Origin of the sequence: Acetobacter fabarum (assembly GCF_040702925.2) — a bacterium.
Lineage (GTDB): Bacteria > Pseudomonadota > Alphaproteobacteria > Acetobacterales > Acetobacteraceae > Acetobacter > Acetobacter fabarum_B.
Map to the genome: position 1 here is coordinate 1 of NZ_JBFCXX020000003.1, position 115,343 is coordinate 115,343.

The window sequence follows — 115,343 nt, forward strand, 5'->3', positions numbered from 1 at the left end:
CGGGGGTGGGGTGGCCCGGCTGGACGGCAGGTGGGGGAGCGGCCTGTTCGGTGGTCGTGGCACCTGCGGGCTGCTTCTTGCGGTAATAGGCAATCAGCTTGTCAGCCGTGACCGTGGCGTTGTTCCGTACGGCTTTGGCCTGATCATAGGCGACCACTTTTTTAAGGTTCTGGTCCCAGTCAAACCCGCCCAGAGCCGTTACCGCAATCTGCCCACCATGTGACAGGTCAATCGCCTGCGCCAGTGCCGCACCATGCCAGAGCATGCTGCCTGCGGGCAGGCTGGCCAGCAGGCAGCAGCGCGCAAAGGAACGTATGGCGGAGGAAGGGGAGGGCGAGGCTTGTGTTGTCATGCTTCAGGATGCCTTTTTGCCAGTCCTGGCATCGTTCTGGCGGTCATCATTAAGGATCAGGCGGCCGGGGCCACGGAACTGGGCCAGACCATCGTGCTGGCTGAGCAGGAAGCCATGTGCATCCAGAGAGCCGAACGGACCTTCTGCCCGGACCCATGAATCAGAGGTGATAATACCGGTCTTGATGTCAATATCGGCAAGGGGAGTATGCATCATCAGGCCATCATTGCGGTACAGGGTGACTTCTCCGGTCAGGTCAAGAATCTGTGCGTGCTGCATGTAAACGCCTTTTTCCGATCGGACCATAAGCCAGTCCCCTCCCTGTGTCAGAATGTCGGCCACCGGGTTGTTCAGATCCAGCCTGTTGCTGGGTGCCTGATGCACCGTATCCGCCGTGATCGTGAACGGGCGGTTGTATTCATCCACGCCACGGTAGGTGGCCCCGACAAGGTTGCCGCTTTCTATCTTGACCTTGCTTAACTCGCGCATGGTGGTCTGATTGGCGCTTATCAGGCGCTCCACTTCAGGCCAGACGGCAATGGCGGACAAAAGCAGCAGAGCCGTGGCGGGCAGCAGCCATTTGGCCCAGCGCAGCATGGTGCGCCTGCGCGCCAGCGTGGCGGCATCTGGCACCTTGCGCCTGATGGACGACGTCGCAAGACGCTCGCGCTGCTGCTGTATATTCACGCCCGAGCGGGCGTAGTCCTCACGCTCGGGGCGTTTGCCGGGGGTGTCCGTCATCCAACGCCTGCCCGGACCAGATCATGCAGATGCACAACCCCAATGGGCTGGCCTGCGGGGTTAAGAACAAAAAGGGCGGTAACGGGCCGCTCACGCGCATTCATGACCTGCAACGCCTCGGAGGCAAGCACATCCGGGTTTATGGTGAGCGGGCGTGGATTCATAATGTTTTGTGCCAGTGTGGTTGTAAGGTCATGGTCCAGCGCGCGACGCAGGTCACCATCCGTGATCAGCCCCGCCAGTTCCCCATTCTGCCCCACAATGCCAACGCAGCCTAGCGCCTTGTGTGTCATTTCCATAATGACATCCCGCATGGGCGTGTCAGGCGCGGTCAGTGGCATGGCGTTGCCTGTGTGCATGACCTCGCGCACCGTGCGCAGGCGTGCGCCCAGCCTGCCACCGGGGTGGAAGGCTCCAAATTCGGTTGCGGTAAAGCCCCTCTGCCGCAGCAGGGCCACGGCCAGTGCATCGCCAAAGGCAAGCTGCATGAGCGTGCTGGTGGTGGGGGCCAGTCCCATGGGGCAGGCTTCTGGCATGGCGGGCAGGGTCAGGGCCAGTGTGGCTGTTGTAGCCAGAGTGGAGGTGGCCTTGCTGGTTACGGCCAGTAAAGGCTGGCCGGTGCGCAGGGCATGGGCGGCAATATCGGCCAGTTCCGTGGTTTCCCCCGAATTGGAAAAAGCCAGAATGGCGTCTGCTGGCAACACCATGCCCAGATCCCCGTGCGAGGCTTCGGCAGGGTGCACATAAAACGAGGGCGTGCCAGTGGAGGCCAGTGTTGCCTGTATCTTGCGCGCAACATGGCCAGACTTGCCAATGCCCGTAACCGCCACTCGGCCGGTAATGCCCAGCAGAACAGCCACAGCCTGAGCAAATGCCCCCCCAAGGCCGGAGGGGTCTTCCAGCGCAAGGGCCAGTGCGTTCAGCCCGGCCTGCTCCATGCGCACGGTGGCCGCGGCGTCCATGCCGGGTGTGGGGTGTGGGGTGTGGGCGGGGGGTGTCATGGGTGTCAGGTCGGTCCGGTGGCAAAGGGGTGCCAGATACGCTGTTGCTCAGGCGCGGTGGGAGAAAATATCCGGGTCTTCGTAACCCATCATGTCCAGCCGGGCGCGCGTGGGCAGAAAATCATAGCATGCCTGCGCCAGATCGCGCCTGTTTTCACGCTCCAGCAGGGCGTCGAGCTTGTGCCACAGCGCGTGCAGGTACAGCACGTCCGAGGCGGCATAGGCCAGTTGCTCGGGTTTGAGTTCTGGCGCGCCCCAGTCCGAGCTTTGCTGCTGTTTGCTCAGGTCCACGCCCAGCAGGTCCCGGCACAGGGCGGCCAGCCCGTGGCGGTCCGTAAAGGTGCGGACCAGCCGGGCCGCAATTTTGGTACACACAACGGGGCTGACCGTAATACCCAGCGCATGTTGCAGAATGCGCACATCAAACCGTGCGAAATGCATGATTTTGGTAAGCGTCGGGTCTGCCAGAACGCGCTTCAGGTTGGGGCAGTCATACCCCGTTCCACCAAGGGAGGACGGCATAAGCTGGACCAGATGGGCCGTGCCATCCCCGCTGGAAAGCTGGACAAGGCAGAGCCGGTCCCGGTACGGGTTCAGGCCCATTGTCTCCGTATCCACGGCAATGGAGCCGGTAAAGCGCAGGCCATCGGGCAGATCGTTTTTATACAGGGTAATGGCGCCCGCACATGGGCCCTGAGCTGCGGACATGGGGCGCTCCCGTTCTGCTGTTGTGTCTAGGCTGCTTTGCTTCAGACGGATTACAGCCGCAGGGGGGGAATGTCCATTCCCTGCGGCACTCGGACATGCGACAGACAAAGATAACCCCCGCGCCGTTGCAGGGATAGGCGGAGACCCCGCTCATGCGCTAGGGGAGAGGCAGAGTGACTCCAACCTGGAACCGTATCGTCCATGCAGAACCCCCGCAAAGCCGCACGCCCCGCACGCCGTTCCCGTTCATCCGCCCATGGTGGCGGTGGGCGCGATGGTACGGCCCCGGCGGGCAAGTGCTGGCTGTTTGGCACACATGCCGTGGCGGCGGCTCTGGCCAACCCGCGCAGGGTGTACGAGCGCCTGCTGGTGACCGAGGCCGAACACCCGGTGCTCGAAGAAGCCGCCCGTGCAGGTGGGCGGGGCTTGCAGGTCAACCCCGAACTGGTGCAGCGCGCGCGGCTGGACGATCTGCTGGGGCCGGAGGCGGTGCATCAGGGTGTGGCCATGCTGGCGCAGATTCTGCCTTCGCTCTCGCTGGAGGATGCGCTGGAACGTCCCGGCCCCGTGCTGGTGCTTGATCAGGTCACAGACCCGCGCAATGTTGGCGCCATACTGCGCTCTGCCGCAGCCTTTGGGGCGGCCTGCATTGTGGTGCAGGACCGCAATGCCCCGGAGGAAACCGCCGTGCTGGCCAAGGCCGCATCCGGCGCACTGGAAACCGTGCCTTTTGTGCGCGAGGTCAACCTCTCCCGCGCAATAGAAATGCTGCAAAAGGCGGGCTGCTGGACGGTGGGGCTGGATGCCGGCGGCACAATTCTCAACGGTGCCGGGTTTGACGGGCGGCGCGTAGCCCTTGTGCTGGGGGCCGAAGGGCGCGGCCTGCGCCGCCTGACGCGTGAAAGCTGTGATGAAATTGCCGGGCTGTACATGCCCGGTGAGATGGAAAGCCTGAATGTGTCTGTTGCGGCAGCACTCGGACTTTACGAGCTGGTGCGGCGCGGCATGCCTGCCGCATAACAGCCAGCGGCGACAAAAAACCCGACGTAATACCCAATATCGGCCCCACCCAGCCAGCGGGCAATGGGGCCGGTGTACAGGCTGCTGGTGGAAAACAGGCCAATGGTCAGGGCAGTGGTTATGGCAAATATGCTGGCACCCCGCGTCCATCCGCTTGGGGTAGGCCTTGGGGCGTGGTCTGTGCAGTACCAGTCCGCCAGCACAATGCCGATCCACGGCGCAATCCAGTACATGGTGACCATCAGGTAGTCGGTGTAGAGCGTTGTGTACCGCCCTGCACCGGCTACAGCCAGCACGTAACCCAGTGTGGCTGTCAGTATGGCTGCGGCAATACGGGGCACATGCACCCCGGCGGAAATAAGGCTGTAGCTTGCCGTGTTGTCATTGAACGAATTGCCGGTAATGGAAGACAGCGCAATAGCCGCCAGCGCAAACGTGCCCAGTGGGCCAAGGGTATGCAGGAGCGATGCAATAACCGCTGTGGGCGAGGCATCCGCCACACTACTGGCTGAGATCAGGCCCAGAATCTGGAATGGAATGGCCGAAGCCAGCAACCCGGCCAGCGCAAGCCACACCACTTTTTTGGGGTTGGCGCTGGCAGGCAGGTAGCGCGTATAATCCGAAGAATAGGACGCCCATGACAGGTTGAAGCTGACCAGAACCCCCACAGCCAGCAGGAATGTGCTCACGCTGACGGGGTGATGACTACCAAGTGGCGCCTGCCCACGCATGGCAAACACAATGCCAATTAACGCAAAGGCCAGCAGCAGGAACGCGCCAAGATATTTCTGCAAGGTCTGCACCACATGATGGCCGTAAATGGAGGCCAGCATCTGCACCCCGGCCAGCACGCCAAGGGCCGCCCAGAACGGGGCGTGTATGCCGCCTGCCAGAAGCAGTGCAATCAGGGCGGTTGCGGCGGGGACGTTGTTCACCGCGTCCCACCCCACGCAGTAAATCCAGTTCAGGAACGCAGGCAGGCGCAGGCCCATCTGCCCCAGCGCACGGCGTGATGCCTCCATTTGCGTCAGCCCGGTTACAGGGCCAATGGCTGCGGCCAGTGCCACGGGCAGCGCGCCAATCAGGTTGCCCAGTAGTACGGCGGCAACGCCTGTTTTAAAATCCAGCCCCATGCTGACCAGCAGCGCCCCCGTAACCCAGCCGCCCAGACCCAGATTGGGAGCAAAATGGCTCCAGAACACGCGGTCCATTCGCATGGTTTTCAGGTGTTCGGGCACTGGTTCGCGCACGGCGGCGGCGGACATGTCCTCCATTAAGGCATGTGTGCGCAGGCGGGTATCCTGCGTCATGTCAGAGGTTTTTTCTGCATTGGGCTGGGGGCTGGGGCTGGGGTCAACTCAGGTCGGGTTCGGGCATGCTGCCGGGAGCTCCGGAAGGCTGGTTGTTATAGTAGGCTTCTGCCAGTGTGATGGGCAACAGGTCCATAAGGCGTGAGCCCGCCGCCAGCCAGAGTGGGAAGGTAATACGCCGCTCATTGCGGGCAAGCCCGCGCAGAATGCGGCGGCATGCGCTGTTAACATCGGTCAAGCCGGGCATGGGGAACGCGTTGTGCGCCACCATGGGCGTGTCCAGAAAACCGCAGACAACCGAGCTGAGCAGAATACCCGCCTTTTTGGCGTTGCCCCCGGTTGCCACCATAAACCGGTCCACCGCCGCCTTGGCCGCACTGTAAGATGGCGTACCGGGGAAGGAGACAAGCCCCGCTACGGAGGAAATGGCGCAGATGCGCCCGCGCAGGCCATCTGCGGCGCGGGGCTGGCCTTGCATCAGCTCCAGTGCGGGGAGCACGGTATTGAGCACGCCGGTCAGGTCGGTTGCAAAAATCCGGCGGATCTGGGCCTGTGGTTCGGTAGCCGCACTATCCGGGCCTGTGGGCCTGCGCGTGCCACCGGTAATGCCCGCACAGGCCAGAACCATGTCTACCCCACCTGTGCCATGAACCCATTGCGCCATGGCTGCGGTATCTGTGACATCGCATATATTCAGGTGTACGGCAGCGCCACGGCTTATGCAGTGCCGTGCCGTTTCTTCCAGCCGTGCCGTGTTGCGCCCTCCCAGCCAGAGCGTGCGGCCGGGGCGGGCCAGAGTCTGGGCCAGTGCGCGCCCCAGACCAGAGGATGCGCCGGTTATGAGAACAGTATTGTGTTGCATGGCAAGGTCCGCCTTCCTTGTGGCATAGAGCGCGGTGGCGCAGCATGGCCGCTTCTGGCATGAAGAGGCAAGAGTGTAAGTTTGAACAGGCAGGGTGTAAAAAGAGCAACATGGCGCACAATGGAACGGCTCATCCGGGTCAGGCAACGCGGCGGGGCGTATGCCTTGTTATTTCCGCTCCTTCGGGTGCTGGCAAGTCAACGATTGCCAATGCACTGCGTGCGTCGGACACAAGACTGAAGCATTCCGTGTCCGTGACCACGCGCCAGCCCCGACCGGGGGAAAAAGAGGGTGTGCATTACTATTTTCGGACCATGGAGCAGTTTGAGGCGATGGCGCAGGCGGGTGAACTGCTGGAATGGGCCATTGTGTTCGGCCGGGGCTACGGCACTCCCCGTGCTCCGGTGGAGCAGGCCCTTGCCGCAGGCCATGACATGGTGTTCGACATAGACTGGCAGGGACACCGGCAGATACGCGAGGCCCTGCCGGGGGATGTGATCGGTCTGTTTGTGCTCCCGCCTTCTCTGGAGGAACTGGAGCGCCGTCTCAAGGGCCGCGGTTCCGACCATCCGGATGAAATTGCCCGGCGTATGGCTGCCGCGCGGGATGAAATTTCACACTGGCAGGAGTTTGATAATGTTATCATCAACACAGAGCTGGACCGGGCCGTGGCCGAGGCGCGCTCCGTGCTGGTGGCGGGCCGCCTGCTTACGCGCAGGCAGACCGGACTTGCCGATTTTGTGGCAACCTTTGGTGCCTGAAATACCTGCTTGCCCTGCGCCATATGCCAGACCCGCACCCGTAACAGGCCATTAATGTGAGCATGACAACACAGACCGACAAACCAAAGGAAGATGGCCTGCTGGGGCTGACCCTGCGCCAGCCCCCGGCCAATATCGAGGCCGAGCAGGCGCTGCTGGGCGCGTTGCTGACCAATAACCGGGCGTATGACCGGGTATCCGACTTTCTGGCCGGTGAGCATTTTGCCAATCGTGTGAACGGGCTGTTATATGCCGCTATTGCTCGCAGGATAGAAAACGGGCAGCTGGCCGACCCGGTTACCATGCGCGCGGAGCTGGAAAACTCCGGCATGCTCGATAACGTGGGCGGCATGGCCTATCTGGCCAAACTGCTGACTTCCATGGTCGGGATTATCAACGCCGGGGATTACGGGCGCGCCATCCATGATGCGTGGATCCGCCGCCAGTTGATTGAGATTGGCGAAAATGTTGTTAACAGCGCCTTTGGGGCAACGGGGGACCTGTCCGGCCCTGACCAAATTGAGGCAGGGGAAGAAGCCCTGTTCAAACTGGCGACCGAAAAAGGCAAGGAGGGCGATTTTGTCGCCTTCAACAAGGCCCTCACAGGCGCGATCAATGTGGCGGCCCTTGCTTTCCAGAGCGAAGGGCACGTCACGGGCCTGACATCTGGCCTGCGGGATCTGGATAAAAAGACCGGTGGTCTGCATCCGTCCGATCTGCTTATTCTGGCAGGGCGTCCGGCTATGGGTAAAACGGCGCTGGCGACCAAGATAGCCTTTTCCGCCGCGCGGTCCCTGATGGACGACGCGGAGGAAAAAGGGGGCAAACCCAATGGGTCAGTGGCCATTTTCTCGCTCGAAATGTCGGCCGAGCAGCTTGCGACACGTATTTTGTCCGAACAGGCCGAGGTATCGGGCGAGCGTATCCGCCGGGGTGATATCGGGCAAAAGGAGTTTGACCGGTTTGTGCGGGTCAGCCACGAGCTTTCCCGCCTGCCACTGCTGATTGATGATACGCCAGCCATTTCGCTCTCGGCCATGCGTACACGCTGCCGCCGCCTCAAGCGCACGCAGGGGCTGAGCCTGATCGTGGTGGATTACCTCCAGCTCATGCGCCCCTCCGTTGGTACCCGCCCCGAAAGCCGCGTGCTCGAAATTTCCATGATCACGCAGGGCCTCAAGGCCATTGCCAAGGAACTGGAAGTGCCGGTTATTGCGTTGTCCCAGCTCTCCCGTCAGGTGGAAAGCCGCGAGGACAAGCGGCCAATGCTGTCCGACTTGCGTGAATCCGGCTCCATTGAGCAGGACGCCGATGCGGTGATGTTCGTCTATCGTGACGAATATTACCTGCAACAGCGTATGCCCAAGGAAACAGCCTATGATTCCATGGACAAATACGCAGTGGCCATGGACGAATGGCAGCGCAAGATGGGGCTGGTCCATAACAAGGCCGAACTGATTCTGGAAAAACAGCGTCATGGGCCAACAGGCACCATCAACCTGTTCTTCGAAGGCGAATACACACGCTTTGCCGATCTGGATAATATTCACGAGCAGTAATGCCCGCCCCGTCTGGCAGGTGTGATCTGCGCGTAAAAAAGCCCGGCTCCCATAATGGGGCCGGGCTTTTTGCTGTGCGGTGCAGGTAAAAAATCCGGCTCTGTGGGGAGTGTGCGTCACAGAGCCGGGTATGGGCTGGCGTTTAGGGTGCGCGTACGGTCTGGCGGAATGTGACGGGGATCTCGTTTTCCTGAAAAGCCTGCCAGATTGCAAACAGCGCGCTGCTGCGGGCAGTTTTTATTTCCACCCCCTCGCGTGCTTTGGCTGAGCCGGTTAGCACGGCCGAGCCGTCGGCAACCGATGTCATGCTTACGGTCGGGGGGCTGTCCGGGTCGGTATCGGCACAAGCGCTCAGGGTGGCAATAACCACGCTGCTGGCCTTGTTCAGGTCCGAGGCAAAGGGCAGGTCCAGTTCCACGGTAAACACACCGGGCTTTTGTGCCCGTGTGGCATTTTTAACCGCCGATGTAATGAACTGCGAGTTCGGGACAATCATGGTGGATTTGTCATCCAGCCTTATGTCCGTGGAGCGTACGCTAATGCGCTCCACCTTGCCGGTAACCCCTGCAATGGTCACCACATCCCCAACAGATACAGGGCGTTCGGCCATAAGGATAATGCCCGATACAAAGTTCTGCACAATGGATTGCAGGCCAAAACCAATCCCTACCGACAGGGCGCTGACAACCCATGTCATGCTTTTGACCGTAACCCCAAGGGCTGCAAACATGGCCAGCCCGATCAGGATCCACGCAGCATATCCCAGTATGCTCAGGATGGAGGCCTGCGCGCCTATGTCCAGATTGGTGGCAGGGAAAAACCTTTGCTGGAACCACGATTTAACCATTTTGATGGCCTGGTACCCCACCAGAGGCAAGGCAATGCACAGCAGAATGGCATCGAGCGAGACGGAGGACGTATTGCTGTCTTCCGTGCCGTGGAACAGGGCGTAAAGCTGCTGCCATATCTGGGGTGGGTCAAAATTGGCGCCCGATGTGGCTACGGCATAGGCTACAGCCAGTAGCAGCACGTTGATCAGGCCGGGGATAAGAATACTGGCCTGATTGATCAGGCGTGGTGGCAGCCCCAGTTCCACCAGATGGCGGCCCAGCGGGGCGCGGGAGGCAAACAGTGCGCCCCCAATGGCGGTTGTGAGCATGGACAGCAGCAAGAGCGTGGTCATGCTCAGCGCCATGACACTCACCCACGAGATCAGGGTGTAGGCGAGGGGAATATAACCCGAAAGTACCGCAATCCAGCAGATGATGGAAATGCCCATGGCCATGCTGCGCAGGAACTGTGCGAGTGGCGCGGTCTGCTCCGTTATGCCCGGTTCGGCATCTTCCTCCTGATCCTGTAAGGCTGTCAGGCGCAGCTTGCGCGGAATGGCAAACAGGAGAGGGCTGACCGCAAGGGTATAAAGCCCGTCCATAAGCTGCACACTCAGTAGGGAAAGTCCGCTCTGCGTATCCACATACCGTAGGATGCCCCGCACGATCATGGCAATGGCCAACCATGCGGGGAACAGGCGCAGGCTGCGGGCCAGATCGTCTGACATGTTGAAAACACGCCATTCCGCCTTGCTGCTTAAAAAGCAGAACCCAAGCTCAAGCACCAACCCGCACAACGGGGCCTGTGTGGCGACCATGCTGGCAAGCTGGACCAGATCATCCCCCACGCCGGGGTTGTCAAACGCCAGCGTGTTCCAGAAAACCTGAAAGGAAATACCACAGGCCAGCACGCTTATCGCCCCGCACAGAACCGTTGCGGCAATGGGGCGCACGCGGCCTGTGGGCAAAAAACGGCTACAGAGCAGGCGCACGGGCCTGCGTGCGTTCAGCCACCCCACCAGCAGCAGGATGGATGCGCACAGGCCTGCCAGTGTTATAAAAACCCGTTTGCCAGTCAGGGCTGTTGCCAGCATGGCAAGGGTTTCGGCCCCAAGTGCGTTCAGCCTGCGGCCATCCTGTGGCGCAGTTTGCACGAACTGCGACCAGAAGTTGACACCAAGCGGGGAGGGCATCTGCTGCCACAGCGTGGCCTGCTGGATGGCGCTGTCATGCTGGCGCAGTTCATTCACAAGCTGCTGCGCCTCGACCTGATAAAGCCTGAGCCGGGTCATACGGGCGGAAATATCTTTTTGCCGCCGGTTCAGGCTTGCGCGCTGCTCGGTAATGGATGCGGCTTCGGGCGGGTCATCCTTGCCGGGGGGCTTGCCCAGAATATCCACAAAGTTCTGGTAGATGTCCTGATACGGTTTGATCCGCGCCAGCAATCTGTCTGTCCGGGTGGAAACAGCGGTTGCACGCTGGAGCAGTGTGCTCAGGTCCAGCGCGCTGTGCCCTGCCTGCCGTTCCATGACACCACTTGTGTAGATCGAGCGGATTTCCACCCCGATTTCATCAAGCGTTTTGTCAGAAACAATATCCTGCGCGCCCATGATCAGGGGCGTGAGCGTACTGTCTGCCGCTACGGGCTGATCGGTATTCTGCGCGCCTGCTGGAAGGGACAGGCCAGAGAGGGAAAAGAGGAAGAGCGAAAGTAAAAAAACTACGCGGACAGGCATACGAAGCATCAGGCAACCTTGCGCCGTGGGGAGGAAACATTACGGCTTGGAACGATCAGGGCGGATAACAGGTTGCATGCCGCCATGGCGCAAAGCCGGAGCGCTTTATACCATGGCCGGATTAATGTGAGAAAAGTTTATCTTTTTTGGAAACAGTCCGACCGCAAGCGCCATACTGTAAAGCGCACTGGCATTACCAGCCTGCCATTGCGCGACCTGCGCCCGATGGCACGAAGGGCACCCACGCCATGCCGCCAGTCGCCACGGGTGCATGGTGCATATACCTACATGCGCCCGGATAGACTGCCCGGGTAACCCTGTGTTGTGCCCGGTGGGTTGCCTGTGCGGGTTAGCGGGTTAGTTGTCGCTGCTGCTCAGGTGGTCGTGATAGCCCAAGGGCTCCCACTGTGCGGGTTTGGTCAGTTGGCGCGGAGGGTGGTGGAACATTCCACAGGCGGAAAGTCCAAGCGCGCATGCCAGCAACAGAACCGCACGTTTCATTATGTGTCTTTCTCCACAGAAGGATATGAATGTCTCTATCTCATTCCCGCCTGCCATGGGCAAGGTAATTAGACGGCCGTTAAAATCGTTATCGTCTTAATTCCATCGTAATCGGGCCTTCGCGGCGACCGTGGGTAAACTGGTCCACGTAATCGTTGCCGCTCTGCATGAGCGATGCCGCAGCCCCCTGCCAGACCAGTTTACCCTTGTAGAGCATGGCGGCTTCATCCCCGATCCGCTGGGCGGAGGCCATGTCATGCGTAATGGCAATGGCGGTGGAGCCGAGTTTTTTAACGCAATCCACAATCAGCCCGTCAATGACCGCGCCCATAATCGGGTCCAGCCCGGTTGTGGGTTCATCAAAAAACAGAATGTTGGGCTGGGCAGCAATGGCGCGTGCCAGCCCGACACGCTTTTGCATGCCGCCAGACAGTTCGGAAGGGAACAGGTCCCCCACGGAAGGGGCCAGCCCCACCTGCTCCAGAATGGCCCCGGCCTTGTCGCGCGCGTTGGCACGGGTCAGCTTGTTGAGGGCGAGCAGGCCAAAAGTCACGTTTTCCCATACGGGCAGGCTGTCAAACAGCGCGCCGTTCTGGAACAGCATGCCAATTTCGCTACGGAGCTGGTCGCGTCGCCTGGCGGAGGCTGCCAGTACGTCCTCGCCATCAATTTCAATACTGCCCGAATCCGGGGTCATCAGGCCCAGAATGCAGCGGAGCAGAACGGACTTGCCAGAGCCTGAGCCGCCAATAATGACAAACGACGTTCCCTGCGGCACATCGAGCGAAATGCCATCGAGCACCTTTTTATCCCCGAAGGATTTGTGCAGGTCCCGAATACGGATTTTGGGGGGAGCACTGGTCATGCTCTGGTCCATGGCTGCGGCACTCATTGTGAGAAAAACAGGTCTGTAATCAGGTAGTCAAAGGCCAGCAGCAGAATGGACGCCACCACAACGGCCGATGTGGTGGCAGAGCCGACACCCTCGGCCCCGCCCTTGCTGTTATAGCCATAATAGCAGCCCATGAGCGTGATCAGGAACCCGAACAGCCCGGCCTTAATCAGCCCTACCGTTACGTCTATGGTCTTAACCGCGTTAAGCGTTGCCGTAATATAGGCTGTGGGAGAAAACCCGAGCTTGACCACGGAAACCGTAAAGCCACCAGCCACACCCAGTACGTCCGCCACCAGAACCAGCAGGGGCAGGGCGATCATGCCCGCCAGCAGGCGTGGGGCGACCAGATACTTCATGGGGTTGGTGGAGAGTGTGCTCAGCGCATCAATCTGGTCGGTCACGCGCATGGTGCCGATCTGGGCGGCCATGGCGGCCCCCACGCGGCCAGCCACCATAAGGCCAGCCAGCACGGGCCCAAGCTCGCGGGTTACGGCCAGCACCACAATACCGGCTATGGCGCTCTGAGCATGGTACTGTGCAAAGCCCGTATAGGATTGCAGCGCAATAACCCCGCCCGAGAACAGAGCGGTCAGAGCCACAACCGGCAGAGAGAAAAACCCGGTTTCCAGAAACGTGCGTACAAACACGCGCCCGTAGAACGGTGGCCGCAGAATGTGGGACAGCCCCGCCACTGCAAAGAGCGCCAGAGCGCCCGCGCTGCGGACAAGCGAGAGTGTGGCGCGGCCTGTGCGGGCCACAAGATCAAGCACCATATCCATGGGTTCGGGCTGTCTGTTCCTGTTGTGTGTGGTCTGGGTCTGCTGTGGTGTGAGCCGTAACCCGTTCGGGTCGGGTTCGTCAAAGCATGGTTTTGTTTTGTCGGCCCGGAGGCGTCTGGCCCGTAATGGTGTGGGGTGGGATTATACCTGTACCGGGGCTTGAGTTTGTTCTTGTTTTATTCCATTTATAACGCTCCAGCAGGGCAGGAACAGGGGAGTCTTCGTGGCCAAAAAAACGTCCCGCCAGTACGTGTGCAGAGCGTGCGGCGCTGTTCACGCCAAGTGGGCAGGCCAGTGTGATGCCTGCCAGGAATGGAATACGCTGGAAGAAATGGCCGTGGAGCCTCTGGCGGCCTCCTCGGCCTCATCCCGCGCAGGCAAGGGGCGGCGTGTGCAGTTGCACGGGCTGGGGGGCAAGGTTGAACTGCCTCCGCGCACGGGCACGGGGATTGCGGAGCTGGACCGGGTGCTGGGTGGGGGGCTGGTTCCGGCTTCTGTGGTTCTGGTCGGGGGGGACCCGGGTATTGGCAAATCCACCCTGCTGTTGCAGGCGGCCAGCCGTCTGGCGGGTAAGGGGGAGCGGGTTCTCTACATTTCGGGGGAAGAGGCGGTGGACCAGATCCGCCTGCGCGCCATCCGTCTGGGGGTTGTGGAATCCAGTCTGGACCTGGCAGCCTCCATTAACGTTGCGGATATTGTGGCAACGCTTGAGGCCGAGCCGGACGTTAAGGTGGTGGTGATCGATTCCATCCAGACCATGTGGCTGGAAACGGTGGATAGCGCGCCCGGAACAGTCTCGCAGGTGCGAGCGTGCGCGTTTGAGCTGATCAGGGCTGCCAAGCGCCGGGGTTTCAGCCTTATTCTGGTCGGGCATGTGACCAAGGAGGGGGCACTGGCTGGCCCGCGTGTGCTGGAGCACATGGTGGATGCGGTCATGTATTTTGAAGGCGACCGGGGCCACCAGTTCCGTATTCTGCGCGCTGCCAAAAACCGTTACGGCGCTACGGATGAGATTGGCGTCTTCGCCATGACAGACCGTGGGCTGGAAGAGGTCAGTAACCCGTCTGCCCTGTTTCTGGCCGAGCGGCGGGGTAATATTGCTGGTTCCGCCGTGTTTGCAGGGCTGGAAGGGTCGCGCCCTGTGCTGCTGGAGGTGCAGGCGCTACTCTCCCCCAAAGGGGGGGATGGCGCGCCCCGCCGTGCCGTGGTGGGGTGGGATAGCGGGCGTCTGGCCATGCTGCTGGCGGTGCTGGAAACACGCTGTGGGCTCAAACTGTCCGGCATGGATGTTTACCTCAACGTGGCAGGCGGGCTCAGGGTGGTTGAGCCTGCGGCGGATCTGGCTGTGGCGGCAGCTCTGGTTTCTGCTGCCAGTGGTGTGCCCACAAGCCCCGGTGCCGTGTATTTTGGAGAGGTCGGGCTGTCGGGGGAGGTCAGGCAGGTGCCGCAGGCGGATGCGCGGCTCAAGGAGGCCGCCAAGCTGGGCTTTACACAGGCCGTTCTGCCACGCCGCATAGCACGGGGGAGCGCACGTTCCCGTCCGCCTGAAGGCATGAGTCTGCTTGAACTGGGCCATATTTCCGATCTGGTTGGCCCGGATGCGGAGGCGGAATAATATCCGTATGGCATTGCAAGTCGTGTTGGAGCGCGCTATAAGCCGCCCACGCGCCATGCGGATGTAGTTCAATGGTAGAACGGCAGCTTCCCAAGCTGCATACGGGGGTTCGATTCCCCTCATCCGCTCCATGCGTGTTTTTCCCTTCTAATCATTGATAAAAATGTTTCCAGCTCACGCCAGACCTGCTGCCGGGCATGTTAGGCTTGGAAGAGCTGTGTGCCTGCATTTTACGCGCAATAAGCGGGGAGGGCGGCCCGCGCTTTATGTATCCATTAGAACATATTGGGCTGCCCTGGTTAACAGGGGCTGAATTTATTGCCGTATATATTATTTCGGTATCGGTATATTGAGGTTATTTTTCATTATAAATCGTAAAAGAAACGATATAAAATTTCACCATTACTTGTATCCATGTAGCTGCGATTTCAATAATACATAAATACTGGGTTGGTGTATTTTTTCTTATATCATCTTGAACATATTATAGGATAATGCAATCATTATATGCCATTGCTTTGTCCGGGTTATGGGTGCGCGGGTTCTATAGCTTATTTTCAAGGGGAGTGCTTCTGGGCGTGACTGGTCTGCTGCAAAGACCCAAAAATCATATTGGTCTGTTCTGTTATGCTTTTGGTCATGCTGCGGTCCATCATCCTGCTGGCAGGGGGCGCGTGTGTTCTGCCCGGGGAGTGGAAGCCGCGCTTTCGGGCGCACTCAGGTTTGGCTTCTGTTCCCTGCTGCTCTGCATGCTGGGTGAGATCGTACCCGCTCAGGCGGAGCAGACACTTGTCTCGGTCAGCGGTGTAACCATCCAGAGCGGGCTGGATATTGGGGGTTCCGCGTTCCATCTGCCGCACATCAATTTTGGCGGTGGCTCCTATGCTCCCCGGGCATCGGGTGGGTACACACGCCATGCCAACACAACTTACGGCGAACTGTATGGCAAACCCATGCTTAAAGGGGAATGGAAGACCGACTGGGGGTTTGACATCATAGGCAGTGCCTCAGCTATTGGTGCAACGACCCTTGGGGATGGGGACGCCGAGCAGGTCTCGCAAACATCAGGCACGCCCCGCTCGGTCTATCTGGAAGAGGCTTATGCCGGGGTAAGGGTGCCGGTGCGTCTGGCGGGTGGGCATCAGGTCTTTACCGTTCAGGGCGGGCGTCAGGCTTTTGCGGTGGATGACGGATTTTTGATCGGCAAGGGCACCTATAGCTCGGGCGAGCGGGGGGCGTGGTGGTATGCGCCACGTTTTGCTTTTTCCGGCCCCGGTGTGATCAAGCTGGAAGGCGACCCCATCCGCGCCGATGTGTTCATGCTTGAGAGCAATTCGGATAACGATATTGATCGGGGCTTTGACCGGCCCAAAACCAGCTTTGTCGGGTTTGACGTGACATGGTTCGCCAACAAGGCTGGCGGGCATGGGGCATCGGTTTATGCTGACCGCGCCGCCTATGTGACGCTCACCTATTTTCATGTGCGCGATGCCGATACATCCGCCCATTATGATTATTCAACCCGCGCGGACCGGAATGGCATGAACGTGGCCGCCCTGAGCTGGGGAGGCACGGTACTGCCGGTCAAGGCCCTCGGTATTTCCAGAAACTTTACGGTCTATGGGAATTTTGTTTCGGAGCAGAACAGCCATCCGGGCAATGGGTATCAGGGGGTTTCGGCTTACGGAATGTATTTTGAGCCGGGTTATACGTTTTCCATGCTGCCATGGACCCCGCATGTTTTTTACCGTTACACCCGCTTTGGTGGTGGCAAAAATGCCAAGGGGGGCGTCAAGCACAACTACGATACGTTCTTTTTGTATGACGGTAAGCGTTACACCTATGGCGGTTACTGGCCGGGCGAAATTGTGGGCATGTATCTGGCCCCCCTGTCCGATCTGGAGGACCACCAGATTGACCTGACAGTGACACCCCCCGTGCACCTGATCCGCTCCGGTGATCAGGTCAAGCTCGGTCTGCATTTTTATGATCTGTCGCTTATCCATGTCACGGGCATGGGGCTCAAAAACACGGGCCGCCACGTGTCGGACGAGCTTGATGCCTCGGTTGAATACACGCTGGACGAAAACACATCCGCTGCTCTGGCTGGCGGAGCGGCTTTTGCCGGACCGGCAGGGCGCGCCCTGTCTAAAGCCGGGGTGCCGGGGGGGCAGCCCATGCCCAGAATTGGCCACCATGCCGGAGTGGTCGAGGCATATTTCTACAAGCATTTTTAAGGGACGTTTCCCAGTTTATTTCTCTTGAGTTATGAACGCATCAAACCAACAAGAACAAAGGACCTCTCCATGGCTGAGCAGACTATCAGGCGCGCCGTTAAACCTGCCACCGGGCTACGGAGCCGCCACATCGCCATGATCGCGCTGGGCGGGACCATTGGTGCTGGCCTGTTTGTGGGGAGCGGGGCCGCAATTCAGGCTACTGGTCCGGCGGTTCTGCTGGCTTTTGTCATGGTCGGGTTTCTGGTCATTCTGGTCATGCGCATGCTGGGCGAGATGGTGGTGGCGGACCCCGGCCGTGGTTCATTTGTGGAATATATCCGCGCCGCACACGGGGACAGGCTCGGCTTTACCTCGGGCTGGCTTTACTGGTTTTTCTGGGTCGTGGTGCTGGGGAGCGAGGCCATAGCCGGAGCAATCTTGATTCAGGACTGGATTCACCTGCCGATATGGGTGTTGTCCATCGGGCTGATCGTGCTGCTTAAGCTGGTCAACTTTGCTGCACCACGCGTGTTTGGGGAATGCGAGTTCTGGCTTTCCGCAGTCAAGGTGTTCAGCATTCTGGCTTTTGTGGCTGTTGGCGGGCTGTATGTGATGCATGTTTTTGGCCCCGGCGTACCGGCATGGCATAACCTTGTGGGGCATGGTGGCCTTATGCCGCATGGTATTGTGGCGGTGCTGTCCATTATTCCCACCATTCTGTTCACCATGATGGGGTCGGAAATCGCAACGGTTGCTGCAGGCGAATCTCCCGAGCCGGACAAGAACGTGGCGCGGGTCACCCGCAGCCTTGGCACGCGTGTAACCCTGTTCTATCTGGCCTCTGTTGCCATGATCCTGCTTGTTGTGCCGTGGAGCAGCATTGTGGCCGGGCGCTCCCCTTTTGTAACCGCCATGGATACAATGGGCATTCCCGGTGCGGGCATGATGATGCGCATTGTGGTGCTGAGCGCCATTCTCTCCTGCCTTAACTCCGCCATGTATATTACCTCGCGCGTGCTGACCGAACTGGCCGCACAGGGCGATGCCCCGGCGTTCCTGACCCGTCGCTCCGTCAGTTCCGCGCCAAGGCTTGCCATTACGGTCAGCAGCATTGCAGGTACTCTGGTGGCGTTTTCTTCCATTCTGGCGCCACAGACCATTTTTGCCTTTCTGCTGAGCTGTAGTGGTGGGGTTATCCTGCTGATCTACAGCCTGATTGTGACAGCTTACATCACCACCCGTTTTGCAGCCCGCCGGAATGGGACGGAAAAAGGGAATTACACGCTGTTCCTGTTCCCGCTGTGCAATTATGCAACCCTTGCCGGTGTGGTGCTGGTGTTTGTTGCCATGCTGATCAACCCCGAGGAGCGTATGACCGCTCTGGCAACGCTGGGGACGTCGGTGGTCTGCTACGCTCTGGCATCCTACTTTGCCATGCAGAACAAACAGGCCGCCTGATTTTCAACCCTACCCTGTAAACCGGAAAGGCCCGTCATGACTGGCGGGCTTTTCCGGTTTTGGCCACTCCGGGCTTATGAGCCTACGGCCTAAACACGTAAAACACTATCACAGATAAAGAGTGATAAAAGTTTTTGATGAAGACTTTTTAAAAAAGGTTCAGCAAACAGTGCTTTTTTGGAAAAGCTCAACACTCAAAAACTTTTATCTGTTGAGAGAATATTTCAGGGGTGAACTGCTGAAAACAGCCTCTGGTCCATGATGCAGTTTTACCCGGAAATGCGCATGTTGACAAAAAAGTTGCGCCCTTGTGACGGAAAGCCATCCGCCATCTCATAATTCTGGTCCATAAGGTTGGACGCATTAACGCCCACCTGAACATTGGGCGTAATCCTGTAGTCAATACGCGCGGCAATATTGACGTTGTGCCCTGTACGAAAATAAGCCGTCCCTGCTGAGTTTGTTGTCCATCTGTTGGAATTTATGGCAACATTGGGCACCAGACGCAAACCCTTGACGGGTTCCCACTGCACATAGGCAAAAGCCTTGTGGCTGGGTACGTCCGTGACCTGATAGATGCTGCTGACAGGGTCATGCACATTTTGATGAATATAGGTGTAGTTGCCCCCCAAAAGCAGGTTCCGCCGGATGGGAACGGAAATGGATATTTCCGCCCCGGCATAATTGCCAGAACTGATGTTGCGGCTCTGGGTTACGGCTACGCCCTCATAAAGTGTTGGAAAATTGGCTATAAGATCCGTAAGGTGTGAATAAAACAGGGCGCCTGCGACATCAATTTTTCCAAAACTGTGAGAACCGCCAAGCTCGTAGTTCTGGGCGCGCTCGGGGCGTAGTCCGGGGTTGGACGTAGCCCCCCCAAAACGGGTGCTGAACCGCTCGAACAAAGTGGGAAAACGCACACGGTCGGAAACGCTGATATGCAGTTCGGACGCGGGGTCTGGCCGCCAACTCAGCCGGGCCTGCCCGTTGGGGGCGCCACGGTTGCGGGTAGGATAGTTTATAATGCCGTTGGAGTACCCCTGTGCGCGGTCAAGGGCGCGCCATTCGTAACTGAAACCAGTGCTCAGGTCGAGGTTGGGCAGGATACGGAAAATATTTTCCGCCGCAATACTATAGCTTTCCTCCACGGAGGAAACCTGGGACTGCCAGCCGCCCCCCGGATAAACCTGTTCCTGTTCCTTATGCTCGTCCCGGCGACCATAAAAGGCCACACCAAGCGTGTCCTTGCGGGAGAGTTCGGCATCCAGGCGGACATCCCCACCCCATGCGGTATCGTTGTAGTAACTGTTGAAAGCCTTGGGTTTTGTCTGGGTGTTCAGGTTGGCGTTATCAAAGCTTCTCAACAGGTTGTAGAACGTATTGCGATAAAGTTTTGACCGCAGCGTCAGGCGGTCGGACAGCCGCGTTCTGGAAGTGAGGGAGAGGCTGTCCAGATCCCACGCGGGCCATGTCCAGTCCTTTTGGATACTGACAGAGTCCTTGACATCAAAAGGCGCGCGTTTCTGACCCTCCTGTCGCGTGTAGTTGACAGTATATTCATCCGTGGAGTTGGGCGTATAACCTGCCTTGACGTTCACGCGCCAGTCCTGCGAGTCAGACAGCAGACGCTTGCCCTTGCCCTGCGTGGGGGTTGCGACAAAGTTGGACGACAGGTCCGTCTGCTCCACGTCATTCATGGAAAAGCTGGCCTGTGCGTACCACTTGTCGTGTTTTGTCCCGACCATGCCAAAAATATTATAGCCACCATATCCGCCGTCATGGCCCAGCATGGTGCCGCCTCTGAGTTCCCCTTCAATAACCTTGTGCGGCTTGCGCGTTACCAGGTTGACCATCCCGCCCATTGCATCCGGGCCGTCAAGCACGGAGGCATAACCTTTGGCAACCTGAAGTTCGGCAATATCGGGTGTCAGAAAGCGCCCGTAATCAAGGCGGTTGTCGGCTGGCAGATAAATACGGATACCATCCACCAGCAGCGGCACCTGAAAACGGTTGAAGCCACGCACCATGAGCGTGGCTTCGTTACGTGGTCCTCCGGCATTGGCGGCGTTGACGCCGGGAATAAGGTTGGCGGCCTGATCAAGCGTTGTCTTGTTGAAAACATAGATGGATTCGGCTGAAAGGGAGTTACTCCCCACAAGCCCATGCTGGTGGGCGGTGCCATAGACGGTAATTTCACCCGGGCCATAAATGTTGGCGGTGTTGGGGTCGGCTTTTGTGCTGCTGTAGACGGATTTGCCCGGTGTCAGCGCATCATAGGCGCTGTCCTCACGCGCGGGGGCGGGGGCTGCCGTGCCAGACGGGCTCATGCTCCTTGTCACGGAGGTGTTTTGGGAGGCGGCCACAGTACGCATCGGGATGTTCGCTGTAGTTTTTACAGATGTGCTTAATGCCTTTTGCGGACTGGGAGTTACCGTTCCAGCCGCTGTGGCCGGGGTCTGGGCGTAGGTGGTTGTGGCGTAAAGCAGCGTGGAAAAGGCAGCAAATGGAATATGGGGTTTCATAACGTATCCATTCATGTCTATATATCATGGAATATATTTCTCTTGCGTTATAGGGAATGGACTCAAGTGATTACAAGTGCAAAACGAAAAACCTTTGCAACCGCTCTGGTAGCGGGTCTGTTTGTTGTTCTTGCTCCCCCCGCGCGCTCGGCGGATACGCCCCACGCGCATGCGCAGAACACATGCGAAGCCGGAAAAACCGTTCTGCCCGCCGAGTTGCAGGGCTGGACCTCCCCCACCACAGGAACCGCCCTTGCGAATACAACCGACCTGAATGCGGTGGTCCTGACACCGGGAAAAGCCTTTCGCGCCGCATTGCACCACACCGGGGATGTCACATACGCACTGCGTCCGAACGAACCGGGCGGAAAAGTCAGTTGGGGGGGCATGGTGGCGTTTGACGCCCCGGCAGCGGGGACATACCGCGTCATGCTCGGAGTGCGCGCATGGCTGGATGTGGTGCATGACGGCAAGGCTCTGGACTCCGTTCACCACCAGCATGGCCCGGCCTGTAGCGGCATCGGTAAAATGGTGGACTTCTCCCTTCCCGCAGGACGTTCGGTCATCCAGTTGAGCGGAAGCGGAAAGCCCGAAGCCGAAATTATGGTGATCTCCATTCCATGATGCAGCGGTGGCGGCGGTGGGTCCGAGCGCTGGCCCTGTGTTGCGCTGGCGTAAGTCTGCTTGGTTCGGGCGGAACTTTTTCGGAGCAGGACGCTCGTGTGCAGCTTGGACGCCGCCTCTTTTACGACGCGGACCTGTCAGCCGATGGCAGCATGTCGTGCGCGACATGCCACGAGCAGCGCCATGCCTTCGCGGATGGAAACGCAACACATCCAGGCGTGACGGAGGAGGCCGGGATCAGGAACGTGCCCTCATTGGGCAATGTCGGGTCTTTTACAACCCTGACGTGGATCGACCAGCATATTTCCCGTCTGGAAACACAGTTTTTTGTCCCGGTCATGGGGCATACCCCGGTCGAGATGGGCATGCCTGACCGGGCCACACTGGTAGGGCGTATTGCGGACGATACCTGTTACCGCAAACTTTTTGCGCGGGGCTTTGCGCGCGAGGGCGGGCGGATTACCCCGCAAACCATTGCACAAGCCGTGGCCGCGTTTGAGCGGCAACTGGTCTCGCGCAACAGCCGGTGGGACCAGCAGCAGCGGGGCGAGATAAAGCTGAACAGTCAGGAACAGCGCGGGCAGAAACTGTTTTTCGGGCAGGGCGCCTGTTCTACCTGCCATGCGGGCCTGCTGTTCACAGACCAGAAATTTCATGCATTTGGGACGGATACAAAAACCCTGATCAGAACTCCCTCCTTGCGGAATGTTGCCGTTACCGCACCATATTGGCACAACGGGTCGGCACCAACCCTGCATGACGCGCTGGTGGCGCACACGGGTCTGTCTCCCCTTCCCCCTGAAGACGAAGCTGCGGTCGAGGCTTTTCTGGCCACGTTGACGGACAGGACTTTCCTTTCCAACCCCGCACTGGGCCTGCCACCTGAAAAATGCCCGCTGTAGCGGGGGGAAGGTAAAAGTTTTGGTGAAGCTTTTTCCATAAAGCTTCAGAGACTGGCGCTCTTGAGGAACGTCGCCTTTGTGGAAAAAGGCGACACCCGAAAACTTTTATCTGTTTACGGGATATTTTGGGGTCCTCTCCCAAGTGTTTAGTTCAGGGTCATCAGGCTGGCGTTCCCCCCTGCTGCGGTGGTGTTGATGCTGCGGGACTGCTCCTCCAGCACGGCTTCGATCGAGGGCAGGCCATTCTGGGTGATATAGGCCGACACAACAGGCCCGCTGCCAGCAGCCAGCAGGGCGCGCGTGGCGCGGAATGCCGCGTTGTCCGCATCGCTCAGCAAAATGCTGCATGTGAGCGACCTGGCGGAGGAAACAGGCCGTACAAACTGCCCGATAGATGCTGGCAGGGTTGCAATGGCAGCCAGAAGCGTGGCGTCCGCCAGAATGGCTGCGGTGTTTCCGCCCGCCAGAGTGAGGGAGATCTGGTCATAAAGCCCCGCTGTGGTCTGGGCCATGCACAGCACCGTGCCTCGTGCGCCCAGCCTGTACAGGTTCAGCTCTCCCACAGGGCCGGGCAGGGTGATCTGGGCATTGGTCAGCGGCTGGCTGGCAAGGACTTGGGCGCGCTGGGCGGCTTCGCCTTCGCCTTGTGTGCGGAGCCAGTCTGCCCATTCGGTCATGGCCTGTGGGGTCGTGCCGCGCGCAATCTGTGGCAGGGCGGGCACCTGCGCCAGCAGGCGGCGCAGAATAAGCGGCCCCCCCGCTTTTGGCCCCGTGCCAGACAGGCCACGCCCGCCAAAGGGCTGCACGCCGACAACCGCGCCAATGGTGTTGCGGTTGACGTACAGATTGCCCGCGTCCACCTGCTCCAGAACGCTCTGCACGGTGGAATCCAGTCGGGTATGCAGGCCAAAGGTCAGGCCGTAGCCGGTGGCGTTAATGTCTGCCAGCACAGAAGCAAGCTGGGCGCGTGGGTAGCGCAGCACATGCAGGACGGGGCCAAACACTTCCTGCCCGACCTCCCGAATGGACATGACCTCGATCAGTGTTGGCGGCACAAAGCTGCCATTGGCACAGTGGTCTGGCACGGGCAGGGCGTGGACCGAGGCGTTTCTGCTGCGGAAGGCTTCAATATGCGCGGTAATGCCGGCAGCGGCCTCGGGGGTAATGACCGGCCCCACGTCGGTTGCCAGAAGGCTGGGGTCACCTAGCCGCAGTTCCTGCATGGCGCCGCGCAACATGGCCAGAATGTGGTCCGCGCAGTCGTCCTGCACGCACAGGATACGCAGGGCGGAACAGCGCTGGCCTGCACTGTCAAACGCCGAGGCCAGCACATCTGCCACAACCTGCTCCGCCAGTGCGGACGAATCTACGATCATGGCGTTCTGTCCGCCGGTTTCGGCCACAAATGGCACGGGCTGGCCGGTGGCTGTGCGCCGGTCGAGCAGTTGGCGGTTGATCAGTCGGGCCACAGCGGTGGAGCCGGTGAACATGACCCCCATGATCCGGGCATCGCCTACAAGGGCTGCCCCCATATCGCCCTCGCCGGGCAGGAGTTGCAGGGCAGGGGCGGGTATGCCTGCTTCGTGCAGAAGGGCAACCGCCACGGCTGCAATCAGGGGTGTTTCTTCCGCCGGTTTGGCAATGACGGCGTTGCCGGCGGCAAGGGCTGCGGCAATCTGGCCAATAAAAATGGCAAGCGGGAAGTTCCACGGGCTAATGCAGGCCACAACGCCAAGGGGGATATGGGTCGTGTTATTAAAATCACGCTGGATGGCGGTGGCGTAGTAACGCAGGAAGTCTACCGCCTCGCGGATTTCGGCCACAGCGTTGGGGAGTGATTTGCCTGCTTCACGGCAGATCAGGGCCATAAGGGCTGGGTGGCGGTCTTCCAGCAGGCTGGCGGCTTTGAGCAGGCATTCCGCCCGTGCGGCGGGGGGCTGGGCTGCCCAGTCCGCAAAGCCTTTTTGTGCGGTGTCCACGGCCTGTTTTACGGTGTCCGGCGTGGCGTAGGTAACATGGCCCACCAGATCCCGCCGGTCGGCGGGGTTGGTGACCGGGTGTGGGGTGCCTCCGGGTGTTGCTCCGGGCACAATGGGGGCGGCCTGCCACTGCCGGGGAGCGGCTGCAATGCCTGCTGCCAGTGCCTCAAGTGCGCGGTCATCAGCCAGATCAATTCCTGCGGAGTTCTGGCGTTCTGGCGCGAACAGATTGAGCGGTTTGCGGATTTCGGAATGAGGGGCCCCAAACGGCGTGTAGCGCTGGGCCGATGTGACGGGGTTTTCAATCAGGGAGGAAACGGCAATGGCGCTATCCCCGATCTGGTTGACAAAGGAGGAGTTTGCCCCGTTTTCCAGCAGGCGGCGGACCAGATAGGCCAGTAGTGTCTCATGCGTGCCAACTGGTGCGTAAATGCGTGCGGGGCGGTTGAGTTTGTCTGCCCCGACAACCTGGTGGTAGAGGGGTTCGCCCATGCCGTGCAGGCATTGGAACTCGTAAGACCCGATCTCGTATTTTTGCCCTGCCAGAGTGTAAATGGTGGCAAGGGTGCGGGCATTGTGGGTGGCAAACTGGGGGAAAATCACATCCCGCGCGTTCAGCAGTTTGCGCGCGCAGGCAATGTAGCTGATGTCTGTATGGCATTTGCGGGTGTACACAGGGTAGTCTGCCATGCCCTCGACCTGTGCTTTTTTAATTTCGCTGTCCCAGTAAGCGCCTTTAACAAGGCGCACCATAATCCGCCGGTTTGTGCGCTTTGCCAGATCAATAATGTAATCCAGCACAAAGGGGGCGCGCTTGCCGTAGGCCTGCACCACAAAGCCAATGCCGTTCCAGCCTTCCAGCCCCGGTGTGGCGCATAGGGCTTCCAGCAGGTCGAGCGAAATATCAAGCCGCTCGCTTTCTTCGGCATCAATGTTGATGCCAATGTCATACTGGCGGGCGAGCAGGGTCAGTTCCTGCACAACAGGCAGGAGTTCCCCCATGACCCGCGCATGCTGGGCGCGGGCATAGCGGGGGTGCAGGGCGGAAAGTTTGATGGAAATACCGGGGCGTTCGTATACATTGCTCCCTTTGGCGCTACGGCCGATAACGTTAATGGCGTTAATGTAGTCCTGCCGGTAACGCTGGGCATCTGCTGCGGTGTAGGCGGCTTCTCCGAGCATGTCGTAGGAATAGGCGAAGCCGATTTCTTCAAGTTTTGCGCTGTTCCTGCGTGCCTGCTCAATGGTCTGGCCCAGCACGAACTGTTCGCCCATCATGCGCATGGCCGCATCCACGGCTTTACGAATAACGGGGCGCGTGCTCCGTTCCACAAAACCCATGAGCGCGCCAGAGAGTGTTCTGTCATTATGCTCGGCCACCACACGGCCTGTCAGGGCCAGCCCCCATGCGGCAGCATTGGCAAAGAGTGGTTTGCCGCGCCCTACGTGAGAGAGCCAGTCGCTCTCACCAATCTTGTCCTGAATAAGGGCATCGCGCGTTGCCATGTCGGGAATACGCAGCAGGGCTTCGGCCAGACACATCAGCGCCACGCCCTCGGCGGAGGAAAGGGCAAATTCCTGCACCAGTGTTTCCACCAGTCCGGGGTTGCGTTGGCTGCGCAGGGTTTCGGCCAGTCTGGTGGCCAGTGCGGCCACGGCGTTGTCCTCTGGCGCGCTCAGCGTTGCAGCGGGGGCCAGCGTCTCCATGCATGTCTGCTCGGGGCGGCGGATGGCCTGTGTAATTGCTTTGCGCAGCGGCGTGCGGGAGGAAAAATCGGGGGCAAATGTGTTGGTAGAGGACATGGCGTTGTTCATCCGAATCAACCGCCAAACCGGGCCTCTGCGGGGGCGCAGGTTGGTTTTGGCTTCACAATGATTTTTTCGCTCTGACACGATAATATATGATTTGCAACATCATATATTATTCAATCAGGCATGATACATCGGCCGCATAAACAAGTGTTTGTAAAATATGGATTTTTATAAGCTGAAAACGCTCAGCCCGGACTGTGTCCGGCCTGCCTGCGACGGAAGACATCCACCGAGATTCTGGCGGCTTCCAGAATATGGATGCGCGTCAGCCGGGCACACAAATCCGCATCCCGGTCACGGCAGGCGTCCAGAATAGCCTTGTGCTCGTCATGGGTAATGGTTGTGCGGCCCTCAATAATCAGGTGGCCGCGTATGTAACGGTCCAGTCTGGTATTCAGGTCCTCTATCATTTCCAGCAGGCGCGGGCGGGGGGCCGCGGCATAGATGGCATTATGGAACGCACGGTTAAGAACACCTGAGCGGATCATGCCCTGCGCGCCTTCCACTCCGGCTACAAAGGCTTCGTAGGCGTCTTCCACGCGGGCAAAGTCAACACGGCTCATGTTGCGCACGCCTTCGGCTGCGGCCTGTTCTTCCAGCACTGCGCGAATCTGGGAGTATTCCAGAATATCGGCTTCATCCAGACCAATAACCAGCGCGCCCTTGTTGGGGGTAAACGCGACCAGTCCTTCGGCCTCAAGGTGTTTGAGCGCTTCACGCACGGGGATAATGCTGACCCCGAACCCGGCGGCCAGTTCAGACTGTGGCAGGGCGCGGCCCGCTGGTAGCTGGTCTTCCAGTATGGCCTTGCGCAAAGCCGTGCAGATGCTCTCTGACGCGGTGCCATGCGGTGCAATTTCAACACTTTTGAAAAGGCTGGCAGGCAGCATGTCGGTATAAGCTCCCGCTTAACTTTGTTACGCACTCGTTAAGGTTGTTATAGGCATGGATGCCCGAACTGTTCAATCGGCCAGTCGCCCGACTGACCGATTGCAGCCTGTACCGGGCAGATGGACCGGGGGTGGAGTGTTATATCACCTGATCGTGATGCCCCCCTGATCGGGCGGGAAAACACTCTCGCCAGCTTGGTGCGGAGCGTCTGGTGGAAGGCGGATTTCCCTGTCAGGGCACGGTTTGGTCATGAAGGCGGGCTGAGTTGGGTAAAAGCGGCATAGGGCCAGCAAAATTACAGAAGACAAAGATAATATCGTAATGTTTCAAGACCCTTATTTTATGTCCGGTGGGTTATCGTACCATTTATGGCCTGTTTGCATAGGCGCGCAGGGTCCAGCGGCATGGTGGCGCGGCAGGGCGCCGTTTCTGTTATGACAGGCATGGTGCTGCTCCACATGGACAGGACTGTGGGCTGCCATGTTTTTTGTGCGCGCGGGGGCTGCTTGATCTTTGCGGGGGTTACGGGGCAGTTTGGCGCATATTCCGTTTGGGAGATTCTGAATGAAACTGTTTGCCGTGCGTGCCTTGTCGGCGCTAGCCCTTACCACGTCCGTGCTGGCATCCGTGCCAGTACTTGCTCATGCAGAGGATAAGACCCTCACCATGCCGGTCATTCGCGGGGGGGATAAGTCTCTCCTCTCAACCGTGGACCCATCGGGTTATGTGGCCTCCATTGACCCGAAGGAAAACGCAGGTCTGCTGAACTACTGCGTCCAGAACGAATACGTGCCGGATTATGACGACGCCTTCCGCACGCTGCTTGAATACAACAAGAAGACCAATGCCGTGTCCGATGGTGCGGATGGCAACATGTTCTATGCGATCGGCTCCGCGGGCCAGATTCGCCTGAACGACCATACCTACACCGTGGCAATGGCAACCCTGCCGCTGCGCCAGAAGACCTGCAAGGCCGTTCTCGAACGTGCCAAGGCTGCTCTGTAATAACAGGGTCAGGTCCTTGTTCCGTGCCAACCGGAATGAAGGTGTGGAATAAAAACGGCATAACAAAAAAGGCTGGTCACTGCTGTGGCCAGCCTTTTTTTATGCCTGCCCGGTCACTTTATGTGCCTGTAGGGGTGTGCATGTCTTTCCTCTGACGGCGTGATATGGTCAAAGACCATCTGGTTCGGGTGCAAAATAAGAACGTAAATGAAAGGACCAGTCCGAGTGGAAGAAAATATTCCCTGCACGACGGAGACAGGTGTCTCTGATCGCTACCTTGATCAAGTGCAGCGTGCGCAACGCGATCCGGAGGCCTTCTGGCTGTCGCAGGCGCGCAGACTGGTCTGGCATAAAGCGCCTTCTCACGCCTCCCGTTCCGACTTTAACGGCGATGTGCGCGTAGACTGGTACGGTGATGGCCAGCTTAACGTGGCCGAAAACTGCCTTGACCGCCACGTGCTGACCCAGCCCGACAAGGCCGCCCTGATCTGGGAAGGGCAGGATGACGGGCAGAAACTGGTCCTGACCTACCGTGAACTGCATGCGCAGGTCTGCCGCCTTGCCAATACGTTGCGCAGGCTGGGCGTTGGCAAGGGGGACCGTGTTGCCATTCACCTGCCCATGGTGGCCGAGGGCGTGGTGTCCATGCTGGCCTGCGCGCGGATTGGTGCGATCCATGTTGTGCTGTTTGGCGGTTTTTCGGCCGAAGGGCTGGCCGAGCGGCTTATGGACAGCGGCGCTGCTGTGGTGATTACCGCAGACGTGGCCCGGCGTGGGGCCAAGTCCATTCCCAGCAAGGTGACCATGGACGAGGCCCTGCTGGCCTGCGGTGCGGCCTGTACCGTGCGCCATGTGCTGGTGGTGCCTGTTACGGGTACGGAAGTGCCCATGCAGCCCGGCCGGGACCTGTCCTACACTGCGGAAGTGGCGATGGAGATTCCGGATTGCCCGCCCGAGGTCATGGATGCGTGTGACCCGCTGTTTCTTATGTACACTTCGGGCAGCACGGGGCGGCCCAAGGGGGTTGTGCATGGCACGGGGGGGTATCTGGTCTGGGCGTCCTATACGCATGAGGTGGTTTTTGCCGCCCAGCCGAACGACGTCTTCTGGTGCACGGCAGATACAAGCTGGATTACCGGGCATACCTATGTTGTTTACGGCCCGCTGTGTAACGGCGCGACAATCCTGATTTATGAGGGCCTGCCCTCATGGCCGCAGCCGGGCCAGTGGTGGGATGTGATCGACCGCAACAATGTGAGTGTCTTTTACACATCTCCTACCGTGGTGCGGGCTGTCATGCGCGAGGATGCGGATGTGGTGCGCAGCCGCTCCCTGTCCAGCCTGCGCGTGTTGGGCACGGTGGGCGAACCGATCAGCCCCGAGGCATGGCAATGGTTCCATGATGAGGTCGGCAAGGCATGCTGCCCCGTGGTGGACACATGGTGGCAGACCGAAACCGGGGGGGTCATGCTGACCTCCAGTGCCGGGCAGGTGCCGGGTCGGCCGGGGGCCGCAGGCCTGCCGTTGCCGGGTGTAAACGCCGTACTGGTGGATGCACAGACCCAGACGGAGGTTGAGGGGGCGGGGGATGGCCTTTTGTGCATGGCCCGCTCATGGCCCGGTCAGGCCATGACCCTGTGGGGGGACCATGAGCGTTTCCGCCAGACCTATTTTACCACCTGTCCGGGGCGCTACTTTTCGGGCGATGGCGCGCGGCGTGAGGCAGATGGATATTTCTGGATCACGGGCCGCGTGGATGATGTGGTGAATGTCTCTGGCCACCGGATTGGCACGGCGGAAATTGAAGATGCCGTGGCAACCGATGCCGAGGTGGTGGAAAGTGCCGCCGTTGGCGTGCCCCATGACCTGAAGGGGCAGGGGCTGGTGGTGTTTGTTGTGCCCCGTACTGAAGGGACGCTGGACCCCGCCGCCGTGCGCCGCGCCATTGCCGATGGGGTTGGCCGTTATGCGGTGCCGGAGCAGATTTACGTTGTGCGGGACCTGCCCAAAACCCGCTCTGGCAAAATTGTCCGTCGCCTGCTGCGCAAGATCGCTTCGCACGACCTGAGCAATCTGGGCGACCTTTCCACCCTGTCCGATCCGGATATTGTGGAAGAGATTATTGCCCAGGTTGCCGGGCAGGCAGGCTAGATCGTTCGGTCCGTGGCGTGTGAGGGGGTGTCCTTACGCGCCACGGGTTTGCTCTGGCTTATCCTCGATTAGTGCAAAACGTGGCACGCCCTGAACTGTCTGGAGCCACATGTCCAGCGGACGTACCCAGTAGGTTCCCTGTGACTCGCACCGGTAAGTGACCAGCCATTCCTCCGTCTCGCTGTGGCGGCCTACGCATAGAAGCGTGTACAATCCTCCCTTATAATGGCGGTAGAGGCCGGGCTTTGGGTGCCGGGGCTGTTCTGGCGTGGTATTTTGGCTTGTCTGCTCGGGCATGCTTGGGCTCTACTCCACAAAGGGGCTACTCTGGTCTGGTAAAACAAGGAATGTGCGCTTGAGGCATCGTGTAGGGTTGTATTGTGTGTTGGCAGGGTTGTCTGCCCTGCCGTGCGGTGTTTTTGGCGCAGCACAGGTGCTGGGCGCAAAGCCTGCCCGGCAGGGCGCATTCACCCATGGCAAAACCGATCCCGTGGCCCTGACTGACCAGCGCGGCAGTGCGCTGGACAGTGCCGCGCGTGAGCTGAACGCGGATGACCTTGCCGCCGCCGCCCGGCATAATGACAAACCGCTCGTGCTTGTGGGGTCAGCCCCCCTGTCTGCCAACGGTGCGAATATGGCGCTGTTTGTGCAGGTGCAGGCAGCCAGCCTGTGCGGGTCCGCCGGATGCTCGACAGATGTGTATGTCAAGCGCAACGGGGCATGGACCAAGGTGCTGGATTCCGTAAGCGGGCCTATTGAACTGCTGCCCACAACGCATGGGGGCCTGCGCGATATTCTGGTCGATGGCTCGGACCGCTGGGTGTGGAAGAACAACACTTACGTGGATACGCTGGTGGCGCAGGACGTGCCGGGACTGAAGGCTTCGGTGGAGGAGCATCAGGCGCATATGGACCAGCAGTCCGCAGACCGCCTGTAACCCTATGGCGCAAGATGAAGGCAGCATCCGGCTGACCGTAATCAAGACAGGGGTCACAATCGGGCTTACGGCCCTTCTGGTTTTTCTGCTGCGCTGGGTGTTGAGTGTTCTGCCCCGGTTTGATGCCATGACCGGCGGACACACCGGGGGGGATATTCTGCGTTTTCTGGCTTCCAACGGTCAGGCGCAGGCCCAGCAGACCGTTGCGGTTGTCATGATCGTGCTGTGTTTTGTGCTTGCCGTACTGCTGGTGCATGGCGCTGAACGCCTGCTCCACCACAGGCGGACCAGACGCTAGACATGTGACGACATGGGCTGGGCGTTATAGCCAGCCCGGCTTGTGCACGCTTAGGTTATGGTGGTGGGGAGGGGGGATACGCCTTTGTCGGCTGCCTCCTGTGACCAGAAGAATGTCAGTTCGTGCTTGTTATGCGCCAGATGGGCGAGTGCTCCGCCGGGTATGGCTTCAAAGGCAGCCACGGTTTCATGGTCTGTTTCACCCTGAAACTTGACTGTCAGCACAATGTTTTTGGTCTGCCCCGAATCAATCCATGCTCGGGTCAGGCGGAGCAGGCGCTGAGGATAGGCAATAATGTCAGAAAAAACCCAGTCCGTGGCGGGGAGCTGCTTTGGGTCCAGCCCAAATGCGCTGGCCTGCTGGAAGCTTACGCCCGGCATGGCCTCAACCGATGGAGCAAGGGGCGCGCGGTCAAATGCGGTTACCTGTGCGCCAAGGCTTGCCAGTGCCCATGTCCACCCACCCGGTGTGGCGCCCAGATCATAACACCGCTCCCCCGCAGTGGGCCAGCGGCCCAGCCGGGTGCAGGCCTCCCAGAGTTTAAGGTAGGCGCGGGAAGGTGGGTCTGTCCGGTTTTCCACAAACTCGGGTGCGCCATTGACAAACGGACTGGTTTTTGTGGCCGAAAACAGCAAGGAGGAGGTGTCCAGCAAGGTCCATGCCCCAAGTGGGCTGGTCGGTGCGGGGGTGGGGAAAACCAGAGGTGCGGCTTTGACCGGGGGCAGTTTTTGCACAATCAGCCCGGAGCGGCGGAAGTTGTCCACCGCATACAGGCTCCAGTTGCGCTGGATGGCGCGCAGCGTGTCTGACGCATTGCGGATGGAGGTAATGCTGGCGCGTTGCGGGTCAGTCCATATATCCAGCGCCCAGGGGGAGTAGAGTGCCTTGTGGGTGGAAAGGGCAAGCATGCCATGCCATGCCGCAACCTCCACTCCACGGAGCAGCAGGTCCTCTTGCAAAACGTGTTTAAGCCCGTCCGCTGCCAGCCATGCGCCCTGTATGGAGGTACTCATGACCGGCGGACCCAGCCTGCGGCAAGCACCAGCCAGGAAAGAATGAGAATGCTGCCGCCAATAGGGGCAATATGGCTGCCATGGTGGCCGGTAAAAGCCGTATTGTACACACCGGCACAGAACAGGAGCGTGCCCACCAGTACCCCGCTGCCCCCTGCGATGAAGATGCGGTTGGTGCGTTCAGCCAGCCCAAGCCCCAGAACCAGCAGGGCAATGCCCTGCCACATCTGCATATCCATGGCGCTACGCGCCATGACCCGCCCCCCTTCGGCAAAATGCGCATCGGGCAGGTGTGCGGTCAAAGCGCCCATAATAGTCCCTGTGGCAACAAGGAGTGCACCACAGATCCGCCATAGACGTGTCATGAAAGGTCCGGTCAACATCATTAAAGCTGTATAGGCGCGTCTGTGACAAACGGGAATAGGACGGCATGGTCTGTTCCCGATTTTAGTCTTTGCAATACCGGGTAAGGTGGTGCGATTTGTACGAATACAGGAATAAAGGTCAGCATCAGGAGCCCGGGGTATGAGCATACGGATTGATAAAATTGTAACCCGTGGCGGAGATGGCGGGCAGACATCGCTCGGTGACGGGTCACGCGTTGCCAAGGACGAAGTCCGTATAGAAGTTCTGGGTGCGCTGGATGAGATCAATGCCATGGTCGGTCTGGTGCAGGCGCACATTCCGGCAGATGGCAGCGCTGCCCGGCAGCTGACAGAGGTGCAGAATCTGCTGTTTGATATGGGAGCCGATATCTGCCTGCCTGAAGACGGCCCCATGGCCGCACGCGCCCGTCGTGTGGAGGAGGCTGCCCTGCTGGTGCTTGAGCGCAGGATAGAGGAACTAAGGGTCCGCCAGTCTCCTCTTGACGGGTTTGTACTGCCCGGTGGTTCCGTGCCAGCGGCAATGGCGCACATGACCCGCACACAGATCCGCAGGGCCGAACGCCGCATGGTGGCTCTGGCGCGGGTAGAAAAGGTGAATCCGGTTTTGCTGAAAATACTGAACAGATTATCCGATTACTTTTTTGTGCTGGCCCGTCACTTCAACCATGACGGACAGACGGATATTGTGTGGCAACCCGTGCCAGAAGGCGAAAAATAGCGCCCCGCTGTACAACCTCTTGGAAAAAGAGGGGGGATATGTTATGGAGGACCACAGCAGACATTGCCTGCGTGGCAGTGTGCAAAATACCCTGCTGCCGGTGCTGCGGCCATATCTCTGTTTTTATTATACCGTCCGGCTATGACCATAGATGCTTTGCATCTGTCCTGTACGGGCGCCATAAAAACACAATTGGTTTTCTGGCAGCTTTTAATACAGTCCATAATATATCTGAAACGTGACATCTGAATTCATGAATACATCATCTTTTCTCTCTGCCCCCGTAGTCGACAGGGATCATGAGGAAGGGCTTGAAGAAGCGTCCATGCGCAATGCGCTTGAGCGTATTGGACATTCCGCCCGCCCCCGTTCCCCCGCTGTTCCGCAACCCCGTCCTGCTGTCGAGAATGCCAACAACAAGCGCCGCCGCTTCGTGCGCGATGGTGAGGTGCAGGTGGAAAAACATTCCCTTGCGCGCACAACGCCGCGTACGGTTGCCGCACCACGGATTGCAGGCACTTCCCGCGCTGTGCATTTTAATGAAGAAGACAACAGCGAACTTTCCCGCCTGCGCCGCCAGTTGGCGGAAGAAAAGCTGCGGGCGGAAGAAAATGACCGCCAGTTGGCGGACATGCAGGCTGTCCAGCGTGGGCTGACGACACGCATCGGCCATGCTGATGCCCTGATTGCCGAACAGAAAAACAAACTGGCCGAACGGGAAGCCGAACTGGCTCTTGCCGGGCGCGAAATTCGCGCCGGTCGCCGCCAGATAGAAGAGCAGGAGGCCGAAATAGCCGCCCTGCGTCGGCAACTGGACGCCAAACCGCGTGGCCGCCCCCGCAAGGAACCTGAGCAGGTTGACGCTGAGGAGAATGGGGAAGAGCCCCAGCCCGTCAAGTGGTGGAAGGATTAATCCCTGACCTTGCGTCAGAGGGTTTTCTGGTATGAAAAATAATACGGCCACCCCTACTCTGGCCCTTCTGGTTCTGGACGTGGCTCTGGGGGTGGCGTGTGTTGTGCTTCCCCCTGTTGTCATGGGGTTTGTCGGCCTGCTGCGTGATGTGTTTGGCGTGCTGGTGCTACCATTCAGCTTCCTGTTCGGGCTGGCGGGCTGGTCGTCTGATCTGTCCTCCCTTTCCAGTGTGCATGACGGTCTGGTGCCGCAGGCCACAAGCCACCCGCTTTATGCGGTTATGGCTGCCGTGGCGCTGGGTGTGGGGGGCGTGTGCTCCGTTCTGGCGTGCAATACACCACAGGGGGCCAGAGTTGAACGGGCTGCGGCCCCTATACTCACGGGCCTTGCAATACTCATGGTGGGGTTTGACCCCGGCCTGATTGTTCTGCCTGCTTTTATTTTACAAATACTGTGCTTTTGGTATCCAACACTGTCTTTTTCTTCACGGGGGTAATAAAGCCCTTATTGCGTGCGGGGGCAGTGTTTATGCCTGTGTGGGCCACAGGCCCGTGCCGGAATGGACCGGAGGCATGGGTTGTCATGCCCCCGGTCCTGTAACGGATTATGCCTGGGCGGGGGGTAAAACCTTGCCGGGGTTCATAAGGTCCTGCGGGTCCAGTGCGGCTTTGATCCGGCGCATGGTGTGCAGTTCCGCACCTCCACGCCAGGATGGCATCATGTAGGTTTTAAGCTGGCCGACCCCATGTTCGGCCGAAAAAGACCCGCCCAGTTTGCGCACGATTTCAGCCACCGTATCCATCATGGCGTGGTCCTGCGCCAGAAATGCTGCGGGGTCCGCACCTTCGGGCTGCACCAGATTAAAGTGGATGTTGCCGTCGCCAATATGGCCAAAGGGCGCAACCCGAATGCCCGGAATAAGAGCTTCGCAGGCTTTGGTGGCCGCTTCAATAAACTCCGGTATGGCCGCCAGTGGCACGGAGACATCGTTCTTGACCGATGCCCCTGCGCGTTTTTGTGCCTCGGCATGCTCTTCGCGGATCATCCACAGGCTCTGGCGCTGGCTTTCGCTTTCGGCCAGAACGGCGTCAGTTACCAGCCCGTTTTCCAGCGCGCTTCCCAGCACATCTTCCATCAGGCTGCGCAGGCTGTCATCAGCGCGGGGGCTGGCCAGTTCCACCAGCACATAGGCCGGAGCCGGGGCTTCCAGTGGCAGGGCGGCACCATCAATCAGCGTATTGACCAGCGCCATGGACGTGCCGGACATGAACTCGAACGCATGAATGGCGGAAGGGTCCTGCTTGCGGAAGGCCGCAAACAGGTTGAGTGCACCCTGCGGGTTTTCCACTGCGCAGAGTGCCGTCTCGCGCGAGCGTGGGGCGGGCTGAAGCTGGATGACCGCCTGCGTAATAATGCCCAGCGTGCCTTCCGAACCAACCAGAAGCTGGCGCAGCGCATACCCTGTGTTGTCCTTGCGGAGCTTGCGCATCAGGTTGAGCACACTGCCATCGGGCAGCACGGCCTGTAGCCCCAGAGCCAGTTCGCGTGCATTGCCGTAGCGCACCGTATTGTTGCCGCCTGCATTGGTGGCCAGAATCCCGCCAATATCAGCCGATCCTTCGGACGAGATGGAAAGCGGGAGCAATAGCCCCTGAGCGCTTGCCGCATCCTGCGCCGCTTTAAGGGTGACCCCTGCATCCACGGTCATGGTCAGGTCCGCATGGTCAATCGTGTGGATCTGGTTCATGCGGGTGGTGGAAATGACAACAGCCTGCCCGCTCGAATCCGGGGTGGCTCCCCCTACCATGCTGGTATTGCCTCCCTGAGGCACCATGGGCACGTTGTGTGCGTGGCACAGGGCCACGGCTTTGGCACAGTCCTCGGTATTGGCCGGGCGTAGCACTGCGGCACAATGGCCGTGGTAGAGGGCGCGCCAGTCCACACAGAACGGTTCTGTATCCGCAGGGTTGGTCAGAACACCCGAAGGGCCAAGGATCTGCACCAGCGCATCATGTAAGGACGGGGGGAGGGGCGTTTGTGGCATGGCTCTGGTTTTCCCTGCAAAAGCATAAAAAGACAAAATTGAACGCGCGGGCGGGTGACCCGTCAGTAAAGATAATGGGTGTTGTCGGCCATAGTATGGGCCGGCGGCGGGGGCGCAGGCCACAGGGCATGCACGGCCTGCGACCCCGCAACCCCCACCAGCATGCCAACCAGCAGGCCAATGGCAATGGTCAGCGGCTTCTGGACACGTTTGGCGGCCTGAAGTGTCGCCAGATGGGTCTGGAGTTCCGCCCGGGATTTCTGGGTCAGATAAAGTTCGGATTTGAGTGTTTCGTTCTGGGAGTGGGCAACACGCAGGTTGCGGTCCAGCCGGGTAATGCTGTCGGCCATTTCGCGCAGCTGTACGCGGTACTGGTCCGGCATATCCGTTGTTCTGGGCTTGCTGGCCGATGCCCGCGTGCCAGTCTGGCGGGTTGTGCTTTTGACCTTGGATGGATTGACCGCAATGGTCTGGAACAGGTTTTTGAGCGCTCCCCCGGTTGTGCTGTTCTTGCGGGCACGGTTGCGCAGGGCCTGCAGGGCCGTGTCCGACTGGCCGGGGTGGTCTTCAAGCACCAGCGCCAGAATGTCCGACAGGATTTTGAGTTCCTTGGGATCAATCTCGGTCATGGTGCCATGTCTTCTGTTCCGTCCTGCGGGCGGGGGGCTGCCGCGCGGTTCAGGCGGTCCTGTATGGCACGGCCCAGACCGTGCTGGGGTATGGGCTGCACGGCAATGCGACGTAACCCAAGGGCCTGCCCTGCGTGGTCCAGTGTGCGCAGGCCGGTAAACAGCCTTGCCGCGGCTTCTTCCAGATTTCCAGTGGTACTCAGGTTCCATACCAGCGGGGCAAGGGTGGGGCGGGTGGTGCCAAACGCCAGCAGGGCCTCGTCCGGCTGGGCCTGCAAGGCGTTCAGCCGCACAGGCAGGTGTGGCGCGTAATGCGAGACCATGCGACCGGGGGAATGTGGTGCTACATCACTTGCGGTTTGCGGCAGGCTTATGTGCGGGCAGATGGCGACAAGCTCTTCCAACGTTATGCCACCGGGGCGCAGCAGGGTGGGGGTGTTCGGGTCTGTCAGGTCCACCACGGTACTTTCCACCCCCACGGTGCAGGGGCCACTGTCCAGCACGGCGTCTATCCGGCCGTCCAGTTCCTCCAGCACATGGGCTGCGTCCACGGGGCTGATGCGGCCAGAGCGGTTGGCGGAAGGAGCGGCTATGGGGCGGTCCGCCTGTTCCAGCAGTGCGAGGGCTGTGGCGTTGGCGGGTACGCGCACTGCAAGGCTGGCAAGGCCATCTGCCGCCAGATCGCTAATGCTTGCCCCCGGCGCGCGGGGCAGAATGAGCGTAAGTGGCCCCGGCCAGAACGCCTGCGCCAGCCTGTGGGCCATGGCATTGGGCACCACCTGCGTAAATGCCGCCTGTGCATTGGCAAAATGGCTGATCAGCGGGTTAAAGCGCGGGCGGTTCTTGGCCTCAAAAATCCGCGCGACAGCCTGTGGCTGGCTGGCGTCTGCCCCAAGGCCATAAACCGTTTCCGTGCCAAAGGCCACAAGCCCACCAGCCCGCAGAATGCTGGCAGCAGTGGCAATGCCGCTTTGGGTGGCATCCAGACGTCTGGTCATGGTGTTCTCATGGCAACAGGGCGCAATCCGTAGGCCGATCAGTGAGGCTACAATGTTTTGGCAACAGGAGACCCCTGCGTAAAGGGGCTACGGTTGGCCTGCCCTGTTTATAGCGTTCCGGTACAGACAAAGGGAGGGTTTTTCCAGCCTGTTTTGCCATAAACAAGGGGGGAGCCATCCAGCAGCGTAATCTGGCCACCCGCGGCTTCCACAATGGCCTGCGGGGCGGCTGTGTCCCACTCCATGGTGGGGCCGAGGCGGGGGTACAGATCAACCAGTCCTTCCGCTACGCGGGCAAACTTTACGGCCGATCCGATATTGCCCAGATGTGCAATTTTTTTGCCATTCAGGTATTCGGCCAGACGGGTATCATCCGCATGATGGCGGGATGCCAGAACGCTCAGTCCTTCAGCAGGAGCCGTGCGGACATGAATAACCTGTAGCCCGTTTTTGTCCAGCCGGTGCGCACCCAGACCCACCCCCCCCGTATAAAGCTGGTGGTAGGCTGGCAGGGCCATGGCCCCCAGTGCGGCGTGGCCATTGCGGACAAGGCCGATATTGACGGTAAAATCGTCCCGTCCGGCGGCAAACTCACGTGTGCCGTCCAGCGGGTCCACCAGCCAGTAGGCCGGGGTGGCATAGGCTTGCAGACCTGCGGCAACTTCTTCTTCCGCAATAACGGGAATATCGGGTGTGGCTGCGCGCAGTCCACGCAGAATATGGGCTTCTGCCGCGTGGTCCGCCTCCGTTACGGGGGAGGAGTCGGTTTTGGTCACGGTCTCAAAACCCCGCGCGCGAATGGTGCGGATGATTTCGGCGGCTTCATTGGCCAGTCTGGCGGCAAGGGCCAGCAGGTCTGTATCTGCAAGGGTGCTCATGGGCGTAGCATACGCCAGCTTGGGGCCGCCGTCATGCCCTGTGGTGTGGTGTTGGTGTTTATCGTGCAATCGGGGCGTGGGGGTGGCTCTGGCTATTGCCAAGACAGGGTGGGGGACTTAGGCAGAATAGATGTGGTTTTCAGGGAGATTGGTCAAATCATGCTACAGATTGCATTTTCCACTCAGGTAGAGCCCACGGTCGGGGCGCTGGCCATTCTGGTGCCCGAAGGGGATGCGTACCCAACTGTTTTTCAGACATTTGACGCCGCAACGCAGGGCGCTCTCAGCCGTGCGGCCAAGGCAGAGGGGTTCAAGGGCAAGGACGGTACAAGCTGTGTTGTGCTGGCGCCATCTGACAGTTTTGAACGCATTGTGCTGGTCGGCATTGGCAAGGCTGGTGATGTGGACGCATGGGTGGCGGAAAAGGCAGGCGGGCTTGCGGCCTCCCTGCTGGCGCGTGCGCCAGAAGCGGCTGTGGCTGTAGGCGATTTTTCTGGCGCGCTGGCCGCCCATGTGGCCTTGGGCGCCGTGCTGGGCGCCTACCATTTTGGCCTCTACCAGACCAAAAAAGAAGACGACAAAAAACACGTGCTGGCCGAACTGTCCGTGCTGGGCGCGCATGTGGGTGCTGCAGAGGACCTCTGGCCGTCCCTGCAGGCCGTCGCTCGCGGCGTTGTGCTGACGCGTGATCTGGTGAGCGAACCGGCCAATGTGCTCAATCCGGTCGAGTTTGCCGAGCGCGCCACAACCCTGCGTGCGCATGGGCTGGAGGTAGAGGTGCTTGACGTTGCCGCCATGACCGAACTGGGCTTTGGTGCCCTGCTGGGTGTGGCGCAGGGGAGCGCCAATGAGCCGCGTACGGTGGTCATGCGCTGGAATGGCGGCAAGGAAGGGGATGCTCCCGTAGCCTTTATTGGCAAGGGCGTGACCTTTGACTCGGGTGGTATTTCCATCAAGCCCGCCGCCGGTATGGAAGATATGAAGTGGGACATGGCCGGTGCCGCAACGGTAACCGGGCTTATGGCTTCGCTTGCGCTGCGCAAGGCCCCGGTCAATGCTGTGGGTGTTGTGGGGCTGGTGGAAAACATGGTGTCCGGCACGGCCCAGCGTCCGGGGGATGTGGTGCGCAGCGCCTCTGGCCAGACAATTGAGGTGCTCAATACCGATGCCGAGGGCCGTCTGGTTCTGGCTGATGTGCTGTGGTACGCGCGGGACCGGTTTGCTCCGCGCCTTATGGTGGACCTTGCAACCCTGACCGGGGCGATCATTGTGGGCCTTGGCCACGAATATGCGGGCCTGTTCTCCAATGATGATGATCTGGCCGTGGGGCTGGCCGATGCCGGGGCCTTTACGGGCGAAAAGCTGTGGCGCATGCCTTTGGGCAAGGAATACGATGCGCTGCTGAAGTCCGATATTGCGGATATGCAGAACATTAGCGGTGGCCGGGCTGGTGGTTCCATTACCGCGGCACAGTTCCTCAAGCGCTTTGTGGGCGAAACCCCCTGGGCGCATCTGGATATTGCCGGGGTCGCCTGGGCCAGCAAGGCCAAAAACGGCCAGCCCAAAGGGGCAACGGGCTTTGGTGTACGCCTGCTTGACCGCTTTGTGCGTAACGGGTTTGAGCAGGGCTGAGCATACTCTGCTTCCGTCTGCCCGATTATACGGGCAGGCGGGTTTTTAGCGCGCGCGCTTCCAGCCCTTATCTTCCTGCCGCCAGTATGCCAGATCATGTCCCGCGTTGTGGGCCTGTGCCCAGCGTGCGCGGGCGGCGGTAACGGCGCTTTCGTCATGCCCGTCAAACAGGTCGAATATCCGCTCAAAGCGGGCGGGGTCCGCGCAGTGCCGGTTTTGCGTTAAAAACAGAAAACGCGCCTCGTTCGGGCAGTCATCCCCAGTGCTCAGCCATATGGGTTGCAGGTCGGGGCAGGCTATGCCCGCACTGCCATGGGGCAGCCAGCGCGGGGTGGCAATCTGCCAGAGTGTTTTGTCCAGTTCATCCAGCGCGGGTTTGTCCGTGCACCACACAACCGCTTTGTGTCCACTGTCCAGCGTGCGGGTCAACAGCATGGGCAAGGCTTCTGTCAGGCTGGTGCGGGTCAGGTGGTAAAAGCCGATCTGGGTCATATATCCACTATAACAGTCTTGCCGTGGGGCGGAACAGAGCATGGTCCTGCCCTGTTTTATGCTGCCTGATGGCCCGAGGATACAAGGAGAAACCCGTAATGGTCCAAACCATAACCCTGCCAGATGGCACAACTCTGCCCGCATTGGGGGCTGGAACATGGAATATGGGCGACACCCCCGCCCGCCGGGAGGAGGAAATAGCAAGTCTGCGTTACGCGGTGGAGCAGGGCATACAGGTTGTGGATACGGCGGAAATGTATGGCAATGGCCGGTCGGAAAAACTGGTGGGGGAGGCCATAGCTCCTTTGCGTGAACAGGTTTTTCTGGTCAGCAAGGTGCTGCCGGGCAATGCTTCAGCCCAAGGGGTTGCGCAAAGCTGCCGCCGTTCGCTCACACATCTGGGCACAGACAGGCTGGACCTTTACCTTCTGCACTGGCGCGGCAGCGTGCCACTGGCCGAAACCGTAGAGGCCTTCCGCACCCTCCAGCGCGAAGGGTTGATCCGCTACTGGGGCGTTTCCAATTTTGATACCGACGATATGCGCGACCTTGAAGGCTGCTCCCGGCCGGGGGAGTGCGTGGCCAATCAGGTGCTGTACAGTCTGGAACACCGGGGTGTGGAGTATGACCTGCTACAGGCGGACAGGCAGCGCAGGGTTGTCACCATGGCTTATTCTCCCATAGGGCAGGGGGGTGCGCTGCTGGCTCATCCTGCGCTGGCGCGGGTGGCGGCGCGGCATACCACATCGCTTGGTGCGGCAACGCCTGCGCAGGTTGCACTGGCCTGGGTGCTGCGCCAGCCCAATGTGCTCGCCATTCCCAAGGCAGGCAGCCCCGCGCATATGCGGTTGAATGTGGCCGCGGCGGAACTCAGGCTGGAGCCGCAGGATCTGGCGGAACTGGATGCCGCCTTTGCGCCCCCTGCCAGCAAGGAGCCGCTGGCCATGATCTGATGGTCATGCCCGGTCCTGTGCTGCACGGCCTGATTGCGGGTCTAGTGGAACCCGCCATCCTCTGACAAAGGGCGCAGGCCGACATGTATGGTCAGCGTTTGCGGGCGGGTATTGCGCATGATGGCCAGAGCGGCCTCGCTCCCCGGTCTGGCGGCGGCAATGGCGCGGATCATGGCGCGGGCGGTATCCACATGCTCCCCGTTGAGCATGGTAATAACATCGCCTTTGCGGAGCCCGCCATGTGCTGCGGGGCTGTTGCGGTCCACCTCGGTAACCTTGGCGCCATTATGGGTCAGAACATCATCCAGCGTTGCACCCAGCCAGCCGCGGTCTATGTGCCCGGTCTGGCGCAGGGTCTCCACAATGGGAATGACAATTTCGGACGGAATGGAAAACCCGAGCCCCACAGACCCTCCGGTAGGGGAAACAATGGCGGTATTGAGTGCGACAACCTGCCCGGCAAGGTTAAAGGTCGGGCCGCCGGAATTGCCGGGGTTTATGGGCGCATCAAGCTGCAAAAAGTCATCAAACGGGCTACTTCCTATATCGCGCCCGCGGGCGGAGACTATGCCCGCCGTTACGGAGGACCCCAGACCAAACGGGTTGCCCGCCGCCATAATCCAGTCCCCTACCTGTACCTGTCGGCTATCCCCCCATTCCACATAGGGCAGGGCCTCGGGGCTGGTAATCTTGATAACGGCAATATCCGTCAGCGGGTCCATGCCCACCAGTGTTGCGGTAAACTCCTTGCCACTGACGAGTGAGACGGTAATGGTGTCCGCATCTTCCACCACATGGCCGTTGGTTACGATAAAACCGCTGGGGTCGATCAAAAAGCCGGACCCGGCCTCCAGCAGTTCATCCCCATGATGGCGCATGCGTTCACGGTAACGCCGCTCCAGTGGCGTGCCTTTGACGGAGGAAGGTAGCTTGTGGTGGCTGTCTGCGGCAGAATCATCTCGCGTGACGGCAATATTGACCACCGCGGGCACAACCTTGCGCACAAGTGGGGCAAAGCTGACCGGGCCGGAGGTTACAAGGGGTGTGGCGGGCGCAAAAGATGGCAGCGTGCCAGCCCACGCGTCTCCAGCACACAGTGGGGGTGTGCAGCACAGGTAGACCACGGCCATACAGGGCAGGCCTTGCAACAGTCTGTTCATGAGGTGCGGTGCCTTGGAGCCAAGCATATGAACTTTAGGCCATGTTTGGCGCAGTTGCGCAACCATGCTGCCGGGCCGAAGCCTGTTTTCCTGTTTTTTTTCACGGTGTGGGGTGCAAAGGCGGGTTGAACACGCCTTTCCTCCGGTTGCGGCATACTCATGGGAGAGCGGGTCGGGGATGTGGCATGGTATTTGCGGCTTGGGTCTGAATGATGCCACCACACAGTCCTGCCCACTCCTCTATTTTGGCGCTGCTGGAAACAGAAGGGTCACACCTGCCGCGCGGGGTGTTCCAGAAGGTGGCGTTCGAGCGCGGGCAACTGCTGACGCACCCGGATGATGCGGATTATATTGTTATTATCAAAACAGGATGCATGCGTGCGTTCTGGCTGGCGTTTGATCGGGAGTTGAGTCTTGCCTATCTGCGGCCGGGCGACATGTTCAGCACCCATACACGGTTGCACATGCAGGCGAGTGAACCCACCAGACTTTTTATTGCCCGACGGACAGCCGTGGAGCAGGTGCTGGCGGTCCATCCTGCATTCCAGCAGGCTCTTGTTCATGGTCTGGCAAAAGTGCTGGGCCAGACCATGACCTTGCTGGAAGATCTTGCCTTCCACCATGCCAGAGGGCGGATTGCCCGCTATGTTGTCCGCAGCGCGGCGCAGGCCGGTATTGCATTGCAACCGGGTCAGGTGGTGCCGCTTGCATTGGGTATGGAGGAAATGGCGGCGCTACTGGGTACAACCCGGCAGACTGTTTCCACCGAATTCAATGCCATGATCCGCGAGGGCGCATTTGCGCGCGAACGCCGGGGTTATCTGCGGTTGAGAGATGTCTCCCTGCTTGAAAACTGGGCCAGTGGAGATGGTATAAGGAACACCTGAAAGCGTTTTATGTCGGGCATCTGACAGACAGCGCCTGCGTGGTGTTTCACACTTCCCTTTCCGGTCTGGCAGATATTGGGGGAGAGATATGGCCGAAGAGTTTGATCGTTACGTGAGTTTCAGGAATGTGGAGTGGGAAAGCAGGACCGCCGAGGTGTTTGGCCTGCTGCAGACACATTTTGAGACAGGGAGCAGCCCGTTCTGGGATTACTTTCTCAAACAGCGCAGCATAGCCCATGCGCAGGGGCTGGACGATCTGCGGGTTTTGCATAATTTCCTGCCGACCCTGAAGGATATTCTGGAAGACCTGCAGGATGCACATACGCTGCACAAGCTCGAAGAGCTTGAGGACAGGTGCATGTAAGCCTTGCTGCCTCGTGCTGTTCTGGAAATTTTACTTCAGCTTGGGCGCGGGCGTGGTTTTGCCGGGGCAAGGGCCGGGTTTTCGGGCCAGTCGTGGCGCGGGTAGCGGCCGCGCATGTCCCGCCGCATATCCGCCCATCCGCCTTGCCAGAACCCGCCAAGGTCCGCCGTAATGGCCTGTGGCCGCCCGGCGGGGGAAAGCAGAGCCAGCCGCAGGGGTACCCGCCCGCCTGCCAGCAGAGGCGTTTGTTCCGTGCCATAAAAAACCTGCGCACGGGCCGAGGCCACGGGTACGGGCTGGGTGTAATCCACCTCTGCCCGTCCACCGGGGAAGGAGAGGTGGGTTGGCAGTTCCCGCTCCAGCCACTGGGACTGGGTGTATGTCAGCAGGTTGCGCAGCAGGGTGTGTACATCCAGTTCCTTCATGGCGGCAACGGAGTTGCGGCCCTCCATATAGGGGGCCAGCCAGTCCGCCACAGTCTGCGCCAGAGCCGGGGAGGAAAAATCGGGCCAGACCGGTTCTTCCTCCTGCGTGCTGCCAGCGGAGTCAGGGGGGGTGTGCACGGTCCGGGCCAGAGCAACACGGGCCTGCAACTGCCTGACGGTTTCTGTCCAGTTCAGGGCGTTTTCCATGTTGTCGCGCACATGGACCAGCAGAAGGGCTGCGGCTTCCTCCGGCTTGACCTTTTCGGTTCTGTCCTTGAGCACAAGGCAGCCAATGCGCGTGCGCCTGCGGGCCAGAATATTGCCAGATACGGGGTCGAGCGTGGTTTCAACCTGTTCCTGCGTACGGGCCAGCAGGGTGGAGGGCAGGTCGTTCAGGTCCAGCGGTGCTGCCAGCCGTATTTCGGCTGCGGTACGCAGGTGCAGCCCGGCCACGGCCAGCAGGCGGTGGGGGCTTAGCCCGTCATCACGCCGGAGGCGCGCATTGCTGCCATTGGCCAGCCGGTAGCTGCCCGGTTCGCCCCGGCACAGGGCAATCCGGTCAGGGAACCCGGCTGCCAGCAGGGCGGCGGGGTTGCCCTGTGCGGGCAGGTGCTGGGGCACATTCAACCGGGAGCGGAACCGCTTTGCCGCCAGCCTTATGCGGCTCAGGGCGGCGCGGTCTGCATCGGGGTGGTCCTCGCCAGCAATCAGGTCCAGCCTTAACCCGATATCGGCAGGAGGTGTTATGGGGGGCTTGCCGTGCGCTGCGTGGCGTGGGCGCAAGGGGTCACGCTCTTCAAGCAAAGCGGCAAGGTCGGCTGCCATGGCGGCCTCCTCCCCCGTGCGTGCCGCTAAAAGCATGGCGGCAAGGCGCGGATGTGTACCAAGCTGGGCCATGCGCTTGCCAAGCAGGGTAATATGCCCCGCCTGATCCAGCGCTCCCAGCTGTTCCAGCAACTCCCGCGCGGCGGCAACCGCGCTGCCGGGGGGCTGGTCAGGCAGGGGTAACGGTTCATTTGTTCCAACCGTATCAGCCCACAGGGCTGTGGCCAGAACATAATCTGCCAGATCAGCTTCCAGAATTTCGGGGCGGTCATGCTGGGGCATGGCGCGCTGTGTGCTGGCGCTCCATAGGCAGTAGGCCGTGCCCGGCGCCTCGCGCCCCGCGCGACCTGCCCGCTGGCGTGCCGCCGCTCTGGAAATACGCAGTGTATCCAGACGGGAAAGCCCAGCCCCGGCATCAAACCGCGGCGCGCGGCGGTAACCGCAATCCACCACCACACGGACACCCGGTACGGTCAGCGATGTTTCCGCAATGGATGTGGCCAGAATAACGCGGCGTTCCCCGTTATCAGCCGAGCGCAGCACACGGGCCTGTTCTGCGGGGTGCAACTCCCCATGCAGGGGCAGGACAGTCGCACTTATGCCGTCCAGCAACTGGGCCGTGCGCCGGATTTCCCCCGTGCCGGGCAAAAAGGCCAGAATATCCCCTGTGGTTTCCGCCAGTGCTTGCCGTATGCCCGCAGCCGTGGCGGGAGCTATGTCGCGCAGGGTGGGAATGTCCTTTTTGGTGTGATGGACTTCCAGCGCGAACATGCGACCTTCGCTGGTGAGCACGGGGGCGTTCATCAGGCTGGCCAGCCGTTCGGTTTCGGCGGTGGCGGACATGGCAACAAGCCGCAGGTCGGGCCGCAGGGTCCGTTGCAGGTCCAGACAGAACGCAAGGGCAAGATCCGCTTCTAAGGAACGTTCATGCACCTCGTCCAGAATAACGCAGGCGACATCCTCCAGCATGGGGTCTCCCAGCAGGCGGCGCAGGAACAGTCCTTCGGTCAGCACCTCAATACGGGTGCGGGCAGAAACGGCGCTGTCAATGCGGGTGCGGTAGCCTACAAACCCGCCTGCCTCCTCCCCCATAAGGCTGGCAATGCGCAGGGCGGCTGCGCGGGCGGCCAGCCTGCGGGGTTCGAGCATGATAATCCGTCCGCTCTCGCTCCGCCACGCGCTGGCTGCCAGCACGGGGGGAATGGAGGTGGTTTTGCCTGCCCCCGGAGGTGCTACCACAATGGCGCTGGCCGGGCGCTCGGCTGTGGGTTCTGCTGCCAGAACCGCGCGGAGCTGGGGGAGAATCTCCTTGACCGGCAGTCCGTTTGCAATGTCATCAGGGTCGGGAAAAAGGGTCTGGGGCATCGTGCCGCCTTTTATGTTGCTCTGGCGGGCTGGCTGCACGGTTGCTCACATCCCCCATGACCTCTGCGGTGCATGGGGGCAGGCCAGATGCCGGTGGAGCCGGAGTTAGCGTGTTTTTTTGCTGGCGGGCAGGGTTAAAAAACCCGCTTTGGGGGAAAGGGCTTTAGCCGGAGCCGGAGTGTCTTCCACGCCTGCGGGGAAGATGACGCTGGGTTCACTCTCCTGTGGCGCTGCCGGTGCCGGTGTGGGCGCTGGCATGGTGGGGACCGCCGCGCTGGATGAGGTGCCTGTGCTGGCGGTGTCCACACCCGCATTTGCGGAGGTGGCCCCCGTGGATGGCAGTTCGGTCAGGCTTCTGGTGTCAGACATCGTGCCTGCCGCAGGGGAGGGTACGGCAGGAGAGAGCGCCTCAGGGGAAGGAGCCGCAGGGGGCGTGGCATCGGGCGCGCCAGTCAGGGGCTGGGTCTGGATGGCGTTGTTCATGGGGGTGCCCCCCGCATCCACCAGCCATTTGTTCAGGGAATGCCGGATCTGGTACTCGAATTCGACATTGATGGTCTGCATCATGTCTTTTGTAATTTCGTACAGGTTGGCCGGGCTTTCCACAGTCTGCGAAGGATCGGGGTGGAGGGTCTGGGTCGCCTGTGCGGAGGCGGTGGCCACGCGCCTGCCTTCGGGGTTGAGGATGTCCAGATGAATATCCATCTGCCCGTCCAGCGTGCCGCCGGGCTGATGCAGGATAAATGCACGGTCAATCACAAAATGGGCGGTGCTGGTGGCTGTCGCATTACCCGTTGCGATCAGCCGGTCTGCCGCCATCTGCCGTAGCGTGTGGTCGGGCGGAGAGGGGGATTTGTAACCGATATCCCCCGGCTCGGGGTTAGCTACAGAATTGTCCACCACATCCAGCGTGGCCACGTTCAGGTGAATCTGGCCCAGATAATCATAGCTCAGCGGTGCAAACCGGGTTGGCTGGGGCTGGTCCGCACACCCGGCAAGTGCTGCTGGCAGAACAAAAGCGGCAACCAGATGGGAAAGGCGCATACGGGGGAACGGCATCATGCACAACCTCTTGAACAGCCGACTGAAATAAGCCAACGCGGGCCCCGGCATGGGGCTGCGTCAACCGTGTGTTACGGGCAGGGCGCTCAGCTTGTAGCGGAGGCGATGTCCCTGCGTGGAAAATGAAAATCCTTGTTACAGAACTCGCAGGTCATAACGATGGTGTCATTGTTCACGCACATGTGGTCCAGATCATCTTCGGGGAAGTGCTGGAGCACCTCTACCAGCCGTGCGCGCGAGCAGCGGCAGCCAAACGCCAGAGCGCGGGACTGGCTGACACGCAGATCTTCCTCATGGAACAGGCGGTGCAGAAGCTGGGGGGCGGGCAGGGTGTCATCGAGCAGTTCGCCCACGCTGAGCGTGGTTGCCAGAATGGTCGCTGTCTCCCATGCTGTGTCGTCATGGGTTGTGCCGTCAGGCGTGGTCAGTTCGGCTTCGGCCGTGCCACCTTCCCCCGCAATGCGTTCAAGCACGAGCGCGCCAGAGCGCCAGCCCGCATCGGTCATTTTGCACGCCAGCATGATCCAGCAGGCATGCTGCTCGCTGGTGGCAAAGTAATGGGTGGCCATGGCGGACAGGTCATCCCCCGCAATTTCCACAATACCCTGATGGCGCTCCATGTCCGCCCCCTGGTCAACAGTCAGGGCAAGGTAGCCATTCCCCAGCAGTTCCCTGTCCGTGGGGGTGGGGTTCCGGGCCAGCAGGGCGTTCAGTGCGTCTTCATCCGGGCGGGCATAAAAGCGCAGGGCGCCATCATGCGTGCAGTCTGCCACCATCATGGAAACCGGGCCATCGCCCTTGATCTGGAGGGAGAATGACCCCTGAAACTTAAGGGCGGAGGCCAGTGCCGCCACCAGAGCCAGCGCCTTGCCTGCTAAGGCGGTAACCTGATCGGGGTTGTCATGGCGGGTCAGCATGGCGTCGGCCAGCACGCCAAGGCGGATCAGCCGCCCACGGACAGGACGGCCTGCCAGATAGAAGGGCGTTACACCGCCCGGAACCACCAGACCGGGCACATCGGGGCGGTCACGGTCGAGAAAAGCCGGTTTTTCCATAAAAACGTTCTATCCTGCCAACATAAACATCAAGGTCCCGCCTCTTCCTGCCACAGGGTGGGGCCTGCGGCAGGGAGCATAAGGGTGGCTCAGACCTGAGCGGAAATATCCAGTTCGAGTTTTTCAAGCTGCTGTTCAAGCGTGCGGGCCGCATCGGCGGGCAGGCCCAGCGTGTCGGCCAGAGCGCGCAGAATGCCCTTGCGGCAGGCGTCGTGCTCCATGTCCAGATCACCCGCGCGGCCACATCCGGCCAGACAGTCCAGATACGACGCGCGCAAAGGGGCCAGCTTATCCGCAGTAAAGGGAAGGGTGGCCAGAATGGAGTCCAGTGCCGGTTCAACCCAGCCGGGAACGGAGGGTGTTTCTTCCGTTGTTGTGGGGGTTACGGGTTTTTCCGTATCGCACATATGCTTATTCCTTGCCAAAGGAGGTCCAGTTCGCCCCCCCCATTGTCCATGCCAGAATGCCCTTCTGGGCGTGCAGGCGGTTTTCGGCTTCGTCAAACACAACGGAATGAGGGCCTTCAAACACATCCTGCGTGACTTCCTCCCCAATATGGGCAGGCAGGCAGTGCATGAACAGGGCGTCGGGGGCTGCCAGCGCCATCAATTTTGCATCCACACGGTAAGGTTCGAGCCGCGTCATGCGGGAAGCCGCTTCCTCGTGCGAGTCGGACATGCTGACCCACGTGTCTGTTACAATGCAGTCCGCCTTTTCCACCGCAGCGCGGGGGTCTTCCATCCATTCCACATCGCCGCCTTCCTGTCGGGCCCAGTCCAGTACGGCCTGTGGGGGCTTCATTTTGGCGGGTGTTGCCGCACGAAGCTTGAAGCCAAAGCGCACAGCCCCTTCGATCAGGGAGACCAGAACGTTGTTGCCGTCTCCCGTCCAGGCAAACGTGCGGCCACGCACGGGGCCGCGATGTTCCTCAAACGTCATGATGTCGGCCAGAATCTGCACTGGGTGGGAGTGCGGGGTCAGCCCGTTAATGACCGGGCTTGTGCTCCAGCGTGCCAGTTCGTGCAGGTTTGTGGTGGTGCCCGTCCGCAGCACAATGGCATCCACAAAGCGGGAGAGCACACGGGCTGTATCGGCCAGTGTTTCCCCCCGCCCGATCTGCATGTCCTGCGGGCTGAGCACAACGGCATCCCCCCCAAGCTGGCGCATGCCCACTTCAAAGGATACGCGGGTACGGGTGGAGGGCTTGGAGAGGATAAGCCCAAGCTGCCGCCCCGCCAGAGGCTGGCGGGGGTGGAGCGGAAAGCGGCGGTTCTGCTGCATCCGCTTCATGCTGCTGGCAACGTCCAGAATCTGGCGCAGGGTTGCCCCGTCCAGATCCCTGAGGTCGAGGAAGTGGCGGAGCCCCGTCTGCACCGGCGTAATGGAGGAGGTGGAAAGAGCCGCGCTCATGGGGTTGTCTCCAGAACTGTCTTGTTTTTGTGATCAGGATGGGCGCGCAGCGTTGTGACGGCCTGCACCAGCATGGCTACAGCCTTGCGGCAGTCTTCTTCCGTTACGGTCAGCGGCGGTACAAGGCGCAGGACGTTGTCCCCCGCTGTAACGCACAGGAGCCCTGCATTCTGGGCAGCGGCCTGAACATCGCCCACTGCGGGCACGCAGCGCAGGCCGATCAGCAGGCCAAGGCCACGGCGCTGTTCAAACACGTCGGGCGCATCGGCCACCAGACTGTCCAGCAGTTCGTCCAGCAGGGCGGCGCGGGCGCAGACCTGATCCATAAAGCCGGGGGCGAGCAGCACGTCCAGCACCGCGTTGGCGGCAGCACAGGCCAGCGGGTTGCCGCCAAAGGTGGTGCCGTGCGTGCCTGCGGTCATGGCTTTGGCCACAGTCTCGGTCGCCAGAATGGCCCCGATGGGAAACCCCCCGCCAAGCCCCTTGGCCGTGCTCATGACATCGGGTGTAATACCTGCCCACTGGTGGGCAAACAGACGGCCTGTACGGCCAACACCGCTTTGCACCTCATCAAGGGCAAGCAGCACGCCTGTCTGGTCGCACAGGGCGCGCAGGGCGCGCAGATATTCCACGCTGGCGCGCTTGATGCCGCTTTCCCCCTGAATGGGCTCCAGCATTACCGCTGCGGTGCGCGGGGTAATGGCGGCCTTTACGGCTTCAAGGTCATTAAAGGGTACATGCACAAAGTCAGTAACCGGCGTGCCAAACCCTTCCAGATATTTCGGGTTGCCGGTGGCGGAAAGCATGGCCAGTGTCCGGCCATGGAATGCACCATCCATGCAGATGATCTGGGTCCGCTCGGGGTGGCCTGCCAGCATCTGGGCGCGGCGGGCCATCTTGACCATGCCTTCGTTGGCTTCCGCGCCGGAATTGCAGAAGAACACGCTATCGGCAAATGTGTTGGCCACAAGCCGTTCGGCCAGTTTTTCCGCCTGCGGAATGCGGAACAGGTTGGACACATGCATAACCCGCCCGGCCTGCTGGCTTATGGTTTCCACCAGATGCGGGTGCGCGTGACCAATGGAGCAGGTGGCAATGCCCGCCGCAAAGTCCAGGAATCGTCGCCCGTCCGATGCGTACAGCCAGGAGCCTTCGCCCCGCTCAAAGGCGAGGTCGGCACGCTTATAGGTCGGCATCAGGGGAGGAATCATGGAATCCGGTCTTTACGTTGGTGGTTATCAAACCTGAATGAGGGAATCTGGAACAGCGCAAAACAGAAAACGCCCGCTACCGTACAAGGGTGAAGCGGGTGGCCCGTTGCGCATGGCAGCATAATGCCGTGTTCATGTTGCGGGTGTCAAACTTCTGTATTGAATACTTTGCATATCAAGTATGCAGCATGGCAATTTAAGCGCGAGCGCGGAGTGGCGCAAAGGTGCGACATGGGCATACTATCTTCCGTAATGGACAAGACCGTGCCTCCTTCTTTTGCCTGCCCGCCTCCGCAGCGTTCCACTCTGCGGGAGGCCGCCTTGGCGCATCTGGCCCGGTTTGGCACGACCCGGCAGGGGCTGGAGCAGGTTCTGCTGCGCCGCGTTGCCCGCTGGGTACAAAAAGCCCAGAGGGCAGGGGACTGCGCGGAGAGCGTGGCAGAACACGCTGCCGGGCTGCACCCCGTTGTGAGCGCAGTGGTGGACGATATGGTGCGCCTTGGTGCGGTGGATGATGCGGTGTTTGCCCGTTCCCGCGTGCGCAGGCTTGTGCGCTCGGGGCGTTCGGCCCGTGCGGTGCAGGCGCATCTGGCCGCAAAAGGTGTGGCGCCACAGGTGCGCGATGAAGCGCTGGATATGGCCGTAGGCAGCCTGAGTGCAGCCGAGCAGGAGCTCTGTGCCGCACTGGTGCTGGCGCGCAAGCGCAGGCTTGGCCCCTTTGCCACCGAACCCGCCACGGAAGATGAGGACGATGCCACAGGCATGGCCCGGCGGAACAGGGCGCTGGGTGTGCTCGCCCGGGCGGGCTTTGCGCGCGATGTGGCCCAGCGTGTGCTGGAAATGCAGCACGAGGAAGCGGAGGAGTGGATGGACCGCCTGAGGGCCGAGTCGTGAAGGCGGGCTGGTCATGCCTTGCCCTGCTGCCGCTGCTGGCGGCCTGTGCTGGGGGCGGCAACTGGCATGGAGCCGTGCAGTGTGCGCCCTATGCGCGGGAACATTCGGACATCAACCTGCGCGGAGATGCCGCAGCATGGTGGTGGGAGGCGCGGGGGCAGTACGCGCGCGCCTCCAGCCCCAGAGCGGGGGATGTGCTTGTGTTCCGCTCCACCCGCAGGCTGCCTTCGGGCCATGTTTCGGTGGTCAGGGAGGTGCGGAGCAGCCGTCTGGTGCTGGTGGACCACGCCAACTGGGAGCCGGGTGAGGTCACACGCCACGCCCCGGTACAGGACGTGTCCCCCCGTAATGACTGGACACGTGTGCGCGTGTGGTGGTCCCCCACACATGCCTATGGCAAGACGGTTTACCCAACCTACGGATTTATAGAACCGTATGCCCCCGGAAATAGCTGAGCAGGGTGTTTGCGCGGGGTTAAAAAGGAAAAACTTGCATCACGGCGTGTTCGCCCTCATGTACAAGACCAATTACGGCAAGCAGACTGGCCGCATGTGCGCGCCATCGGGTTTAAGGAAGAGTGGAATGGGCAGCTTGAGCATCTGGCACTGGCTTATTGTTCTGGTGGTCGTGCTGGTGTTGTTTGGTGGTGGCGGCAAGATCAGCACCATCATGGGGGATATGGCCAAGGGCATAAAATCCTTCAAGAAACACATGGCCGATGACGAACCGATGGATGACGCCCCCCGTGCGGGCTCCGGCCATATTGCGCCTCCCCCTGCCGCTGCTACCGAGCGTACCGCCGCCCCGGCAGACAAGACCCCCCAGCCCTGACCAACGCCGAGGAAGGCCAGCAGTATCATGACGGATAACGCCACCACGGATTTTATCCGCGGCGCGCAGGATATTGTGCATGCGGGGCAGCGGCTGGATGCGCGCGGCTGGGTGCCCGCCACGGCAGGTAACATCAGTTGCAGGCTGCCCGACGGGCGCATCGCCATTACACGCTCTGGCTGCCACAAGGGTTTTTTAACCCTGAATGACGTGATTACCGTGGATCTGGCGGGCCAGCCCCACCAGCCGGATAACAGACCGAGTGCGGAAACACTTCTGCACTGTCAGGTTTACCGCCTGCTGCCCGATGTAGGGGCCGTGCTGCACGGTCATTCCGTTGCGTCCACCGTTCTGTCCATGACCGAACCTTCCCCAGCCCTTGTTGTGGAGGGGTACGAGGTTCAGAAAGTGTTTGAGGGGCAGGACACGCATGATGCGGCAGTGCGCATACCGCTTTTTGCCAATGATCAGGATATTGCCCGTCTGGCGCGTGAGGTAGAGCCGTTTTTTGCCGACATGCCCGCAGGCTACATTATTCGTGGCCATGGTGTGTATGTATGGGGCAGGGACATGGCCGCAGCCCTTGCCCGGCTGGAAGGGCTGGAGTTCCTGCTCGCCTGTGTTCTGGAAAGAAGGAAGCTGGGTATATGAGCAGCCTGAGTGTGTTTGAGGATACCGGCCCCGGCGTGCCCCTGTTGCAGACGCACGACGCAGCGGAAATTGCCGCGGCCCTTGCCCCGTTTGGCATCCGCTTTGAGCGGTGGGATGCCGTGCAGCCCCCGCCCAGGGATGCGGATGAAGCCACCGTGCTGGCAACCTACCGCCCCTGGCTGGACAGGCTGATGGGGGAAACCGGGGCAGGCTCGGCCGATGTGCTGCGCGTAAACGCCCAGACTCCCAATAAGGAAGCCCTGCGCAGCAGGTTTCTGGCTGAACATACGCATAGTGAGGATGAGGTAAGGTTTTTTGTGCATGGGGGCGGTCACTTCCTCATGCACATCAAGGACCGGGTGTATGACGTGGAATGTACGCAGGGAGACCTGATTTCCGTGCCGGAAGGGTATAAGCACTGGTTTGATGCAGGCCCGCAGCCCGATATGGTGACCCTGCGCATCTTTACCCATAAGGAAGGCTGGGTGGCCCAGTACACGGGGGCGGATATTGCCCTCCAGTTTCCCTCCTTTTCCAGCTAGGCAAGAGTTCAGGATCATGATTCAGAATACGGGCCTGAGCACGCCGCGCGTGGTGCTGCTGGATATTGAAGGCACCACCCTGCCTGTGGCTTTTGTGCACAAAGTCCTCTTTCCTTACGCGCGCAAACACCTGCCTGCGCTGCTTGCCCGGCACGATAACCCCGTGGTGGCGCAGGCACTGGCCCAGACGGCGGAACTGGCCCCCGGTGTGCCTGCCGCCGAACAGCTTGAACGCTGGATGGATACGGACGCCAAGGTCGCCCCCCTTAAAAGCCTGCAGGGATTATGCTGGGAACAGGGCTACCGCGAGGGCGAACTGGTGGCCGACCTCTACCCCGATGTTGTGCCGACCCTAAAGGCATGGAAAGCAGCCGGGCTGACACTGGCCGTGTATTCCTCCGGCTCTCAGGCCGCGCAGAAGCTGATTTACGGCTACACGGAGCAGGGTGACGTCACGCCCCTGTTCAGCGCGTTCTTTGATCTGGAAATGGGGGGCAAGAGAGAGAGCGCCAGCTACAGCGCCATTGTGCGCAAGGCTGGCTGGGCTCCGGCGGATGTGCTGTTCCTGTCCGATGTGGTGGCCGAGCTGGAAGCCGCCGAACAGGCCGGGTTGCAGGTCTGCCAGATTGCCCGCCCCGAGGACAGAACGGTACCCGGTGTCCGCCACCGTGTTGCGGCCTCCCTGCAGCAGGCCGCCAGCCTGTTTGGTCTGCCCGAAGGAGCGTAATGGGTCGATGACAATCAGCCTGCACACCAACTGGCGGAACATTCCCGCAGAAGCCTATGGCTGCGCTGCGGCGCTGGGTAATTTTGATGGTGTGCATCTTGGTCATGCCCATCTGCTCCGGTCCGTTTTTGCTGCACGGCCGGACCTGCCGCCTGCCGTTGTAACCTTTGAGCCGCATCCGCGCGAACTCTTCCGCCCGCAGGACCCGCCATTCCGGCTGACCCTGAGCACCGAGCGGCTGGCCGCGCTGCGCGCACTGGGTGTGCGTCACGTGTTCCAGATCGGGTTTGACAAGACCTTTTCCGAACTGGGTGCTGAGCAGTTTGTGGAAGATGTGCTGCACAACGCCCTGCGCCTGCACCATGTTGGCTGCGGCCCGGACTTTGCCTTCGGGCACCGCCGGAGGGGCAATGTGGCGTTTCTGGCTGAACGGACCCACCAGCTGGGCATGGGCTTTACTGCCGTGCAGGCGCTGGCTGATCAGGGCGGGCCTTTTTCCTCCACCCGTATCCGCCGCCTGTTGCAGGATGGTTATCCGGAGGAAGCCGCCAGGGAGCTTGGGCGACTGTGGTGTATTCGCGGCGTTGTCCAGCACGGGGACAAGCGCGGCAGGTTGCTGGGCTTCCCCACCGCCAATATTCCACTTGGCCGCCACCTTGAACCCGCGCGGGGTGTGTATGCGGTAACCATCCGCCTGCCAGATGGGAGAACACACCGTGGTGTGGCCAATATCGGCCGCCGCCCGACCATCAATGACGGGCAGGAAAGCAGGCTGGAAGCCCATCTGTTTGACTTTGAGGGCGACCTGTACGGGCAGGAACTTTCGGTTTCGCTCCATGCCCTGCTGCGTGAGGAAAAACGCTTTGACGGGCTGGATGCCCTTAAAGCCCAGATCGCGCAGGATGCCACGCAGGCCCGGCTGGTGCTGGACGCGCAACCCACCCCAAGTTAGGCCCACTGGCATGGTCGGTGGCCATGTTGGGCGTGCAGCCCGGTTTGGCGCTTGACCCTGCGCTTTTCCTTTTTGATAAGACAGTAACGCCCAAGGTGGCGTGGGGGCCAAAAGCCCGCACGGCATGAACCCGAACCGAAGTGACCTCAGCCTCCCATGACCTCATCGAGCAGCGAACCCGACAAGACAACCCTGGCCGACCAGTATCGCAATACGGTGTTTCTGCCACGGACCTCTTTTCCCATGCGTGGCAACCTGCCCCAGCAGGAGCCTCAATGGCTTGAAAAGTGGCGCGAAAGCGGGCTGGATGAACGGCTGAAGCAGCAGGCGGAAGGCCGCCCGGTCTTTACCCTGCACGATGGTCCGCCCTACGCTAACGGGCACCTGCACATTGGTCATGCGCTTAACAAAATCAACAAGGATGTCATCAACCGTGCGCACCGCATGGCGGGTTACGCGGTGCGTTACGTGCCGGGCTGGGACTGCCACGGCCTGCCGATTGAATGGAAGGTGGAGGAAGAGTACCGCAAGGCCAAGCGGGACAAGGATTCCGTGCCTGTGCTGGAGTTTCGCGCCGAATGCCGCAACTATGCAGGCAACTGGCTGAACATCCAGATGGAGGAGTTCCAGCGTCTGGGTGTGCAGGCCGAATGGCGCAACCGTTATGCCACCATGGATTTTTCCTCCGAGGCGGCCATTGTGGAGGAAATCGGGCGTTTTCTGCTGAACGGCAAGCTGTACCGTGGCCTGCGCCCGGTCATGTGGAGCCCGGTGGAAAAAACCGCGCTGGCTGAAGCCGAAATCGAATATCACAACCACACTTCCACCACCATTCTGGTCGCGTTCCCCGTGGTCAGGGACCCCACGCCCGCCCATGCGCTGGCAGATGTGTCCGTGGTTATCTGGACCACAACGCCGTGGACCATTCCGGGTAACCGCGCTCTGGCTTACGGGCCGGAGATCACATACGTGGTCCTGCGTGTGGACGAAACGGGCGAGGGCGCTCTGCTCGAACCCGGTGCCCGTGTGCTGGTGGCCGAAGTCCTTGTGGAGTCCTTCTGCGCCCAAGCGCATGTGACGGCGCACCACATTCTCTATACCCTGCCCGGCAGTGCGCTGGCAGGTGCGGTATGCGCCCATCCGCTGCGTGGCGCAGGGTATGATTTTGACGTGCCCATGCTGGCTGGTGAATTTGTAACCACCGATGCGGGGACCGGCCTTGTCCATCAGGCTCCCGCACATGGTGAGGACGACTTCATGCTCTGCCGCGCCAATGGCGTGGATGTGCCTGAAACCGTGCAGGATGATGGCACATACGCACCATGGGTGCCCGGTTTTGCCGGTGTGCATGTGTTCAAGGCGGCAGATGTGGTCTGCTCCACGCTGGCAAGCGTGATGGAGCGGGCCAATGCGGCGGGCACGCCCCCCGCAGGGTTGGTCGGGCGCGGGCAGATCGTGCATTCCTACCCCCATTCGTGGCGTTCACGCGCACCGATTATCTATCGGGCCACGCCGCAATGGTTCATCCGCATGGACGGGGAAAACGCGCTGCGTGAAAACGCACTCAAAGCGCTGGAAAACGTAACCTTTGTGCCCGCACAGGCCCGCAACCGCCTGACCTCCATGATCCGCACCCGCCCGGACTGGTGCATCAGCCGCCAGCGCGCATGGGGTGTGCCCATTGCCGTGTTCGTGGAAAAACGCACAGGCGAGGTGCTGCGCGACCCAGCCGTTATGCAGCGCGTGGTGGATGCCTTCCGCTCCGATGGGGCAGATGCCTGGTACACCTCCGAGCCTGCCCGTTTTCTGGGTGAAGGCCGCAACCCCGATGAGTACGAACAGGTGTTCGACATCGTGGATGTCTGGTTTGAAAGTGGCTCGACCCACGCCTTTGTGCTGGGGCGTCCGGGGCTGAGCTTTCCCGCAGACCTGTATCTGGAAGGTTCGGACCAGCATCGTGGCTGGTTCCAGTCTTCCCTGCTCGAAAGTGTGGGCACGCGGGGTATCTCACCCTACAAGGCGCTGGTGACCAACGGTTTTGTTCTGGATGAGCAGGGCCGCAAGATGTCCAAGTCCCTCGGCAACGTGATTGCCCCGCAGGATGTGAATGACAGCATGGGCGCAGACGTCCTGCGCCTGTGGGTCATGAATTCCGACACCAATGACGACCTGCGGATTGGCAAGGAAATTCTTAAGCAGCAGGGCGAGCTGTACCGCCGCCTGCGCAACACACTGCGCTGGCTGCTGGGTGGGCTGGACGGGTTTACGGATGCAGAAGTGCTGCCCTATGCCGAACTGCCAGAGCTGGAACGCTGGGTTCTGCACCGTCTGAGCGAACTGGGCGGGCTGGTGGCCCGTGCGGTGGAAACGCATGAATGGGTTGGTGTTTACCCCGCCCTGCATGGCTTTTGCACAACGGACCTGTCGGCGTTCTATTTCGATATCCGCAAGGACGCGCTGTACTGCGATGCACCGTCTTCCTCCACGCGCCGTGCGGTGCGTACGGTGCTGGATGTGCTGCACCGCTGCCTGAGCACGTGGCTGGCCCCCGTGCTGGTCTTTACGGCGGAAGAAGCATGGACCGCCCGTTTTGGCGATCAGGCCAGCGTGCACGAGCAGGCCTTTCCCGACCTGCCGGTGGAATGGACCGACACGGCACTGGAGGAGCGCTGGGCGCGTATTCGCTCCGTGCGCCGGATTATCACGACCGAGATCGAGGGGGCACGCCGTGCGGGCACCATTGGCTCTTCGTTGCAGGCACAGGTTGAACTGACTTTTTCGGAAGAGGAAGCCAGCATTTTTGCCGGTGTCAACTGGAGCGAACTGGCCATTGTCTCCCACGTGGAGGTGGTGATCGACCCCACATCTTCCTCCGTTTATGTGGACGGGGATGAAGGGGGAACCCTGCATGGTGCGCCCGTGGTCCGGGTGGCGGAGGGCGAAAAATGCGCGCGCTGCTGGAAGGTCCTGCCAGAAACCGGGTCGAATCCGGCATATGCTGGTGTGTGCCCACGCTGTGCGGATGTTGTGGCCCAGAGCGGCTTTGTCTGCGCATCCGTGCAGGAGGGTGCATGAAAAAGCCGTTCATGCTCCGACCCGCAGGAATTGGCCTGCTTGTGCTGATGCTGGTTCTCTCTGCGGACCAGCTGAGCAAGTTCTGGATTTTATATGGGCTGGACTTGCCAGACCGTGGTTCTGTCAGGGTCTTGCCGTTCCTTAACTTTACCATGGTCTGGAACCACGCCGTAACATTTGGCATGTTTGGCGGGCTGGGTGGGGCCGGGCGGATTGTGTTTTCAGTGGTGGCAATGGTAGTAGCGTGTTGTCTGCTGGTGTGGATGGCCAGAACCTCCAGCTGGGTGACAGCAGCCTGCGTGGGTGCGGTGACCGGGGGCGCCATAGGCAACGTGATTGACCGTGTGCGTTACGGGGCCGTGGTGGATTTTTTGCATGCCCATGCATTCGGTTGGTCTTGGTATGTGTTCAATGTGGCTGACTCCGCTATAGTGTGCGCAGTATGCGTATTGCTGTTGCAGAATTTTCTGTCTGACGGACAGCAGACATCTTAGGCATTAGGCAGCCCGCGCCAGAGTGCGCGGTTTTCAGGATAAGTGGAAGGCAGATGATAGTGCGCCGTGTTTCGACCCTGATTTCTCCTGTGCTGCTGGTAGGCGGCTGCATGATGCTGACCGGCTGCTCCGGGCATGAGGCCGCTCAGGCCTTTGGTCTGGAACGCAGCATGCCAGATGAATATACGGTGACAACCCGCTCACCGCTGTCCATGCCCCCGTCTGAGGAGCTGGTTAAGCCCAGCAAGGGCGATGAACGCTCACGGGATGAGAGCGAACGCCTTCAGGCGCTCGAAACCCTCTCCCCCGATGTGGCTCTGCGCGGCACAAACGGGGACACCAGCGAAGGCCAGACCATTCTGGTCAACGAAGCCACCGCCGCGGCAGACGAACCCGATCAGGGCGAACTTGGTGCCGCAGGAACGGGTTTTGTGGAACAGCTGATGTTCTGGAAAGGTGGCAAGGCCGGAGGTGTTGTGAATGCGGATGAAGAAAACCGCAGGCTCAAAACCAACGCAGCCCTTGGCCTGCCCCCCACCAAGGGCGTTACGCCCACCCAACACCCCAAGAAGAAGTAAGGCACGGGTCTGACCATGTCAGACCAGCCAGAACAGGCTGCTATGCCGGGGGGTATGCCTGATCGCCCGCATGTGCGGCGGCTGCCGGAAGTTATTGTCAACCGCATTGCCGCGGGCGAGGTGATTGAACGCCCCGCCGCTGCCGTAAAAGAACTGATAGAAAATGCCATAGACGCCGGAGCACGGCGGCTGGACATCTCGCTCGATGGGGGCGGGGTGGAGCGCATGATTGTGACGGATGACGGGGTTGGCATGTCCCCCGATGATCTGTCTCTTGCAGTCGAGCGACACTGTACCTCCAAGCTGGGGGACGAAACGCTGGTGCATATCAACACCCTTGGTTTTCGGGGGGAGGCGCTGCCATCCATCGGGGCTGCGGCGCGGTTGAGCATTACCTCCCGCCCAAGGGGAGAAAGTGGTGCATGGCGTATTCGGGTCGAGGGGGGCAAAACCTACCCGCCAGAACCTGTTGCCGGGGCTTTTGGCACCAGCGTTGTGGTTGAAGACCTGTTCTTTGCCACGCCCGCCCGCCGCAAATTCCTGAAAAGTGCCCGTGTGGAAGGCCGTCATGTGGAAAGCGTGGTGCGCCGTCTGGCTCTGGCCGTGCCCCAGACCGCCTTCCGTTTTGTGCTTGATGGGCGTGAAGTGCTGGACCTGCCCGCTCAGGATATGGCTGCCCGCGCAGCCGCCCTGCTGGATGCCAGCGAGGCCGATGGGTTTTTGACCATAGATGGCGCGCGTGAGGGCATGACCCTGAGCGGCTTTATCTGCCCGCCATCGGTGCATCGGTCCACGGCCAACGGGCAGTTCATGCTGGTGAACGGTCGGCCTGTGGTGGACCCGGTGCTTAAAACCGCCGTGCGCGTGGCTTACCGCCGGGTGATAGAGCCCGGCCGCCACCCGGTTGTGGCTCTTATGCTCACTGTTCCGCCGGAGCAGGTGGATGTAAACGTACACCCCGCCAAAACCGAACTGCGCTTCGCGGATGAAGCCGCCGTGCGCTCACTGGTTATTGGCACGCTCCAGCGCGCGCTCGAACACGGGGCAGGGGTTGCGGGTGTGCGCCCGGTTCTGTCCTCCGCGCCACGGGCAAGCCGGATATGGTATCCGCCAGAACAGGGGCAGGCGGCCGCGCAGCCTGCTCCCGTTTACCCCGCCGCAGCGCAGGGCTCTGGCATGGCCGAACCACGCCTGATGTTTGGGGATGCCCCATCGGCCCGCACTCTGCCCACGGTATTTGCCACAAGTCAGACCGAGCCATGGCTGGAGGCCGCACAGGCTGGCCCTTCTGCAGAAACAGCAGGTGGGGCGGGCGCGCTCCCTCCGCTGGATCACCCCTTGGGGGCTGCTGTCGCGCAGGTGCTGGATACGTATATTCTGGCTGTTGCGGCGGATGGGGCTCTGGTGCTGGTTGACCAGCATGCCGCCCATGAACGGCTGACGCATGAGCGGCTGCGCGAGCAGTATCTGAGCGGGCACGTGCAGGCCCAGCGCCTGCTTGTGCCTGATGTGGTGGAACTGCCCCGCGTACAGCAGGACCTGCTGCTGGCCCGCCAGCCCATGCTGGAAAGACTCGGAGTGGAAATAGAAGAGTTTGGTGGTGGTTCCATTCTGGTGCGCGCATTGCCCGCCATGCTGGGCAAAAGTGATGCTGTCAGCCTGCTGCGTGATCTGGCCGATGAGCTGGAAGCCGATGATACGGGTGCCCCTGATGAAATGGCATCCCTTGATGGCAGGCTGGACGCGGTGATTGCGCGCATGGCCTGCCACGGCAGTATCCGGGCGGGCAGACGGCTTGCACCGGAGGAAATGAACGCTCTGCTCCGACAGATGGAGGCCACCCCCCGTGCAGGAACGTGCTCGCATGGGCGGCCAACATGGCTCAAACTCAGCCGCAATGATCTCGAAAAATTGTTTGGTCGCCGTTAGCCATCCCCTGTTCGGGAATGGCTGATCGGCGGAACGTGAACAGCCCCGTGCTGGCCTCATGCGCTAAAAAGGCGCAGTCTTAAAAAAGTGTCATTAAACCCGGATGGTGTTAAGCCGTGCAGCCAATCCTGCTTTCGCTGATAACCTATCTTCCCCTTGCAGGCGCGGTTGCGGCCTTTCTCTGCCCCGGTCAGGGACCGGAGCGGGACCGCACGGCGCGCTGGCTGGGGTTGTGGACTACGCTCCTCACGTTTGGGCTGAGCGTGCTGATGTGGGTCGGTTTTGACCCCGGCCAGCCCGGTCTGCAATTTGAAACCCGGCTACGCTGGCTGAGTGATTATGGTATTTCCTACCATACCGGGGTGGATGGGATCAGTCTGGTCTTTATCCTGCTTACTGCTTTTCTCACGCCACTGGCGCTTGGGGCAGGCTGGCGGAGCGTGCAAACGCAGGGGCGCGACTTTGTTGCCGCCATGCTGCTGCTGGAAACAGCCCTGTTTGGCCTGTTTTCCGCGCAGGACCTAGTGCTGTTCTATGTTTTTTACGAGGCAACGCTTATTCCGGGCTGCCTGATGATTGGCATATGGGGCGGAGCCAAGCGGGTCTGGGCATCGCTTCAGTTCTTTCTGTTTACCTTTGGCGGCTCGCTGTTCATGCTGATCGGGCTGATCACCATGTGGCTGCATGCGGGGACTACGGATATCCCGGCCCTTATGCATGCCGGTTTTTCGCACTCCCTTCAGGGCTGGCTGCTGCTAGCTTTTCTGCTGGCTTTTGGTGTCAAACTCCCTCTTTTCCCGCTCCATGCGTGGCTGCCTGATGCCTATACGGAAGCCCCCACACCGGCATCGGCCATGCTCTCTGGCGTGTTGTCCAAAACAGGAGCTTACGGGCTGCTACGCTTTGGCGTGCTGATGTTCCCCGATGCCGTGCGCCAGTTTGCGCCCTATGTGCTCGCCCTTGGTGTGGTGGCCATTCTGTATGCAGCGTTTGTGGCCTTCGCTCAGACGGACATGAAGCGGCTTATCGCCTACTCCTCCTTCTCCCATATGGGCATGATCGCGGTTGGCCTGTTTACCCTTACGGCAGAGGGGATAGATGGCGCCATTTTCCAGATGCTCTCGCACGGTGTGGTGATTGCAGCCCTCTTCTTTTGTGTGGCGGCAGTGGCATGGCGGGCGGAAACGCGGGATATTGACGCTCTGGGTGGTGTTGCCCGGCAGATGCCTGTGCTGGCCCTGCTGGCCATGCTGTTTACCATGGCCAATGTGGGCCTGCCCGGCACCGGGGCCTTTGTAGGGGAACTGCTGGTGCTTATGGGGGCCGTTCACGTTTCCATCTGGGTGGCGCTGCTGGCTGGTGGCACTATGATCATGGGGGCGGTTTACATGCTCTCGCTGTATCGTCGGGTTCTGTTTGGCAGCGTGCGTGGCACGGTTGGCCTGTTGCGTGACCTGACAGTGGGTGAACTCGCCGTGCTGGTGCCGCTGGCGGTGGTAACGTTGTGGATGGGGGTCCACCCGGGCACATTCACCCGGATTTTTGACCCGATGATCATGCAGGCCGTGCATGCGAACGCGGTTAACGTGGCGTCCTCCACCCTTCATGACCCGGTTTTGCATCTGGCCAGCCGGTAAAGGCAGGCCACAGCACGGATTATTTATTCCGGCAGGGTTGGGCCGTCTGGCACTGTGGTGGTGCTCCTCTGGGGCATCAGCACAGTGCCAAGGGACGCCAGAACCACACAAAAAATACCACATAAACGTAGCAGGGACGGAAGCTCATGCAGCAATATGGCTCCAGCCAGCGCTGCGGAAACAGGTTCCAGACTGCACAGTACCCCAAACTCGCGGGCTGAGAGCTTTTGCATGGCACGCATTTCCAGAGCGTAGGGCAGGGCGGAGGAGCATAAGGCAACGACCATGCTCAGCCCCAGCAAAAGCGGTACATGCACCCCCACCCATAATGCGGGAACGGTGCAGGGTACAAAAACCGCAGTGCCACCACACAGCATACCAAGCGAACACGCCTGACCAGATGGCAGTTTGCCAGCAATGTTGCGGGCAAAAATAATATAAAGCGCCCAGCAAACAGCGGCGAGCAGGGCAAACAGAATACCCACAAGGTCTGGCCGTACAGATGATTCGGGGCGAAGCAGCAAAACAAGTCCCAGCACGGTCAGGCTGGTCCACACAACATCGCTCCAGCGGCGGGTATGGATGAAGGACAGCACAAGGGGGCCGGTAAACTCCAGCGCTACAGTTGTGCCCAAAGGCAGGCGGCCAAGGGAGAGGTAGAAAAAATAGTTCATGGCGGCGAGTGACAGCCCGTAAGGCAGCACAAGCAGAATCACCCTGCGGGACAGGTTATGCCAACTGCGGAAGAACAGCATCAGCATAATGGCGGCAAAAAAAGTGCGCAGCCCCACCATGCCTGCTGCCCCAAAAGTGGGGAACAGCATTTTGGCATAGGAGGAGCCGAATTGCAGGAAGAGCATGCCCCCCACAACCTGCAGCAGGGCAGACAGGCGCTCCTTAACGGAAAAAGTGGGCCTACTCATGGGCTGTCCGGTCAGATGTCCAGCAACTCATCAACCGAGCGTGCATGTTCCTGAATAAAGGCGAAGCGGAGTTCGGGTTTGCGGCCCATCAGGCTTTCCACCCGCTCACGCGTGGCAAGCCGGTCTTCCGGAGGGGCCACCACGCGCAGCAGGGTGCGGCTGCGTGGGTCCATTGTGGTTTCCTTCAGGTCCGCCGGGGGCATTTCCCCCAACCCTTTAAAGCGGGAGACATCAATCTTGCCCCGTTTTTTGGTCAGGATCGCCATTTTGCGTTCCCGGTCCGCATCGTCCATGGCGTACACGCTGTGTGCGCCCTGTGTAAGCCGGTAGAGTGGGGGCTGCGCCAGATACAGGTGCCCGTTGCGGATAAGCTCGGGGAGTTCACGGTAGAAGAACGTCATGAGCAGGGAGGCAATATGAGCGCCATCCACGTCTGCATCGGTCATGATAATGACGCGGCCATAGCGTAGCCTGGTCAGGTCAAACCGGTCGCCTGACCCGCAACCCAGTGCTTCTATCAGATCCCGGAGCTCCTGATTGGCGCGCAGTTTTTCGTTTGTCGCGCTCGCCACGTTCAGGATTTTGCCGCGCAGGGGGAGCACGGCCTGTGTCTCACGGTTGCGGGCCTGCTTGGCGGACCCGCCTGCCGAATCCCCTTCCACCAGAAAAATTTCGGTGTCGGGGGCATGTTCCTTGGTGCAGTCGGTCAGCTTGCCGGGCAGTCGCAGGCGGCGGGTGGCACTTTTGCGCGGCGTATCTTTTGATTCGCGGCGGCGCAGGCGCTCTTCCGCGCGGTCAATGGCAAAGCTGAGCAGCGAATCCGCCTGTGGGGGATTCTGGGCCAGCCAGTGGTCAAACCGGTCACGCAGAGCGGTTTCCAGCAGTTTGCTGGCTTCGGTCGTGGTCAGCTTTTCCTTGGTCTGGCCCTGAAACTGCGGGTCCCGAATAAAAGCGGACAGGCGGGCGGCTATCATGCCCAGTATGTCTTCGGCTGTAATGCTGGCCGCTTTTTTGATGGAACGCTGGTCCCCCCATGCGCGCAGCCCCTTGAGCAGCGCGTTGCGGAACCCGGTCTCATGCGTGCCACCTTGTGGAGTCGGGATGGTGTTGCAGTAGGAGATCAGGGATGCCGGACCACTTTCCAGAAAGGCAACGGCCCACTCCACCTTGCCATTATCCGTTCCGTCCGCCTGTGGGGGCAGGGGCGCTTCCCCCGACCAGAAAGGGGTGAGCAGGGGGGCATCGGGGCCAAGTTCGTCTGCCAGACTATCGGCCAGACCACCGGGGAAGTGCAGAACAGCTTCTGCCGGGGTTTCATCCCCCGCCTTGAGCAAAGAGGGATCGCACGACCAGCGGATGGTGACCCCACGGAACAGGAACGCCTTGGAGCGGCAGAGCTTGTACAGGCGGGAGGGCACAAAAACATGCGTGCCAAAAATTTCCGGATCAGGCTGGAAGGTAATCTGGGTGCCGCGCCGGTTGGGGGCCGCCCCAGCTTCGTGCAGCGCGCTTACGGGTTTGCCCCGTTCGTAGGACTGTTGCCACAAGGTGCGGTCGCGCGCGATTTCCACATCCATACGGGCGGAAAGGGCATTGACCACGGATGAGCCAACGCCATGCAACCCGCCAGAGGTAGCATAGGCCTTGCCCGAGAACTTTCCCCCCGCGTGCAGCGTGGTCAGGATAACTTCCAGCGCCGAGCGGTCGGGAAAGCGGGGATGCGGATCAACGGGAATACCCCGGCCATTATCCCGCACGGACAGCCAGTTATCGGGGGCCAGATGCACGTCAATGGTGTTGGCGTGGCCAGCCACGGCCTCATCCATCGAGTTATCAAGAATTTCTGCGGCCAGGTGGTGCAGGGCACCCTCGTCTGTTCCGCCAATATACATGCCGGGCCTGCGGCGGACCGGCTCCAGCCCCTCAAGCACCTCAATGGCGCTGGCGTCATACGCCTGATTGTCCGGCGCTTTGGGGCGGGCGGAGGCGCTGGCGGACTTGCGGGGCGGTGTGGGGGCGGAAAACAGATCGCTCATGCGGGAAGTCTGTCCCGCTTTGGCGTTGATTCGTCAAGCGCCAGAGGCAGCCCGGGTGCCAGAACCCCGGTATGCCGCCTGTGGCTGCGGGGCATTATGCGGCCTTGTGGGTGGTCCGGCGGCGCACAGGGGCGCGTGTGGTGGTGGGGGCTGCACAGGTTTCAAACGACGCAGGCTGGATAACATCCTTGGCGTCGGAATAATTGGAGAGGTCTTCCCCGTTATCCAGAGCGTTCACTTCATCAAACATGGCCATGCGCTGCTGGCAGAAGATGGTGCCCGACTGCAACCCGCGCTCGGACTGCACGTTGGCCAGCTGGGTAATATAATCGTCATGCTCGCGTTGCGCGCTACGGCCATAGGTGGAACGGAAGTAACCGTTCAGCTTGTCTTCCTCGTTCAGCAGAATGGTGCGGAACTTGGCGATGAACGCGTTGTAGCGGTCCTGCGCGCTGCATGAGAGGGCGGTTACCATCAGCTCGCTTTTGAGGCCCTGCACGTTAAAGGCTTCATGCGCAGGGGAGTGGCCGCACGGACTGGCGGCAAAAGTAACGGAACCATGCAGAACGCCCGCGGCTAGAACACCCGCGGCAAAAAGACGGGAAAGGAACATACGGTAGGACCTCCGACAGATGCTGCACAACGCAATAGCCTATTCAGGCAGGAAAGAAACGGCCTAATTTGTCATACCGTCATTTCCCATCACGGGAGCACGTGGCAGGATCATGCATACATGGCCGTATACTGCGGTGCTGCATTAGTGTGGTGTTGTGGCAAAACGATGTTTTTACTGCACCTGCCAGTCAACAGAAAGGCAGGCGTGCCAAAAGGTGCGGGTTGTGCCTCTTCCTTCCTGCGGCGGGATGATTTAAAGGCAAGAGCGACTCATGCGGCGTTATGGCCTGCTGTGCTGTTCGCCCAGCGGGCAAGGCTTATCCCTTTAATCAGAATGGAACGCAGTGGGTTTATGGTTGATTTAACAAGAATGAAGCGGAGCTGTGGAGTGCGCTTACGAGGAATTGCCGGGCTGACGCTAACTGCTGGCATGCTTGCCGGCTGCGCGACAACCGTGGGCCCTGTCCATGTCGGATCTCCCAATCCGTTTGGGTATCTCAAAAAATCTGCCGTGTGCAGCACAACCCCTATCAAGAAAGAGGCCGACGGCCAGCTTTCCACCACCATGACGGTCCGCTCCGATGACGGGCTGTGCGAGGTGCTGGTCTCCCAGCCCGATGGCAAGCCTTACCTGTCCTTTGGGGCGTCTCCTGCGCCCGAGCATGGCAAGGCGTTCCTGTACTCGCTGGATAACGACACACACGTAACCTACACGCCCACGCAGGGTTACGCGGGGCAGGACCAGTTTACGGTTATTCTTATCCCCGGTCCCGGCCAGCAGCGGACCCGCCTGACGGTTACCGCGCAGGTTGATGCAACGGGTGTGTATATCCCCCACCCCGCAGTGACCGCGCCCGTACCCGCGGCCGCGGAAAAGAAGGTGGTGACAAAGCGGGCTGCGCGTCCTGCCAAAGCCGCCACCAAGAACTGAGCAGCTTTAATAAGGCTGCAAAAAAGCGGTGCCGCGTAAGCAGCACCGCTTTTTTTATGCCCGGACCAGCCTTGTGGCCAAAGATCAGATGGAAAAGGTAATGGGCTCGCTTTGCGGGCGTTTAAGGCCGGCATCCTCGGCCTGACGCACCAGCTCATCCAGCGTGGTCTGACGCATCTGTTCTGTCAGCTTGGTGTCAAACCCGCTCCAGCAGGGTTCAATAACCTTGTGGAAGAGAGGACCTTGCGGGCCATCGCTGCCTTCGGGGTCATCGTTCAGAACCGCTTCAATAATACTGACCAGAGTAACATCCCGTCGGGGGCGGCCCAGCCGGTAGCCCCCACGGGGGCCACGGATGCTCTCCAGCAGCCCTGAGCGCGAGAGAGCCTGAAGCAGTGGTTCAATCCCCCGGCGGGCCAGACCGGAACGTTCGGCGATATCTGCCGCACTTACCGCGTTGGAGCGGCCTGCGTGGAAAGCAACGTCCAGCATGATAAGAACAGCGGTCATTGCTCTGTCACGACGAAGAATCATCGCAAGGTCCTTCCTGCTTGGCTTACGGTCTGGCGTATGATGTGCCAGCCTTGCTGTGTTGGGTGCTTATAGCAGGGGAATGGCTGTTTATCTACGTTGTAAATTCGTATTATAAGACAGTTGAACATATAAACAGTTCAGGTAGGGACAAAATGTCATCAACAACGCACGATAACGAGGGTTATGGCTTTGCAGCACCTCGTGGGAGAGTTTACGACTCGGTTTTGAATGTGGTGGGTGGAACCCCTCTGGTCGCCCTGCCGCGCATCATGCGCGAAGATAAGCTGAAAAGCCGGATTCTGCTCAAGCTGGAATTTTTTAATCCGCTTGGCTCGGTCAAGGACAGAATCGGCACAGCCATGGTGCTTGACGCCGAACGCAGGGGCGAAATTAAACCCGGCCGCACCCTGCTGGTGGAACCCACATCGGGTAATACGGGTATCTCCTTGGCGTTTGTGGCTGCGGCACGGGGTTACAGGCTGATCGTGACCATGCCCGAGGGAGCCTCCATCGAGCGGCGTCGTATGGTGCGGTTGATGGATGCTCAGGTGGAACTGACCCCCGCACGCCTTGGCATGGCAGGCGCCATTGCTCGCGCGAACGAGATTCTGGCCGAAACGCCTGATGCCTGGATGCCTGACCAGTTTGATAATCCCGCAAACCCCGCAGTGCATGCCGCCACCACAGCGGAGGAAATCTGGGAAGATACGGCAGGCAAGGTCGATATTGTTGTTGCCGGTGTTGGCACGGGTGGAACCGCAACCGGGATTGCAGAATCGCTCAAGCTCCGGCGCAAGGGCATACAGGTCTTTGGTGTGGAACCGGCGGAAAGTGCCGTCCTGAACGGGGATGAACCCGGCCCCCACGGTATTCAGGGGATCGGCCCGGGTTTTTGCCCGGCAACGCTCCACCTTAAATCGCTTGATGGGGTGCTGACCGTCTCTGAACGTGAGGCCATTGCCGCTGCCAGACGATGCGCACGTATTGACGGTATTCCCGTTGGTATTTCCTCCGGGGCCGCGCTGCATGCCGCTTTGCAGCTTGCTCATAAAAAGGAAAACGCAGGCAAAACCATTGTTGTCATAGCGCCCTCTTTTGCCGAGCGTTACCTTTCCACTTCCCTGTTTTCGGGACTGTAAGCCTCTATCTGCTCAAATCATGCTGTCTGGGGTATAAAAAAGCCCGCCTCATATCGGGGCGGGCTTTTTTAGGACAGGGAAGAAACCTGCCGGTTAGCGGAAGATAATTTCCACGCGGCGATTCTGGGCTTCCTTGGTATTGGGGCCTGTCTGCACCAGCGGGTGCGTGTCCCCATAACCATGAATATCAATGGTGGAGCCTGCAATGCCATCGCGCATCAATTCGGCCTTAACAACCGTTGCGCGGCGGATGGAGAGCTTCATGTTGTATTCTTCGCCCGCCTTCTGGCCCGGATGGGCAGAGGAATTATCCGTATAGCCCGAGACAGTAATGCGGGTCAGGGCAATATGGGTTGCGGCCTGTGCGGCTTCGCTCACAATGGAACGCGCCCTGTCTGTCAGGTCGGCTTTATCCCAGTCAAAGAAAATCAGATAGCTGCGCGCGGCCTGCGGGGCCGGAGCCGGGGCATTGGCAATGGGGAGAGGGGGCGGAGGTGCGGGGTTAAACTCGTACCGCAGGCCCAGCATCATGGAATGGTTGAAGTCCGTTGCCGTTTTGTGGGTGCCGTTAAAGGTGGTGCTTCCGCCAAGAACAGCCTGTGTACCGCCAATATCGCCCGTGGAGGTCACACCATGGGATTGTGGACCAAACATGGTCCAGAACCGGTATTCCGCCGTGGCCGACAGGCCGACAACCCAGGGAACGGGAAAGGACAGACCAAAAATACCCTGATAGGTGGCGTTACCGTAAGTGCCACCCATACGCTGTATGGTGGTGCCACCCGAGGCATTATGCCCCACGAGCGATGCTGTGGTGGAGGTCCAGCCGTAGCCAACGCCAGCCCCGAAATAAGGGAACAGCCACGGCTTGCCGATATCAAGGTCAAACAGGGCATTGACCATAACGCCATAGGTCTGGCGGCGGCCGTCCCCTTTTGTGGTCACGTTGCTGTTCACAAGGCGGTTATAATCCATGTTACGGTAGTTACCTTCGACCTCAACACGGAAACCGTTGCCAAGACCCCAGCCTACGGAGCCGATTCCAACCGCGCCAGCTTTCCAGCGGTCACGACCATCGGGGAAGTTGGGCGTACTTCTGACGCGCTGGTCCTGATTGAGGGTTCCCCCCCCTTCACCGGCAATATACAGGCCCTGAACAGGCTGCGCATGCGCTGAAACGGCGGACAGCAGGAGGCCAGCCGCAAGCGGCGCAGAAAGCAGCGTTTGCGCGAGCAGTATACGGCGCGGCTTCATGGTCTTCTCCCTGCTGTGGCAAAGGTTGTGCGATACGTCACGTATGGCGTTGGATGGTACGAGGGCACACATGCCTGCCTTCTTTGCTGTAAAGTTGTGTATGACGCAACAGGCAGAAGCCAGAGTTTTCCCAAACTTATGGATTTTATGCGTCATAAATACCGCAGGCGTGTGGGTTAAGCCACAATACCTACCTTTCTTGTCAGATCAGGATTGCTTCAAACGGAGGGCTGAAGTCCACGGTTTCAACTTCCAGCACCCACAGGTCCGGGTCGTATTTGAGCTGCCGGTCAACATAGGCGTGAATCTGCTCTGCGCCTACGGGTGTTGGGCCCGTGCCGCGCAGCCAGGCTGCTTCTCCCGCTGGTGTGCGGGTCTGGGTGAGCACAATGCCCTCTCCGGTACGGCCGAGTAATATGACCAGAATACCGCCCGCATCCGGGTCGCCCCTGCGCAGCAGCATGGCCGAACGGCCATCCAGCCCGGACTGGCGGAGGAGTGCTCTGGCAACAAGTTCGGTGCGCAGGCGTGGGGGAGGGAGCATGTCCTCCTTCATGGTGTGGCGGACATCTGGGGTGAGGCGGCTACATCATCGGGAATGGCGGTTATGGCGGTCTTGTACCATGTGGGGTGGTTGATAAGGTCACGCGCGACGCTGATGTCGCGGTCATTGCCCAGTGCGGCGGGGCATGCCTTGCGAATGGCCAGAATATCGGGAACACCCAACGGGTACCGTGCTGCGCGGGAGGCGGTGATGGCGGCCTGATTGGCCAGTTTGCCGCTGGCGAGCGTGTGGAGCGCGTGGTTTGTGTCCGCCTCCCCCAGACTGGTGCAGATCTGGGGCATAACGCCCAGCCCCTGCAACGGCCAGTGCAGGGGGGCTATGACCCGGCTCCACGTGACAAACAGTTCGCCTTCATCGGGGAGCTGCGCCACGGTCTGCACCAGTCCCTTGCCCAGAGTTGCGCTGCCGATCACCACGGCGCGCCGGTGGTCGGCCAGAGCCGCTGCCAGAATTTCCGCAGCACTTGCGGTGCGTCCATCCACCAGAACGGCAATGGGCAGGCCGTTGGTCATGTCCCCGCCCTGCACGGCCCAGATATGGTTGGATTGCGGGTCCCGCCCGCTGGTTACGGCGGCCACGCCGTGGTCAAGCAGCAGGGCTGCGGCTGTTACGGCCTGTTGCAGCACACCGCCCCGGTTGCCACGCAGGTCAATAATCAGGCCGCGCAGGTTTTTGTCCTGTGTGGCCTGATCCAGATACTGGCTCATCTCCTCCGCTGTGTCGGAGGAAAAAGCGGTGACGCGGAGCACCACAATCGGGCCGCTGGCAAAGGCGAACACGGTTTCTGGCGGTACTTTGGAGCGGCGCAGCGTAACCGTATGCGTGCGCCGCCGCCCGGGGGAGAGCAGGCGCAGCACAAGGGCGCTGTCTTCCGGCCCACGAATCCAGTCCGTAACGGTTGCAACGGATTGTCCGGCGGTTAACTGGCCATTCACGGCTATAACCCGGTCCCCTGTATCAATCTCGGAGGTCCATGCCGGGCCATTCGCGTTGATGGCGGACACAACAATATGTCGTCCGTTCTGGGTCAGTGTAATGCCTGCATCGGCTTCCCCGCCCGTACGGGTTTCGCGGTCCGTACTGGCGGAGGATGGGCCTATATAGCGGGAATAGGGGTCCAGATGATTGAACAGTTCATCAAAAAACGCCTGCAGCAGATCATCCCGCCCGGCTGACCGTACAGCGGTGGAATGGGCGCGGGCGGCTTCCAGAAAATCGGTGGCCAGTCTGGCCCAGTCCTCCACGCTGTCCGCTGGTGGGGCCGGGCGGGAGAGCAGGGGTTGCGGACCCGCAAGGAGCTGGATGTTTGCTCCCCGGGAATCGAAGGTGAGCGTAGGGTCCAGTGCTGTCAGGCAGCCCAGCCCCCACAGGGTAAAATCGCGGCTGCTATGGGGGTCAAGCGTACGGGGCCCCAGAAACTCCAGTGCGGTGGCAATAACCGAATGTACGAGCTGCATGTCCACCGCAGGGGAGGAGGGGGATGCGGGGACATCGGGCTGGGGTGGTGGAGCTGGTGCCGGGCTGGCTGCTGCTGGTCCTGCTCCCGCTGGTGCCTCCGCTGGTACCTCCGCGGGCGCAGGCGCGCTGGGGGGAGTGGGCTGGGGTGTTGCTGGCGGCGGGCTGGGCACAGGTCCACCGCTGCCGCTTTGGGCGTGCAGCGTAGCGGGCTGGCACAGGAGCAGAATGGCCAGCATAACGCCGGGCAGGAGCAACTGGTGCTGCACTATGGCCCGGACATAACAGCGGAAGGGACGTTCAGCGCGCATGGGTACGGGACGCCAGTACGGACACGCCACGCGCCGGGCAGGTTGCCAGCAGAACTGCCACAGGCAGTGCCCCGTTCTGGACAGGGGGTGTGTAGCGGGCAGCAATGCCACCGTGCGGCGAGTCGTCATTCATCCTTACGCAATCCGGAAAAGCAGACCCGGCCAGCAAAGACGGAGTTCCTGTTTTCGTCAATCGCACGTAAAGGCCATGCCGTGTTGTTGTGATGACATGGATGTTCACGTTTTGCCCTATGTCGGGAACCAGAAAGGCCGCCGCCAGCCGATTCTGGCAGTCCTGAACGCTTTTTCCGGCTCGGCGCTCTGTAAAATTAAGGTGCGATACCAAAGAGTAATCCTGCTCCCGTAGTGGCGTGCAGGCCACAGATGGAGGCGTTTTTGTGAGAGTATTCTGCTCTGCGCACCAGGCACTTATGGCCCGGTGTACCAGCAGGTCGGCATAGCGCCGGATGGGGCTGGTAAAGTGGGTGTATAATGGCAGGCCTAGCCCGTTATGGTGGCCAGCTACGGCACTGTAGCGTGCTGCCGGGCGTGGCTGTGTGGCCGTAGGGGCGGGATGCACCCGAAAGGGGACCGCCAGCCGGTTTTCATGCGCAATCCGGGCGGCGAGCGTGTTTGCCGCGATCATGAAACTGGCGACCAGATCATGGGTTGCAAGGCGCTCGCGCGGTAAAAAGGCAGCAGGCTGCCCGTCCGGGTGGAAGGTGATGACCCAGGCATCTTCTTCCCAACGCATGGCGTTATGTTTGGTTGCGGCCTTATCGAGCGCAGCGCCTGCCGCCATAAGGGTTTGCAGCAATGTTGCGGGCAGGGTGTGGATGGGGTGCGCCGGGGGCAGGGTTTTGCCGTCCAGCGCATCCTGTGCATTGCGGTAGCTCAGCCGGGCTGCACTGCGCATGATGCCGGGCCTGATTGTTCCATCCTGCATATGGCCGTCATGGGTGATGAGAATATCGGCAAACAGGCAGAGCCGGTCCTGCCCGGGCAGGAGCGAACACGCATTGGCCGACAGGTCCGGCGGCAGCATGGGTATGGTCTGGTCGGGCAGGTAAAGGGAGGTGCCCCGTATGCGGGCCTCCTCATCCAGCGCCGAACCGGTCGGTACGAAGTGGCTGACATCGGCAATGGCGATGACAAGATGAAAACCCGTGTCGGTCGGCTCTGCCCATATGGCGTCGTCATAATCCTGTGCGGTTTCATCATCCAGCGTAATGAGCGGGAGGGCGCGCAGGTCGTGCCGGTCGGCTGGGGCGGGCTGGTTGTGCAGGGCTGCGGCCTGTGCGGCTACGCGTGCGGCCTCCTGCTCCGCTGCGGCGGAAAACCGGGTGGGAATGGCGTGTGTCAGCAGGCTGAGGGCGCTGGCCATGCCTGCGGTGTCTGCCCGGCCGTAAGGGGTGGGGGTATCCACGGCCAGGGTGCCATCTGGCATGGTGCGCAAGGTCGCCAGAACAACTTCCCCCGGTTCCGGCAGGGTATGCTGCTCAGGTGTGGCCAGCGCGAACGTGCCTGCAATCTGCGGGTTACAGGCCCATAGCCGTTCCACGGATGCGCCATCCTCCCCCAGTGCGCGGGAAAAGGCGAGCCTTTCCCCCGTTCGGGCCAGTACACGTTCGGCGCGGGCCTCCCTGCGGTGGGCACCGCAGGCGGGGCGCAGGCGGGCCAGAACCAGATCACCGGGTAAGGGGAGGAGCAGGTCGGGGGCGCGGGTGTTGAGAACAACAGGCGTTGCCGCGGGGTCATCAACCAGTATGCCGCAGGGGGTTCCGTCGGGTCGGATATGGGTTATGCGCGCCCGTGCGGTTTCTGGCAGCCCGATGGAGGCTTTCAGGCGTCCTGCGGGCAGGTCAAGCAGGCTGCCATCCAGCGCCATGGTGTGCAGTATGGCCTTCAGGCGTGCCTTGTCGCGGATCGGGCGGTCAAATACGCGCAGAATGTCGCTCAGCCCAACGGGGGTAACCCCGCCAAGCAGGAAGGCCCGAAGTGCTGCGCTGGAAGGAAGGGCAGCAACTTCAGACCTGCCAGACATGGGTTATTCAGCCTTTTTTTTGCGCGTTGTGGTGGTGGCCTTGCGGGCCTTGGGCTTGGCTGGTGCGGCTTCGCCATCTGGTGTGGCGGCCGCTTTGGCCTTTGTGGTTCTGGTCGCACTCTTGGTCGCACTCTTGGTTGCTGTCTTGGCGGCAGTTCTGGCTGGCGCTTTGGTGGTGGCCTTGGCAGTTGCGGTTTTTGTGGCCGCTTTTTTCTTGGCTGGGGCTTTTTTGGCCCCGGCTTTGGCCTTGAGTGGCTTGCCCTTGTCTGCCAGCAGGGCCACGGCTTCGTCCAGAGTGACCTCGTCCATATCCGTGCCGCGTGGCAGGGTGGCGACCACCTGCCCGTGCTGGGCGTATGGCCCAAACCGGCCCTTGCGCACCATCACCGGCTCGCCATCCTTGGGGTGGTTGCCCAGATTGCGGATGGAGGCCAGCTTTTTGGCCAGTGCATCAACTGCCCGGTTCAGCCCCACGGTCAGGACATCATCATCCTTGTCGAGCGAGCCATAAACCGCACCCATTTTGACGTATGGCCCAAACCGGCCCAGACCGGCCTCTATCGGCTCGCCGGTTTCAGGGTGCAGGCCCACAAGGCGGGGGAGGGAGAGCAGGCCAACAGCCTGATCCAGCGTGATGCTGGCCCCATCCATCCCTTTGGGCAGGGATGCGCGGCGGGGCTTGGCTTTTTTGTCCACCGGGTCGGGTTCGCCCTGCTGCACATACAGGCCCCATGGCCCCTGCCGTACTGTAATATCCTCGCCGGTTTGCGGGTGCTGGCCCAGCAGGCGCATACCATCCTTGAGCGTGCTGCTGCCATCGCCATCTTCAGCGCTTTCGGCTGTCAGCCTGCGGGTAAACTGGCATTCGGGGTAGTTGGAGCAGCCAATAAACGCTCCATAACGCCCCAGCTTAAGGCCAAGCCGCCCCGTACCGCATGCAGCGCACTGCCTTGGGTCCGAGCCATCTGCGCGGGGGGGGAAGAAGAAGGGGCCAAGGTCCTTGTCCAGTGCGTTCAGCACATCGGTAATGGTCAGTTCCCTGGTGTCGCCCACCGCTTTGGAAAAGTCATGCCAGAAGGAGGCCAGAACTTCCTTCCACTGGGCCTGCCCGTCCGAAATATCATCCAGCAGTTCTTCCAGACTGGCCGTAAAGCCCGTGTCCACATACCGTTCGAAAAAGGAGACAAGAAACGCAGTCACCAGCCGCCCACGGGCTTCGGGCACAAAGCGCCGGTTTTCCAGCTGAACGTAACTGCGGTCCTGAAGCACGGTCAGGATGGACGCATAGGTAGAGGGCCGACCAATGCCCAGCTCTTCCATTTTCTTGACCAGAGACGCCTCGGAATAGCGCGGGGGCGGCTGGGTGAAGTGCTGTTCCGCCTCTACGTCCTCACGCTTGAGGGGGTCTTTCTCATGCATGGGCGGGAGCATGCGCGACTCATCATCCGCCGCAGCTTTTTCGCTATCATCGCGCCCTTCGCGGTAGAGTTTGAGAAAGCCGTCAAAGGTAATGATCGAGCCATTGGCACGCAGTACGGTCTGGGCGGAGGGGCCAGCAATATCTACCGCTACCTGATCCAGCGTTGCCGATTCCATCTGGCTGGCTACGGCGCGCTTCCACACCAGTTCGTACAGGCGGCGCTGATCGTTGTTGAGGTAGCGCGCCATGGATTCGGGGGTGCGGGAAATATCCGTGGGGCGAATGGCCTCATGCGCTTCCTGCGCGTTCTTGGCCTTGGATGTGTAATGGCGTGGCTGGGCGGGCACGTAGTCCGCGCCAATCTTGCTGCCGATATGCCCGCGAATGGCGTGGATGGCTTCCTGCGCCATGGTTACGCCATCGGTTCGCATATAGGTGATCAGGCCGACTGTTTCCCCCCCCAGTTCCATGCCTTCATAGAGCTGCTGGGCGGTGCGCATGGTGGTCTGGGCACTCATGCCCAGCTTGCGCGATGCCTCCTGCTGCAAGGTGGAGGTGGTAAAGGGGGGCTGCGGGTTGCGCCGGACCTTGCGCCGCTCAATGGAGCGGACACTCAGTTCCTCGGCTTCCACCGCGCGTTTAGCGGCTTCGGCCTGCTCGGCATTGCCAAGGTCAAACTGGTCGAGTTTTTTGCCGTTCAGGTGCGTCAGGCGCGCGGTAAAGGGGGCGTTGCCCGGCGTAAGCAGTGACGCGGTTACACTCCAGTATTCCCGCGGTTTAAATACCTCGATCTCGGCCTCACGCTCGCAGATCAGGCGCAGGGCAACGGATTGCACTCGGCCAGCACTGCGCGAGCCGGGCAGCTTGCGCCACAGAACGGGGGAGAGGGTAAAGCCCACCAGATAATCTAGCGCCCGGCGGGCCAGATAAGCTTCGATCAGCGGCAGATCAAGCTCGCGGGGGTGCGCCATGGCGTGCTTGATGGCGCTTTTGGTAATTTCATTAAACGTGACACGCTGCACGTCCACGCCTTTGAGCGCGTTGCGCTCCTCCAGCATGGCGCGCACATGCCACGAAATGGCTTCCCCCTCCCGGTCCGGGTCAGTGGCGAGGTAGAGGTGCTTGGCGCCCTTGAGCGCCTTGATAATGGCAGCAACCTGCTTTGTGCCGCGTTCATCGGCCTGCCACTTCATGGCAAAGCCGTCATCAGGCAGGACGGACCCATCTTTGGGGGGGAGGTCGCGCACATGTCCAAACGATGCAAGCACCGTGTAGCCATCGCCCAGATATTTGTTGATCGTTTTAGCCTTGGCTGGGCTCTCGACCACAACAACGTCAGTCATACTCTCTCCGACCTGCCCGGAAGCAGCACTTACCTACTCGTTTCTGCCTGCCCGTTAGTTAGCCCAACGCGACCATCCTGATAGGTGGTCACCTGACCTGACAGCTCAAGCTGGGTGAGCGCGGCCAGAACGACAGAAGCCGAGAACTGGCAGCGCCTTATAAGATCGTCAACAGCTATGGGTGTAAAGGACAGAAGATCAAGCAGCTGCCTGGCAGGGGGAGGTGCCGCATGCTGCTGTGCCGGTAACGCCGGAGTTGTGGGTGCAAGACTTTGTTTTTGCAATGAATTTTTAAAATCCTCCCCCTCTATGCCTGTGGTGGCGGATGGGGGAAGAGATGCAGACAGGTCAGGCGTGGATTTTGTGCGGCTCGGGGCCAAAGGCGGGTTCTGGGGTGGGGTTATGGCAATATGGGGCAGAATATCGGCCACACGCTCAACCAGAATAGCTCCCTTGCGTAGCAGGTCGTTGCTGCCCCTGCACCTTGGGTCCAGCGGGGAGCCGGGTACGGCAAAGACTTCTCGCCCGTAATCGGCGGCCATGCGTGCTGTAATCAGCGTGCCAGAATGGGGGGCTGCCTCCACCACCACACAGCCAAGGGCCAGCCCTGCAATAAGTCTGTTCCGGCGCGGAAAATGGCGGCCTTGCGGGGCGGTACCAAGGGCGGCCTCGGTAACAACCGCGCCCATTTGGGCAATGCGGGCCTGCAAATCACTATTCTGGGGCGGGTAGGGGCAGTCCAGCCCGCCTGCTATGGCGGCAACGGTCAGCCCCTGTTTGTACAGCGCGCCATGATGGGCGGCGCTGTCTATCCCCCGTGCCAGACCGGAAATAACGCTCAGGCCGGAGTCGGCCATCTCCGTGGCCAGACTTTCGGCCAGCCGCAACCCTTGGGCCGAGGCATTGCGCGCCCCGACAATGCCAACGCCCGGCTGGCTCAGGCAGGCAGGGTCGCCCAGAATGCTCAGTACGGGTGGGGCATCGGGAATATGCCGCAAAAGGGGCGGGTAGTGCGGGTCCAGCAGGGTCAGGAACTGCCCGCCGAGGGCCAGCGTGTTTTCAATTTCGCGCTCAATGCTGTCCCGCGGGGGAATGCTGGGGCGTGTGCGCCCTCTGGCGGGCAGGCCCGGCAGGGCATCCAGTGCCGCTTCTGGCGTGCCATACTGCGCTACCAGCCGCTGCCATGTGCGCGGGCCAACCTGCTCGGTCCGCGCAAGGCGCAGGGCTGCATGCAGGCTGCTCACGCGAAGGGGGGAAACAGTTGGCGCAAAGGCCGGTCAGTCCTTTTTCTGACCAATGCGGGACTCGGTACCCCGCAGGATACGGGCAATGTTTTCATGATGGCGGGCAATGACCAGCAGGCTGATCAGCAGCGTTGCCATGGGCTTTGGGCTGGCCTGAAAGGAAAACCCGTACAGGGCCAGAATAACAATGGGCATGACCACAAAGGCAGCCAACGCCCCGGCGGAGGAAATGCGGGAGAGCTTGGCAACGCCCAGCCACACGGCACACCCGACCAGTCCGGTTATGGGGGAGAGAGCAAGCAGTGCTCCCAGCCCCGTTGCAACGCCCTTGCCCCCCCGAAAACCCAGAAAAACGGGAAAACAGTGCCCCACCACCGCCGCAAGGGCGGCAAGGGATGCGGTATGGTCGGAATAATCAGGCGAGGTCATGACCCATGCGATCAGAACCGCCAGAAACCCCTTACCTGCATCCAGCCCCAGCGTTGCGGCGGCAAGGTCCTTGCGGCCGGTGCGCAGCACGTTGGTCGCGCCAATATTGCCCGAGCCGATGCTGCGTAAATCTCCCGCACCGCCAAGGTTGGTCAGGATCAGCCCGAACGGAACACTCCCCAGCGCGTAGCCCATGAACGCCATGGCCGCCATAAGCCACAGCACGTAGGAGGGAAGCTGCCCGCTCATGCCGCGTCTGCCTCATAAACGCGCTGCCCCGCCTTCCATGTGCCCAGCACGCGGCCTTCCAGCGGGCGGTGGTCAAACGGGGTATTCTGCGCACGACCGGGGAGTTTGCCTGCCGTTACCAGCCAGCTCTGCTCTGGGGCGAACAGGCACAGATCGGCCATGGCCCCTATGGCCAGTGTTCCGGCTTCCACGCCCAGCAGGCTAGCCGGGCGGTAGGTCAGCAGACCAAGGGCCTGTGGCAGACCCAGCGTGCCATCATGCACACGCGCAAGGGTTACGCCCAGCAGCGTAACCATGCCCGTGCCCCCGGTTGCGGCCTGCGCAAAGGGCAGGCGCTTGTCATCCGCATCACGCGGGTGGTGGTCGGAGGCAATGGCGTCAATCGTGCCGTCGGCCAGCCCGGCACATACGGCCAGCCGGTCTTCCTCGCTCCGTAGGGGGGGGGAGAACTTGGCATAGGTTCTGAAATCGCCAATCGCGTTTTCGTTCAGGTCAAAATAGGGGGGGGCTGTATCGCATGTCACGTTCAGCCCGCGCGCCTTGGCCTGACGGATCAGGTCCAGCCCTTCTCCTGTGGAGACATGGCCAAAATGCAGGCGGCCCCCGGTCAGTTCCGCCAGACGGATGTCCCGCGCGATCATGATCGATTCGGCGGCTGTGGGAATGCCCGCAAGCCCAAGGCGGGTGGCCAGCGCGCCAGATGTGGCACAGCCCGACCCGGCAAGGGATGGGTCTTCGGGGTGCTGCACCACCATGGCGTTAAACCCGCTGGCATAGGCCAGAGCGAGCCGCATGAGGCGGGAAGGGTCTATGGCGCGGTTGCCATCGGTAAAGGCCACGGCTCCGGCTTCGTGCAGCAGGCCGATTTCGGCCAGTTCCCTGCCTTCACACCCTTTGGTCAGGGCACCATAGGGCAGAATGGTTACGGCCCCGGTCTCCTCCCCACGGGCGCGGAGCATCCGGACCAGGGCAGGGTTATCTATGGCGGGTTTGCAGGTGGGGAGCACCGCAATGGTGGTAATCCCCCCCGCAGAGGCAGCGCGGGTGGCGGAGGCTATGGTCTCACGGTATTCGTAGCCGGGTTCACCAATTTCCACGCGCATGTCCACAAGACCGGGGCAAAGCACGGCACCTTGTCCATCCACATGGGTGGCACCGTCTGGCCTGCCTTCTGCGCCGGGTTTGTCTATGCCAGCGATCTGCCCGTCACGCACCAGCAGGCGGCCGGGCTGGTCCAGCCCTGAGGCGGGGTCGATCAGGCGAACATTTTCAAAAACAACGGTGGTCATGGCGTTTGCCTGCTGCGTGTAAGGCGGTCCAGAACGGCCATGCGTACGGCCACACCCATTTCCACCTGTTCCTGAATAACGCTCTGGTCGGAATCGGCAACGGAGCTGTCAATTTCCACGCCCCGGTTCATGGGGCCGGGGTGCATGACCAGCGCGTTTTTGTGCGCCAGATCCAGCCGCCTGCGGTCCAGACCGAAAAAGCGGAAGTATTCGCGCGCACTGGGGATAAGCCCGGAGGACATGCGCTCGCGCTGCAGGCGCAGCATCATCACCACGTCCACATCGCGCAGACCGTCTTCCATGCTGTGGTGGATGTCCACCCCAAGCTGGCCAAGGTTGCCCGGCACCAGTGTGGGCGGGCCTACAAGGCGCACGGAACTGCCCATTGTGGTAAGCAGATGAATATTGGAGCGCGCCACGCGGGAATGGGCGACATCCCCACAGATGGCGACTTTAAGCCCCCCCAGAGTGTCATGGTGGCGGCGGATGGTCAGCGCATCCAGCAAAGCCTGCGTGGGGTGCTCGTGCATGCCATCGCCCGCATTCACGACCGAGGCTTCCACCTTGCGGGCCAGCAGGGCGGGCGCACCGGACTGGGAGTGGCGGACCACCAGCAGGTCCGTGCGCATGGCGTTAAGGGTGGCTGCGGTGTCCAGCAGGGTTTCCCCCTTGTTCACCGAGGACTGGGCGACGGACATGTTGATCACATCCGCCCCCAGCCGCTTGCCTGCCAGTTCGAAGGAGGTACGCGTGCGCGTACTGTCTTCAAAAAACAGGTTGATCAGGGTGCGCCCGCGCAGCACATCGCGCGGGACCTTGCGGGAGCGGTTGAGCAGGGCGTAGCTCTCGGCCAGATCCAGCAGCGGCTCGATCTGGTCTGGCGTCATGCCCTCCAGCCCGAGCAGATGCCGGGTGTGGCGGCCGGGAAAGCTAGCCATGCAGAACGGCTCCTATTCTGGCCAGTGTTTCATCCCGGCCGAGTGCCTGCAACGTGGCATCAATTCCGGGGGAGGAGTTGGAGCCGGTTACGGCTGCGCGCAGCGGCTGGGCAACCTGACCAAGCTTGTGGCCGCCACGCTCGGCAAAGGCGCGCAGGGCGGCGTCTATGTTTTCGGGGCTGAAAGGGTCCACCACGGCCAGATCCCGCGCCAGTTCACCCAGCAGGGCGCGGCCTTCGGGGGTGAGCAGCTTTTCGGCCTTGGCGTTCATGGGCAGGGGCACATGGCGGCCAAGGAAGGCGGCGCTCTCGGTCAGTTCAACCAGAGTGCGTGCGCGTTCCTTAAGGCCGGGCATAAGGGCCAGCACACGGGCACGGGTGGTTTCGTCCACATTAACGCCTTCAACTTTTTTCAGGCGTTCCATAACGTCATCGGTCAGGCGCACGTCATCCGCCTGACGCAGCCATACGGCGTTGATGTGGTCGAGCTTGGCGTAATCCATGCGCGAGGGCGCACGGCCCACGCCATCAATGTCGAACAGCTTGATCTGTTCTTCGCGCGAGAGGATTTCCGCATCCCCATGCCCCCAGCCCAGACGGAGCAGGTAGTTGCAAAGGGCTTCGGGCAGGTAGCCCATGTCGCGGAATTCCACCACGGACTGCGCGCCATGGCGTTTGGAAAGCTTGGCGCCATCGGGGCCATGAATAAGCGGCAGATGGCCAAAGCGCGGCAGGTCCCAGCCCATGGCGCGGTAGATCATGGCCTGGCGGAAGGTGTTGGTCAGGTGGTCGTCACCACGGATCACGTGGGTAATGGCCATGTCGTGGTCATCCACCACCACGGCGTGCTGGTAGGTGGGAGTGCCATCGGAACGCAGGATGATCATGTCATCCAGTTCCACATTGGCGACACGGACTTCGCCCTGCACCAGATCATCAATAACCGCATCCCCTTCACGTGGGGCCTTGATGCGGATGGCGTAGGGGACGCCTGCGGGCGCGTCTGCGGGGTCGCGGTCGCGCCACAGGCCGTTATAGCGGGGGGGCTTGCCTGTTTTCGTGGCGTCTTCGCGCATCTGCCTGAGTTCTTCTGGCGTGCAGTAGCACTTGTAGGCCAGACCTTTTTCAAGCAGTTCCAGTGCAACCTCGCGGTGGCGTGCCTCCCGCGAGGACTGGAAGACGGGTTCCTCATCCGGCGTAATGCCCATCCAGTCCAGACCCGCAAAAATAACATCTACGGCCTGTTGGGTGGAGCGTTCGCGGTCGGTATCTTCAATACGCAGGAGGAACTGACCGCCATGGTGACGGGCAAAGAGGAAGTTGAACAGGGCTGCGCGGGCGTTGCCAATATGCAGCAGGCCTGTCGGACTCGGAGCAAAGCGTGTGCGGATGGTCGTCATGGGGCGCTTCTTTATCACGCGCGGGCGCAGGGAGCCATATGCTGAACCCGATGTCTGTCATGGTGTTGCTGGATGCGGAGTTCAGGCGGTTTGTGCTGTGGGTTCCGGTCCTGCTGGGGTTGGGAGCGCTTGCCTATTTTTTATGGCCGTATGAGCCGGGGCTACCCGGTGGTGTGGGCATACCCGCAGGGGTGGCGGGCCTGTGCCTTGGAGCCTGTTTTTACTGGAGGCAGAGCCTTGTGGCGCGGCTGGCTGGTGGGGCGGGCATGGCGCTGGCCGTGGGGTTTGGGGCGGCATGGTGCGCGGCCCACCGCCAGCCGCCCATGCCTGAACTGCCCCGCCGGGGTACCGAAATTTCCGGTATTGTGCGCGATGTCGCCTTTTTTCCGGCACCCGCGGGGCAGGGGCAGGGGGAGGTGGTGCGGCGCGTAACCCTTGCGCATGTTATTCTGCATGATTTTGTAGATGATGGCATGGCCCCCCTGCGCCGCACTCTGGACATACGGCTGGTTCAACACGATTCGACCCTGCTCGTGCCGGGGGATGGCCTGCGGGTGCGGGCTATGGTGCAGTCCCCGCCTTTTCCCGCCCTGCCCGGTGGGCGCGACAGGCAGTTCGAGGCATGGTTTTCCGGGCAGGCAGGGAGCGGTTACGCGCTGGAGCCCGTGCAGGTGGAACCGCGGGTACAGGGCAGGGTATCAGGTTTCTGGCAGGGGGTGGCTACCGTGCGCGGGCGGGTTAACGCGCGTGTGCGGGCTGTTCTGCCCGGTCCTTCCGGCGCAGTTGTCGCCACCCTGCTGGATGGCCGGGCAGAGGCCGTGCCGCAGGATGTGCGGGAAGATTTTGCCGCCGCAGGGCTTGCACATCTGCTGGCGGTAGCGGGGCTGCACCTTGGCCTTGTCATGGGGGCGGCCATGCTGGTTTGCCGCATGGCGCTTGCCGCGTGGGAATATGCTGCCCTGCGGTGGCCCTGCAAAGCGCTTTCCGCCTTTGTGGCATGGGGCGTGGGCGGGGGGTATGTGCTGCTTACGGGCGCGCACCTGCCTGCCGTGCGGAGCTGGCTTATGGCCAGTATTGTGGTGATGGGGCTTATGGTGGGGCGCAGGGCTGTGTCCATGCGGGGGCTGGCGCTGGCGGCAACCCTTATGCTGCTGGTGGCGCCACAGGTTGTGCTGGATGTGGCTTTTCAGATGTCCATGGCCGCAGTTATGGCGCTTGTGGCGGGGTATGAGGTGCTGCACCCCCGTCTGATCCGTGGTTTGTCCGGGCTTACGGGGGCTAGGCACGGGCTGGCCCGGCATGGCGTTATGCTGGTGCTGACCAGCCTTTTGGCTGGCACGGCCACCCTGCCGGTGGTGATGGCCCATTTTGGGGTAGTGCAGCCGTTTTTTGTGCTGGCCAATCTGCTGGCCGTGCCGCTTATGGGCGTGTGGATTATGCCGCTGGGGCTGGCGGCGCTGGCGGCCATGCCCCTGCATGCGGATGCGCCTTTTTTATACCTTATGGATGCCGGTGTGCGTGTTGTGCTGTGGCTGGCGCGGAGTGTGGCGGGTTGGCCGGGTGCGCGCATGGGGATACCCGCCATGCCCGGCTGGGGGCTTGCCGGCGTGCTTCTGGGCCTGTGCTGGCTGTGTTTGTGGCGGGGGCGGCTGCGGTGGTGGGGCATGCCTGTTGTGCTGTGCGCCACCCTGAGCCCATGGCTGGTGGCCCGGCCTGACCTTCTGATCAGCCCGGATGGGCAGTTAATGGGGGTGCGCGACCACGCCGCCATACTGGTTATGGGCCATGCGCGGGATGAGCAGACCATAAAGGCTGCCTGGGCACAGGCGCTGGCCATGCCCGTAACCGACTTTTCCACCACGGCGGAGCAGGCGGCGGAAACACCCGATGGCAGCCTGATCTGTGGGGAGGGCGATGCTGGGGGCACCTGCACCCTACTCCGCAATAAGCTCGAAGTGGTGCTGCGTGTGCATGATCCCACGGACGGGCGCAGCCCGCTCCCCCCAGACCTGTGTGCGCAGGCTGATCTGGTGGTGAGCGCGGCCCCCTTGAGGGCATCATGCCCTGATGTTGCGGTCCGGCTGGATCGTTTTTCCGCCTGGCGGGTGGGAGCGCAGGTGGTTTTTCTGGCTTCGGGCGTGCGGGTGGTCAGTGACCGGCAGATACGCAGGGAACGGCTGTGGGTACTCAGGCCCGGCGGCCACGGTATGCCCACCCTGCCTCTGGCTCAGGCGGAATGAGACGTGCGGCGGTGTGGCCTCCGCGCCTGTTTGCGGCGGGGTGGGTCAGCTTTCCGTGCTGTCAAACGCTTCCATCACCCGGCTGGAATAGACAAGGGCGGCCCCTGCGTTCAGCGCCACGGCCACACCAAGAGCTTCGGCTATTTCTTCCTTGCTGGCGCCTGTCTTGCGGGCAGCGGCGGAGTGTACGGCAATGCAGCCGTCGCACCGTGTGGTTACGGCTACGGCCAGCGCGATCAGTTCACGCGTTTTGGCGTCCAGATGCTTCAGTTCAGGCAGAGGAGTTTCCAGCGTTTGCAAACCCTTGAGCGTGTTGGGGGTTAGCTGCGCCAGTTCCTTGACGTTTTTCTGCATGTTGGCGCGATAGGCATTCCAGTCAGTCATGGCATGGACTCCGATATGGGTATTTTGGACTTTCCAACAGCACCAGAGCTCTTCGGCCTTGTCACGACACGGTTAGGAGAGGTGTTGATGCTTGCAGAAAGAGCCTCCAAGCCGTTATCGGGCAGACTTATGACAGACATGAACACGAGCGGGGCCTCCGCTGCGACCGCACAGGGGCCTCTGGCAGTTTACCGGCAGCGCATTGCTGCGGGGGACATCAAGAGCGATCCGGATCAGGCCCGTGTGGTCGAACGTCTGGACCAGTTATGGCGCGAACTTGCCACCATGCCCGCGCGCGCGCCGCAGGCGGCCAGCCCTGCCAGCAGGAGCGGGGGTTTTCTGGCGGGGCTGGCCAGAAAGCTGATGAGCCAGCCCGCGCAGCCCACGCAGGACCGCCTGCGCGGACTTTATATTGTGGGGCGGGTCGGGCGTGGCAAAACCATGGTCATGGATCTGTTTTTTAGCTGTGCGCCTGTCAGGCTCAAGGAGCGCATCCATTTTCTGCGTTTCATGCAGGACGTGCACCAGAAGCTGCATGCCCTCAAGGCTGCCAATCCCGGCATGGCCGACCCCATTCCTCCGCTGGCCAAGGCCATTGCAGCCCGTGTGCAGCTTTTGTGCTTTGACGAGTTTCAGGTGAACGACATTGCCGATGCCATGATTCTGGGCCGCCTGTTCGAGGCCCTGTTTGCCGATGGCGTGGTGATTGTGGCCACCTCCAACACTGAACCCTCCCAACTGTTCCAGAACAGGCCGGGGGCGGACGCCTTTAAGCCCTTTATCGCCATTATCCGGCGTGAGATGGATACGATCGAGCTGGATTCCCCAAGGGATTACCGGCGTGGGCGCGAGCAGGACCGCCAGACATGGCTGGTCCCGGCCGATGCGCAGGCCCATGCCACGCTGGACCGTATTTTTGCCCATCAGGCCGGTGGGGTCAGCCCCCAGCCCGTAACGCTGGAGTTTATTGGACGCAGTTTTGAGGTGGAGCAGGCGGCGGGGCCGGTCTGCCGGTTCGATTTCAACTCTTTGTGTGGAAAGCCGCTGGGACCGAACGATTATCTGGCGCTGGCGCGACGTTTTCCCGTTGTCGTGATCGATAACATTCCCTGCATGGGACAGGACGAAGCCAATCTGGCACGGCGCTTCATTACCCTCATAGATGCCTTGTACGACAACGGAAACCTGCTGTTTGCCTCGGCTGCGGCCACACCTGACAAACTGTTTACCGAGGGCGAGGGGTCGGACGCATTTGCCCGTACAGCCTCCCGTCTGGCGGAAATGGGCAGTGAAAGCTGGCTTGAGCACGGCGCACAGGCGGCACAGGCGGCGCACAGCCTCGCTAGAGCGTGACAGGCGGTGCCCTTGTTCCGCTCCCATGGCCGGTCTAGCTCTTGAGACAGAAAGAGCCGGGGCTGTGTGCTCCCGGCAAGGGATATCAAGGGCACCCCGCCGTATGGGTGGGGTGAAGGAAAAGATGGTCCGGCTTACGTTGGAGTGTGACACAACATCTGGTCTGCGGCGCGTGATCACCCCGCGACAGGGAGGAATGTGAGATGGCGGTATCGGATATGCTGGCAACCGCTCTGAACGGTGCCAATATCGCGTACCTTGCGGATTTGTATGCCCGGTGGGCAAAGGATCCAAAAAGTGTAGATCCCTCCTTCGATATTCTCTTCAGCTCGCTGGGGGATGACGAGGCGGCCGTGCTGCATGATGCGCTTGGCGCATCCTGGGCGCCGCGCCCGTCCATTATTACGGGGGAAGAGCCACCACCGCCCGCCAAGGGTGGTCCGGCTGGTGGTCTGGCCGCGCAGGATAGTCTGGCTATTGCCCGGCTGGTCCGCGCTTACCGCGAATTTGGTCATCTGGAAGCAACGCTTGACCCGCTCGGGCTCAAGGTTCCCTCCCAGCGTGAGGAACTGAACCCCCAGACCTACGGCTTTGGCTCCAAGGATCTGGACCGTGAGGTTTTTATCGGCTCCCTGCTGGACCCTCTGCTCAAGGGGCGCAACACAGCCAAGGTCAAGGACGTTATTGCGGCCCTGCGCACGGTGTACTGTGGCAATATTGGTGCGGAATACCTGTATGCCCGGAATACCGAACAGCGCGAATGGTTCCGTAACCGGCTGGAAAGCGATAACTGGCAGCAGAATGTCAGCGTGGCCGAGCGCAGGAGCATTCTCAAGAATCTGGCTGAAGCGGAAGGGTTCGAATCCTTCTGCCAGAAGCGTTATGTGGGTGCGAAGCGCTTTGGGCTGGAAGGGGGGGAAATCTCCATTCCAGCCCTGCACGCCATTGTGGACCAGTCCGCGGGGCAGGGTGTTGGCTCGGTGACCATCGGTATGGCCCATCGTGGCCGCCTGAACACACTGGTCAACGTGGTGCGCAAGCCTTACGTGGCCATTTTCAACGAATTTGCCGGTGGTTCCTTCAAGCCCGACAATGTGGAAGGCTCAGGGGACGTCAAGTACCATCTGGGCTCTTCGGCGGATGTGGAGGTGAACGGGCGCACCGTTCATATTTCGCTTCTGCCCAACCCCTCACATCTTGAGGCGGTGGATCCCGTTGTGCTGGGCAAAGTGCGTGCCACGCAGGATGACGCGGGTGATACGCAGAACCGCACGGGCAGCATGGGCATTATCATTCATGGTGATGCGGCATTTGCCGGGCAGGGGATTGTTTACGAAACCTTCGCCATGTCCCAGCTCCCCGGCTACCGCACGGGTGGGACCATCCATATGGTGGTCAACAATCAGGTCGGCTTTACCACCAACCCTGAATGCGGGCATTCCGGCGTGTATGGCACGGACCTTGCCAAATCCATTGAGGCACCGGTCCTGCATGTGAATGGGGATGATGCCGAGGCCGTCATCTACGCTTCGCGTCTTGCCGCGGATTACCGCCACGCATTTGCGAGCGACATTGTGCTCGACATTGTCTGCTACCGCCGCCATGGCCATAACGAAACGGATGAGCCGGTCTTTACCCAGCCCGTCATGTACAAGGCCATTGCCAGCCACGAAACGCCGCATACCCTGTATGCCCGCCGTGTTGTGGAAGCAGGGGTCATGACCGAAGCCGAAACGCAGGCCCAGTGGGATGCGTTCCAGGACCGGCTGGAAGCGGATTACAAAGCTGCCGAGTCCTATAAGGTTAACAAGGCAGACTGGCTGGAAGGCGGCTGGAAGGGGCTCACCGCACCGGGGCAGAAGCCCGAACAGGCATGGCCCGATACGGGTGTGGCTCTGGATGCGCTGCAAAAAATCGGGGCCGCCATTACCAATGTGCCTGATGGGTTCAACCTCAATTCCAAGATTGCGCGCCAGCTCAAGGCCAAGGCGGCCATGTTCAGCTCGGGCGAAGGGTTCGACTGGGCAACGGGTGAGGCCATGGGCTTTGGTTCGCTCCTGCTGGAAGGCCACCGTGTGCGCCTGTCTGGCGAGGACTGCCAGCGCGGTACCTTCAGCCAGCGCCATGCAACATGGACCGATCAGGTCAACCAGATGCCCTGCACACCCCTGAACCATATTCAGGCAGATCAGGCCAGAATCGAAATCTGGAACTCGCTGCTGTCTGAATACGGCGTGCTGGGTTTTGAATACGGCTACTCCGTGCGCAACCCGCAGACGCTGGTTCTGTGGGAAGCCCAGTTCGGGGACTTCGCCAACTGTGCGCAGGTCATTATTGACCAGTTCATTGCATCGGGTGAGACCAAGTGGCTGCGCATGTCCGGTCTGGTGCTGCTTCTGCCCCACGGGTACGAAGGGCAGGGGCCGGAACACTCCTCCGCACGTCTGGAGCGTTATCTCCAGCTCTGTGCGGAAGATAACATGTTTGTGTGCAACATCACCACGCCTGCAAACTACTTCCACGCTCTGCGCCGCCAGCTCAAGCTGGATTACCGCAAGCCGCTGGTGCTGATGGAGCCCAAATCCCTCCTGCGTCACAAGCTCGCGGTTTCCGCTCTGGCCGATTTCGGGCCGGGGACGCGCTTCAGCCCCGTTCTGCCTGAGGTGGATGACCTGGGGCCGGATGCCAAGGTCCGCCGCGTGGTGGTCTGCTCGGGCAAGGTTTATTATGACCTGCTTGCCGCCCGGCGCGAAAAGGACATCAAGGATGTCGCCATCGTGCGTGTGGAGCAACTCTACCCCTTCCCTGAAGCAGCTCTCGCAGCCGAGCTCAAGCGTTATCCTGAGGCAGATATTGTCTGGTGTCAGGAAGAAACGGAAAATGGCGGTGCGTGGCACTTTGTGGACCGGCGGATTGAAAAGGCTCTGGTGCGTGCAGGCCACAAGGCGGGGCGTCCGCAGTATGTGGGGCGTGCAGCCGCCGCCAGCCCGGCGACCGGTCTTGCGCGGATCCATGCCGCCGAGCAGGCGGACCTTGTGGACCGCGCACTTGGGCTGAAGGCGGCTCGCTGAGCAGGGTCTGGAATTTTAGAAAAATTGTCCGCCTTACGCGGAAGAAAAACCCTGTGTGGCAAAACCATTACCCCACACAGGGGCTTTCTTGAGAAGAATGGGGAACAGGATGTCAGTCGAGATCAAGGTGCCAACACTGGGCGAGAGCGTGACCACGGCAACCATTGCCAAATGGCTGAAGCAGCCGGGTGAGGCGGTCAAGGAAGACGAGCCAGTCGTTGAACTTGAAACTGATAAGGTCAGTGTGGAAGTCGCCGCCCCGCAGGCTGGTGTGCTTGGCCCGCAGGCCGTCAAGGAAGGGGATGAGGTTGAAGTGGGTGCCCTGCTGGCAACCGTTGAACCCGGCAAGGCAGGGGCAGCCCCCGCAGCGCCCAAGGCTGTAGCGGCGGAAAAGAAGGTGGAAGCCCCCGCCGCCCCCGCTCCCACAGCACAGCCTGTGGCTGGGGCAGTTGATTCCGCGGCGGCTCTGCCTGCTGCTCGCAAGATCATGGCCGAAAATGGCCTGAGTGCGGGGCAGGTTGGTCAGGGCACGGGCCTTGGCGGGCGGATTACCAAAGGCGATGTACTGGGCTTTCTGGCCCAGCCGCAGGGGGCAGCCCCCGCCGCCGCACCCAAAGCCGCCCGCAAGGACGACCCGCGTGAAGAACGCGTAAAAATGACGCGCCTGCGCCGCACCATTGCCCGCCGCCTGAAGGAAGCGCAGAACACGGCGGCCATGCTGACCACGTTTAACGAAATCGACATGTCCGGTGCCATGGCGCTGCGTGCCGAGTTCCAGGACAGCTTTGTTAAAAAGCATGGTGTGAAGCTGGGTTATATGTCCATCTTCTCCCGCGCTGTTATTGCGGCACTCAAGGAATTCCCGGCCATTAACGCCGAAATCGACGGTGAAGACGTTATTTACCGCGACTTCATCAACCTCGGTATTGCCGTGGGTGGCCCCAACGGTCTGGTGGTGCCGGTTATCCGCGATGCCGACAAAATGGGTTTTGCCCAGATTGAAAAAACCATTTCCGGGTTTGGCAAGGCCGCGCGGGAAGGCACGCTCAAACTGGATGAACTCTCCGGTGGTACCTTCTCCATCACCAATGGCGGTATTTACGGTTCGCTGCTGTCCACCCCGATCCTGAACTCCCCGCAGTCCGGTATTCTGGGCATGCATTCCATTCAGGATCGCCCGGTTGCCGTAAACGGTCAGGTGGTCATCCGCCCCATGATGTATGTGGCCCTGTCCTACGATCATCGCATTGTGGATGGTAAGGAGGCGGTCAGCTTCCTTGTCCGGCTCAAGCAGAATGTGGAAGACCCCCGCCGCCTGTTGATTGACGTCTGATCTGACACTGGCACAGGCCGGAGGCTGCCCAGGCGCTGCTCCGGCCTTTCCTTTTTTGCAGACCCTAACGTGAGCGAGACAATACCCATGCCGACCGAAATTAAAGTACCAACCCTTGGAGAAAGTGTGACCACCGCCACGGTAGGGAAGTGGCTGAAGCAGCCGGGCGAAGCGGTCAAGGAAGACGAACCGGTTGTGGAACTGGAAACGGACAAGGTGAGCGTGGAAGTGCCCGCCCCTGCCGCCGGTCGGCTGGAAAACCACGCGGTCAAGGAAGGGGACGAGGTTGAAGTGGGTGCCGTGCTGGCCCTGCTGGAAGCCGGAGCCGCAGGCAAGGCCGCTGCCCCGGCAGCGCAGCCTGCCCCTGCTCAGGCGGCACCTGCCCCCAAGGCTGAAGCGGCTCCCCCGGCCGAGACGGATTATGACGTTGTGGTTATTGGCGCGGGGCCGGGTGGGTATGTCTGCGCCATTCGTGCGGCACAGCTTGGCTTCAGGGTTGCCTGCGTGGAAAAACGCGCAACTCTTGGTGGCACCTGCCTGAATGTCGGCTGCATTCCTTCCAAGGCTCTGCTTCAGTCTTCGGAAAACTATCATGCTGCGGGGCATGATTTTGCCGCCCATGGTGTGCTGATTGATAGCGTAAAGCTTGATCTGGCCAAAATGCAGGCCCGCAAGGCCGATATTGTTGGTGCCAACGTGAAAGGGGTTGAGTTCCTTTTCAAGAAAAACGGCATCACCTGGCTTAAAGGCCATGGCAAGGTTGAAGGCACGGGCCGCCTGAGTGTGGATGGCAAGCCGGTAACCGCCAGGCACATCATTATTGCCAGTGGAAGCGACAGCGCAAACCTGCCGGGTATTGAAGTGGACGAAAAAGTTATTGTCACCTCTACAGGTGCGCTTGAACTGTCCGAAGTGCCCAAGCGTCTGGTGGTTATTGGTGGCGGCGTTATCGGGCTGGAACTGGGGAGCGTATGGCACCGCCTTGGCGCGGAAGTCACCGTTGTGGAGTTTCTGGACCGTCTGGTGCCCGGCACCGATAATGAAGTGGCCGCACAGTTCCAGAAACTGCTGACCAAACAGGGCTTCAAGATGAAGCTGGGCCACAAGGTGACCAAGGCCGAAAAAACCAAAAAAGGCGTTGTGCTCAGCATCGAACCGTCTGCTGGTGGCACGGTGGAAACGCTGGAAGCTGATGTGGTGCTGGTTGCGGTTGGCCGTACGGCAGCCAGCAAGAACATGGGGCTGGAAGAAGCCGGTATTGCGCTGGACAAGCGCGGCCGTGTGGAAGTGGATGCCCATTACGCGACCAACGTACCCGGCATTTACGCCATTGGGGACGTTATTGCTGGCCCCATGCTGGCCCACAAGGCGGAAGAGGAAGGTGTGGCTCTGGCCGAACTGCTGGCAGGGCAGGCCGGACACGTCAATTACGATGCCATTCCCGGCGTGATTTACACATGGCCCGAAGTTGCCTCCGTGGGCTTTACGGAAGAGCAGCTCAAGGACAAGGGCGTTGCCTACAAGACCGGCAAATTCCCCTTCCTTGCCAATGGCCGCGCTCGCGCACTGGGCATGACGGATGGCTTTGTCAAGGTGCTGGCTGACAAGCAGACAGACCGCGTGCTGGGTGTGCACATTATTGGCCCCGCAGCAGGTGAACTGATTGCCGAAGCCACAATGGCGATCGAGTTTGGTGCCTCGGCGGAAGATATTGGCCGTGTCTGCCACGCGCACCCAACCCTGAGCGAAGCCGTCAAGGAAGCGGCTCTGGGCGCTGACAACCGCGCGATCAATATCTGAGAAAATTTTCTTCTTGTTAGGACTAATGCCATACTCTCTTCCGTAGTTGCATACGGGGGAGAGTATGTATGTGTGTGGCAGGGAAGCTGGCAGTCTGCCTGACCGTGGCTGGTGGTTTTCTGGTCGGGGCGAACATGGTGTGCGCTCAGGGTATGGTACGGCAGAATGCAGGCCCTGCCGGTCATGCCAGCACTGGCACTCAGATTGCCATGCAGCCGGGCACACCCCCTGCGGGTGTGGATGACCGGGCACTGGACCCCGCTTTTGCCGGGGTCACTGGTGCCACGCCACCCTCTTCTTCCGTAAATGGCTCTCCCCCCGTTCTTGGGGAGGATGCCGCCCGGCAGGAAGCATGGGCGCTGACACTGGCTTTCAGGCGCGAGGTGCCTGTCGCTGTTTCTGTTTCCTCAGCCTATAAAGCAGCATGGGTGGCTTTGGCCCGGCAGCAGCTTGAGCAGGCAGGTTATGTGCTGGACCGCCCACAGGTGCTTGTGGTGGTGGACCGCAACCCAAAGGTGCAGCGTCTGTGCCTGATTCTGGCTATTCCCGGTAGCGCGGACTGGCAGGTTATTGGCAGCACCAAAGTATCCACCGGCACAACCGGACGGCAGTATTATTATATTACCCCCACTGGCGTTTTTCCCAATTCAGCAACCCGGCTTGGCTACCGGGCTTTGGGTACCAAAAACGAAAACGGCATTATGGGAAACGGTACTACGGGGATGCGCGTCTGGGATTTTGGCTGGCAATGGGCTGAAAAAGGCTGGCTACCAAGCCGGGACAAAGTGCAGATCCGTCTGGAAATGCACGCAACAGACCCGGTTTATCTGGAGCAGCGGCTGGGCCGTACGGCGTCCGAAGGGTGCATCCGCATTCCGTCATCACTCAATGTGTTCATTGACCGCCACGGGCTGCTGGATACGGAGTACGAGCAACGCGCCACCGTGGACCGCAGGTTTGCAGCCCTCTTACGCAAGGACAGGGTTGCGTCCCCCATAGCCGGGCTTCTGGTTGTGGTTGTGGATACAACCGGGCTGGTTATACCCCCGGCCACTGCGGCTTTTAAAAACGAGGGTACTCCGCACAGGCAGAAACCCAGTGTAGGGTAATGCCCGGAGCCGGGGCAGGTAGGTCCGGGTTTAAAAACCGCGACCAGTCAGGAGTTTTTTTAAGGGAGAGGTGGTAGGCCACGGCGAGGCATGCGTGGTGTACCTGTACCGGCTGGGCCAAAGCCCGAAAAAGGGCGGAGCACTCCGTATGGAGCAGTTCCCCACCCTTTGTTCAGGATATTTTAGTAACGGTATTCTTCGTGCTTGAAGGGACCGTTAACCGGAACGTCAATGTACTTGGCCTGTGTTTCGCTCAGCTTGCTCAGCTGCGCGCCAACTTTGGCCAGATGCAGGGCTGCAACTTTTTCGTCCAGTTTTTTGGGCAGGGTGTAAACGGCAACATCATACTTGCCTTCAGGTGCCGTCCACAGTTCGATCTGGGCCAGCGTCTGGTTGGTGAAGGAAGCAGACATCACAAAGGACGGGTGGCCGGTTGCGTTGCCCAGATTGACCAGACGGCCTTCGGACAGAACAATCAGGCGCTTGCCATCGGGGAACACCACTTCATCAACCTGCGGCTTGATGTTGTCCCACGTGAAGTTGCGCAGTCCGCCGATCTGGATTTCGGAATCAAAGTGGCCGATGTTGCACACGATTGCGCGGTTTTTCATGGCGCGCATGTGGTCAACGGTAATGACGTCCACGTTGCCAGTTGCGGTTACAAAAATGTCCCCACGCGGTGCAGCGGCTTCCATGGTGACCACTTCGTAGCCTTCCATGGCGGCCTGCAGAGCGCAGATCGGGTCCACTTCTGTTACCAGCACGCGGCAGCCAGCATTACGCAGGGAGGCTGCGGAGCCTTTGCCCACGTCACCATAACCGGCAACAACGGCAACCTTGCCTGCCATCATGACGTCGGTACCACGGCGGATGGCGTCCACCAGGCTTTCACGGCAGCCATACAGGTTATCAAATTTGGATTTGGTAACGCTGTCGTTCACGTTGATGGCGGGAACCTTCAGCGTGCCTTTTTTCTGCATTTCCCACAGACGGTGCACACCCGTTGTGGTTTCTTCCGACAGGCCCTTAACCTTGGCCAGCAGTTCGGGGTACTGCTCGTGCATCATCACGGTCAGGTCGCCGCCGTCATCGAGGATCATGTTCGGGGTCCAGCCATCGGGGCCCTGAATGGTCTGCTCGATACACCAGTTGAATTCGTCTTCCGTCAGGCCTTTCCATGCGAACACCGGAACGCCGGCAGCGGCAATGGCTGCGGCAGCGTGGTCCTGCGTGGAGAAAATGTTGCAAGAAGACCAGCGCACGGTTGCGCCCAGAGCGATCAGGGTTTCAATCAGAACAGCGGTCTGGATGGTCATGTGCAGGCAGCCGGCAATACGTGCGCCCTTAAGGGGCTGGCTTGCGCCGTATTCTTCGCGCAGCGCCATCAGACCCGGCATTTCGCCTTCAGCAATGGAAATTTCCTTGCGACCCCAATCGGCCAGCGAGAGGTCCTTTACCTTGTAGTCGCTCATATTATCCTGTCTTTCTATGCAAAGTGCTGCTTTGCTATACAGCCATAGAGGACCATAAGCCAGACGGAACAGGTATGGCAGGTCTGGTTTTATGTGGTTTTGCTTGCCACAACGGCGGTTTTCTGGTGTCCAGCACCTGTTAATCAAAGACTAAATTATGCGGGTTGTAACGGGTTTGTTCTCATGGCTGTTGTGCGTTCCGTCGTGTTTAATATTGTGGCTTTTGTGCTGACCGGGGTCATGGGGGTTGGCGCATTGCCAATCCGCTGGTTTATGCCCGGGCGTGCGCTGGCCTACGCCAAACTGTGGTCGCGGCTGGTCCTGTGGCTGTTCCGTGCCATCTGCGGGGTGCAGGTGCGTGTGAGCGGGCTGGAGCATCTGCCACAGTCCGGCCCGGCCCTTATTGCCTCGCAGCACCAGTCTGCGTTCGATACGCTGGTCTGGATGCTGCTTCTGCCACGGCCATGCTATGTCATGAAAGGCGAACTCACCCGTATTCCCCTGCTTGGCCCCATGCTGGTCCTTACGGGTATGATGCCGGTGGAGCGTGCGGCGGGTGCGCGTGCCCTGCGGCTGCTGTTGCAGGGCACGGACAAGGCGGTGGCCGATAACCGGCAGATTATTATTTTCCCTGAAGGAACGCGCACCATGCCGGGTGAGCATGTGGCGCTTAAGCCCGGTATTGCCGCCATGTCCAGCCATACGGGGTTGCCGGTTATTCCTGTTGCCACCAATTCGGGCCTGTTCTGGGGGCGGAATGCATTTGTCAAACGGTCGGGCGTGCTGCATGTGTGCATTGGCCCCAGCATTGGCCCGACCAGAAGAGCAGTCCTGCTGGAAGAGATTGAAAAAAGCTGGCGCGCGCTTGAGCCCGGTTGTGGCCTGTAGCTTCAGGTAGGGTTTGGCGGACAGAGGATAAACCACCCATCCTTGTGGATAACTTTGTGGAATATGATCCATGTCATAAAAGGGTCATACCAGTATTGCCTCCTGATTTACTGCATGCCCTTAAGTAAATCAGGAGAAGGTATTTTGTATGCATCAAGGTTCGCGCGGGCATGTGTTGAAAAAATCCATTTCCTGTAAAGGAATTTTCAAGCTCCATGTATTCGCTGCATTTGCTGTGGAATTGGATGGAGGCATAGGCTAGGTTGCCGCAGGGCAAGGTGCTGCCGGGGAGGAGGTCAGGCTGTGGATAATTTTGCGCGGCAGGCGGAATACAGCCATTTGAGGTGGGGATGACGGGTTTTGTAAAAACGGCCCTTGTAACGCTCGCGGCTGGTGTTGTGCTGCTTGGTGGCGGAGCTGGCGCGTTCTGCTGGAAGAGCCAGCAGTATCTCGACCAGCTTGTTACGCACCCTGCCGGGCTGTGCCAGATAACCTATCAGGGCAGGCAGCACACGGGAGGGCTGTTCCGGGCCGGTCTGGCGTTGCAGGGTGTGCGTGTAGCCTGCACCCCCACCATGCATGGCGGGCCAGCCAGAGGGGCAGTGGAATACGCAGTCAGCCGTGTCTGGCTGGAGGTGGTGCCGTGGCATCCCATGCAGGTGCATATGCGGCTGGACGGACCGCAGTCCTTTGCCGTGCCGTATGAACATGATGGCGTGGAAGATACACGCGCATTTGTGCTTGAAGGCAGCCCGGTGGATGTATTCTGGCCGGCGCGCTCCCTGCCTGCGGGGCGTGCTGCGTTTACCGCTCCGTTTGTGCATGTGCGCGCATCGGGCGTGAGCATGACCAACGTGCAGGGCGAATGGCTGTGGAATACGCAGGCTACATTTCAGGCCAGCGTGCTCGGCCTTTCCCTGTCGGTGGAGCAGATGACTGTTCCCGCATGGCCACAATACCTGCAAAATGTCAAAGCCGCTTTTTCCATGCCCGGCCCGTATGAGCGCCTGCGCGTGCTGGAACAGGAGGAGGAGAGCGGGCAGGCGATCTGGCCCGAACTGCTCGTGCAAAAAGCCTCGGCTGACTGGAATGGCCTCAAACTGGGTGTGACCGGCCATGTGCGGGGTGGACATGCCACAGCCATGACTGGTGATTTCTGGCTGACAGTCCGGGACTGGAAACCTTTTGTGGAGCGCCTGCAACCTGAAAAAATCCTCCCCCCTGAGCAGGCGACGGTTTTTAAAACCACACTGGAAGATATGATTGCCCGGGGGGACCGGTCAGGCGGCAAGCTTGTTCTCTCGCTCTCCGCACGGAACGGCTATGTGTATATGGGGGCTGTGCCGCTGGAGCAGATTTTACCAGTTGTAAGGCTGATGCAACCCCCACAAGGTACGCAGGCTACGCAGTAGGTGCCTTGGGTGGTCAGAACGCGTCTTTACGTTTGCGCAGGCTGGCCAGCGTTTGCGCATCGGGTGCGCGCAGGAACGGGTTTGTCGCGCGCTCAAGCCCAAGGGTAGAGGGCACGGTGGGCAATCCCTTGTCGCGCAGGGTGCGTACCTCCTGCGCCCGCGCTGTCAGGGCGGGGTTTTCGGGGTCCACGCTCAGGGCAAAAAGAGCGTTGGAGAGCGTATATTCATGCCCGCAGCAGATGTGGGTCTGCTCCGGCAGGGTGCGTAACCTGCTCAGGCTTGTAAACATCTGCTGTGCTGTGCCTTCAAACAGGCGGCCACAGCCAAGGCTGAACAGCGTATCGCCACAGAACAGGGCCGGGGGCTGGTCAAAGTAATAGGCAATATGGCCCAGTGTATGGCCCGGCATGGCAAGAACCTGCCCGGCGCTCTGGCCTATTTCCAGCCTGTCATTGTCATGCAGGGGCAGGTCCAGTGCTGGCATGCGGTGCTGTTCGGCTGCGGGGCCGGCCACCTTGGCATGGTAACGGGCACGCAGGGCATCAGTGCCGCCAATATGGTCATGGTGGTGGTGGGTCAGTAAAATAAAATCCAGCCTGTTCCCGTCTTCAGCCAGTGTGCGTTCTATGGGGGCAGCCTCGCCGGGGTCCACAATGGCGGTCGTGCCTGTTGCTTCATCCCGCAGGAGCCAGGCATAATTATCGCTCAGGACCGGAATGGCGCGAATGGTAAGGGGCATGGGGCCTCCTGCTGCTGGGCTGGGTCATGGCTTTGGCGGGCTAATCTATGATAGGCATGAACCATGCAAAATGCCATGCCGTGCGAAGAATGCTTTTACGGGACTCCACCGGGCAGAGTGTGTGTCAGCCTGCTGGGCGAGCGCATGCGATGGTTCTGGCCGGAGCTTAAAAACCAGTCTGTTCTGGGGCTGGGTGGGGCTGTTCCTTACCTGCATGCTCTGGGCGATGCGTCCACCCTGCGCATAGGGGCCAGTTTTGGGGCCATGCGGGGCGAGATGGTTTTGCAACCCGGACCGTGCTGTGTGGTGGACCCTGCAAGCCTTCCGTTTGAACCACAGAGGTTTGACCGCATTGTGCTTGTGCATGCCCTGCAAGGGCGTGAAAATCCGTTGACCGTGCTGCGTTCAGCAGCCCGCGCGCTCAAGGATGACGGGCGTCTGCTTATGGTTGTGCCCAGTCGGCTGGGTGGGCGTGCAAGACTGCGGCGTACCCCCTTTGCACGGGATGCCGCCTTTACACGACCCAGATTACGGCAGTTGCTGGCGGCAGCCATGCTGCGGGCCGAACAGTGGGATGAAGCGCTGTTTCTGCCAGCCAGTCAGGTCTGCCATACACTCAGGCGTGGCAGACGGATGGATATTGCAGGCAAGGTGCTCTGCCCCGGCGGAGGCAGCCTTATTCTGGTAGAAGCCGTGCCGGAAATGTACTCTGCCCTTTCTTTGCCGGTGCAGCGTAAAAAAGGGTGGTTTGCGCGTATGCGTACGCCCTTGGCTGGCATGGTTGGAGCGTCCGGGGCGGGAAAAACATCCTGAGCCTGAACTGGTGCAGGTTGAACGCATTGTATTCAACCTGCACTCATGGTGTTATCCGCCGGTTTTCGTGTTCATAGGTTTTGGGGCTGGGTTCCATTCTTCTCACTTGTGTTCTTAGTGGTCTGCTTCTGGTGCTGGCAGCACTGGGTGTTGTTGCCGCGCTGCCGGACAATGTCCTGCGCGGCATGGCGTTCTGGCGGGCCGAAATACTGGTGGCACTCTGGGGTATTGCAGGTGTAACCGCCCTGACCGGTGCCGCTTTTCGGGTGGAAGGGGAATTCGGGTGGTTCCCCGTATTCGGGGCGGATGGGCCGTCTTTGCCCATGCTGGCTATTCTGGCCTGTGTGGGGGGGGTGGTGGGCCGGGGCCGGGCCGGTGTGGCCTGCGTGCTGGCCTGTCTGGGGGTTCTGGCCCTTTCGCCTCTGGTGTTTGGCCTGTTTACGGGTACGGCCCTTGTGCTGCTGGCAGGGCATGGCAAGCGCGGGCTGTGCCTGCCTTTTGCTGTGCTGCCTGCCTGTATTCCAGCCGATAGCAGCCTGTCCGTGCCGCTCTTGGGGGTTATGGTCCTGCTTGTGGGGTGGGCCATTGCCGTGCAGCGGGGGGCGTTGGGGGTTCTGCCAGCTTGTATTGGCCTGTTTTTGCTTGGGCGTCTGCTGGCCGAAGTAGGGGAATTGCCCCTGCTGTCGCAAGGGGTCCTGCTGGCGTGTGGGGGTGTGGTTGCGTGTGCAGGGCTTGCGCAGGCCATGCGCAGCCAGCAGGCCACGGCTCTTGTGGCAGGGCTGGCGGCCTGCTGGTACGGCCTGCTTGTGCTGGCCCTTGTGCTGGCTCTTTCCTCCCCTCTGGGTGGGGCGGATACGTTTCGTACAGCCGTGGTGCTGGGTATGGGGGCCCCTGTTGTGGCGCTGCTGGGCATGCTCTGGGTGGCCCAGCGTAATGACGCAGGTGAGGGCGGCGTATTGCAGACCCGTGCGGCGCGGTGCCTGCTGGGTGTGGTGCTGGCCCAGTGCTCGGTTCTGCCTCCATGTGGTGGGTTTGCGCTCCTGTGGGCGGCTCTGGCGGGAGGGAGTTATTCGGTCGAGGCCACGCAGCCGGTTATGGCGCTTCTGGCGGTTATGCTGGTGGTGTTTTTTGTCGCCCTTGGAGTGCTGTTGAGTGCTGCTCTGGTGCGTGCGGGCCTGCTGCTTCTGTCCACCCCACAGGGGGAGGCGGATACCCCCGCTGCCATGGTTCTGCCTTTGTGGGTATGCGCGGTGCTGAGCAGTATCCTGGCTTTTGTGCCTGGAACCTGGCTGTTTGTGGCAGACCATCTGGTGGTGGGGCCGCCCCTGCTGCCTGTAACATGGCAGGATATGACAACAGTGCATTTTGCAGGACACGCCGCCCGCCTGACGCCATTGCTGGTTTTACTGGGGGAGGCGCTGGTGCTGCTTGCCACGGGTCTGCTGGTCCGGGTGTTTGGTTTTATGTTATTTGCCCCGGCTCTGCGGCAGGTTACCGCATGGCGGCAGGGTGCCCCGGTGTATGAAAGTCCTGCGGACCGGAATGACCCCGCACCTGTACCGGAGGGCTGTTCTGGTGGGGGGCTGCTGCCTTTGTGGCCAGCATGGCGCGGTTTTTTTACCACGCCTGCGGCCGTTACGGCCCTGCGCGTGCCGGGGGCAAGGGGTATTCTGTCACGCCGAGGAAAGGTTTTCTGGCGTTATGCACGGCGTTGCCTGTTCGTGGCCATAAGCTGGTGCGAAGCGCAGGGCATGGTTCTGATCCTGCTTCTTATGGGGGCAGGGCTGTTGGCCGGGCTATTTGTGGGTAAATGACACATTCCATTCCCTGGGGCTGGGTCCTCCTCTTTCTGCCGCTTCTGGGCCTGCAAACACTGGCCATGGTGTTTGCAGCACCCTGGTTGAGCGGGCTTGTCGGGCGGGTGGCGGGTCGGCTGTCGGGTGTATCGGCTTTTCCGGTCATGGGGCGGTGGCAGGACATCTGGCACCAGTTTCGCCGACCCCGCTTGCAGCAGGAGGGCGCGCAGCTGACTGGTATTGCCTGTGCGGCGGCACTGGTGCTGGCCGTTCTGGGCTGTGCGCTGGTTCCGGTATTGACACTGGCGGTTCCGGGTTTTCCCGCACCGGGCTTGCTGTTGATCTGCTGCGTGCTGGTTATGGCGCTGGTGTTGCTGAACATCCCCTGTGTGCTGGGTGGTGGTCTGGGTGCCGTGCAGGGCGCTCGCGGCATGCTGGGGGCATTTTTATTGCTGCCCGCACTGGTGCCGGTTTTTCTGCTCTGTGGCGCGCGTGATTTTTCTGATTTTCTGGCCACGGTACACGGGCTTTCCCCCCTGACCGATGGCGCGCCTTTTGTGCTGGCCGGTGTGGCCCTGTTTTTGGTGCCCGCATTGGCGTGGCCTATGCAGGATGGCCAGCTTGCCCTGCTGGCCGGGCCGGAGCGGGCCATGTGGCTCTGGGCGGCAGATTGTGTGCAAATAGCATGGGTTGTGCTGGCGCTGGATACGGCATGGCCGGGCAGCCTTGCCTTGCCTGATGATGCGGGCATGGAACAATGGCTGAGCCAGTGCATGCTCGGTTTTGGTCTGTGGGGTGCCAAGCTGCTGTTGGCTGCGGTGTTGCTTGCACTGGTCCGGCTGGTTGTGCTGCCCCCGCTACGGCGCGTGCGGGTAAGGCTGGTCAGTATCTTTTTGCTTGGAGTGCTGGCCCTGCAGGTGACCTGGTCTGTTCATCCTTCTCTGGCCGAACGGGAGGAGACCAGCGTGTCTGCCGTTTTGCAGGATAATTCGCAGGCTTCCGCCACAGGTATGGAGGATGCGCCATGACCCTTGTTGCCATTCTTGTGCCTATGGTGGCCTTGTGTGTTGTGGCGCGGGGTGTTGGTTTTTTACTGCCCGTCGGGGTGGTGACTGCACTGGCCATGCTGGTGGATGGGCTTACTCCGGTGCAGGAGGCAGGGGCCACGCTGGCGTTGCTGTTTGCAGCCCTGCCGCCATTTTTTTTAACCCGCTACCAGCACGATGCTACACACGAACGCACAGGGGCGGCCGTGCCGTTTTTTGCACTGGCCCTCATGGTTTTGCTGCTGCTGGCGTGCAACCACGCGGGGAATACGGTTTTTCCCGCAGGGCTGTGTACCATGGTCGCCGGGCTTGTGGCCGTTGTGTGTCGCCAGAGCATGGTCTGGCAGTGGGCGGGGCTTTTAACCTGTATTGAAGGTGTTCTGCTGTCTGCCGTATTGGGCCACCAGCCTGTGGTGCTGGGTGTAGCCGCTCTGGCCGGGGCGGTGGTGCTGCTCCTTGGGGGCATGTGCATCCACCGCATTATGCCGCGTGTTGTGTCCGTGCGTGCTGCTGGCCAGCGGGGCAGGCGCACGGAGCAGCCGGGCGGAGGGGCTGGCGCATGAGTGCGGGCATGGAGGCCACGGTTTTTCTGGCCGCACTGGCATTTGTGTGGCCCTTTATTGGTGCGCTGGTTGTGGCCGCGCTGCCTGCTCCTCATAGCCGTGGAGTCGCGATATGGATGGCCGCCATCGGCTGCGGGCTTGCGGTTGTCGTGTTCATGTTCCCCTCGGTCGGGAATGGCGCCAGCGGGTGGGATGATGATCCGGTGCAAAGGGCAGGGCGGGTCATGCTCGCCTTCGGCCTGCTGCTGCTGGTGCTGGAAAACGGCATCCAGCCCGACCGCCTGTTGCGTAGCCTGCCACATGTCTGCACGGCTCTGGCGGGGCTTGCGTGTGTTGCCCCTCAACCGGCCGTAGGGCTGGGTATTCTGGAACTGGCTCTGGCGTGGGGAGTGTTTGTTTTTACGCGCCCGGCCGGGCAGGCCAAAACCGGATGGGGGTTAATCCGCACCGGGTCGGTGGGAACGGTTCTTGTGCTGTCGGGTCTGCTATTGCCGCAGGGGAGCACGGTTTCGGGCCTGATGATGGCATGTGGCCTTGTTATTTTAACCGGGCTTGCTCCGTTTGGTCAGTTCTGGCGCGATGAGAACGATAGCTTCCTGTTCCTTCCGTTTGCGGGGGCATCCATCCTGCTGGCCATGCGGCTGCGCGGGCATGGTGGTGCTGCGTTTGAAATGGCTCTGGTGGCGGCGGGCCTTATTTCGGTCTGGTTAACGGCTGCTGCTGGCCGGGCGGGAGACAGGCAGAGGCTGTTCCGCACATTTCCGTCCGCGCTGGCGCTTATGGCCGTTGGCGTGGAGGCGGATGTTGCGGCTTTGCTGTTCCTGTGTGGCTGGTGCCTGGCCGGGGGTAACCGCAGTGGGCGGGGCTGGGCGATCAATGTTCTGGCCTGTTTTCCTCCCGGTGCGCCGTTTGTGGGGTGCCTGCTCCTGTTGTCTGTCATGACCGACTGGGCATGGCCCGTTGCGGTGCTGACCGTGTGTGGCATTCTGGCCGCCGTGCTGCGCGCCGTGCCGGACCGGGAGGCCGCCCGCCTGTTCTGGCCCGATGACATGGCCGGGCGTGTGGCATGCTCGGTGCTGACCGTTATGGGCTTTCTGGTGCCATTGGCCATGATGCTGGGGGCGTTCTGATGGATGTTTCCGCACTGATTTACGCAGGCGAACAGACCTCCACCCCATGGCGCTTCCGGCTGGATGAACTGGCCTGGCGCGATATGGTGGATATGCTCAAGGGTGATGATCTGCCTTTTGTCGGCCTGTGGTGCGATGGAGTGGATGTGCATGCCCTGTTCTTGCCTGATGGGCACCCACTGGCCGCAACACTGGCGCTGGAAGGAGGGCGTTATCCTGCCCTTTCCCCCGCACGGGTTGCCGCCAGCCTGTATGAACGGGCAATTTATGATCTGTTTGGGGCAGAAGCCATGTGGGCGGTGGATGTACGCTCCCTGCTTGACCATGATGTGTGGTCTGCCGCCCCACCGCTCTGCGCCGCACCCGGCCGGGGCGGGCAGCGCAAGGGACTTGTGGCGTTCCAGCCATCCGATGCCATGGCGGCCGCCAAGGGGCGGGTGGAAGAGTGTGGCCCTGCAACGGGCGATCTGGTCCCACCGTTTTATACGCGGCTTGTCCTGTCCGGCACACTTGTCGCCAATGCGGAAACACAGACAGGCTATGCCCACCGGGGCATTGCCGCACGCTCACGGCATGCGCGGGTAGAGGATGTCTGCCGGTTAAGCAGCCGCGTTGCGGCGGGCAGTTCCGTGGCGCATCAGGTTGCGTTCTGTCAGGCGGTGGAAAATGCCTGCAATGTGCAGGTCGGGGCCGAAGTAGCGCTCCTGCGCGTAGCCTTGCTGGAAATGGAACGCCTGTTCCAGCACCTGTACACTCTGGCCGGTATGGCGCGGCTGGCGGGTGCGCAGCTTGTGGCGTCGCACTGTATGGCGCTGCGGGAAAAACTGGTGGCCGAGGCTGCCCCCATAACCGGGTCACGGTTGCTGATGGATGTTTGCATCCCCGGTGGCCTGTCCGTACGGGACGCAACGCAGATGGAGGATCTGTGCGCCAGATTGTACGAACTGGGGCGGAAGGCGTACCCGCAACTGGTGCTTTTGTGGCGTGAATACCCCGGTCTTTCTGCCCTGCTGGGTCGTGTGGGGCGTATTCAGGCCGATGATCTGGAGCGGGTCGGGCTGGATGGCCCGGTGGCCCGGGCCGCAGGCTGGGACTGCGATGGCAGGCGCATGATGCCTGCATATGATGGGCTGTGGCGTTATACATCAGGCAGGCAGAACGGCACGGCGGAAGACCGCGCCCTGCTGTTGCTGGATGAGGTGGAGGAAAGCCTGCGCATGCTGGATCTGGCCTCGGCCCGGATCGGGCTGAACGCTGGTGGTACGGTTTCCCTGTCGATACAGGATGGGGAGGGCACGGGGCTGGTGGAAGGGCCATGGGGTGGCGTGCTGTACTGGGTGCGTCTGGCGCATGGCCGTGTGGCGGAGGCTTTTTGCCGCAAGCCTGAAACCTCGGCCCTGCTGGTGTTTGAGCAGGCTCTACCCAACCATGAGGCGGAGGATGCTGCGTTACTGGCCTGTTCACTCGGTATGAACGCAGCAGCACTGGATGGTTAAGGGAGCAGGCATGAACGGGTACAAGGCGGGGCGGTCATGGGGCTGATCCGTGCGGTCATGAATACGGTGTTCTGGAAAGAGCGGCAAAAGCGCAAACCACTGGGTCCGCGCTGGCCTTTGCTGCTTTTTCATGTGGATACGGGGGGCTGTGGTGGCTGTGGCATGGAGTTACGGGCCATGACCTGCCTGCCATATGACATGCAGGGGGCGGGGTTCGGGTTTGTAAACTCCCCCCGCTCGGCGGATGTGCTGCTGGTCACCGGGGCCTTGACCCGCACCATGGCTCCTGTGTTGCAGGAGGCATGGGAGGCCATGCCAAACCCCAAAGGCATTATCAGTATTGGCAACTGCGCACTGGATGGCGGCGTATTTAGTGAAAATTATGCCGTTATGGGGGGGCTGGAGCGGCGCGTATCGGTTGATCTGGCCATTACGGGTTGCCCGCCCAGCCCGCAGGAAATCCTGAACGGGCTGTGCTCCCTGCTTGGGAGTGCCGCGCAGGGCGGGAAAAAGGAAACGCCCTCAGGGGGATGAGGGCGTTTCGGTATCGTCTTTATGCAGGTCTTCAGTCGCTTTTTTCAGTTTGAGAAAACTGCGGCGGCTTAAAGGGAGCAGAATCATATAAATCACGCCCGCCGCAGCCAGTGCGGCCCACGGGTCTGCTACCAGCACCACTGCGTAAATGCCGGTCCCCAGCATAAGGGGCAGCACAAACTGGGCAGGAACCTTGAAGTTTTTAAAAGACCAGACCGGAAGGGTGGATACCAGCAGCAGGGCTGTGCTGGTCAGGGTAAAGTCCGGCAGCCACGGCAGGCGGGTCAGGTTGTAAAGCCAGTCTATGCCCAGCTTTTGTGCCTCCAGCCCCAAAAAGAGCGGAAAAAGTGCAAGCCCGGCCCCGGCAGGAGCGGGTACGCCGGTAAAAAAGTTGCTGGCATATTTGGGTTTCAGCTCTTCCTCATCCAGATTGGCGTTAAAGCGCGCCAGCCTGAGCGCCATGCAGACCGTAAAGAGCAGGCAGGGCAGAAAAGCGTAGCGGTTACTGTCCTTGATCGCCCAGAAATACAGCAGGAACGAAGGTGCGACCCCAAAGCACAGAAAGTCGGAAAGGCTGTCAAACTCCGCGCCAAAGCGTGTGGCCCCGCGCAGCATGCGGGCAATGCGTCCGTCCAGCCCATCAATAAAGGCGGAAATGAGCAGTGCTGCCGCAGCCGCCTGAAAGCGTCCTTCAATGGCAAAGCGCATGCCCATCAGGCCCGCGCAAAGCCCCAGCATTGTCAGAATATTGGGAATCAGGCGGTTAAAGGAAGGACCGCGGCTCTTGTTGCGCACACGCCGCTTGCGGTGGCGTGGGCGCGGCGCATCCTTCTGCTCGGTCAGGACGATTGAAGGAGGCGTTGGTGTGGGGAGTGTCACGGGCTTGTCAGAGACGCGCCATGACGGTCTCACCGCCAACCATGGTCTGACCAACAGCTACCAGCGGTTCAACACCGGGCGGCAGATACAGGTCGGTGCGTGAGCCAAAGCGGATCAGGCCGAAGCGTTCGCCCGCTTCCACTTTTGTACCTTCGTTGACGGAGCAGACAATCCGGCGCGCAACAAGCCCTGCAATCTGCACCACGGCCAGCATGCGGCCATCTGGCAGGGTCAGGCTGAGTGCATTGCGTTCATTCTGCTCGGATGCCTTGTCCAGACTTGCGTTCAGGAACAGGCCCGGATGATAGGCAATACGGGTGACCGTCCCTGCTGCGGGCATACGGTTTACGTGCACATCCAGAACGGACAGGAAGGTGGCAATCCGCCATACCGGGGTTTCGCCCATACCCAGTTCCCTGGGGGGCGCAATTTTTTCAATGGACACGATATGCCCATCCGCAGGGGCCACCGCCACATCGTTACGGGCAGGTGTAACACGCTCCGGGTCCCGGAAAAAGTAGAGGCAGAAGCCAAAAAAGCCGGTGCTGGCATGGCCAAGCAGGCGCAGCTTGGGGCAGCGCAGTTTGCGGCCAAGCAGGTAGGACACCGCGGACACCGCACCTGAAGCCAGCAAAAACGGGCGGGCTTCAGGGTGGGGGCGTGCGACAACAAGTTTAAGGGATGCAAGTAAAGACATAACGCAATCCTTACGCCAAAGGTGCACCAAAGGGAAGCAGCGGGACAGGGGAGTATGGTCTGCTCCGCTGCTTCGTGTTCAGGGCGTCTGTGTCAGACGGTTTCTTTCAGCACATCGCGTACGGCGGCAAAGGCCGCATCCGCTGCTGCGCCATCCGGGCCACCGGCCTGAGCCATGTCCGGGCGGCCACCGCCACCTTTGCCACCCATGGCCACGCTGGCTGCCTGAACCAGAGTAACGGCGCTTACCTTTTCGGTCAGGGCCGGAGCCACGGCCGCCACAACACTGCCTTTGCCTTCAGCGCAGGAAATCAGGACCACCACATCGGCTTCGCCCTGCTTGAGAATGGTTTCTGCCAGCCCTTTCAGCTCACGTGCGGGGGTTTCCCCCACATTGCGTGTGGCCAGACGGGCAGCCCCCACTTTTTCCACGCCAGCAGCGGCAACGCTGCCTGTCGCCATCTGGCGTTGCAGATTGGCAATCTGGCGCTCCATGGCCTTGCGTTCTTCCAGTAGGGTAGCCAGCCGTTCGGGGGCATCGGCCACGCTCACCTTCATCATGCTGGCAAGCTGGAGCAGCCTCTGCTCATTGGCGGCCGTCAGGGATTCGGCAGCCTTGCCTGCTACGGCTTCGATACGCCGCACACCAGCGGAAACACCGTTTTCGGCCACAATACGGAACTGCCCGATGTCCCCCGTACGGCTGACATGCGTGCCGCCACACAGTTCCATGGACCATGCACCCTTGCCCTCTTCAGAGGGGCCCATGGTCACAACGCGAACCTCATCGCCGTATTTTTCGCCAAACAGGGCGGTTGCCCCTTCGGCAATGGCTTCTTCGGGGGTCATGGAACGGGTGGTCACGGCCGCATTCTGGCGAATACGGTGGTTTACTTCGGCTTCGATGTCCGCCAGTTCTTCCGCCGTAATCGGGCGGGGCTGGCTGACGTCAAAGCGCAGGCGGTCCGGTGTGTTCAGGCTGCCTTTTTGCGCTACATGCGCACCAAGGCGGCGGCGCAGGGCTTCGTGCAGCAGGTGGGTGGCCGAGTGGTGGGCGCGTATGGCCGAACGGCGGTCATGGTCCACGGCGGCGGTTACAGCCATGCCGGGCCTGAGCGTTCCTTCGGTCACTGTGCCGTAATGCACAATCAGGTCGCCTGCTTTTTTCTGTGTATCGCGGATGGCGATTTTCAGCCCTTTGGCGGTCAAAAAGCCTGTATCGCCCGCCTGACCACCACTTTCACCATAAAATGGGGTCTGGTTGAGCAGCACGGCAACCTCCTGCCCGATCGTGGCTTCCGGCAGGAACGCGTTGCCTGCAACAAGCGCCAGAACCTCGCCATCGGCCTGCTCGGTGGAGTAGCCAAGGAACTCGGAGGCGCCAAACCTGTCGCGGGCTTCAAACCAGATGGTTTCGACCGCCGTATCACCAGAACCGGTCCAGGCCGCGCGAGCACGCTGGCGCTGGATGGTCATGGCGTCATCAAAGCCTTTTACATCCACATCATGGCCGCTCCCGCGCAGGGCGTCCTGCGTCAGATCCAGCGGAAAACCAAATGTGTCATACAGGCGGAAGGCCACATCACCGGGAAGCGGTGCGCCGGAGGCCAGCTTGCTCTTTTCGTCGTCCAGCAGGTGCAGGCCACGGTCGAGCATGGCTTTAAAGCGTTCTTCCTCTCCGCGCATGGTTTCACGGATCAGGGCTTCCCCATGCACCAGCTCGGGGTAGGCCGAACCCATCTGCTGGATCAGGGCTGGCAGCAGCTTGTAAAAAATCGGGTCCGTGGTGCCCATCATGTGCAGATGGCGCATGGCGCGGCGCATGATCCGGCGCAGCACATAACCGCGGCCATCCTTGGAGGGCAGAACACCATCGGCAATAAGAAACGCGGTGGAACGCAGGTGGTCGGCCACAACGCGGTGGCTGGCCTTGAAGGGGCCGTCCACGGCCTGATGTGTCAGTTCCGATGACGCGTTGATGAGCGATACAAACGTGTCCGTATCGTAGTTGTCACGCTTGCCCTGCATGATGGCGGCAAAGCGTTCCAGCCCCAGACCCGTATCAATGGACGGGCGGGGCAGGGGGGACCGTGTGCCCGGCGGGTCTTCGAAATACTGCATGAACACGAGGTTCCAGATTTCGACAAACCGATCGCCATCTTCATCGGGGGAGCCGGGGGGGCCACCGGGAACATCGGGGCCGTGATCATAAAAAATCTCGGAGCAGGGGCCGCAGGGGCCGGTATCACCCATCCGCCAGAAGTTGTCGGAAGTGGGAATACGGATAATGCGGCTGTCATCCAGCCCGGCAATGGAGCGCCACAGACCGGCGGCTTCCTCATCCTCGGCAAAGACGGTTACCAGCAGCTTGTCCGGGGAGATGCCAAAACCCTTGGTAATAAGGTTCCATGCCAGTTCTATGGCCTGCGGTTTGAAATAATCCCCGAAGGAGAAATTCCCCATCATTTCAAAGAACGTATGGTGCCGGGCCGTGTAGCCAACGTTATCCAGATCGTTGTGCTTACCGCCTGCGCGTACGACCTTCTGTGCGGTTGTCGCGCGGGAATAGGGGCGTGTTTCCTGCCCCGTAAACACGTTTTTGAACTGGACCATCCCCGCGTTGGTAAACAGCAGGGTTGGGTCGTTGCTCGGCACGAGGGACGAGGAGGGGACGATCTGGTGGCCCTTGCTGGCAAAATAGTCCAGAAAAGCGGTGCGGATTTCATTTGTTGTCAGCATGGCGTGAGGCAGCAAAGTCCTGAAACTGGTTGAGCGCATAAGACCTTCCCGCAGAGCGATGGATAATGCTTACGGCCGGGTGATACGCGCAGTAATCTCTTAAACCTGTGGGTAAATGTAGCGCACCCTGTGCTTCTCTGAAAGAGGGCAGGATTATGGCTCTGCGTTGTGTGTGGGGTCGTTGGAGGTGAGTTGCACTGTCATTTCTGCAAGCTCAAGTGCCGAGGTGGGTGGTTTTTCACGAAAAACCAGTTTTTGCGTCAGGTTGAAGTTGGCGAACAATCCCGCAAAACAGCCGCAGATCAGTGCAAGAACCGGGTAATGGGCACAAAGGGGAAAGAGGTAAAACAGCGTATAGACTGTTCCGCGGTTAAGAAAAAACCCCAGACTGTTGGCGGAGAGGAATCGCAGCCATTGCAGGATTGGATGGCTATGGTGAGTAGCGCCACGGAACGTCCATAAACTGTTCAGAATCCAGTTGAACGTTGCGGCAATAAAATAAGCAGCCAGCGTTGCCGCGGTTAACCCGATAAGAGGGCGCAGAGCATAAACAGAGCCTGTATCCCACACGAAACCAAGACTGCCGACAACACAAAATTTAAAAAAACGTAAAAGGCGTGGGGACGGCCTGAACGGAAGGACTGAACGCATATCCAGCAAAAGTCAGAAAAAAATGATCAGGGCAAGATATAAAAAACAGTAGGCATGGAAGCCTCGTCTTACTCTGTTCTGGAATCTCTCAAGGAGCAGTAACGGCCTGCCTTGCGGATAGCCCTTTTCCTGCATGTCGTGCGCACCGTGATACGGGCCTATTGAGAGCCATGAGCGGAAGGTGTGTGATAGATATGCAACAGATGGTGGCGTGCATGGCAGCGTATCGCTGCCCGAAGGGCTGGTACCTGTTTTTGTAATTCTATGTTTGAGAATACCTGACATAACGAACCATTTTATACAGTCTTTTGCTGCAAGTCACTGAAGATGCATGGTTTTTTTAATGTGACTGGCTGAAGTATGAAACGCCTGATCTGCTTTTTCAAGACTATAAATTTAAATATACAATCATATCACTACGCTGTTCTTGGTGATCAGCAGTAATGCAAAAAGCTGTTGAGAATAAGGTTCCATAAAAAAATGATTAAATATGCAGGCTTGGCTTCTGGGCAGGCGGGCATAAAAAAAGAGGCACCCGAAGGTGCCTCCCTTTTTGTTCCGAGGTAACCCGGAGCAGACCGATTAGTGGAGGATGATTTCCACGCGACGGTTCTGCGGTTCGCGGGTGTTCGGGCCGGTCGGCACCAGCGGATGGGCTTCACCATAACCGTGGATGTCGATGGCAGCAGCCGGAACGCCGTCATGAACCAGTTCAGCCTTCACGCTTTCAGCACGACGCAGGGACAGGCCCAGGTTGTACTTTTCGCCGCGCGGGCCGGGGTGAGCTGCGGAGTTATCGGTGTAACCGTTAACTTCGATGCGGGTGGTCTGCACGTGGGTGGAAGCCTGAGCAGCTTCAGCCACGATCTGACGGGCCCGTGCGCTCAGGACAGACTTATCCCAGTCGAAGAACACGAGGTAGGAACGTGCTGGCAGCGGAGCCGGAGCAGCAACGATCGGAGCAGCCGGCGGCGGGGGCGGCGGAGCCGTGTCGAACGCATAACGCAAGCCAACCATGAACAGGTGGTTGAAGCGATGGTCAACGCTGGTCTGGTTGGTGCCTTCGCTCGTGTCCGTGAACTGACCGTTGCGGAAGCTGCCGGGCTGGCCGATCATGCGGTACTGAGCTGTGACCTGAAAGCCCGGAATGCCGGTATCAAATGCTGCACCAACGATGGCCTGATAAGCAAAGCCACCCTTTGTACCACGGTAGCCGAGGCCAGGGGTGCTGGTGAAGCTGTGATGTTCTTGCGTCCACAGGTAGCCAGCACCGGCACCGATGAACGGGGTCACCGGAACATTGTTGATGCCGAACTTGGTCAGGTCGAAGTCATACAGAGCGTTGATGAAGCCGCCGTAGGAAGAATCCTTGCCACGGTTGTGGTCACCGTTACCGGTGCTGCCGCTCAGGTTGGAGCGCAGATAGGTGCCTTCCACTTCAGCGCGCAGACCGTTGCCAAAGCCCCAGCCGAAGGAGCCGTAACCGGTCCAGCCGCTTTTGTGACCAACTTTGTTACGGTCGATATCGCCACCGCCATTGTTGGTTTTGAAATGCTGGGTCTGGGTCAGGTCGTAGCCGCCGCCAAGGTCGACATACGGGCCGGTGATGGTGGTGGCGGATGCGGCCGCCGGAGCCGCTGCCATCAGGGTTGTTGCGAGTAACGCCGTGCGGAGACGCATTTTTTGCCCTCAATATTTCATCTAGGTGAACCTGTTCTACCAATTACTGGCGTAACTGACCACCCGATGCACCAAAAATTCGTATAAAGCAGTCACCACCCATTCGGGAGAGGCGACCCTTCATACTCTTGTCGACTAAAAGACACAGCAGTGCTTTCGTTGCAACAGATCATTTTGCAGCATGAGCATGAACTGGCTGCATGCTGCACTGGAGTTGTTTCGTTATACTGTGTCCAATAGCTCTGCCATTGCAGATTTAAGCCATGCTCTCGCGCCAGAATAAGGCGGAATTGAGGCTTATTGCAAAAATACAACACCTCAAAATGAAAGTGTGAGACCGTATATCTGTCACCCCTGCGCGCCATCACAGACCAGAACTTCCCTGACTGCATCAGCAGGAACGTCCTGTGTTGTAAAGGCGCGACCGATTCCGTGAGCAAGAACAAACGACAGGCACCCGTCCTGCATTTTCTTGTCCCGTTGCATGTGGGCCATCAGGTCCTCCACGGCAAAGGTGTGGGGCAGGTCCCGGATATGCGTAGGCATATTCAGGCTTTCCAGATGGTGTGTCACGCGGAGTTGATCCTGCTCCGGGCAAAGTCCGAGCCTGACTGAAAGCGCAAAGGCCAGATTCAGCCCGATGGAGACTGCCTCGCCATGCAGCAGGCGGCCATCGTAGCCAAGCTCGGCTTCCAACGCGTGGCCAAAGGTATGGCCTAGGTTCAGCAGCGCGCGCCCGTTGCTTTTCTGTTCCTCACGCTCATCTGCGGCCACAACGCGGGCCTTGAAGGCACAGGCCTGCCGCACGGCCTCGGCCAATGCTTCAGGCTCCTGGTCCAGCACGGCTGCACCGTGTTTTTCGCACCAGTTAAACAGAGCCTGGTCACCGATCAGGCCGGATTTGACGATTTCGGCATACCCCGCAACCAGCTCGCGCCGGGGGAGGGTGCTGAGCGTGGTCACATCAGCCAGCACGCACAAAGGCTGATGGAACGCGCCCAGCAGGTTTTTGCCCCAGCGTGTATTAATGCCTGTTTTGCCACCCACAGAAGAATCGACCTGCGAAAGCAGGGTGGTCGGGATTTGCACAAAAGGCAGTCCGCGCAGGGTGGTAGCCGCCACAAATCCGGCCAGATCCCCCACGACTCCTCCACCAAGGGCGATGATTGTCGTGCGCCGTTCCACGCCCTGTTCCAGAATCGC

General features: G+C 60.7%; 99 protein-coding genes, 1 tRNA gene and 1 pseudogene (1 of these 101 running past the window's edge). 50 read left to right on the top strand and 51 right to left on the bottom strand.

The window, feature by feature from the left end:
* The 4 genes and pseudogenes from AB2L51_RS03670 to AB2L51_RS03685 form a co-directional block, all read right to left on the bottom strand.
* Nucleotides 1-352, bottom strand: a pseudogene (locus tag AB2L51_RS03670) (hypothetical protein); the annotation flags it as partial.
* 3 nt (nt 353-355) lie between these two features.
* Nucleotides 356-1,093: an LPS export ABC transporter periplasmic protein LptC gene (gene lptC / locus AB2L51_RS03675; protein ID WP_395581078.1), complete on the bottom strand. Its 738-nt coding sequence runs from the start codon at nt 1,091-1,093 to the stop codon at nt 356-358.
* Entirely contained in the window at nt 1,090-2,094 is a 1,005-nt protein-coding gene (locus AB2L51_RS03680) for a KpsF/GutQ family sugar-phosphate isomerase (RefSeq protein ID WP_395581079.1), read from the bottom strand. Before AB2L51_RS03680 ends, lptC begins: the two co-directional genes overlap by 4 nt.
* A 48-nt stretch (nt 2,095-2,142) precedes the next feature.
* Nucleotides 2,143-2,802, bottom strand: coding sequence for a ribonuclease D (locus tag AB2L51_RS03685; protein ID WP_395581080.1), 660 nt, complete (start codon nt 2,800-2,802; stop codon nt 2,143-2,145).
* Nucleotides 2,803-3,003: 201 nt separating this feature from the next.
* On the opposite strand from AB2L51_RS03685, the gene rlmB reads away from it, so the two are divergent.
* Nucleotides 3,004-3,822 carry a 23S rRNA (guanosine(2251)-2'-O)-methyltransferase RlmB gene (rlmB, locus tag AB2L51_RS03690; RefSeq protein ID WP_395581081.1) on the top strand — a complete coding sequence of 273 codons (819 nt, stop codon included), beginning with the start codon at nt 3,004-3,006 and terminating at the stop codon, nt 3,820-3,822.
* Here rlmB and AB2L51_RS03695 read toward each other — a convergent pair.
* Nucleotides 3,786-5,132: a purine-cytosine permease family protein gene (locus AB2L51_RS03695; protein ID WP_395581082.1), complete on the bottom strand. Its 1,347-nt coding sequence runs from the start codon at nt 5,130-5,132 to the stop codon at nt 3,786-3,788. The genes rlmB and AB2L51_RS03695 overlap by 37 nt on opposite strands.
* Before the next feature lie 43 nt (nt 5,133-5,175).
* Nucleotides 5,176-5,994 (bottom strand): SDR family NAD(P)-dependent oxidoreductase, encoded by an 819-nt coding sequence (locus tag AB2L51_RS03700; RefSeq protein ID WP_395581083.1) that lies wholly within the window; start codon nt 5,992-5,994, stop codon nt 5,176-5,178.
* A gap of 110 nt (nt 5,995-6,104) precedes the next feature.
* Between AB2L51_RS03700 and gmk the strand changes: the two genes are divergently transcribed.
* Together gmk and AB2L51_RS03710 are read left to right on the top strand one after the other, a co-directional pair.
* Nucleotides 6,105-6,755 (top strand): guanylate kinase, encoded by a 651-nt coding sequence (gene gmk, locus AB2L51_RS03705; protein ID WP_395581084.1) that lies wholly within the window; start codon nt 6,105-6,107, stop codon nt 6,753-6,755.
* Nucleotides 6,756-6,817: 62 nt separating this feature from the next.
* A complete protein-coding gene (locus AB2L51_RS03710; protein ID WP_395581085.1) occupies nt 6,818-8,314 on the top strand; it encodes a replicative DNA helicase in 1,497 nt (498 codons plus the stop codon).
* 142 nt (nt 8,315-8,456) lie between these two features.
* Here AB2L51_RS03710 and AB2L51_RS03715 read toward each other — a convergent pair whose 3' ends face one another.
* The 4 genes from AB2L51_RS03715 to AB2L51_RS03730 form a co-directional block, all read right to left on the bottom strand.
* The gene (locus AB2L51_RS03715; RefSeq protein ID WP_395581235.1) at nt 8,457-10,880 is read right to left on the bottom strand and encodes a DUF3772 domain-containing protein; all 2,424 of its coding nucleotides are present in this window, start codon (nt 10,878-10,880) and stop codon (nt 8,457-8,459) included.
* 357 nt (nt 10,881-11,237) lie between these two features.
* Nucleotides 11,238-11,381, bottom strand: coding sequence for a hypothetical protein (locus AB2L51_RS03720; RefSeq protein WP_166110940.1), 144 nt, complete (start codon nt 11,379-11,381; stop codon nt 11,238-11,240).
* An 88-nt stretch (nt 11,382-11,469) separates the two neighbouring features.
* Nucleotides 11,470-12,258: an ABC transporter ATP-binding protein gene (locus tag AB2L51_RS03725; protein ID WP_395581236.1), complete on the bottom strand. Its 789-nt coding sequence runs from the start codon at nt 12,256-12,258 to the stop codon at nt 11,470-11,472.
* Between the two features lie 11 nt (nt 12,259-12,269).
* On the bottom strand, nt 12,270-13,055 hold the full coding sequence (locus tag AB2L51_RS03730) for an MlaE family ABC transporter permease (RefSeq protein ID WP_395581086.1): 786 nt from the start codon (nt 13,053-13,055) through the stop codon (nt 12,270-12,272).
* Between AB2L51_RS03730 and AB2L51_RS03735 the strand changes: the two genes are divergently transcribed.
* The 5 genes from AB2L51_RS03735 to AB2L51_RS03755 all read left to right on the top strand — a co-directional run bounded on the left by AB2L51_RS03735 (nt 13,054) and on the right by AB2L51_RS03755 (nt 18,347).
* Nucleotides 13,054-13,218: a hypothetical protein gene (locus AB2L51_RS03735; protein ID WP_395581087.1), complete on the top strand. Its 165-nt coding sequence runs from the start codon at nt 13,054-13,056 to the stop codon at nt 13,216-13,218. The genes AB2L51_RS03730 and AB2L51_RS03735 overlap by 2 nt on opposite strands.
* 60 nt (nt 13,219-13,278) lie before the next feature.
* Nucleotides 13,279-14,670 (top strand): DNA repair protein RadA, encoded by a 1,392-nt coding sequence (gene radA / locus AB2L51_RS03740; RefSeq protein WP_395581088.1) that lies wholly within the window; start codon nt 13,279-13,281, stop codon nt 14,668-14,670.
* Between the two features lie 57 nt (nt 14,671-14,727).
* Nucleotides 14,728-14,801: transfer RNA gene (locus AB2L51_RS03745), tRNA-Gly, on the top strand.
* Nucleotides 14,802-15,419: 618 nt separating this feature from the next.
* Nucleotides 15,420-16,907, top strand: a complete 1,488-nt coding sequence (locus AB2L51_RS03750; protein ID WP_395581237.1) for a hypothetical protein — start codon at nt 15,420-15,422, stop codon at nt 16,905-16,907.
* 69 nt (nt 16,908-16,976) lie between these two features.
* The gene (locus AB2L51_RS03755; RefSeq protein ID WP_395581089.1) at nt 16,977-18,347 is read left to right on the top strand and encodes an amino acid permease; all 1,371 of its coding nucleotides are present in this window, start codon (nt 16,977-16,979) and stop codon (nt 18,345-18,347) included.
* 269 nt (nt 18,348-18,616) lie between these two features.
* On the opposite strand, the gene AB2L51_RS03760 is transcribed toward AB2L51_RS03755, so the two are convergent.
* Entirely contained in the window at nt 18,617-20,674 is a 2,058-nt protein-coding gene (locus tag AB2L51_RS03760) for a TonB-dependent receptor plug domain-containing protein (RefSeq protein WP_395581090.1), read from the bottom strand.
* A gap of 261 nt (nt 20,675-20,935) precedes the next feature.
* On the opposite strand from AB2L51_RS03760, the gene AB2L51_RS03765 reads away from it, so the two are divergent.
* Nucleotides 20,936-21,493 (top strand): hypothetical protein, encoded by a 558-nt coding sequence (locus AB2L51_RS03765; RefSeq protein WP_395581091.1) that lies wholly within the window; start codon nt 20,936-20,938, stop codon nt 21,491-21,493.
* Complete coding sequence (locus AB2L51_RS03770; RefSeq protein WP_395581092.1) at nt 21,490-22,395, top strand: cytochrome-c peroxidase; 906 nt, start codon at nt 21,490-21,492, stop codon at nt 22,393-22,395. Before AB2L51_RS03765 ends, AB2L51_RS03770 begins: the two co-directional genes overlap by 4 nt.
* A 146-nt stretch (nt 22,396-22,541) precedes the next feature.
* Here AB2L51_RS03770 and putA read toward each other — a convergent pair whose 3' ends face one another.
* A complete protein-coding gene (gene putA, locus AB2L51_RS03775; RefSeq protein ID WP_395581093.1) occupies nt 22,542-26,267 on the bottom strand; it encodes a bifunctional proline dehydrogenase/L-glutamate gamma-semialdehyde dehydrogenase PutA in 3,726 nt (1,241 codons plus the stop codon).
* Between the two features lie 104 nt (nt 26,268-26,371).
* Complete coding sequence (locus AB2L51_RS03780; protein ID WP_395581094.1) at nt 26,372-27,076, bottom strand: GntR family transcriptional regulator; 705 nt, start codon at nt 27,074-27,076, stop codon at nt 26,372-26,374.
* 565 nt (nt 27,077-27,641) lie between these two features.
* On the opposite strand from AB2L51_RS03780, the gene AB2L51_RS03785 reads away from it, so the two are divergent.
* Both AB2L51_RS03785 and acs read left to right on the top strand, forming a co-directional pair.
* Nucleotides 27,642-28,082 (top strand): DUF2501 domain-containing protein, encoded by a 441-nt coding sequence (locus tag AB2L51_RS03785; protein WP_395581095.1) that lies wholly within the window; start codon nt 27,642-27,644, stop codon nt 28,080-28,082.
* A gap of 207 nt (nt 28,083-28,289) precedes the next feature.
* Entirely contained in the window at nt 28,290-30,233 is a 1,944-nt protein-coding gene (gene acs / locus AB2L51_RS03790) for an acetate--CoA ligase (protein WP_395581096.1), read from the top strand.
* A 33-nt stretch (nt 30,234-30,266) separates the two neighbouring features.
* On the opposite strand, the gene AB2L51_RS03795 is transcribed toward acs, so the two are convergent.
* A complete protein-coding gene (locus tag AB2L51_RS03795; RefSeq protein WP_395581097.1) occupies nt 30,267-30,530 on the bottom strand; it encodes a DUF1653 domain-containing protein in 264 nt (87 codons plus the stop codon).
* A gap of 136 nt (nt 30,531-30,666) precedes the next feature.
* On the opposite strand from AB2L51_RS03795, the gene AB2L51_RS03800 reads away from it, so the two are divergent.
* Nucleotides 30,667-31,170 (top strand): hypothetical protein, encoded by a 504-nt coding sequence (locus AB2L51_RS03800; RefSeq protein WP_395581238.1) that lies wholly within the window; start codon nt 30,667-30,669, stop codon nt 31,168-31,170.
* Between the two features lie 4 nt (nt 31,171-31,174).
* Entirely contained in the window at nt 31,175-31,468 is a 294-nt protein-coding gene (locus AB2L51_RS03805; protein WP_395581098.1) for a hypothetical protein, read from the top strand.
* A gap of 50 nt (nt 31,469-31,518) precedes the next feature.
* Here the strand turns inward: AB2L51_RS03805 and AB2L51_RS03810 are convergent, their stop codons facing one another.
* Both AB2L51_RS03810 and AB2L51_RS03815 read right to left on the bottom strand, forming a co-directional pair.
* Entirely contained in the window at nt 31,519-32,481 is a 963-nt protein-coding gene (locus AB2L51_RS03810; protein WP_395581099.1) for an SAM-dependent methyltransferase, read from the bottom strand.
* Nucleotides 32,478-32,846: a DUF423 domain-containing protein gene (locus AB2L51_RS03815; RefSeq protein WP_395581100.1), complete on the bottom strand. Its 369-nt coding sequence runs from the start codon at nt 32,844-32,846 to the stop codon at nt 32,478-32,480. The genes AB2L51_RS03810 and AB2L51_RS03815 overlap by 4 nt, the downstream gene beginning before the upstream one ends.
* Nucleotides 32,847-33,006: 160 nt before the next feature.
* On the opposite strand from AB2L51_RS03815, the gene AB2L51_RS03820 reads away from it, so the two are divergent.
* The 3 genes from AB2L51_RS03820 to AB2L51_RS03830 all read left to right on the top strand — a co-directional run bounded on the left by AB2L51_RS03820 (nt 33,007) and on the right by AB2L51_RS03830 (nt 34,994).
* A complete protein-coding gene (locus tag AB2L51_RS03820; protein WP_395581101.1) occupies nt 33,007-33,585 on the top strand; it encodes a cob(I)yrinic acid a,c-diamide adenosyltransferase in 579 nt (192 codons plus the stop codon).
* Nucleotides 33,586-33,838: 253 nt separating this feature from the next.
* Complete coding sequence (locus tag AB2L51_RS03825) at nt 33,839-34,498, top strand: hypothetical protein (RefSeq protein ID WP_395581102.1); 660 nt, start codon at nt 33,839-33,841, stop codon at nt 34,496-34,498.
* Between the two features lie 31 nt (nt 34,499-34,529).
* On the top strand, nt 34,530-34,994 hold the full coding sequence (locus AB2L51_RS03830; protein WP_395581103.1) for a hypothetical protein: 465 nt from the start codon (nt 34,530-34,532) through the stop codon (nt 34,992-34,994).
* Between the two features lie 108 nt (nt 34,995-35,102).
* On the opposite strand, the gene AB2L51_RS03835 is transcribed toward AB2L51_RS03830, so the two are convergent.
* The 4 genes from AB2L51_RS03835 to cysQ all read right to left on the bottom strand — a co-directional run bounded on the left by AB2L51_RS03835 (nt 35,103) and on the right by cysQ (nt 39,047).
* Complete coding sequence (locus AB2L51_RS03835) at nt 35,103-36,542, bottom strand: FAD-binding oxidoreductase (RefSeq protein ID WP_395581104.1); 1,440 nt, start codon at nt 36,540-36,542, stop codon at nt 35,103-35,105.
* A gap of 62 nt (nt 36,543-36,604) precedes the next feature.
* On the bottom strand, nt 36,605-37,171 hold the full coding sequence (locus AB2L51_RS03840; RefSeq protein ID WP_395581105.1) for a hypothetical protein: 567 nt from the start codon (nt 37,169-37,171) through the stop codon (nt 36,605-36,607).
* Complete coding sequence (locus tag AB2L51_RS03845) at nt 37,168-38,169, bottom strand: L-threonylcarbamoyladenylate synthase (protein ID WP_395581106.1); 1,002 nt, start codon at nt 38,167-38,169, stop codon at nt 37,168-37,170. Before AB2L51_RS03845 ends, AB2L51_RS03840 begins: the two co-directional genes overlap by 4 nt.
* 107 nt (nt 38,170-38,276) lie before the next feature.
* Entirely contained in the window at nt 38,277-39,047 is a 771-nt protein-coding gene (cysQ, locus tag AB2L51_RS03850; RefSeq protein WP_395581107.1) for a 3'(2'),5'-bisphosphate nucleotidase CysQ, read from the bottom strand.
* Nucleotides 39,048-39,206: 159 nt separating this feature from the next.
* On the opposite strand from cysQ, the gene AB2L51_RS03855 reads away from it, so the two are divergent.
* The gene (locus AB2L51_RS03855; protein WP_395581108.1) at nt 39,207-40,679 is read left to right on the top strand and encodes a leucyl aminopeptidase; all 1,473 of its coding nucleotides are present in this window, start codon (nt 39,207-39,209) and stop codon (nt 40,677-40,679) included.
* Between the two features lie 45 nt (nt 40,680-40,724).
* Here AB2L51_RS03855 and AB2L51_RS03860 read toward each other — a convergent pair whose 3' ends face one another.
* Nucleotides 40,725-41,171: a DNA polymerase III subunit chi gene (locus tag AB2L51_RS03860; RefSeq protein WP_395581109.1), complete on the bottom strand. Its 447-nt coding sequence runs from the start codon at nt 41,169-41,171 to the stop codon at nt 40,725-40,727.
* Between the two features lie 98 nt (nt 41,172-41,269).
* Between AB2L51_RS03860 and AB2L51_RS03865 the strand changes: the two genes are divergently transcribed.
* Entirely contained in the window at nt 41,270-42,124 is an 855-nt protein-coding gene (locus AB2L51_RS03865; protein ID WP_395581110.1) for an aldo/keto reductase, read from the top strand.
* Nucleotides 42,125-42,165: 41 nt separating this feature from the next.
* Here AB2L51_RS03865 and AB2L51_RS03870 read toward each other — a convergent pair whose 3' ends face one another.
* A complete protein-coding gene (locus tag AB2L51_RS03870; protein WP_395581111.1) occupies nt 42,166-43,284 on the bottom strand; it encodes a S1C family serine protease in 1,119 nt (372 codons plus the stop codon).
* Nucleotides 43,285-43,493: 209 nt separating this feature from the next.
* Between AB2L51_RS03870 and AB2L51_RS03875 the strand changes: the two genes are divergently transcribed.
* Together AB2L51_RS03875 and cowN are read left to right on the top strand one after the other, a co-directional pair.
* The gene (locus AB2L51_RS03875; RefSeq protein WP_395581112.1) at nt 43,494-44,171 is read left to right on the top strand and encodes a Crp/Fnr family transcriptional regulator; all 678 of its coding nucleotides are present in this window, start codon (nt 43,494-43,496) and stop codon (nt 44,169-44,171) included.
* Nucleotides 44,172-44,259: 88 nt separating this feature from the next.
* Nucleotides 44,260-44,535 (top strand): N(2)-fixation sustaining protein CowN, encoded by a 276-nt coding sequence (gene cowN, locus AB2L51_RS03880; protein ID WP_395581113.1) that lies wholly within the window; start codon nt 44,260-44,262, stop codon nt 44,533-44,535.
* A gap of 35 nt (nt 44,536-44,570) precedes the next feature.
* On the opposite strand, the gene hrpB is transcribed toward cowN, so the two are convergent.
* From hrpB to AB2L51_RS03910, 6 genes are all read right to left on the bottom strand, one after another.
* Nucleotides 44,571-47,150 carry an ATP-dependent helicase HrpB gene (hrpB, locus tag AB2L51_RS03885; RefSeq protein WP_395581114.1) on the bottom strand — a complete coding sequence of 860 codons (2,580 nt, stop codon included), beginning with the start codon at nt 47,148-47,150 and terminating at the stop codon, nt 44,571-44,573.
* A 105-nt stretch (nt 47,151-47,255) separates the two neighbouring features.
* Nucleotides 47,256-48,212, bottom strand: a complete 957-nt coding sequence (locus AB2L51_RS03890; protein WP_395581115.1) for a hypothetical protein — start codon at nt 48,210-48,212, stop codon at nt 47,256-47,258.
* Nucleotides 48,213-48,298: 86 nt separating this feature from the next.
* Entirely contained in the window at nt 48,299-49,267 is a 969-nt protein-coding gene (gene hslO, locus AB2L51_RS03895) for an Hsp33 family molecular chaperone HslO (RefSeq protein WP_395581116.1), read from the bottom strand.
* An 89-nt stretch (nt 49,268-49,356) separates the two neighbouring features.
* The gene (locus AB2L51_RS03900) at nt 49,357-49,674 is read right to left on the bottom strand and encodes a hypothetical protein (RefSeq protein WP_395581117.1); all 318 of its coding nucleotides are present in this window, start codon (nt 49,672-49,674) and stop codon (nt 49,357-49,359) included.
* Nucleotides 49,675-49,678: 4 nt separating this feature from the next.
* Nucleotides 49,679-50,677, bottom strand: a complete 999-nt coding sequence (gene argF / locus AB2L51_RS03905; protein WP_395581118.1) for an ornithine carbamoyltransferase — start codon at nt 50,675-50,677, stop codon at nt 49,679-49,681.
* Nucleotides 50,674-51,888, bottom strand: a complete 1,215-nt coding sequence (locus AB2L51_RS03910) for an aspartate aminotransferase family protein (RefSeq protein WP_395581119.1) — start codon at nt 51,886-51,888, stop codon at nt 50,674-50,676. The genes argF and AB2L51_RS03910 overlap by 4 nt, the downstream gene beginning before the upstream one ends.
* 237 nt (nt 51,889-52,125) lie before the next feature.
* On the opposite strand from AB2L51_RS03910, the gene AB2L51_RS03915 reads away from it, so the two are divergent.
* From AB2L51_RS03915 to AB2L51_RS03970, 12 genes are all read left to right on the top strand, one after another.
* The gene (locus tag AB2L51_RS03915) at nt 52,126-52,782 is read left to right on the top strand and encodes a regulatory protein RecX (RefSeq protein WP_395581239.1); all 657 of its coding nucleotides are present in this window, start codon (nt 52,126-52,128) and stop codon (nt 52,780-52,782) included.
* Entirely contained in the window at nt 52,779-53,237 is a 459-nt protein-coding gene (locus AB2L51_RS03920) for a CHAP domain-containing protein (protein ID WP_395581240.1), read from the top strand. The genes AB2L51_RS03915 and AB2L51_RS03920 overlap by 4 nt, the downstream gene beginning before the upstream one ends.
* Nucleotides 53,238-53,364: 127 nt before the next feature.
* On the top strand, nt 53,365-53,613 hold the full coding sequence (locus AB2L51_RS03925) for a twin-arginine translocase TatA/TatE family subunit (protein WP_395581120.1): 249 nt from the start codon (nt 53,365-53,367) through the stop codon (nt 53,611-53,613).
* A 27-nt stretch (nt 53,614-53,640) separates the two neighbouring features.
* Nucleotides 53,641-54,264, top strand: a complete 624-nt coding sequence (locus AB2L51_RS03930) for a methylthioribulose 1-phosphate dehydratase (RefSeq protein WP_395581121.1) — start codon at nt 53,641-53,643, stop codon at nt 54,262-54,264.
* Nucleotides 54,261-54,806 carry a 1,2-dihydroxy-3-keto-5-methylthiopentene dioxygenase gene (locus AB2L51_RS03935; RefSeq protein WP_395581122.1) on the top strand — a complete coding sequence of 182 codons (546 nt, stop codon included), beginning with the start codon at nt 54,261-54,263 and terminating at the stop codon, nt 54,804-54,806. Before AB2L51_RS03930 ends, AB2L51_RS03935 begins: the two co-directional genes overlap by 4 nt.
* A gap of 16 nt (nt 54,807-54,822) precedes the next feature.
* Entirely contained in the window at nt 54,823-55,533 is a 711-nt protein-coding gene (mtnC, locus tag AB2L51_RS03940; protein WP_395581123.1) for an acireductone synthase, read from the top strand.
* Nucleotides 55,534-55,540: 7 nt separating this feature from the next.
* Nucleotides 55,541-56,485, top strand: coding sequence for a bifunctional riboflavin kinase/FAD synthetase (locus AB2L51_RS03945; RefSeq protein ID WP_395581124.1), 945 nt, complete (start codon nt 55,541-55,543; stop codon nt 56,483-56,485).
* 156 nt (nt 56,486-56,641) lie between these two features.
* Nucleotides 56,642-59,560, top strand: coding sequence for an isoleucine--tRNA ligase (gene ileS / locus AB2L51_RS03950; protein ID WP_395581125.1), 2,919 nt, complete (start codon nt 56,642-56,644; stop codon nt 59,558-59,560).
* On the top strand, nt 59,557-60,054 hold the full coding sequence (gene lspA, locus AB2L51_RS03955; RefSeq protein WP_395581126.1) for a signal peptidase II: 498 nt from the start codon (nt 59,557-59,559) through the stop codon (nt 60,052-60,054). The genes ileS and lspA overlap by 4 nt, the downstream gene beginning before the upstream one ends.
* A gap of 56 nt (nt 60,055-60,110) precedes the next feature.
* Entirely contained in the window at nt 60,111-60,632 is a 522-nt protein-coding gene (locus AB2L51_RS03960; RefSeq protein ID WP_395581241.1) for a DUF3035 domain-containing protein, read from the top strand.
* Nucleotides 60,633-60,647: 15 nt separating this feature from the next.
* The gene (gene mutL / locus AB2L51_RS03965) at nt 60,648-62,561 is read left to right on the top strand and encodes a DNA mismatch repair endonuclease MutL (RefSeq protein ID WP_395581127.1); all 1,914 of its coding nucleotides are present in this window, start codon (nt 60,648-60,650) and stop codon (nt 62,559-62,561) included.
* Nucleotides 62,562-62,677: 116 nt separating this feature from the next.
* Complete coding sequence (locus AB2L51_RS03970; protein ID WP_395581128.1) at nt 62,678-64,198, top strand: complex I subunit 4 family protein; 1,521 nt, start codon at nt 62,678-62,680, stop codon at nt 64,196-64,198.
* A 23-nt stretch (nt 64,199-64,221) separates the two neighbouring features.
* Here AB2L51_RS03970 and AB2L51_RS03975 read toward each other — a convergent pair whose 3' ends face one another.
* The 3 genes from AB2L51_RS03975 to AB2L51_RS03985 form a co-directional block, all read right to left on the bottom strand.
* Nucleotides 64,222-65,121 carry an EamA family transporter gene (locus AB2L51_RS03975; protein ID WP_395581129.1) on the bottom strand — a complete coding sequence of 300 codons (900 nt, stop codon included), beginning with the start codon at nt 65,119-65,121 and terminating at the stop codon, nt 64,222-64,224.
* An 11-nt stretch (nt 65,122-65,132) separates the two neighbouring features.
* A complete protein-coding gene (parE, locus tag AB2L51_RS03980) occupies nt 65,133-67,157 on the bottom strand; it encodes a DNA topoisomerase IV subunit B (RefSeq protein WP_395581130.1) in 2,025 nt (674 codons plus the stop codon).
* A 94-nt stretch (nt 67,158-67,251) separates the two neighbouring features.
* The gene (locus AB2L51_RS03985) at nt 67,252-67,770 is read right to left on the bottom strand and encodes a hypothetical protein (RefSeq protein WP_395581131.1); all 519 of its coding nucleotides are present in this window, start codon (nt 67,768-67,770) and stop codon (nt 67,252-67,254) included.
* Between the two features lie 390 nt (nt 67,771-68,160).
* Between AB2L51_RS03985 and AB2L51_RS03990 the strand changes: the two genes are divergently transcribed.
* Entirely contained in the window at nt 68,161-68,703 is a 543-nt protein-coding gene (locus AB2L51_RS03990; protein ID WP_395581132.1) for an Ig-like domain-containing protein, read from the top strand.
* Nucleotides 68,704-68,787: 84 nt separating this feature from the next.
* On the opposite strand, the gene AB2L51_RS03995 is transcribed toward AB2L51_RS03990, so the two are convergent.
* On the bottom strand, nt 68,788-69,237 hold the full coding sequence (locus tag AB2L51_RS03995) for an RrF2 family transcriptional regulator (RefSeq protein ID WP_395581133.1): 450 nt from the start codon (nt 69,235-69,237) through the stop codon (nt 68,788-68,790).
* Between the two features lie 152 nt (nt 69,238-69,389).
* Here AB2L51_RS03995 and cysK point away from each other — a divergent pair, with 152 nt between their 5' ends.
* A complete protein-coding gene (gene cysK, locus AB2L51_RS04000; protein ID WP_395581134.1) occupies nt 69,390-70,376 on the top strand; it encodes a cysteine synthase A in 987 nt (328 codons plus the stop codon).
* 93 nt (nt 70,377-70,469) lie between these two features.
* Here cysK and AB2L51_RS04005 read toward each other — a convergent pair whose 3' ends face one another.
* The 10 genes from AB2L51_RS04005 to gltX all read right to left on the bottom strand — a co-directional run bounded on the left by AB2L51_RS04005 (nt 70,470) and on the right by gltX (nt 84,316).
* Nucleotides 70,470-71,702, bottom strand: coding sequence for an OmpA family protein (locus AB2L51_RS04005; RefSeq protein WP_395581135.1), 1,233 nt, complete (start codon nt 71,700-71,702; stop codon nt 70,470-70,472).
* 130 nt (nt 71,703-71,832) lie between these two features.
* The gene (locus AB2L51_RS04010) at nt 71,833-72,174 is read right to left on the bottom strand and encodes a DUF1491 family protein (RefSeq protein ID WP_395581242.1); all 342 of its coding nucleotides are present in this window, start codon (nt 72,172-72,174) and stop codon (nt 71,833-71,835) included.
* An 8-nt stretch (nt 72,175-72,182) separates the two neighbouring features.
* On the bottom strand, nt 72,183-73,889 hold the full coding sequence (locus AB2L51_RS04015; RefSeq protein ID WP_395581243.1) for a S41 family peptidase: 1,707 nt from the start codon (nt 73,887-73,889) through the stop codon (nt 72,183-72,185).
* A gap of 61 nt (nt 73,890-73,950) precedes the next feature.
* Nucleotides 73,951-76,005: an RNB domain-containing ribonuclease gene (locus tag AB2L51_RS04020; RefSeq protein ID WP_395581136.1), complete on the bottom strand. Its 2,055-nt coding sequence runs from the start codon at nt 76,003-76,005 to the stop codon at nt 73,951-73,953.
* A gap of 3 nt (nt 76,006-76,008) precedes the next feature.
* Complete coding sequence (topA, locus tag AB2L51_RS04025) at nt 76,009-78,768, bottom strand: type I DNA topoisomerase (RefSeq protein WP_395581137.1); 2,760 nt, start codon at nt 78,766-78,768, stop codon at nt 76,009-76,011.
* 29 nt (nt 78,769-78,797) lie between these two features.
* On the bottom strand, nt 78,798-80,012 hold the full coding sequence (gene dprA / locus AB2L51_RS04030) for a DNA-processing protein DprA (protein WP_395581138.1): 1,215 nt from the start codon (nt 80,010-80,012) through the stop codon (nt 78,798-78,800).
* Nucleotides 80,013-80,045: 33 nt separating this feature from the next.
* On the bottom strand, nt 80,046-80,690 hold the full coding sequence (gene plsY, locus AB2L51_RS04035; protein WP_395581139.1) for a glycerol-3-phosphate 1-O-acyltransferase PlsY: 645 nt from the start codon (nt 80,688-80,690) through the stop codon (nt 80,046-80,048).
* Complete coding sequence (locus AB2L51_RS04040; RefSeq protein WP_395581140.1) at nt 80,687-81,979, bottom strand: dihydroorotase; 1,293 nt, start codon at nt 81,977-81,979, stop codon at nt 80,687-80,689. The genes plsY and AB2L51_RS04040 overlap by 4 nt, the downstream gene beginning before the upstream one ends.
* Nucleotides 81,976-82,917, bottom strand: a complete 942-nt coding sequence (locus tag AB2L51_RS04045; protein ID WP_166110792.1) for an aspartate carbamoyltransferase catalytic subunit — start codon at nt 82,915-82,917, stop codon at nt 81,976-81,978. The genes AB2L51_RS04040 and AB2L51_RS04045 overlap by 4 nt, the downstream gene beginning before the upstream one ends.
* Nucleotides 82,910-84,316 (bottom strand): glutamate--tRNA ligase, encoded by a 1,407-nt coding sequence (gene gltX, locus AB2L51_RS04050; protein ID WP_395581141.1) that lies wholly within the window; start codon nt 84,314-84,316, stop codon nt 82,910-82,912. Before gltX ends, AB2L51_RS04045 begins: the two co-directional genes overlap by 8 nt.
* A 38-nt stretch (nt 84,317-84,354) precedes the next feature.
* On the opposite strand from gltX, the gene AB2L51_RS04055 reads away from it, so the two are divergent.
* Nucleotides 84,355-86,556, top strand: a complete 2,202-nt coding sequence (locus AB2L51_RS04055) for a ComEC/Rec2 family competence protein (protein ID WP_395581142.1) — start codon at nt 84,355-84,357, stop codon at nt 86,554-86,556.
* 45 nt (nt 86,557-86,601) lie between these two features.
* On the opposite strand, the gene AB2L51_RS04060 is transcribed toward AB2L51_RS04055, so the two are convergent.
* Nucleotides 86,602-86,940: a carboxymuconolactone decarboxylase family protein gene (locus AB2L51_RS04060; RefSeq protein WP_166110783.1), complete on the bottom strand. Its 339-nt coding sequence runs from the start codon at nt 86,938-86,940 to the stop codon at nt 86,602-86,604.
* 87 nt (nt 86,941-87,027) lie between these two features.
* Here AB2L51_RS04060 and zapE point away from each other — a divergent pair, with 87 nt between their 5' ends.
* The 5 genes from zapE (at nt 87,028) to AB2L51_RS04085 (ending at nt 95,606) form a co-directional block, all read left to right on the top strand.
* Complete coding sequence (gene zapE / locus AB2L51_RS04065) at nt 87,028-88,293, top strand: cell division protein ZapE (RefSeq protein ID WP_395581143.1); 1,266 nt, start codon at nt 87,028-87,030, stop codon at nt 88,291-88,293.
* A 203-nt stretch (nt 88,294-88,496) separates the two neighbouring features.
* A complete protein-coding gene (locus tag AB2L51_RS04070) occupies nt 88,497-91,364 on the top strand; it encodes a 2-oxoglutarate dehydrogenase E1 component (RefSeq protein ID WP_395581144.1) in 2,868 nt (955 codons plus the stop codon).
* Nucleotides 91,365-91,473: 109 nt separating this feature from the next.
* Nucleotides 91,474-92,697 (top strand): 2-oxoglutarate dehydrogenase complex dihydrolipoyllysine-residue succinyltransferase, encoded by a 1,224-nt coding sequence (odhB, locus tag AB2L51_RS04075; protein ID WP_395581145.1) that lies wholly within the window; start codon nt 91,474-91,476, stop codon nt 92,695-92,697.
* 87 nt (nt 92,698-92,784) lie between these two features.
* A complete protein-coding gene (gene lpdA, locus AB2L51_RS04080) occupies nt 92,785-94,497 on the top strand; it encodes a dihydrolipoyl dehydrogenase (protein WP_395581244.1) in 1,713 nt (570 codons plus the stop codon).
* A 68-nt stretch (nt 94,498-94,565) separates the two neighbouring features.
* Entirely contained in the window at nt 94,566-95,606 is a 1,041-nt protein-coding gene (locus AB2L51_RS04085; RefSeq protein ID WP_395581146.1) for a L,D-transpeptidase, read from the top strand.
* 182 nt (nt 95,607-95,788) lie between these two features.
* Here AB2L51_RS04085 and ahcY read toward each other — a convergent pair whose 3' ends face one another.
* Nucleotides 95,789-97,078, bottom strand: a complete 1,290-nt coding sequence (gene ahcY, locus AB2L51_RS04090; RefSeq protein ID WP_395581147.1) for an adenosylhomocysteinase — start codon at nt 97,076-97,078, stop codon at nt 95,789-95,791.
* Between the two features lie 183 nt (nt 97,079-97,261).
* Here ahcY and AB2L51_RS04095 point away from each other — a divergent pair, with 183 nt between their 5' ends.
* Together AB2L51_RS04095 and AB2L51_RS04100 are read left to right on the top strand one after the other, a co-directional pair.
* Nucleotides 97,262-97,966, top strand: a complete 705-nt coding sequence (locus AB2L51_RS04095; RefSeq protein WP_395581148.1) for a lysophospholipid acyltransferase family protein — start codon at nt 97,262-97,264, stop codon at nt 97,964-97,966.
* A 350-nt stretch (nt 97,967-98,316) separates the two neighbouring features.
* The gene (locus AB2L51_RS04100) at nt 98,317-99,378 is read left to right on the top strand and encodes a DUF2125 domain-containing protein (RefSeq protein ID WP_395581149.1); all 1,062 of its coding nucleotides are present in this window, start codon (nt 98,317-98,319) and stop codon (nt 99,376-99,378) included.
* Between the two features lie 13 nt (nt 99,379-99,391).
* Here AB2L51_RS04100 and gloB read toward each other — a convergent pair whose 3' ends face one another.
* The gene (gene gloB, locus AB2L51_RS04105; protein WP_395581150.1) at nt 99,392-100,117 is read right to left on the bottom strand and encodes a hydroxyacylglutathione hydrolase; all 726 of its coding nucleotides are present in this window, start codon (nt 100,115-100,117) and stop codon (nt 99,392-99,394) included.
* 63 nt (nt 100,118-100,180) lie between these two features.
* Here gloB and AB2L51_RS04110 point away from each other — a divergent pair, with 63 nt between their 5' ends.
* The 7 genes from AB2L51_RS04110 to AB2L51_RS04140 all read left to right on the top strand — a co-directional run bounded on the left by AB2L51_RS04110 (nt 100,181) and on the right by AB2L51_RS04140 (nt 107,495).
* Entirely contained in the window at nt 100,181-100,930 is a 750-nt protein-coding gene (locus tag AB2L51_RS04110; RefSeq protein WP_395581151.1) for a class I SAM-dependent methyltransferase, read from the top strand.
* An 80-nt stretch (nt 100,931-101,010) separates the two neighbouring features.
* Nucleotides 101,011-102,744, top strand: coding sequence for a hypothetical protein (locus AB2L51_RS04115; RefSeq protein ID WP_395581152.1), 1,734 nt, complete (start codon nt 101,011-101,013; stop codon nt 102,742-102,744).
* Nucleotides 102,741-103,754: a hypothetical protein gene (locus AB2L51_RS04120; RefSeq protein WP_395581153.1), complete on the top strand. Its 1,014-nt coding sequence runs from the start codon at nt 102,741-102,743 to the stop codon at nt 103,752-103,754. The genes AB2L51_RS04115 and AB2L51_RS04120 overlap by 4 nt, the downstream gene beginning before the upstream one ends.
* Entirely contained in the window at nt 103,751-104,335 is a 585-nt protein-coding gene (locus AB2L51_RS04125) for a hypothetical protein (RefSeq protein ID WP_395581154.1), read from the top strand. Before AB2L51_RS04120 ends, AB2L51_RS04125 begins: the two co-directional genes overlap by 4 nt.
* On the top strand, nt 104,332-105,465 hold the full coding sequence (locus AB2L51_RS04130) for a hypothetical protein (RefSeq protein WP_395581155.1): 1,134 nt from the start codon (nt 104,332-104,334) through the stop codon (nt 105,463-105,465). Before AB2L51_RS04125 ends, AB2L51_RS04130 begins: the two co-directional genes overlap by 4 nt.
* Entirely contained in the window at nt 105,402-106,961 is a 1,560-nt protein-coding gene (locus AB2L51_RS04135; protein ID WP_395581156.1) for an NADH-quinone oxidoreductase subunit D-related protein, read from the top strand. The genes AB2L51_RS04130 and AB2L51_RS04135 overlap by 64 nt, the downstream gene beginning before the upstream one ends.
* Before the next feature lie 36 nt (nt 106,962-106,997).
* Entirely contained in the window at nt 106,998-107,495 is a 498-nt protein-coding gene (locus AB2L51_RS04140; RefSeq protein WP_395581157.1) for an NADH-quinone oxidoreductase subunit B family protein, read from the top strand.
* Here the strand turns inward: AB2L51_RS04140 and AB2L51_RS04145 are convergent.
* The 6 genes from AB2L51_RS04145 to aroB all read right to left on the bottom strand — a co-directional run.
* Nucleotides 107,484-108,374, bottom strand: a complete 891-nt coding sequence (locus AB2L51_RS04145; RefSeq protein ID WP_395581158.1) for a CDP-alcohol phosphatidyltransferase family protein — start codon at nt 108,372-108,374, stop codon at nt 107,484-107,486. The genes AB2L51_RS04140 and AB2L51_RS04145 overlap by 12 nt on opposite strands.
* A 7-nt stretch (nt 108,375-108,381) precedes the next feature.
* A complete protein-coding gene (locus tag AB2L51_RS04150) occupies nt 108,382-109,071 on the bottom strand; it encodes a phosphatidylserine decarboxylase (protein WP_395581159.1) in 690 nt (229 codons plus the stop codon).
* Nucleotides 109,072-109,163: 92 nt separating this feature from the next.
* Nucleotides 109,164-111,809, bottom strand: a complete 2,646-nt coding sequence (gene alaS / locus AB2L51_RS04155) for an alanine--tRNA ligase (RefSeq protein ID WP_395581245.1) — start codon at nt 111,807-111,809, stop codon at nt 109,164-109,166.
* 153 nt (nt 111,810-111,962) lie between these two features.
* Nucleotides 111,963-112,379 carry a GtrA family protein gene (locus AB2L51_RS04160; protein WP_395581160.1) on the bottom strand — a complete coding sequence of 139 codons (417 nt, stop codon included), beginning with the start codon at nt 112,377-112,379 and terminating at the stop codon, nt 111,963-111,965.
* A gap of 663 nt (nt 112,380-113,042) precedes the next feature.
* Nucleotides 113,043-114,140 (bottom strand): OmpA family protein, encoded by a 1,098-nt coding sequence (locus AB2L51_RS04165; RefSeq protein ID WP_395581161.1) that lies wholly within the window; start codon nt 114,138-114,140, stop codon nt 113,043-113,045.
* Between the two features lie 348 nt (nt 114,141-114,488).
* Nucleotides 114,489-115,343: the end of a 3-dehydroquinate synthase gene (aroB, locus tag AB2L51_RS04170; protein WP_395581162.1), read on the bottom strand. The gene runs 876 nt beyond the window's last position; the window shows 855 of its 1,731 coding nt (coding positions 877-1,731); the start codon falls outside the window, past its right edge — the gene reads right to left on this strand; it ends in the stop codon at nt 114,489-114,491.

Coding starts and splice junctions, on each gene's coding strand:
- lptC (WP_395581078.1), bottom strand. CDS start 1,093: ATGACGGACACCCCCGGCAAACGCCCCGAGCGTGAGGACTACGCCCGC.
- AB2L51_RS03680 (WP_395581079.1), bottom strand. CDS start 2,094: ATGACACCCCCCGCCCACACCCCACACCCCACACCCGGCATGGACGCC.
- AB2L51_RS03685 (WP_395581080.1), bottom strand. CDS start 2,802: ATGTCCGCAGCTCAGGGCCCATGTGCGGGCGCCATTACCCTGTATAAA.
- rlmB (WP_395581081.1), top strand. CDS start 3,004: ATGCAGAACCCCCGCAAAGCCGCACGCCCCGCACGCCGTTCCCGTTCA.
- AB2L51_RS03695 (WP_395581082.1), bottom strand. CDS start 5,132: ATGACGCAGGATACCCGCCTGCGCACACATGCCTTAATGGAGGACATG.
- AB2L51_RS03700 (WP_395581083.1), bottom strand. CDS start 5,994: ATGCAACACAATACTGTTCTCATAACCGGCGCATCCTCTGGTCTGGGG.
- gmk (WP_395581084.1), top strand. CDS start 6,105: ATGGCGCACAATGGAACGGCTCATCCGGGTCAGGCAACGCGGCGGGGC.
- AB2L51_RS03710 (WP_395581085.1), top strand. CDS start 6,818: ATGACAACACAGACCGACAAACCAAAGGAAGATGGCCTGCTGGGGCTG.
- AB2L51_RS03715 (WP_395581235.1), bottom strand. CDS start 10,880: ATGCCTGTCCGCGTAGTTTTTTTACTTTCGCTCTTCCTCTTTTCCCTC.
- AB2L51_RS03720 (WP_166110940.1), bottom strand. CDS start 11,381: ATGAAACGTGCGGTTCTGTTGCTGGCATGCGCGCTTGGACTTTCCGCC.
- AB2L51_RS03725 (WP_395581236.1), bottom strand. CDS start 12,258: ATGGACCAGAGCATGACCAGTGCTCCCCCCAAAATCCGTATTCGGGAC.
- AB2L51_RS03735 (WP_395581087.1), top strand. CDS start 13,054: ATGGGTTCGGGCTGTCTGTTCCTGTTGTGTGTGGTCTGGGTCTGCTGT.
- AB2L51_RS03730 (WP_395581086.1), bottom strand. CDS start 13,055: ATGGATATGGTGCTTGATCTTGTGGCCCGCACAGGCCGCGCCACACTC.
- AB2L51_RS03750 (WP_395581237.1), top strand. CDS start 15,420: ATGCTGGGTGAGATCGTACCCGCTCAGGCGGAGCAGACACTTGTCTCG.
- AB2L51_RS03755 (WP_395581089.1), top strand. CDS start 16,977: ATGGCTGAGCAGACTATCAGGCGCGCCGTTAAACCTGCCACCGGGCTA.
- AB2L51_RS03760 (WP_395581090.1), bottom strand. CDS start 20,674: ATGAGCCCGTCTGGCACGGCAGCCCCCGCCCCCGCGCGTGAGGACAGC.
- AB2L51_RS03770 (WP_395581092.1), top strand. CDS start 21,490: ATGATGCAGCGGTGGCGGCGGTGGGTCCGAGCGCTGGCCCTGTGTTGC.
- AB2L51_RS03780 (WP_395581094.1), bottom strand. CDS start 27,076: ATGCTGCCTGCCAGCCTTTTCAAAAGTGTTGAAATTGCACCGCATGGC.
- AB2L51_RS03785 (WP_395581095.1), top strand. CDS start 27,642: ATGAAACTGTTTGCCGTGCGTGCCTTGTCGGCGCTAGCCCTTACCACG.
- acs (WP_395581096.1), top strand. CDS start 28,290: ATGAAAGGACCAGTCCGAGTGGAAGAAAATATTCCCTGCACGACGGAG.
- AB2L51_RS03795 (WP_395581097.1), bottom strand. CDS start 30,530: ATGCCCGAGCAGACAAGCCAAAATACCACGCCAGAACAGCCCCGGCAC.
- AB2L51_RS03805 (WP_395581098.1), top strand. CDS start 31,175: ATGGCGCAAGATGAAGGCAGCATCCGGCTGACCGTAATCAAGACAGGG.
- AB2L51_RS03810 (WP_395581099.1), bottom strand. CDS start 32,481: ATGAGTACCTCCATACAGGGCGCATGGCTGGCAGCGGACGGGCTTAAA.
- AB2L51_RS03815 (WP_395581100.1), bottom strand. CDS start 32,846: ATGACACGTCTATGGCGGATCTGTGGTGCACTCCTTGTTGCCACAGGG.
- AB2L51_RS03820 (WP_395581101.1), top strand. CDS start 33,007: ATGAGCATACGGATTGATAAAATTGTAACCCGTGGCGGAGATGGCGGG.
- AB2L51_RS03825 (WP_395581102.1), top strand. CDS start 33,839: ATGAATACATCATCTTTTCTCTCTGCCCCCGTAGTCGACAGGGATCAT.
- AB2L51_RS03830 (WP_395581103.1), top strand. CDS start 34,530: ATGAAAAATAATACGGCCACCCCTACTCTGGCCCTTCTGGTTCTGGAC.
- AB2L51_RS03835 (WP_395581104.1), bottom strand. CDS start 36,542: ATGCCACAAACGCCCCTCCCCCCGTCCTTACATGATGCGCTGGTGCAG.
- AB2L51_RS03840 (WP_395581105.1), bottom strand. CDS start 37,171: ATGACCGAGATTGATCCCAAGGAACTCAAAATCCTGTCGGACATTCTG.
- AB2L51_RS03845 (WP_395581106.1), bottom strand. CDS start 38,169: ATGACCAGACGTCTGGATGCCACCCAAAGCGGCATTGCCACTGCTGCC.
- cysQ (WP_395581107.1), bottom strand. CDS start 39,047: ATGAGCACCCTTGCAGATACAGACCTGCTGGCCCTTGCCGCCAGACTG.
- AB2L51_RS03855 (WP_395581108.1), top strand. CDS start 39,207: ATGCTACAGATTGCATTTTCCACTCAGGTAGAGCCCACGGTCGGGGCG.
- AB2L51_RS03860 (WP_395581109.1), bottom strand. CDS start 41,171: ATGACCCAGATCGGCTTTTACCACCTGACCCGCACCAGCCTGACAGAA.
- AB2L51_RS03865 (WP_395581110.1), top strand. CDS start 41,270: ATGGTCCAAACCATAACCCTGCCAGATGGCACAACTCTGCCCGCATTG.
- AB2L51_RS03870 (WP_395581111.1), bottom strand. CDS start 43,284: ATGAACAGACTGTTGCAAGGCCTGCCCTGTATGGCCGTGGTCTACCTG.
- AB2L51_RS03875 (WP_395581112.1), top strand. CDS start 43,494: ATGATGCCACCACACAGTCCTGCCCACTCCTCTATTTTGGCGCTGCTG.
- cowN (WP_395581113.1), top strand. CDS start 44,260: ATGGCCGAAGAGTTTGATCGTTACGTGAGTTTCAGGAATGTGGAGTGG.
- hrpB (WP_395581114.1), bottom strand. CDS start 47,150: ATGCCCCAGACCCTTTTTCCCGACCCTGATGACATTGCAAACGGACTG.
- AB2L51_RS03890 (WP_395581115.1), bottom strand. CDS start 48,212: ATGATGCCGTTCCCCCGTATGCGCCTTTCCCATCTGGTTGCCGCTTTT.
- hslO (WP_395581116.1), bottom strand. CDS start 49,267: ATGGAAAAACCGGCTTTTCTCGACCGTGACCGCCCCGATGTGCCCGGT.
- AB2L51_RS03900 (WP_395581117.1), bottom strand. CDS start 49,674: ATGTGCGATACGGAAAAACCCGTAACCCCCACAACAACGGAAGAAACA.
- argF (WP_395581118.1), bottom strand. CDS start 50,677: ATGAGCGCGGCTCTTTCCACCTCCTCCATTACGCCGGTGCAGACGGGG.
- AB2L51_RS03910 (WP_395581119.1), bottom strand. CDS start 51,888: ATGATTCCTCCCCTGATGCCGACCTATAAGCGTGCCGACCTCGCCTTT.
- AB2L51_RS03925 (WP_395581120.1), top strand. CDS start 53,365: ATGGGCAGCTTGAGCATCTGGCACTGGCTTATTGTTCTGGTGGTCGTG.
- AB2L51_RS03930 (WP_395581121.1), top strand. CDS start 53,641: ATGACGGATAACGCCACCACGGATTTTATCCGCGGCGCGCAGGATATT.
- AB2L51_RS03935 (WP_395581122.1), top strand. CDS start 54,261: ATGAGCAGCCTGAGTGTGTTTGAGGATACCGGCCCCGGCGTGCCCCTG.
- mtnC (WP_395581123.1), top strand. CDS start 54,823: ATGATTCAGAATACGGGCCTGAGCACGCCGCGCGTGGTGCTGCTGGAT.
- AB2L51_RS03945 (WP_395581124.1), top strand. CDS start 55,541: ATGACAATCAGCCTGCACACCAACTGGCGGAACATTCCCGCAGAAGCC.
- ileS (WP_395581125.1), top strand. CDS start 56,642: ATGACCTCATCGAGCAGCGAACCCGACAAGACAACCCTGGCCGACCAG.
- lspA (WP_395581126.1), top strand. CDS start 59,557: ATGAAAAAGCCGTTCATGCTCCGACCCGCAGGAATTGGCCTGCTTGTG.
- mutL (WP_395581127.1), top strand. CDS start 60,648: ATGTCAGACCAGCCAGAACAGGCTGCTATGCCGGGGGGTATGCCTGAT.
- AB2L51_RS03975 (WP_395581129.1), bottom strand. CDS start 65,121: ATGAGTAGGCCCACTTTTTCCGTTAAGGAGCGCCTGTCTGCCCTGCTG.
- parE (WP_395581130.1), bottom strand. CDS start 67,157: ATGAGCGATCTGTTTTCCGCCCCCACACCGCCCCGCAAGTCCGCCAGC.
- AB2L51_RS03985 (WP_395581131.1), bottom strand. CDS start 67,770: ATGTTCCTTTCCCGTCTTTTTGCCGCGGGTGTTCTAGCCGCGGGCGTT.
- AB2L51_RS03995 (WP_395581133.1), bottom strand. CDS start 69,237: ATGATTCTTCGTCGTGACAGAGCAATGACCGCTGTTCTTATCATGCTG.
- cysK (WP_395581134.1), top strand. CDS start 69,390: ATGTCATCAACAACGCACGATAACGAGGGTTATGGCTTTGCAGCACCT.
- AB2L51_RS04005 (WP_395581135.1), bottom strand. CDS start 71,702: ATGTGTGCCCTCGTACCATCCAACGCCATACGTGACGTATCGCACAAC.
- AB2L51_RS04010 (WP_395581242.1), bottom strand. CDS start 72,174: ATGCTCCCTCCCCCACGCCTGCGCACCGAACTTGTTGCCAGAGCACTC.
- AB2L51_RS04015 (WP_395581243.1), bottom strand. CDS start 73,889: ATGCTGGCCATTCTGCTCCTGTGCCAGCCCGCTACGCTGCACGCCCAA.
- AB2L51_RS04020 (WP_395581136.1), bottom strand. CDS start 76,005: ATGTCTGGCAGGTCTGAAGTTGCTGCCCTTCCTTCCAGCGCAGCACTT.
- topA (WP_395581137.1), bottom strand. CDS start 78,768: ATGACTGACGTTGTTGTGGTCGAGAGCCCAGCCAAGGCTAAAACGATC.
- plsY (WP_395581139.1), bottom strand. CDS start 80,690: ATGAGCGGGCAGCTTCCCTCCTACGTGCTGTGGCTTATGGCGGCCATG.
- AB2L51_RS04040 (WP_395581140.1), bottom strand. CDS start 81,979: ATGACCACCGTTGTTTTTGAAAATGTTCGCCTGATCGACCCCGCCTCA.
- AB2L51_RS04045 (WP_166110792.1), bottom strand. CDS start 82,917: ATGGCTAGCTTTCCCGGCCGCCACACCCGGCATCTGCTCGGGCTGGAG.
- gltX (WP_395581141.1), bottom strand. CDS start 84,316: ATGACGACCATCCGCACACGCTTTGCTCCGAGTCCGACAGGCCTGCTG.
- AB2L51_RS04055 (WP_395581142.1), top strand. CDS start 84,355: ATGCTGAACCCGATGTCTGTCATGGTGTTGCTGGATGCGGAGTTCAGG.
- AB2L51_RS04060 (WP_166110783.1), bottom strand. CDS start 86,940: ATGACTGACTGGAATGCCTATCGCGCCAACATGCAGAAAAACGTCAAG.
- zapE (WP_395581143.1), top strand. CDS start 87,028: ATGCTTGCAGAAAGAGCCTCCAAGCCGTTATCGGGCAGACTTATGACA.
- AB2L51_RS04070 (WP_395581144.1), top strand. CDS start 88,497: ATGGCGGTATCGGATATGCTGGCAACCGCTCTGAACGGTGCCAATATC.
- odhB (WP_395581145.1), top strand. CDS start 91,474: ATGTCAGTCGAGATCAAGGTGCCAACACTGGGCGAGAGCGTGACCACG.
- lpdA (WP_395581244.1), top strand. CDS start 92,785: ATGCCGACCGAAATTAAAGTACCAACCCTTGGAGAAAGTGTGACCACC.
- AB2L51_RS04085 (WP_395581146.1), top strand. CDS start 94,566: ATGTGTGTGGCAGGGAAGCTGGCAGTCTGCCTGACCGTGGCTGGTGGT.
- ahcY (WP_395581147.1), bottom strand. CDS start 97,078: ATGAGCGACTACAAGGTAAAGGACCTCTCGCTGGCCGATTGGGGTCGC.
- AB2L51_RS04095 (WP_395581148.1), top strand. CDS start 97,262: ATGGCTGTTGTGCGTTCCGTCGTGTTTAATATTGTGGCTTTTGTGCTG.
- AB2L51_RS04100 (WP_395581149.1), top strand. CDS start 98,317: ATGACGGGTTTTGTAAAAACGGCCCTTGTAACGCTCGCGGCTGGTGTT.
- gloB (WP_395581150.1), bottom strand. CDS start 100,117: ATGCCCCTTACCATTCGCGCCATTCCGGTCCTGAGCGATAATTATGCC.
- AB2L51_RS04110 (WP_395581151.1), top strand. CDS start 100,181: ATGCAAAATGCCATGCCGTGCGAAGAATGCTTTTACGGGACTCCACCG.
- AB2L51_RS04120 (WP_395581153.1), top strand. CDS start 102,741: ATGACACATTCCATTCCCTGGGGCTGGGTCCTCCTCTTTCTGCCGCTT.
- AB2L51_RS04125 (WP_395581154.1), top strand. CDS start 103,751: ATGACCCTTGTTGCCATTCTTGTGCCTATGGTGGCCTTGTGTGTTGTG.
- AB2L51_RS04130 (WP_395581155.1), top strand. CDS start 104,332: ATGAGTGCGGGCATGGAGGCCACGGTTTTTCTGGCCGCACTGGCATTT.
- AB2L51_RS04135 (WP_395581156.1), top strand. CDS start 105,402: ATGCTCGGTGCTGACCGTTATGGGCTTTCTGGTGCCATTGGCCATGAT.
- AB2L51_RS04140 (WP_395581157.1), top strand. CDS start 106,998: ATGGGGCTGATCCGTGCGGTCATGAATACGGTGTTCTGGAAAGAGCGG.
- AB2L51_RS04150 (WP_395581159.1), bottom strand. CDS start 109,071: ATGTCTTTACTTGCATCCCTTAAACTTGTTGTCGCACGCCCCCACCCT.
- alaS (WP_395581245.1), bottom strand. CDS start 111,809: ATGCTGACAACAAATGAAATCCGCACCGCTTTTCTGGACTATTTTGCC.
- AB2L51_RS04165 (WP_395581161.1), bottom strand. CDS start 114,140: ATGCGTCTCCGCACGGCGTTACTCGCAACAACCCTGATGGCAGCGGCT.